This is a genomic window from Shewanella inventionis (assembly GCF_014641855.1).
Classification (GTDB): Bacteria; Pseudomonadota; Gammaproteobacteria; order Enterobacterales; family Shewanellaceae; genus Shewanella; species Shewanella inventionis.
This window is the reverse complement of the sequence record NZ_BMII01000013.1, coordinates 1-115,343: the sequence shown is the minus strand read 5'-3', so window position 1 is coordinate 115,343 and position 115,343 is coordinate 1. Positions and strand designations below refer to the sequence as shown.

Sequence of the window (115,343 nt, the reverse complement as noted above, 5' to 3'; positions counted from 1 at the left end):
GCAACTGGGCGGCAAGGTCGTTGAGATGCCAGAGCCAGAGCTGGGTTGGCAACAAGTAAGCATTAATGGCAGCCAGGTGCTGGCGGTTCCGCAATGGCATTATCAAGCCATTGCCTTGCCACAACATATTGACGTATTGGCCTCTAGCGCCCTATGCCAGGTGCAAATGTTTCGCCACCAGCATGCTATCGGTTTGCAGTTTCATCCCGAATGGGACAGCAAGCAAATGACTCAGCTACAAGAGCATTTTGCAGATGAATGCCCTTTTAGTAATACGTTACCCCAAAATGCGCTGCACACCGAACAACAAAACCAACTGGAACAATTTTTGTTTGCACTACTCGATCAGCAATTCAAATCGGCCTAAATCTGTTGAGCTTTGCGGTTGAGCTTTGAATAAACCTCAACCTTAAAAGGCATCCAATGCTTTAATTATCTTCACACAGGTTTCGCCCTGCTGCATAACAACTTGGCTGACGCGGACATACAGCGCCACGCGAACAAATTAACCGTGCTTCGTTTTTAATTCCGCGTTCAATCCAATTAATATTAAGGATTTTCGCCACACTGGTGAGGTCTTTTTTAATGTGTCTAGGGATGTCAATTGAGCCACCATTACCCGCACAAGCTTGCTTTAAATCATTGGCAATCGACTGCGCATCTTTGCCTTGAGCCTCAATCGCCGGATTAAGATCGATACCAGCACACAACACATGTGGATTACCGGCAGAGTCATCGACTTTGATCGACTCACAACAATAAATCCGCGGCTCATTGCCGACATTTAATATCGATATCTGTGCTGACGTGCCTTCTGTGGGCTCGCTGATCATTCTAAATACCGCCCAATGCTGACACGGATCTTCCACCAAGCGCATATTGCCCCATGGCAGCGGGATACCATTGCCGCGATACACAGCTTTTAGTTTACCTGGCGCATAAGCATCAAAGTAATGCCAGTGAGTATATGGCGACACAACTGTCATGCGGCGCATGGCCACCGAGGCCGACACTTGTAATTGTTTATGCACGCTGATTTCATAACCGTGACGGTCAAGCAACTGCCGGTAAGGGACTTTAGGACACAATAGCGCGCCAGCAAAAAAGCTCGATTCAAAGTCACGCCAGGCATGCAAAATATCCTGTGCGTTTAATGTGTTAGATTGCGGAGCATAGGCATCTTCGGTGTCTTCTCTGCGTCCCGACATCATCACGCTTTTTAATCCGTCTTTGTTGTGTAATACACAATGGCCAATATGCACTGCTAAGTCATATTTAAGACGATTTGGTCTCGTTTTTAAAATATTACTAACGTAAATAGTGCCAGGCGGTTCAAAAAAGGAGGTGACTAATTGCTTGGAGCTCATCCCCCTTTCGTCCATCACTTCTTTTGGCGCACGATCAATCCACTTAATTTTTAACCCCATGCCTTTGGCAATATCCATAATGTCTTCAATGGCTAACGGCATGCGCTTTAAGCCCACCTCTTCTGCGGCGCGCTCCAGATCTGGAAAGTGGTTTTGGTGATGCTCCTGGTGTGCACGAATAAGCAAGTGAGCAAACTGACGACCACTGGTACCGGTTTGCGACAACATTTCAGGAATAGCGATTTGCAGAATGTCATTAGAAAACAAAAAGCTTGGTTCAAGCGGCATGCCGCTCACGCCACCTTTGTTGCCTTTTTCTGGCGTAATGGCTTCATCCTCTGGCACATCATCAAGAAACCATTCAACTTCTTTTTGAAATACAGCTGCCACAACGGCCAGCATATCGGCGCTCGGAACCCGTTTTCCGCGCTCTATCATCGATAAATATGACACCGAAGGCGCGTTACTCGAGTCAACACGTATACAACGCGCCGACAAGTCTTCCATTGTTAAGTTATTGCGTTTACGCAAGTTTCTTATCTTTGTGCCCAAAAAATGGGTCTTTCGCATTAAGCTTTTTTCATTTCTCATTTTGTATAATTCACAGTGTAAAATTTTTATTGTGAAATTCTTTGTAAAAATAGCATAGACTAAAAATCAAGCTGCTAACAAGGCTTAATACTAAACAAATAACAAAATTAATTTCTGACCTACTACACAAGAAGAGGATAAGGCGATGAATATGTCTACTCAAGCAAGCAACACAGCCACCCAAAACCTTAACCGCTTCATTGGCGAGCAATTTGTGGCGACAACGAACCAGCAAGATCGCAGCACAAATGCAAAAGACTTTTTGGATGCGCAATTCCCATTAGCCAATGGTTCACACCAAGATGTGTGCAGTTACGTGGTTTACTACAACCACTTGCTTGCCTTCTTAAAAGATGGCACCCAAAGTGGCTTACAAAATCCATGTCAATTTGTGGCGCTGACAGGCCATAAAACTGAGCCAACCTCTGTGGTATTAAAAAACAACGATACCCATGTAGAAATTTGTTTTGACCGCCTTGGCAAATTAGGTGCACAAGATTGTGCAAATATTGAAGACATTCAGGTATCGATGCCAATTAAAAATTTACCGACCCCTTACAAGCAGTGGATTAGTTTATTACACACTAGTTGCCAACCGACTGAAGGTAACTGCAAAGTGTTTACCGCAAAAGACGGTACCGATTACGCATTGCATCAACGTTAATGGGCTGTCGAGTTAACCCTCGCACCCATCACAAAAAAGGCTTCTCACATTATTAATGCGAGAAGCCTTTTTGTTATGCAGGCCAATCCACACTTAAGGCCAAAAGAAACGCGAATTTTGCATCACTTGGTTGATCGGCTCAAAGGGAATAGGGTTTGCCACGCTGTCTATTTGAGTCACGCTAAATTGCAATATGTGTTGCGAGCTATCACTTGTAAGTTGACTTAAATGCCCCCTGACAGTAACGGGGTAATCTAATTGCTCACCCGCCTTAATCATCACTACAGCATCGGTAACCAGAGTAAACGCTATCGCTTCACTGCTATTAATAGCAATGCGATACGCCGCTGCTTGTTGGGTTTTATTACGAATTTTAAGCTGATAGCTGTTTTCAACAATGTCATCACCGACCTCACGATATAAGGTTTGCCTGTCGCGGATCACGTTTAACTGAATATGACTTAACTGGCTCAAATCGATAATAATTAACCCAATCATTATCAGCAGTGCGCTGGCATACCCTAACGCCTTTAATGACAATTTACTCGGCTTTGGCTGGCCTTTTAGCTGGTTTTCGCTGGTAAAACTGATTAAATTTGGCGCATAACCAAACTTTGCCATGGTTTGATTACAGGCATCGACACAGGCACCACAATTAATGCACTCGTATTGCAGGCCATTACGAATATCTATCCCTGTTGGGCACACATCAACACATAAGTTGCAATCAACACAATCACCTAACTCGGTTTTTTCAGCGCGTTTACGTGGCCCACGAGACTCGCCGCGCACCGTATCATAGCTCACTGTTTTGGTATTTGCGTCAAACATCACCGCCTGAAAGCGTGAATACGGGCAACAATGCAAACACATCATTTCGCGCATCCAACCAGCATTTACATAAGTGCATATGGCAAAAAACCATACCCAGGCACCGGTCCAAAACCCGCTACTGAGCGTAAATATATCAATGTAGAGTTCACGCGCAGGCATAAAATAACCGATAAACCCACAACCTGTGAGTAAGGCAAACAGCATCCACGCTAGGTGTTTAGTGACTCGTTTACGTAATTTACTCAAAGACCATGGGGCATTATCTAATGCAGTACGGTGATGATGATTACCCTCAACTTTGGCTTCAACCCACATATACATAAACGTCCATGCCGTTTGCGGGCACAAAAAGCCGCACCACACCCGCCCCCAATATACTGTGACAAAAAACAGCGCAAATGCAGCCGCCATAAAAAACCATGCTAATACGGTAAAGTCCTGTGGCCATAACGTGATGTTAAAGAAAAAGAATTGCTGCTCGGTGACGTCAAATAAAATCGCCTGACGGCCCTGATAGTTAATAAAAGGCAGTAAAAAGAACAATACGATGAGTAAGGTATTGCTGTTCTGTCGCAAACGCTGAAAGACCCCTTTTTGTTCACGCACATGGATTTTTGCTGACGGCGTGGCGATTTGAACCACATCAATACGCTGTGAAGCTTTGAATTTATTACTTGATTGAGATGCTGACGTAACTTGAGCTGATGAGTTGGGCATAACGGGTTTCCTATAACGCGGTATTACCTTGCTATAGCAAAGACTAAGCCAACAAAAGAAAACGTTTAAGACTCTGATTTTATATGACTTTGTTTTGGATCGCCTATCAAAGTGTCACGATATATCGCTATAATGGCGATATATCGTGACTAATCGTGCATGAAAAAATATGTTATCGCTCAATGCCGAGCTTTTTCATACGAGACCGAAGGGTGCTGGCGGGCATGTCTAACATAGCAGCTGCACCTTGTGGACCAGAAATCCGCCAGTGCGTTGTGTTAAGCACTGCAACAATGTGCGCAGCTTCTGCTTGTGCCATGGTTAGCATTGCAGTGGTTGACGGCGCAGATCCCAGTGCCGGCAAAGTATTAAATGACAACTGACCGTTTGACGACAAAATAATTTCGCGTTCAATTAAGTTTTGTAACTCTCGCACATTACCCGGCCAGGTATATTGTTGGAGTTTTTTTAACCCTTGCGTGCTGACTTTGGTGATTTTTTTACCTAACTTATTACCTAGTGATGCCGCCAAATCGCTTACCAATTGAGGAATATCTTCACGGCGTTCGCGCAGCGGTGGCACTGTAATCGGAAATACATTTAAGCGATAATATAAATCCATGCGAAACAAGCCTTGTTCTACTCGCGCGGCTAAATCATGGTGCGTTGCCGCAATTAAGCGAATGTTCACGCTGATCGTTTCACTACTGCCGACCCGCTCAAAACGTTGCTCTTGAATCACCCGCAATAATTTAGATTGGGCAGATAAACTCAGCTCGGCAATTTCGTCTAAAAATAAGGTGCCATTGTGGGCTAATTCAAAACGCCCTTTACGGCGATGAGTTGCCCCCGTAAACGCGCCTTTTTCATGGCCAAAAAGTTCGCTTTCTAACAATGCGCTAGAAAATGCCGCGCAATTTACACTCACCATAGGCTGATCTTTACGATGACTTAATCGGTGCAAGCTGCGGGCTACAAGTTCTTTGCCTGTGCCATTTTCACCGCAAATAAGCACTGTGCTGTCGGTGTTTGCCACTAAATTAATTTGTTGGGCTAATTGCTTAATCGGCTGGCTGCTACCAGAAAACCCTAACGCACCTTGCTGGCCTTGTAACTCGGTGAGTAAATATTGATTTTCTGACGCGAGGCGCTCAGACAACGCCTGAACTTGAGCTAATGCCTGCCTTAGTGATTGCTCTGTATGCTTTTGCATACTCACATCACGAAATATCGCGATAACGCCAATCAGCTTTTGGTGATGATAAACCGGGGTTGAACTGTAATATACCGGAAAACTACTACCGTCTTTGCGCCAAAACACATCATCAGACACCTGACGCGGTATGGCGTCATGTAATGTGCGATAAATCGGGCAATCATGTTGCGGATAATGGCTGCCGTCTGCATGGCTATGATGATGGCAATCATGAATGTTTTTGCCAATTAACTCGGCGCTTTTCCAGCCGGTCATTTGCTCTGCGGCTGGGTTAATAAACACCGCATTACCCTCTAAATCAAAGCCATACACCCCTTCGGTCATGGCATTTAGCAGTAAGGTATTTTCTGGTAAAAAGTGACGCGATGAACTAGGTTTATCTAACGTAGAATGAGACATATTGTGGGCGTTGCTGCAAAATAATATCTACAGTATAGCCGACTCACGATATATCGCGAATTTATCACCCCATCTGTAATGACTTAGATGCTTTTTACACATGAATGTTTGTAGTAGATTGATAATATCGACAATAAATAGAGATAATAGCTCAGTAAAATAAGCTAAACTAATAAAAATAAAGCTTTTTAAGTCAATTGAGACTTACTGGTATCAGCACTTAAACACATTATTTTGCCATTTTCTGTTGCGTGTTGCGTGTTGAGGCGCATATTGAGATATTCAAGTTATTGCTACCCTATTACACCAATTTGGATAAATAATTGATCAGAGATTACGTAGAGAAAATCGTTTAGAATAAGGCAGAAATTGCAGCTAGCTAGTTGTTCTACCTTAAAAATTTTTAACGACGTGATAAGCAATGCAAACCAGTAAGAATGGTCACATTCTTGTGCTGATTGGTGTTAATGCCATAAGTAATTGAACTAACCCGTAGGTAATAAAAAGGCCAATACATGCCAGTAACGCGATTAATGCAACCTTTATTGTGTCTAGCTTATTTTATGGGCACGAGTGTAAGTGCCGGTACATTCACGGTAAACGTTACCGATAATGGCGGTGAACGTCTAGGCGATGCTGTAGTAGAGTTGATCCCAACGGCGAAAACCGCTGCCACTTTGCCTACAAATAAACACTATGAAATGCGTCAGCAAAACCGTGTGTTTTCACCTTTTGTATTGGCTGTACCGCAAGGCGCTCAAGTCGACTTTCCAAACTTAGATCGCACCCGACATCATGTGTATTCGTTTTCAGAAGCGAAGCAATTCGAACTTAAATTATACGTAGGCCAGGCTGAGTCTCCTATTTCATTTGAAAAACCAGGATTGGTCGCCATTGGCTGTAATATCCATGATTATATGCAAGCCTTTATCTATGTTGCTGCCAGCCCTTATTTTGCGGTTAGCAACGAGACAGGCTTAGCAAGCATCGACAATATACCCGATGGCGAATACCAAATCAGGCTTTGGCACCCTTGGCAGTTAGCTGATCCTGCGCCCACAACCATAATGATAAATGACGCTAACAATCACCTTACCGTTAACATTGATGTTAAACGTGAAGAAAAACCCTCTTCACCACCGAGTGGTTTTGGGGTTCAACATCACGTAAGTACTTACATGGGACAACATGCCAAATAGTTTTCGCAGTAGGCTAATTATTGCTTTTTTACTCATTTTAACGCTTATGCAGTTAACTACGGCTTTATTTGTGTTAACTGCCATGCAGCGTGATTACCGCCTGCAACAAACTCAAAACTTAAAGATTGGTTCAAATGTATTTGTAGAAATGCTGTCTAACCGCAGCGAACAGCTTAACCAAAGTTTATCTATTTTGAGTGCTGATTTTGGTTTCAAACGCGCCATTGCAACTGGCGAGCAAGACACTATTTCGTCGGTACTGGCAAATCATGGCAGGCGTATTAATGCCGATGCGGTGATGCTGTTATCTCCTGATGGCAAACTCTTATCATCGAGTTTACAAGGGCTGAGCGCTGCAGATATCAGTGAATTATTTGCGTTAACTAAAAACCGCTCCACAGGGTTTGAGATATTCAATTACAACCACAACAGCTACCAATTTGTATTGCAGCCTGTTAATGCGCCTCGGTTAATCGCCTGGGTGGGCATGGGCTTTTCAATGGACCATAATGTCGCTGAGCAGGCCAAAAGTATTACGGGGATTGATATTAGCTTCATTAATCAATCTGGTAGAGTTGATATCGTATCTACCCTACCAGCAACAGAGCAGCAACAAATACTGGCCAATATCACTCAAATAGCTCAAGCAGACGCTAGCGTAAATGACGATATCCCAACAGGGTACTTATCTACGTCGATTTCGTTAGACAAAAGTAATATTAATCAATGGGCTGTGTTACATCAGTCAAATATTAAGTGGCAGCAAAATTACGATGCGCTACGCAATAAAATGCTTATTGTATTTGCACTTACCTGCTTATTAACATTTTTAATTGCTGCATGGTTTGCTGGCAGTTTAAGCCGTCCTATTTATGCTTTAGCCAATTTTGCACGTAAAATTGGCCAAGGTGAAAACCCTCACCCGATTAAAGACGCACCAGCTGAATTGCAGGTATTGGTCGATACCTTATCTGTTATGCGCGACAACATTGAGTCTCGTGAAGAAGATTTAGTCTATCAATCACAACATGATAACCTCACCGGCTTATACAATCGTGCGGCAGCAAAACAGCAACTAGGCCCATTATTGACACAAATGCTCGGCAGCATTGTGATGATAGACATTAAAAATTTCCGCCATCTCAATAATATTATCGGTTTTGCTAATGCCGATAATTTGCTGGTTTTATTTGCAAGCCGACTAGAAAGTTTATCGCCTACTGCAGCGCTTATTTCCCGTTTAGACGGTGACTCGTTCCTATTATTATTCCAACCCAGCATCAGTAGCGCGCAGCTGGATGCTTATATACAACAGCTCACTAAACCTTTTTCGATTGAGGGCTCTAAAATTAGTGTCAGTGTTAGGGTTGGCATTGTTGAGCTATCAAGTGATTACGAAGCCAATGATATTGATACCATCATTCGCCATGCTGAAATTGCAGTCAATCAAGCTCGAACAGAATCTCTGGGGATTGCCATCTACCAACAAGGTGAAGACGAGCGTTACCTTCGCGAATTAATGATTATTCGCGATCTGCCAGTGGCCTTAAGTCATGGTCAATTTCATTTAGTGTATCAACCCAAGGTAGACATCCACACCAATCGGTGCGATAGCGCCGAAACCCTCATTCGCTGGCAACATCCGCAATTAGGCTTTATTCCACCAGACGAATTTATTCGCCTCGCCGAAAACTCAGGTAATATTTCGATAATAAGTGACTGGGTATTAAACACGGCTATCACCCAATTAGCACTATGGTGGGCTCAAGGTATTTGTATCAAAGTAGCCATTAACTTGTCGGCGCATGATCTGACCAATGCTCAATTACCTCAGGATATCAATAGGCTGTTAACTGATAACAATCTACCCATTGAAGCACTTTCTATTGAGGTCACTGAAGGTGCAGTCATGAAAGACGCACAAGCGGTTATCGCTGTATTACAGCAATTTAGGCAAATGGGTATCGCCATTGCTATTGATGACTTTGGAACAGGGCATTCGTCGTTAGCATATTTGAAGTTATTGCCCGTTAACGAGGTCAAAATCGATCGCAGTTTTATTAAAGATATACACACTGATGCCACTGATTTAATGATTGTCGACACCAGTATTCGACTCATTAAAGGGCTCAATTTATCAGTCGTCGCAGAAGGTGTTGAGTCCTTGAAAGGTATTGAGATTTTGCGTCAACTCGATTGCGATATTGTACAAGGTTATGTGTACTCAAAACCTCTTAAAGCCGCTGAGTTTATTGCCTGGCAGCACAATTTTAATCAATCCAGCGTAGCCGTTAACCCACAGGATAATGAGCATTAATGAGCCGACTTATATTGTTACTGAGCCTACTAGTAATGGCTAATCAATCTGTATTGGCAGACACAAGCAAAGTAATTGCTACTGGCGGCGCAACAACCATTGAAGGTTCTGCTGGCGGCGGTATTGTGCCGTGGGCTGTGATAAATGGTTACGCCAGTTCAGAACAATGGTCTCTGACCGCGATGCACTCTCAGGTAAGTGTTGACGACTTTAGCCTTCAAGCTATTGGCGCCTCATTAAGCATTAATAATCGCGTTGAAGTAAGTTTAGCTAAACAAACGTTCGACCTTGATACCATGGGCGGCAAACTTGGTCAGGACATAGTCGGTATAAAGTACAAATTGGCTGGCGAATTATTGTACAGCACGCTACCGCAAGTCAGCTTAGGGCTTCAGTACAAAAGAGTGGATGATTTTGGTTTACCTCAAGCTGTCGGTGCGCGCAGCGACTGGGGACTTGATGCTTACCTTGCTAGCAGTAAAGTCTTTTTCGATGCCATTGCTGGGCGCAACCTGGTAACCAACTTAACCTTAAGAGCAACTAAAGCGAATCAAACAGGGTTACTGGGATTTGGCAGTGCAACCAGCAATAACTATCAATTACTCGCCGAAGCCTCCATCGCGGTATTGCTAGCTGACAACATAGCACTGGGTTATGAATACAGACAAAAGCCCAATGAACTTAGCTTTGCTAAAGAAGATGACTGGCAAGACATTTTTGTAGCCTGGTTTATTAATAAGCACTGGTCTGTTGTAGGTGCTTATGTTGATTTAGGCAGCATTGCAGGGTTTGAGCAGCAACAAGGTTGGTATTTATCCATTGAGGGGACACTGTAATGTTAACCACTCGACCGTATTTTAGTACGCTAATGCTTGGGTTATTACTCATGCTGACAGCCTGTGCAAACTCACCGACTAGTTTATATCAGCAATTAGGAGGTAATGCCGGTATTAGCCAAATTACCGACCATTTTTTAGTGAATCTATCGCAAGATAAACGCATAGTGCATCACTTTGCACACACTGACATAGCGATATTTCGTCAACGCTTGATTGAACATTTATGTGTGGTCAGCGGTGGAAACTGCGAATACAAAGGCGCATCTATGTTTGATGCTCATATTGGTTTACACATTAGTCAGGCAGACTTTGATGCCGTTGTTGGCCATTTAATTGATGCGCTTAAACAACAACACGTGCCTATCGCAACGCGTAATGCATTATTGGCTAAGCTAGCACCTATGTATGAAGATATTACCTACCACTGATATCAGCTCGGCAGGCTCAAACAATAAGGTTAATAAAAAGGCGTTGGGTCGAGTTCTAGCGCACCTGGCGATATACCGCGCTCAATGTTTACATCTGCTTTTAGTAAATCCACCATGGTGACTTCGGTATAGCGTTTGTGCTTAAGCGAGTAAAAACATTTTACCACGGGGTGTAATGCATCACGCCCTTTTGAGTCCCATACAATACCCACTCGCTCATCCGACAATTGCACCAGAGACCCGACAGGATACACCCCCACACAACGAATAAATTCGTATACTAACTTTTGGTCTAAATGAAAGGGGGTCAAACTGAGTAAAATCTTAAATGCAGCCGCGGGACTCATGGCCTCTTTGTAACATCGAGTAGCAGTTAACGCATCAAAAATATCCACAATGCAACTCATGCGGCCATGTTGTGGGATTTGCTCTTCAGTTAAACCATTAGGGTAGCCTTTGCCATCAAGTTTTTCATGATGCATTAAACACACATCTTTACTCACCTGCGACAAGCCTTTAGTTTCGTTCATGATTTCTATTGCATAGACTTGATGCAACTTCATGTGTTCAAACTCTTCTGGCGTTAATCGCCCAGGTTTATTAAGCACTTCACTGTCGACTTTAATTTTGCCAATATCATGCAAAATACCACCCACAGCCATTTGCTTTAGCAATTCACGATCTAGCCCTAAATGCTTACCAAAAGTCACCAGTAAGAAAGCGACATTGATAGAGTGCTCAAGCAAATAGGCATCTTTAGTACGCAGCGCAGAAATACATTTAAACGCATCGGCATCGTCCATTACTGACTCAATCATTTTGTCGGCAACGTCTTCAATTTGGCCGACCTCGATGGGTTTACCCCCAAAGGTTTCTGACATCACTTTTTTGATTAAGCCCTTGGCTTCAGCAAGTAATTTTTTAGCTTGCGCCTGTTTTCCGTCCCGGGTGACAGTAGCTTTACGCGCTAAAGGGTTGGCTGGGTTATTAGTGCGATTGGCTTTTTTTAATCCACAGGTATCTGACGATCGCTCTATATCGACCCACACAACTGTAATATTGTTCTTTTTAAGCTTAACAATGGCATCGCGGTGCTTGATTTGGCCTGGGTTGCGAATATCAATTTTGTTTTGTTGGCGATCTATCGCCGTTACAAACATGCCTAGGGCAAGTTTATCAACAGGGATCTTAATGACATTACTTGATTCAACAGAATCACTCATGCACACACTCCGGGAAGAAAAACGTAAAATGTGGTTGCCTAACGCAATAACCACAACTAGTTTGAACGAACTTTGTTAATTCACCTAGTGTTTTTGCTCAACTATCGTAGTGGACTCACAGTAATTTTAGATTAATGCTAGCCCACAATCCATGAACAAAAATAACCTTTTTTTTCATTTTATGACAAGGATATTAAGCCAATCCCCCCCCCAATGACACGCGTTAAGTAAGCGCTTACAAAATAATGCCCAGTGCAATGCATCAAAAATCATCCTCTTATCGCTTTAACGATTATATTAGTAATTCAGATCACACGATTTAACCTTGCTAATTGACACTATTTAACAGCTTTATTACCGTAACGAAGTTGCAGATTTACGTGGGGCATTTCTTATTGGATCACATCTTTTCATCACATCTGAATGAACTGATTACTAAGCTTAACCAGCTCAGTAAGGTACCTGTACGCGAATCGATTATTCAATTATCGGTAGACGCACCGGCATTGCCTTTACTTTCTTGGTTAGCCGCACAAAATCAATTCCCAAAATTGTATTGGCACGGCAGAGACAGAGACGAAGATGTTGCAGCTATTGGTGCCTGTAAAAGCTTCTTTGTTGAAGAGCATGCCGATGACAATGTTTTAGCACAAATTTATCAACAACAACGCAATAAAACCAACCAACAAGACATTCGTTATTACGGGGGCCTTGCCTTCGACCGCACAGTTGAAAGCTGGCCAGAATTTGGCCGAGCGCACTTTATATTACCGCGTATTGAATTACGCCGAAATGGCAATAAAATCAGGATACTGCTTAACCTTAATTTTGATGGCACAGATCCTCAGCAAGAAATTCAAGCCGCATTGACAACGATAAAGCAGGTGCAAAAACCAAGGCCGTTATCACCGCCTCATAAAATGTCATTAATGGGGCGTAGTGATTTGCCACGCTATGAACGCTGGAAAGAATTAGTAGAGCAAGTCACTCAAGATAAATTTAATCAAACTACGCCTAAAGTGGTGCTATCTCGCCATACTCAAATTGATGTTAACGATGACATTGATCCATGGACTGTATTAGCGTGCTGGCAGGGCCGAAACCCCAACAGCTTTCAATTTGGTTTTCAATTTAGTCAACAGCGCGCTTTTATTTCTTGCTCTCCAGAACGCTTATATTTACGTCGCCAACAGGAATTATTTACCGAGGCTTTGGCGGGTACCACAGTGCGTGGGCTAAATCCTGATGAAGACAATTTACTCGCACAAGCATTACTAGACGATATAAAAAATAGCAATGAAAATCAGCTTGTTAGGCAACACATTGTTAATGTGCTAACACCGTTAAGCCAATATGTCGGGGCAGACGAACACCCCAAAATTTTTAAACTCAACCATATTCAACATTTACACCGTTCAATTAGGGCTCAAATTAAACCAGGTGTTAGCGACTTTGAATTGCTGCGAGCATTGCACCCTACCCCCGCTGTTGGAGGATTACCACGAGAAGCCGCACTCAACTTTATCCGCCAGCGCGAAGGTTACACCAGAGGCTGGTATGCCGGAGCTTGTGGCTATTTTAATCGCAACGAATCTGAGTTTTCGGTGGCAATCCGCAGTGCATTAATCGAACCGAGACGAATCAATTTATTTGCCGGCGCAGGTATTGTGGCAGGATCAGATCCAATAGCCGAATGGCAAGAACTCGAAAATAAACTCGCCACGGTGCTGTCTATTTTAATCGACTTTTAACCCAGTATTCGCCGCTACTACAGCGCCATTTGTAACAAATAGCCCTGGCAATCTCTTTCGCTTGCTCAATACCCATGCTATTATCCTGCCCCCGCGTTTACCCCTGCTTTGAATATCGCCTAAATTTGGGTTGCAAAGCGGTAAAATAAAGTAAATGCACTCATAATGATAATATTCTCTGTCGCAATGATTGATTAGCGAGTGTGGTGGCAATAACGCTGCGCAACTCACACATATCAATACTGCTAAACACATAATTAGCGGGTTCCCTCACCCCGCGCTAACCCCATTAAAAAGGCCACAAGATGTTGCAATTATCCCAGGCGAAGTATCGCCGAGCACTGATGCTATTAGTCAGTTTTCATATCTTAATTATTTGTGCAAGTAACTACCTTGTTCAATTACCTTTCCAGTTGTTTAGCTACCACACCACTTGGGGTGCATTTAGCTTCCCGTTTGTGTATTTAGCCACCGATTTAACCGTAAGGATTTTTGGCCAACAAGCGGCTAGAGGCATTATTCTCAAAGCAATGATCCCTGCGTTATTAGTGTCATATTTAGTGGGAGTATTATTCCATCAGGGCCAATTACAAGATTTTGCAGCTTTAGCACAATGGAATAGCTTTGTATTTCGCATTGCCTTTGCCAGCTTTGTGGCCTATTTGATTGGTCAGCTAATGGACATTACTGTGTTTGCTAAGCTGCGCCGTGCTAAAGCATGGTGGGTGGCACCAGCGGCCTCAACGTTAATTGGTAACTTGGTCGATACCTTGGTGTTTTTCAGTGTGGCTTTTTACGCCTCAAGCGATGCTTTTATGGCAAGCCACTGGCCTGAAATCGCCACTGTCGACTACGGCTTTAAGTTGATCGTGAGTTTAGGATTATTTTTACCTGCTTATGGCGTGCTATTAAAAGTACTACAAGACAAAATTTTGTTCGATAGTCCTAAAGCCGAAGAACAAATCATTATAGAGGCAACTAAGTAACCTGAATTAGGTTAAGTAACCTCAACTCATCAAGCTTAGTGGCTCAATAACACTAAGCTTGATATTAAAGCCCAGACCATTTAGCTCAGCTTGCTCATAGTGTAATACCATTGTTTAACTTTGTGGTGTTATGCCAATCAAACACTTCCCTCTCAACACGGTGGACTATCGCCACCTAAGCCCTGAAAGAATATTTGAGTGAAACCATTACATTGTAAAGATCTAAACTTATTTTGGATAATTACTTGCAAACACAAATGAGAATGATTACTATTAACTTGCGTTCCAAAACTCAGTTTACTCAATAGAGACTTCATCACCTTTATGAGTTTGCAGAGTTCGCAAGCACGACATTGCTCACACACTCTTTGTGGCCGGGATTTTTTCCCGGCTTTTTTTTACCTGTTTTTTACCTAGGTTTTATCGCCAAAATGTAGGCCGTCATACGGCCCAAGTTGTTGATCATCTTTTGCTTTATGATAAAGACCAATAGTAAACACGGTACCGACATTGAGTGTAGATTTCACTTCAATTGTGCCACCTAGGCGCTTAATAATGCCGTAGCTTAGCGACAAACCTAAACCTGTTCCGTCTTTGCGGGTAGTGTAAAATGGATCAAAAATCCTGCTTAAATCTTCTTTTGAAATCCCAATGCCTTCGTCTTCAACCTCAATTTTAACCCCTAGAGATTGTTCATTTTCAATCCAATCGTAGGCACGAACCCAAATTCGGCCATCATTGTTAACCGCGTGAGCCGCATTAACCATAAGATTAATGAGCACCTGTAATAGTTGTGGACGATTCACCTCAACCATTGCGGTTGCAGTTAATTCCTTCACCAAGGTCACTTGCTGCTGTTCAATGGAATGTCGAGCCAATAGCAGTACTTCTTCGACAATCGGCGTAATGGCTTGGGATTCAATAGGTGCGTTAAACTCTCCCGGGCGGCTGTATTGCAATAAACTGCGGATAATTGTGGTGATGCGGCCTACTTGTTGGATCACCAGCTCAATTTCTTCTTCGACGGCTTTTGCACCATCGCCAAGCTCGTATTTTAGCAATTCCATGTTGCCCAAGATCACCGCGGTGGGGTTATTGATTTCATGGGCAATACCCGCAATTAACTCACCAAGTGCAGTAAGTTTTTCATTGGTGACCAGTTGCTGCCTAGTGGCATGAAGTAGCGCGACGTTTCGCTCAAGTTCTTCAGTTTTATCTTGTAAGCTACGGGTGCGTTGCTCAACTTTAACTTCAAGTTGCTCAGCTGCCGCCTGAATTTGTGCATTTCGTCGCTGTAACTGGTCAAGCATGCTATCAAACTGCTGTGCTAATTGTGCAAGCTCGTTTTCCTTGGTTAATTCCAGCTTACCAATGCGAATATTGCGCCCCGATTGCACAGCGGTTACCACCTGATGAATATACTCTATAGGTTGTAACAGGCTATTGGCGCCGCGATAAACCAAAAAGCCCGATAGAAAAAGCACTATGACTAAAATGGTTCCTAGTTCGATTATGTTCAACAAATAGTTGTGCAAAAATGGCGCTTCAGAAAACCCAGCGTATACCATCCCGACTCGCTTTCCACGAATATCATACAAAGGCGCATATGCCGATATATACCAATCGTTAAACACAAAAGCACGGTTTATCCAGTTTTGTCCTTCAACTAACACCTGCTGATAAACCTCATCTGACACTAATGTGCCAATGGCTCGGTTTTGTTGATTGGGGTGACTTGGAAATTGCTCCAGAGGCACATTTGTACTAACTCGAATGTTGTCTAAAAATAATGTCACAGTACCAATAGAGCGCTCTGGCAGCGTGCCAGGGGCATACACTAGATCGCGAATATGGTCGACTATGACTGTATTTCGATTAAACAACATTCCGCCGTCTAAATACCAAAATACATTACCAGACAGGTCGGCTATTGGCATTAATGTACGGCTGATTAAACCTCGGGTTTCAATGCTTTGCACTGGTTCGGATGCATACTTTGTGGCTACGATGTCAATTTTAGCCTGTTCAGCTAGGCCTACATTAATGTGAGCGAGCCGCGCATTAGGCAGCACCATTAAGCCTGATATAGCTTGTTGTTGGGTCTGGTATAACATTAAACGTAAATCAGGATCTGCCGCAGCATCGGCCACACTGATAAGCCGCAAAAAATCTAATCCTAGGCTTTGTTGTTTTTGGATCAGTAAAATATTGAGTGCGTTAATTGCTGCTTCATTTGGCTGTGGGTCGTTATGATTGAGCAATTGAAAAGCATGTTGAAAGTCCCACGATCCGCTTATGGTACTTAACTGATGCTGCTGCCGCTTTTGCACTTGAGATAAGGAACTTTGAGCAACAACGAGATCAGCGTTGACCTTCATAAACAATTGCTTGCCTGTGTATATCACATTCCAATAAATGGTGATAAAAACCAGGCTAATTAACGTTAATACGATCGGCAGTAAGGTTAAAAACAAAATACGATAACGAACCTTTGACTGCATTTGCTGCCAACTGATCCCAAAGACTCGAGTAAACACCCCCGAAAACATAGCCACTATGGCGTATCTCCGCCGTTGTCATCTTGATTGGCCCACTCTTTATATTTTCGGTCTAACGTTTTGCGCGATACACCCAAGTCACGGGCGGCGGCAGACTTATTGCCATCATGGGCATCAACAACCTGTGTAACATGCTGTTTTTCAACTTCTTTTAACGGCCAACTTAAAGGATACCCTAATGCTTCAGGGATGACGGTAACGACAGGCTTTTTCCAATATTCTGCAGGAGGTTTACCAAGTAAGATACAGCGTTCAATCATATTACGTAGTTCACGAATATTGCCCGGCCAGTCATATTGCTGAAGCACTTGTAAGTCTTCATGACTCCAAATAATGTCCTTGATCCCCAGCTCTTGTGACAACTGCAATGTAAAATAATGAGTCAGTTCAACCACATCTTCAGGTCGAGATCGCAACGAAGGGATAACAATATTGAGCACATTAAGGCGATAAAATAAGTCTCGACGAAAACGTCCCGCCTCAACCTCATCAATTAATAAACGGTTGGTGGCGGCAACCACACGCACATCAATATCAATTTCTTTTTCGCTACCAACAGGACGAATTGCACGCTCTTCAAGCACTCGTAATAGTGCGGTTTGCATGTTCATTGGCATTTCGCCAATTTCATCTAAAAATATCGTCCCACCAGATGCATAATTAAATAACCCTTCGCGGCTCCCTTTAGCACCCGTAAACGCCCCTGCGGTATGGCCAAATAACTCGCTGGCTAATAACTCTGGTGCAATCGCGCCACAATTTACAGGAACAAAAGGCCCACTGCGGCCACTGAGTTGGTGTAATTGCCTTGCAACCAGTTCTTTACCTGTCCCCGACTCGCCTTCGATTAATACCACAGCATTGGTCGGTGCAATACGCTCAATAACTTGTTTAACATCTCTAATGGCTTCGCTATTTCCAATAATGGTTGATGAGTGACCATGTTCTAATTCACGCCTTAGCATAAAGTTTTCACGTCTTAGCAAGCGTTTCTCTATACAGCGGTCAACTGCGGTCATCATTTGTTCAAGGTGAAATGGCTTCATGATAAAGTCACAAGCACCTGCACGAAGCGCTTTTATCGCCACGTCCATATCGGCATAACCCGTCATAAAAATAATATCGGATTGTCTATCTAAATCATTTAGCGCTTCATGCCACTCAATACCTGAACGATCAGGCAAACGAATATCAACAATGAGCAAGTCAAAATGGCCTTGGCTACGGATAGATTCTGCCTGAGCAATAGTCGATGCGGTTTCAACTAATGAAAACTTTTTGGAGAGCGCCTTCATTAAAAAACTGCGCATACCAGGCTCATCGTCAACGATTAACACTGACATTGTGGTTCGAGGTATTGAGGAAATTCGTTCTTCAGAACTCATAAATTGACTCTTACTTGGGACATTTTGACACGATTTGCAAATACTCTAGCATTGAATCTGAGCAACAGGGTCACTCTGAACCACAGAATAGTGATCGTGGGACAAATTGTCTTACACATTTAGCTCAAGCTTGGGATCCAGTTCACAATTTCGATTTTAGGCGTGAACTGTATTTGCATTAAAATCGTTTGGCATCTAACTTGCTTATGGCTTTGGTAATTAAGCAAAAATTCAGTTATTAATACAACAAGGAATGAAAATGTTAAAACTCAAAGCAAGTGTTAGCATGTTATTAGCCGCAACCGTGTTTAGTGGTGCAATGCTAAGCCCGGCCGCTTTAGCGGGTGAAGTCATTAAACTTGCTACAACAACGAGTACAGAAAACTCTGGTTTATTGGGTGCAATTTTGCCTAAATTTGAGGCTGAATCAGGTTACACAGTACAAGTTATTGCAACGGGCACTGGTCAGGCATTAAAACTGGGAAGTCAGGGTGATGTTGACGTAGTGATGACCCATGCTCCAGAGGCAGAAGCCAAATTTGTTGCAGATGGTTATGGCGTTGAACCTCGCGGAATTATGGAAAACGATTTTATTGTTCTTGGGCCTAAAAATGACCCAGCTGCAGTTAAAGCAAGCAAAGATGCCGTTGATGCATTTAACAAAATAGCCACTAAACCAAGCCAATTTATTTCACGTGGAGATAATTCAGGCACCCACATGAAAGAGCTTGAGATTTGGCAAGCAGCTGCAGTAACACCAGACTTTGCTGGTTACACATCGGTTGGCCAAGGTATGGGCAAAACGTTATTAATGGCGAACGAATTACAAGCTTATACTCTAGCAGACCGCGGGACGTTTATTGCCTATAAAGCCAAGCTTGATTTAACCATTAGTTATGAAGGCGGCGCGGCATTAGCAAACCCTTACCAAATTATTTTAATTAACTCAGAAAAATACCCAGATTTAAACCATAAAGGCGCAAAAGCATTAAGTGACTGGTTTATCAGCCCTGCAACACAAACGATGATCAATCAATTTACCGTGCAAGGAGAGCAATTGTTTAAGGCCACATATAAAAAATGAATGACGGCTGGTTAGCCCTATTGCAGCAAGCATTTAGCTTGCTGCTCTCTTTAAACCCTGATGTTTGGGCAATTATTAACATTTCTTTTTCGGTGTCGTTTGCGGCGCTGCTGATCACTGTTGTTCCATCCATTATTTTAGGTTTTATACTGGCATTTAGTCATTTTCGTGGCCGCTGGGTGGTGACCAATCTCATCCAGACACTGCAATCCATTCCAACTGTTGTGATTGGTTTGTTGGTGTATTTATTACTGACCCGCCAGGGAGTGCTTGGCGATTTGAAGTGGTTATTTACTCAGCAAGGTATGATTTTAGGCCAAATGCTTATTTGTGCGCCGGTTATGGTTGCTCTTTCTCAGGCTGCATTTTCAAGTGTCGATCGCCGTGCGTGGGAAACCTCGCGCACATTAGGCGCATCTTGGTTACGTGCAGTATGGACACTCTGCCGAGAGCTACGCGTCCCACTATTGTTGGCCATTATCGCCGCCTTTAGTCGTATTTTAACCGAGGTTGGCTGCTCTATGATGGTGGGGGGCAATATTATGAATGTAACACGCAATATTCCAACCGCCATCGCGCTGGAAACCAGCAAAGGGGATTTCGCACAGGCCATTGCATTAGGATTGGTACTACTAATTTTAGCCCTAGTGCTAAACTTCATCTTAGGTTCATTGCGAGGCAAAGCCCTCCCGAGGAGTCATTAAGATGGCCTTATCGCATCCTTCTGTCAGCAATGACGCTATACAGGTTCATGCACAAAATGTACTCATGAAGTATCAACAACATACTTTATTTAGCGTTGCGGACCTGACGTTTAAGCAGGGTGATGTTATCTATCTTCAAGGCGATAACGGCTCTGGAAAATCAACATTAATGAAAATCCTTGCAGGCTTGATTACCCCCACTCAAGGTCGAGTTGCTAGCCATGGGTTTGCGCGTAACCCCTGGTGGCAGATTGACAGCTTGCTAGGTAAAGCGGTTTATTTGCATCAACATCCTTATTTATTTGAAGGCTCGGTAAAGTACAACTTAACCTATGCCTTGAAACAACTCACGCTTACTGCAAAAGAGCGGCATCATAGGATCGAACAAGCAATTAATATGGCGCAACTTAATGACTTATTAGATCACCATGCCAGTGATTTATCGGGTGGTGAGCGCCAACGACTTGCGATTGCTAGAGCATGGATCGCCCAGCCCAAATTACTTATGCTCGACGAGCCGATTTCGAACATGGACAAACACTCACAACGTTTAGTGTTAGCGATGATCAACCAGTTAAAACAAGACGGAACAGGCTTATTAATCAGCAGCCACCAAACTTGCGGACTCACAGCGTTATGCAAACAGCATTGGCATATTAAGCAAGGTACAGTTCATACGAGTATGCATGTGCCTACAACAGAAACTGTGCATCAATCTAATACAACGGAATTACACTATGGCACCACAAATTGACGCTGTAATTTTAGCGGGCGGCATGGCAAGACGAATGGGCGGTAACGATAAAGGATTGGTCGACCTTAACGGACAAGCCATGATCTGTCACACCATCGACAAACTCAGCAAGCAAGTCGATCGCATTATGATTAACGCCAACCGTAACCAAGCAGAATATGAACAATGGGGTTATAGCGTATTTAGCGATCAGCAAAGTGGTTACCTTGGCCCACTTGCCGGTATGGTTACAGCATTAAAGCAAACTCAAGCAGAATATTTATTAGTGGTTCCTTGCGACTGCCCTATGCTACCAGAGGATTTGGTGCAAAGACTCTTAACCGCACTTATTGCTCAAAATGCCGATATTGCAGTTGCCAGTGATGGCGAGCGTGAGCAACCCGTGGTACTGCTACTAAAACCATATCTTGTAACATCCATGCAAGCATTTTTAGATGCGGGTGAGCGTAAAATCGATTTTTGGTATCGTCAGCATACAGTGGCGGTAGCCAGTTTTGCTGATCAGCCCAATGCCTTTGTTAACGTCAATACGCCAGAACAAAAACAACAACTTGCCCAGCACATTGCCAAGTAATAATTAAGAGGTTCACGATGACTGTAGTATTTAGTAATCCACTACCTATTCCCGTTTTAGGGTTTTGTGCATACAGCGGCACGGGTAAAACAACCTTATTGAAACAACTTATCCCTGAGCTTAATCAGCGCGGTATTCGGTTAGCGGTTATCAAACATGCACATCATAATTTTGATGTCGATATTCCTGGTAAAGACAGTTATGAAATGCGTAAAGCGGGCGCCAGACAAGTACTGGTTGCCTCTCATGTACGCTGGGCACTAATGACTGAAGATCCCGTTGAAAATGACCCTCAGCTACAACACTTACTTAGCCAAATTGAAGCCGATAAAGTCGATATCGTCCTAGTTGAAGGTTTTAAAAAGCTGGCTCTGCCTAAAATTGAATTGCACCGCGCGGCCCATAACAAACCGCTTATTCATGTGCACGATGACAACATTGTCGCGATTGCTTGCTGCGACGAAACCCAAGTGCCTGACACCTTAACCCGCTTAGACTTAAACAATATCAACCAAATTGCTGATTTTGTTCAGCACTACCAGCAAAACTGGCAAGCGCCTCAAGTAAGTTTACCTATTAATTTTGACAACCAAGCACTAAGTGAGCAGCCAGAATCTGAGTATGGCATTAGCGTCTCGCAAGGCATTAGCAAGGTGCTAAATCAGGTTAAACCTATTAATCAAACTGAGTTAGTTGATCTTATTGATATAGAAAACCGAGTGTTAGCCCACGATATCATTTCAGAAATCAACGTACCACAGCAAACAAACTCTGCAATGGACGGTTACGCTTTCGCCTTTGATAGCGTTAATAACTCACCTCTTAAAATAGTAGGCGAAGTACTTGCAGGGCATCATTATCCAAATATCCTGCAACAAGGTGAAGCCGTACGCATTATGACTGGCGCAACACTGCCTCAAGGTGCCGACACCATCCAAGCGCGTGAGTTAGCCGAAGAAAGCAATCAAACGGTGAGTCTACTTGAACCAAATTACATCATTAAAGGCCAACATGTACGGCTTGCTGGTGAAGACATTGCTCAGGGTGAAGTGGCTTTATCTGCCGGTACACGATTAGGCTCTGCAGAATTAGGATTAATGGCCTCACTTGGTTTTAATCGCTTGCCAATCTTTAAGCGTCCAGTGGTTGCGGTGTTCTCAACCGGTGATGAAGTGAGTCAACCTGGAGAAGAGTTAAAACCTAACTGTATCTTTGATGCTAACCGTTACACCATTTTATCGATGGCGAAGAAACTCGGCTGTCAGGTGATTGACCTCGGGATTATCGACGACAATGAACAAACCCTGACCAGCACATTACGCGATGCGGCGAGCAGAGCAGATGTTGTCATTAGCTCTGGCGGTGTGTCAGTTGGCAATGCCGATTACATCAAAATGGCACTGGCCAACGTAGGCAGTACTCACTTTTGGCGAATTAACATGCGCCCAGGCCGCCCATTAGCGGTAGGTAACATTAATCAAAGCCTGTTTTTTGGCTTACCTGGCAACCCTGTTGCTGTGATGGTGTCATTTATGCAATTTGTTCAACCCGCCATTCGAAAACTGGCTGGTGAAACACACTGGCAACCCCAATTTATACCGGCAATTGCAGCTCAACCGCTACGAAGCAAAACAGGGAGAACAGAGTTTTTGCGAGGTATTTATCACATAGCCAATGATGGCCAGATCCATGTCAGCACTACTGGTGCACAAGGCTCAGGAATGCTTAGCTCTATGGTCAATGCCAATTGCCTTATTGTCATTGGAGAAGAAACTGCCACAATCCCTAAAGGCGATCGTGTGTTTATTCAACCGTTTGCCGATTTGCTTTAAGCCCTCAACCTCGACAATCATTGCAACACGCAATGGTTGTCGAGTGACACTTTATTTTACCGCATTCAACGACCCTCTTTATTATATCAATCCGTATAAATCACTCAGAATGCGTCAAGTGTTTGTTGATTTAACCTCAACTCTGGATAAGAGATGTATTGATAACGATATAAATCAATAGATTGGCTAAAATCCACTGTCAAGCTTGTGATTGGTTTTGCCAACAAGGCGAATTAACGCGTCAATAGCTAGCCTATTGCAAGTTAATTCAACGCAGTGAGGAAGGCAAAGGACTGCTTGAAAGGCGTTTGTTATCCAGAGCTGAGGTTGATTTAGGCATCGCTATGGCGTTAATGGTTATTCCCTTGCAAATACCGATACCAATCACTTGATTAACTCCCTTTAGCATTGCTGTGCTAGATTCGTTTTTTATCATGTGGGTGGTACACTAAAAGCATACAGCTGCATCAAATAAAGAGGAATTTTATATGGCACTTTCTCGAAAGAACTGGAACTACATTATTATCGGTGCCAGTGTCTTTATGATTTCTGTGTTATCGTTTATTAATGATAAAACCGCCAACATCCCCGATGATGCAGTAGCCCTGTTTGACCCCCAACTACCTTTGGTGCAACTGAATCTCGATAATATGTGGTTGAGTAAACAAGGCGATGACTGGTGGTGTCATGATCGCGTTATCAATTGCCAACAATGGGCACAGGCGTGGCAAAATATCAGCGTATCGCCTTTAGCAACCCAACCAGAACATAGCTCTCGCGAACAAACGCTGACCATCGCCATCAACAACATTCACACAGCCCAGCAATGGCGGTATTTCCCCGAGGATGGCTTATTACAATCATCGAATCTCAATTGGTACCAAATACCACCAAGTTTGCGCGCAGGCTTGCAGCCAATTCTTGCTGAAGTATCACAATCAAAATAATGGATTTTTATGCCAGAACTACCAGAAGTTGAAGTGACCCGCCAGGGGATCAGCCCCTACCTTATAGAACAAACAGTGAGTGGCCTCATTGTCCGAAACAGTTCATTGCGCTGGCCTGTACCAGATGTGGCGCAAAATATTGTTGGCCAACGCATAAACAATGTGCGCCGTCGGGCCAAATATTTATTAATCGACACTGATGCCGGCATGACGATTGTACACCTGGGAATGTCTGGCAGTTTACGTATTTTACCGCGTAACACCCCTGCTGAAAAACACGATCATATTGATCTAGTTTTAGAAAATGGTCGCATGCTGCGCTTTAATGACCCCAGACGATTTGGCGCCTGGTTGTGGTATGAATTACCCGAGCAGGCTCATCCATTGCTGTCAAAATTAGGGCCTGAACCATTAAGCCCAGCGTTTACCCCGCAACAGCTACAGGCCGCTCTCGCGGGGAAGAAAAAGGCCATCAAACTGTGCTTAATGGACAATCATATCGTGGTTGGAGTAGGCAACATCTACGCTAACGAGGCTTTATTTGCCGCAGGAATTCATCCACAAGCTGAAGCCGGCAGCATTGATATTGAACGATTAACCGTATTAGTCAATGAAGTGAAACAGATTTTGGCTCACGCCATAAAACAAGGCGGCACCACCCTCAAAGACTTTACCAATGCCGATGGAAAGCCAGGCTATTTCGCCCAAAAACTCCATGTATATGGCCGAGGCCATGAAACCTGTACCGCCTGTGGGCATTTACTCAGCGAAATAAAGTTAGGGCAACGCACAACGGTATTTTGCAGCATGTGCCAGCAGAGGTAAAAGTAATTGAATAAAAAGGAGCCGTTATAGGCTCCTTCATAGATCTGCGATAATATTAAAATCGGTACTCAAAAGTAGAAAACACCGTCGCCTGCGTATCATCATCTTGTACTTCAAACTCAGAGTTAGCCACACTGCCGCCTAAGGTCAACATGCCATTAAACACAGGCATACGGTACGATAACTCTAGCATCAATAAATCTTCTTTCAACGTTTGCGGTGCCCATACAGTTGCAGTATTGCCCCCATCTTTATTAAGCTGAGCATAACGCAGGATAGAAGTAAAACCATGGCTATTTTCAAATTGACCTACAAGCCCTAAAACATAGGTTTGAGCATCACTCTCATAAGTACTTCCGTAAGTCCGGCCATAATAACGTGAACCACTTTGGTATGTTGAGTGCTCATAAAAACAGTTATATTCAGATCCCACATCACAATTGACCATAGTGTCTGAATATTCAAAAAAGACTTTATACTGCTGTTTTGAAAAGTTAAATCGTGAGTCTACACCAAACATCTGTCCACAATCGGACATACTCGATGCATTTGAAGCATTTTCGCAGGTTTGCTCTACATATAAACCGACAGGAACACCAAACCAGTCATCGCTATAACGTACATCAAAGCCAGTCATCTGATTGGTATTACTGCTGCAATCAGTGGAATTGCATTCTTGCGGGTCAGTAATGGCCTCAAAGGCACTATCGACACTGCACTCTTGCTCTTCGCCGCAAAACATCGCAGTCCACGACACGCCGACCTCAAGCTGTTTTAAGGGCTTTATCGCACTGCGAAATGACCACAACAACGCATTGGAGGCATAACGTTCTTGTTCAGTGAGACTGACGCCCGCAGTCAATGTCCAGGCACCTAACCAAGAAAGCAGAGGCGTTTCAAATGCCTGAGAGTTATTTCGACTTATCATTAACGAGGACATAGGTCTTGCATTTGTCGACATGTGCAAAGAAGAGTCAAACCCTGGGCCCCACCACTGCGCAACCGTTCCAAATGTGGTCACCCAATTCCCTAAAATTACCGCAATATAGTTATCGTCAAAACGAAAGTCTTTATCGTCATTCGGGTGGTAATTGGCTGACGCCGAAAGTTTATAAGCAAGATGCTGCCCCAAATACTCATGTGAGCCTTGTATTTGGCCTTTCTCTCGATAATCAGAACCAAAGTGCTGAAAACGCGCGGCATCAGTAGCCGCTGCAACTTTAACGCGCGTATTGCCTCGATTATTCACTGCGCCTTGATAGTAAAAATTGACTCGAGCGTAAGCTTCAACTAAGTCTTTACTCATTAGCGATGGTTCAGCTCGTGCTAAATCGACTCCAATACCTGACCACATTAATGGATAGGTATTAATAGGTGAGGTGATCACCCCAGCATCAGCAAGCGCCTGTATATCTGCACGCAAGTAAATATCACTGGTATCAACCCAAGGCGCGGCTTGAGTTGCTGAGCATAATAATGCCGAGCCAACTCCGAATGAGAGCACCAACTTGCTTAAGCAAAATCCCTTTAACATAGATAACATTATCCTTTATTTACTGCATTGATTTTTTGTTTCAATGCTGCGGCAACTTGTGGATGCACAAATTGGCTCACATCGCCCCCATGAAGTGCCACTTCTTTAACTAAAGTTGACGATATAAATGAGTTTTCTTCTGATGGTGTTAAAAAAACACTTTCGAGATCTGGGCTTAAGCGGCGATTCATATTGGCAAGTTGAAATTCGTATTCAAAATCTGACACTGCACGTAATCCACGCACTAACACACTGGCGTGCTGCTCTTTTGCAAAATCGACCAGCAGCCCCGTAAATCCCACCACCTCAACATTGTCTAAATGGGCCGTGACTAAATTAACCTGAGCCACACGCTCCTCAAGGGTAAACCTGGGTTGCTTTGAAGGGTTGGAGGCAATGCCTATAATTACATGCTTAAATAAACGTGCAGCTCGTTCAATAAGATCAGCGTGACCATTCGTCACAGGATCAAACGTGCCTGGGTAAATTGCTCTTCTATGCATTATTAAAGCCATCATTATGGTGTTTGAGAACTGATATTTTAACAGTTCAGACTGACTCAACACACCTGTAATTGATAATTAATTAAACTGTTTTTGTAAAAAAACCAAAAATCGTGTAAATTAGCGACTCGAGCATGCTGAATATTTTTTAAGCATTTGTGTCGAATTATATATGGAAGTGAGTCGATTATATGCTAATCTTCCATTTAGGTGTGTTTGAATAATTTACGGGAAGACTTTGAATATGAAAAAATCAGCTATCGCGTTAACTACTGCTTTATTAATGATCGGTTCAGCTTATGCTGCTGACCCTGCTGAAACCACTACAACCACTACAACTAGTGGTACTGGCGGTGCTGCTGGCGGCGCTGCTGCTGGTGCAGGAGTTGGTGGTGTTGCTGTTGGTGCTGCTGTTGTAGCTGGATCTGTTATTGTTGCTGCTGCTGCAACTGCTGCTAATGATAGTAGCACTGAAGACGGTTCTGGTACTGGTACTGGTACTGGTACTGGCACTGGCACGACGACTACAAGTACTGGCACAGGTACTGGTACTACTACGACTTCAGTGACAAACTAAATTCGTACCTTTTAAAAAAAGCACATTTTTTAATGTGCTTTTTTATTTTCTTTTTTTTGTCATTAAGCCAAAGCTTAAGGAACTGAGCTCATATGCCTTCAATTTTTCAAAATAAAAGCCTACTCCCTTTGCTTTTCTTCTTTATCTTAACAGGCTGTAGCAACACATTCGTACAAATTGGTGGCATGCTTAAAGAAAGCATCGTAGGCTTTCCTGATGATAATGTTACTGCCGCAGAGATTGAGAAAAGCCCTTATGCCAGCATCCACGTTAGAATCAATAATACACACAGATCATATATCGTACTTGCATATGCAGAAGCCCCACAAACGCTACCAATAACCCGCATTGATTCTAAAAACATTGAGCTTAAATGGCTCTCGGCTGACAATGGTATGCTAGTAACGCGTAATGGCCGTTTATTGAAATCGGTAAATTTATTTGTAGGTAATCGCCTTAACATTAACAGCGAACAAACTGATCCCGTCGCTTTAGGCTTGCATCTAAGTAGTACGCCAATGCAATGGGAAAATACGGTAGATTGGCAGCCAGGTTATCATGTCAGTTATCAACAACACTCCACCTTTAGTTTTGTTAGTGATGAAACGCTCACTATCAATGATAAAACCGTAACACTTAAAAAATTCAATGAGCATGTTGTCGTGGCTAATCTCGATATCGAATATGACAACCAATTTTGGGTTGATGAATCGACGGGTAACGTGATCAAAAGTTATCAAAAAATTGCCCCGAACTTACCTTATATCGAAATGACCCTTCTTAAGCCTTATGGATTTGAGGACGTGAAATGAAGCCGCTAATTCAACTCTGTTCAGCTTTAATACTATTGACATTTAATCAACAACTTAGTTATGCCGAAACTGAAGTGACTGTAGCTCAATCGGTATACAGTAACTCGACGGTATCATTAACATATGTGAGTCCACCTCGCTTAGTACAAGTCATCAAAGATAGTTTATCAAATGCACAGCTTTCTTCTGAACAATCGAACCCTTTACCCATTTATTGGTTAGGTGCGGGTTTGTATGATGCCAGTACAGAAGCGGCATTACTCACACAGCGACAACAGATTCTTAATACCCTTAAAACACAATATAGTGATATGGGTAAGCCAGATCATATTCAGGCGTTAAAAACACTAGCGACATGGATTGCAAATAACCAATTTCTTCAACGTCAGTTTATTCCACTTGATTATGATGTGATTCGATTAAAAGAAGAGCTAAACCCACTATTACAGGGGAAATACTTGCTCACTCTCCCTAGCAAGCCACAAGATGTATTGGTATTAGGAGCAGTGACTCAAAATGGTCCTCAGCCATTCGTTGTGAGGCAAAATGCGTCGCAATATATTGAAAATGCGATACCATTAAAAGCATCAGAAAATAGCTTCGCTTGGCTAATTCAACCTGATGGAAAAATAGAAAAATACCCTATTGCTTATTGGAATCAACAACATATCGATATCGCACCAGGGGCGATTATCTACCTTGATTTTGACGGTGTAAGAGATAACGAGCCAGCATTGAACCAACACATCCTAGAACTACTAAAACATTGGGTACGTTAACCATGAACCATGCAAAGCAGACAGCCTTTTCTCTTTTTGCCATTCCTATCATGGTAAGCAGTATTGTTATAAGCACTAGTGCCCACAGTGATGAATTATCCACACCTAAGCTCACGCCTTCACAGTATGATTTTGGTGGTGTAGGCCTGATTCAAATGCCTACAGGTAGAATGGCAGCTGAAGGTGAGTTTAGTGTAAGCGGGACTTTTAACGAAGATTATTATCATGGCGCATTATCACTGCAGTTATTTCCCTGGTTAGAAACCACGATTCGCTATACCCAAGTACCAGACGTACTCTACAGTAACGATCCAAGCTTCAGTGGTGACACTTACTACACCGACAAAGGCATCGACATAAAATTACGCTTATTAGAAGAAAGCTACTGGCTACCAGAAACCTCTATCGGCGTTAGAGATATCGGTGGCACTGGCTTATTTGACAGCGAATATATTGCCATGACCAAAGGCTTTGGCCCTTTTGATGCCACCGTTGGATTTGGTTGGGGTTATATCGGCAACCGTGGCAACTTCATTGATTCGGGCAAAGCATCTTCCGTAGATTGTAATCGAAACACTGGTTACAAAGGCACTGGTGGTGATGTTGACTTTGAACGTTGGTTTAAGGGTTGCAGTGCCATTTTTGCAGGTATTGAGTACCAAACACCCTGGGACCCATTACGTATAAAAGTGGAATATGATGGTAATGATTATAAATCAGACTTTGCAGCCTTACAGACCGGTAATGAACTAACACAAGACAGTCCTATCAACTATGGGATGCTATACCGTGTCAGTAATTGGGGCGACTTTAAACTCAGTTATGAGCGCGGTAATACCTGGACGCTGGGTTTTAGCATGGCGACTAACTTTAATACCTTAAAATCAAACTGGCGCGACACACCAAAGCAACCGATTGAAGATAAGCCGGATTTAGCCGACCGCAAAGTCGACTTACCGGAACTTAACAAGCAATTGGCTTTTGATGCTGGCTATAGAGGCGCCAAAATCTACATCAAAAATGATGAAGTCACAGTAGTTGCGACGCAAACGAAATACCGTGATAGAAAATATGCTCACGATCATGCTGGGCGAATTTTAGTTAATCATTTCCCACAAGCAAAAACCTTTAAAATTATTGAAGTGGCGGGCCATTTACCGACGACTGAAACCCACATTGATGCAAAAAGGTTTACCAATGCGGTACAACATAACTACATCCATGCAAAAGTAACAGATAGTACAACAGTTATAGAACCGACATTACCAACTGAAACACCTGATTGGGACACGCCTAATCAATGGAATTATGGTTTTGCGCCAAAACTAAACCAATCGTTTGGTGGTTCAGAAAACTTTTACTTATTTAATGTCGGCATCAATGGTGGCGCGAGTCGTTGGCTGACTGAGAATATTGAGATCAGCAGTTCGATGTATATCAACCTGTTTGATAACTATGACCAGTTTAAATACCAAACACCACCAGATGGCACCGATCTTAAACGCGTCAGAACCTTAGTGAGACAATATGTTTCTGACACCACCGTTCGTGTCGATAATTTGCAGTTAACCTGGCTCGATAAGCTTAGCGAAAACATCTATGCCCAGGCATACGTTGGTTACCTGGAAATGATGTTTGGTGGTGTTGGAACAGAAGTACTTTATCGCCCAATGAATAGCGAGTGGGCATTTGGTATTGACGCTAACTACGTCAAACAACGCGATCCTGACAACATATTCGGTTTCTTCGAAAATGAAATCAACTACGATCCTTTTTCAAACCGTTACTTCAGAGCACAAACGGGTACCTTTACAGGTCACGCCAGTGTGTATTACCAGCCAAAATGGTTTGATGATGTGCTGCTTAAAGTGAGCTATGGCCAGTATTTAGCAGAAGATCGCGGAGTAACAGTCGATTTCTCTAAACAATTTGATAGTGGTGTTATCGTAGGTGCATTTGCCTCTAAAACCAACCTGTCTGCGGATGAATTTGGCGAAGGTAGCTTCACTAAAGGCTTCTATATTTCAGTTCCATTCGACGCAATTTTACCGACGCCGGTATCAAATCGCGGTAGCCTAGCTTGGCAACCTTTAACACGAGATGGCGGCCAAAAACTGGGCCGTAAATTTGAGCTTTATGGCGGAACAGATGCCAGAGCGCCATGGCTGAACAAGTCCAATAGCGTGAAGTAAATCCGTTTATACAGTAAAAGGCAGAACCTAGTGGTTCTGCCTTTTTATTGACGGTGAAACAAACGTTTTCAGCAATACCTAAGTTTTATCGTACGCCTCAAGATAATCAACGATTCTTACCGACGCCATACCATCCGTTGATTGAGATAATAAAACACCAAAAATAAGTTATTTAGATAAAATTTTGAGCAGAATATGATTATAAAAATGAACGAAATGATCGAAGCATCATGAATTAAATCTAGAACAATCTAGCAATAACAACCATTTCGTATACATGATGGAATATGCGCTACGTAGAGCTAAAAAACAAAGCACCTAAATTCATTTATGTTTTACCAATAAAGGGAATCGATGAAGCCTCTGATAGCAAAATAATCTCACAGCTTTAGTCGTCGGCCTGTGTACATTTTATTTTGCATCCAAATATTTAAAAAACTCATCTCTGCCAGTAAAACGTGCTTCGATTGCTTTGATATGTTTGTCTTCTGTATGCTTCCAAACACCGGGGATAGAATATACGTGCTCAAGAAACTTAAAAAACTTATTTCGCAATTGTAGATTTGGTTCCCAGCCTTGCATTACAGCCTTAAGATTTTCACTTAACCGCTCAGCATTATCCGCATGTTTAACTAAACCTTCTATGTTGTAACAGGCTTGACCTACTGTTAAAACGCACTTATTAAGTAGAAGCGACTCTAACCCAACTGTTGAGTTTATAGTAACCACGGCCTCTGAGCATTGAATTAAATCACCGGTTTTATTGCCATTCGCAAATGTCGCAATTGGATCTTTATTGTAAAGATGGGAGTAATGTTTGTGCCATGACGGATGCTCTTTAAACACCACTTTTAGCGAGGGGTCATTCAAACTTTTAACGGCTTTAAGCACCTCATCGTAAAACATTTCCATTGAGTCTATCCAAGGAGAAAAACTTGCTATTTGCGTATCGTGAGGGACTTGAAAAGGGGCAAAAATATAACGTTCTGGTATTTCTGTTGAGTCAAACGCACAGCGCTTTTTATGGTCTTCCCTAGGAATTATTTTTGGTTCTGAAAACTCTAACACATTTTGCGGATCAAAATTAAGATAAAAAGACGGATCGCGACTCAACGATGCATTAAAGTTAATACCTCGAGGATCTAAGCTACTTGTGCCTGGCAGCAAACCATTCTCGTAATAAAATTGTTTTATACATAATGCTTTAGCAGCCATTGCAACGGTGATATTAGGTAGTTTATTACCATTCCAAATCACTATGAACTCTGGTTTAACTTCATTTAAAAGCGCTAAATACTTGGCATATCTTAAGCGTTCAAACAAAACCAGCACAAAACCGTACATAGCACTCACTACAGGGTTTGCCCAAAAAGGACTGCGCGCTTTTTTTCTTATTAATTGCGACTTTACAACATCTTTAAAATCCACATTAAAGGCATTTTTCAAATAATTAACTGCCGTTAATTTAGGCATTCCCATAATGTGTAATTGACAATCCATCGACACTTTTTTTATTATTTTTTTATAGTATTTCGCATGAACATTTTTACGGGAGATAAATAAATAAGTCATATAAATTGGGCTTGCCGACTGTTGTTTTTATATCATAATACTATGTGGACAATGTTCTAAAAGCAAGGTTCACAAAAACGTTTACAACCTTGCCGCTATAAGACTTTCCATCACACTATCGATAAAAATAGAAGCGCTTGTCCTAAAGTGATAAATAATAAACTAAGATTATGGAATGACATCATTTATAGCATTTAAAAGCCTGAAAAATAACGACTTCTCATAACTTCCAATAACCTAATATTTTCCTCATTTTATAATTTCTTATAATATTTAAAGGCTTACGCTTTAGCCCTACTAAGCCATTGTCTATTAACTTATCTGTTTCAGCCAATACTCGCTCACTAGAGCAGCCATCACGATTTGGATGCATACTCTCACAATAGTGTTCAATCTCTTTAAGCAGAGTCGGTGGATAAGTCAATGCTCGCTCAAGTGCGGATTCAATATCGTCAACCTTATTAATATTAATAAGGTGCGAACCACCAATCTTATTATCAAAAGTCACTACAGGCTTACCCTGCAAAAGAAACATAATAAGCACAGACGATGTATCACAAAGCATTACATCAGCCTCTTTTAACAAAGGCAGCACATCATCGGTTTCAACAAAAGATAAGTTGTCATTTTCTAATTGCTTGTATTTTTCAACAACATCACGATTCATTTTAGGGTGAAATTGCACTAACCATCGCCATTTATTATCCTGAGATAACTGCTTCACTTTATCATAAACAGCTGCAGCACATGAAAAACGCGGCGAAAAAGTAGAACAGAAAAGAATAACAGGCCTATCATCACGCTTTGTTATCACCGAGTCATCGGGCTTAAACAAAGGGTCCAATGTTGGCCAGCCTGTTTCAACTACCTTGAAGGTACCATGCTTTTCCGCCAAACGCTGAAATGGCTCAGTAGACTCAGGGCCTTGAGTACAATATAAATCAAAGCAGTGGCGTATGGTAAAATGTCCATTACGCCCTAACCCATCAATTTTTACCGTACCAAAACCATGGAATACACTCACCTTAACGCCTGGAATAAAGCTCGGTACGATATTGCCTGGCACAAACACTGCTTGTGGTTGCCACTGAATAGTTTCTTCAATTGTCATCAAGCGAGCCTCAGATGGCTTAAGGTACTTGTCGTCAACCTCATTACCAGCAAGAAACCATCTTACCTCGTCTCCACGCGCTAAAATGGTCTTTTGTAAAGGCCTTAGAATGGCGTAAGAATAATTTTGTGAAATGTAAAATAAATAACGTTTCTTACTCATATTAACTGTTGTTCCTGCGAAATGACTAAATTGCGAAAATTACCTATTTAAGGTATTAAATTATGTTCACTACCAACGAAAAGGTGAATTCGTTAATATGGTAAATGTCTAGTCTTGCTCGTTATCTTCGATAAGTTTTTTCATGCTTTTTATCACGTCATCAGTTTCAATCATCGCCATTAAATGCTCGCCTTTTGCTCGCTTCCCCCATTTAACGTCTCCGTCTACCTGCTGAGCAACTACCTCCTGGTAAACACTCACTGTGTAGTCACGATAACAATAGGGTCCAGTCCGCCCTGGGTTTGAGTGCGCATATAAGCCAATAACGGGAGTGCCTTGAGTCACAGCCATATGCAATGGCCCAGTATCTGGGGCAAGCACAAAACAGGCTTGTTTTAACAAGGCTAATAATTGGGTTAAGCTTGTTTTGCCCACTTGATTATCAAACGTGTGCTGACTGTGAGACTGAATCACATCTGCTAAATTTTTTTCAAGCACTGTTGGACCACCACACAACATCACCTTATAACCTTGCGATATCGCGTAATCAGCTGCGGCCGCATAACGCTCAGGCAACCAGTTACGCTCAGCTTTACTGGCTGCGGCACAAATCACCATCACTTTAGCGTCCCCAATAAGTTGAGAGGCAAAGTCGGTGTCACTTTGCGGTACCGGAATATCCCAACGAGGCGTTAAATCGGTCACACCAATGGCTTTTGCAAAACCCATAAAACCATCAAGAACATGGGGCGTTGCTAACGGTTCTACAGCATGATTAGTAACCAGCCACTGGCCTTCTTTAGCACGAGCTTTATCAAAACCAACTCGAACATCGGCCTTAATCATTAATGATGCCATCGTTGCACGTAATGCCACTTGCATATGCAATAACACATCAAAGCGTTGGCTTTTTAAATCACTACGCAATTGAGTATAACTGCGCCAACCTTTAGATTTATCAAAAATAACAAACTCAATCCCTGGCAAATGCTTAAGTAATTGGTACTCAACTTTACCGATCACCCAGGTGATAGCTAAATCTGGATAGTGCTTTTGAATAGCTTGTACCATGGCGACAGCGTGGCACACATCACCTATGGCAGATAATCGCAGTAAACATAATGAACGTATCGCACTAAAGTCAGCTTTCATTGAATATCCAATATGCTTAAATGAAAAGATAGAAGGAATGCAAGACAGTGATCTTAAGGTATAATGTTATTTCGATCCACAATCAAGCCCGTGCTATTTGATAATTAAATGCAAATAAAAACTACCCCGCTAGGCCACATTGCATGGTGCGAACCCAGTGCCGCAAACATAACGCCAGAAGAATTCTCTGTGGACATTTGGCAAAGCCAAAACGCCGTTGTAGGACAATCAACAGGTCGATATACCACCTGGTTTGTCAAAACAGACACGTCACAAACCTGGGTGTTACGTCATTATTGGCGCGGTGGCCTTGTGGGTAAAATTAACCGAGACAGCTACTTTTACACAGGCATTAAACAAACTCGAGCTGTAGCGGAGTTGACCTTACTTGAAACGCTCCATCAACAAGGTTTTGCCGTACCCAGGCCAATCGCGGCAAATGTGACACGGTGCGGTTTATGGTACAGAGCAGACATTATTATTGAACATGTAGCTGGCGCTAAAGACTTAGTTGCCCAATTAAGCTTGAACCCCATAACAGATCAACAATGGTATGAACTAGGGCAAGTCATTGCTAAATTTCATCTTGGCGGTGTCTACCATGCCGATCTTAATGCCAAAAATATTCTATTGGCTCAACAAACGTTTTATTTAATCGATTTTGACCGAGGCGAAATACGCCAACCTGATAAACGTTGGCAACAGGCTAATCTAAACAGGTTATTACGTTCGTTTAACAAAGAACACGGCAAGCAGCCTAAACTTGCATTTTCGGCTCAATGCTGGCAACAACTCCTTGATGGATACCGCAGCGTCAATCCGCTATAAAGAAGACGATTTCATCAACGAGTCAATTAATAAAAACTGTTTAGATAATGCGCCACGGTTTTGGGTAACTACGGCTGATGCTGCTGCTGATGCGCGTTGGTACTGATGCGCATCCTGCCATTTATCCACTAACATCTTGGCAAGATCGCTTGCTCCTGCAACAACCTGCAACCCTCCAGCATTTGCAAGTAGTTCGGTAATTTCTGCAAAATTCCAGTGATTAGGGCCAACATACACAGGGAGTGCCATCGCTGCAGGCTCAAGCGGATTGTGCCCGCCGCCTTCTATTAGTGTGCCGCCGACAAAAGCTTGGTCTGCTGTGCCATAGAGCATCAACAACTCACCCATAGTGTCACCTAATAACACCTGAACATCATGGCTTACTGCATCATTCATGCTTCGACGGGCCAGCTTAAAACCAGCTTGAGTAATGGTAATTGCGGCTAAATTAAACTGCTCTGGATGCCTTGGGGCCATAATCAATAATGCATCAGGACAATTAACTAGCACGCATTTATGTGCAGCCAAAATCGCATCAAACTCACCAGGATGCACACTGCCGGCAACCCAAATAGGTGTATTTTTACGTTGCCATTGCTCTCGCGTTTGCAAAGCCTGCTGTCGCTTACTTGAGTCAATTGTTAGGTCGAATTTAAGGCTGCCACAGACATTAAGCTTTTTTGGGGCAACCCCTAAGGCAGTAAAGCGTTCGGCCTCGGCTTGGGTTTGCACCAATATCGAATCTAGCTGTTGCAACATAGGTGTCGACAAACGTGGTTTGCTGGCATACTTGTCAGCTGATTTTTGTGACAAACGCGCATTAGCCAACACCGAGGTGACATTTTTTTGTTTTGCAAAATGGATTAAATTAGGCCACAACTCCGTTTCCATAATAATCAGATATTTGGGCTGTGTTTGGCGTAAAAAACGTTTAACCGCATAGGCAAAGTCAAAAGGCAGATAACAATGCTGCACCTTATCACCCAATGCTTTTATGACCTCAGCGGAGCCGGTTGGGCTGGTCGTGGTAACGGTAAATGTATATTGCGGATGCTCCGCCATAAGTTGTTTTATCAGCGGCAGGGCCGCCAGGGTTTCGCCCATTGACACACTGTGGATCACTACATCGGTAGGCTGTAACTTTGCAAAACCAAAACGTTCAGACCAACGACGACGATAATCAGCGCTTTTAATTGCTCTAAATAGCAAATACATTACAACCAAAGGCAATAAAAGATACAAAAATAAAGAATATAGGGTACGGTTCATGTATGAAGAGTCATCGATTTTTGCTTGTCAGATAAACACAATGTTAACATAATCATATTAAGTCGGCTTAATGAAATGTTATCGCTGTAATAAGCCAAAACCCTAAGCTAATAATGAATATGGACATCTTATGAAAACCCGCGACAAAATCGTTTTTGCCAGTATAGAGCTGTTTAACGAACACGGTGAGCGCAATATTACCACCAACCATATTGCCGCTCATTTAGGCATTAGTCCGGGTAACTTGTATTATCACTTTCGCAATAAAGAAGACATCATCAACTCTATTTTCGCTCTATATGAAAACCACCTTGAGTCTGGCTTTAAACCTTATGATGATGTACCCATTACTATCGAATTATTAATGGGTTACTTCGATGCCATGTTTTATACCTTGTGGCAGTTCCGTTTTATGTATGCAAATTTAGCCGATATACTCAGTCGCGATGACGCGCTTAAAAAGCGTTACTTACATGCACAACAACAAGTCCTTAACCGCTCAAGTAACATTTTGCTTAAACTAAAAAAAGATGGTTTTCTTGATGTTGACGACAACAAGGTTACCGCACTTGCTGACACCATAAAAATGATGGTCAGCTTTTGGATTAGCTATCAGCTTACACAGTCGAGTACATCGAGTATCACTAAAGCCACATTGTATGATGGACTATTACGTGTACTGATGATTTTTCAAGCGTATGAGACACCTGCATCGTCAGCAACGTTCAGTCGTTTAGAGCAACACTACCTCGACATTGCCAGCCAAGAACGCCATCAAGCGGCGTAATAAAAAACTGACGCCACCTGCTAAACCCTATCTTTTTAATGACTTTCAATCCGCCAATATCTGACTACAATTTAGCTCAGATATTGGCAGTGTTTGTTCCATTTTATATACGCAAAAAAATCCAACTAACGCACTTGTTAATGATTAGTTTTTTTAATGTGAACAAGCTCTAGCCCTAATCTAATTCATGTTGGTCAGGCGACTAAAAAAAACGCTGTGGAGCGGCAAAAATAAAGGTTAGAATGCCAACAACTCCAAAACACCCTATCAATTACAGCGGTGTTTTACTGCGTGATTTGGATAAGCATAATAACCATATTTAGGAGAACACAGGTGGCATCTACCTCTTTCTACGACCGAATTAATCAACAAATAGCTGATGTTAAAGCAGATGGTTTATATAAAAGTGAACGCGTTATTGCTTCAGCCCAACAGACAGCCATTGAAGTTAACCACGAGAAAGTGATTAACTTTTGCGCCAACAACTATTTAGGTCTAGCTAATCACCCAGAGCTGATTGCAGCAGCCAAAGCCGGTTTAGACAGCCACGGTTTTGGTATGGCATCTGTGCGCTTTATATGCGGCACTCAAGACACTCACAAACAACTAGAAGCAAGCCTGAGTGAATTTTTAGGTATGGAAGACACCATACTTTATTCGTCATGTTTTGACGCAAACGCTGGCTTATTTGAAACATTATTAGATGCCGAAGACGCGATTGTGTCTGATGCGTTAAACCATGCATCAATCATTGACGGTGTGCGTTTATGTAAAGCAAAACGTTTCCGTTACGCTAACAACGACATGGCCGATCTTGAAACACAATTAATTGCAGCCCAAGCTGCTGGCGCGCGCAACATACTCATTGCCACCGACGGTGTATTCTCAATGGACGGCGTTATCGCTAACCTCAAAGGTGTGTGCGATCTTGCCGATAAATACGGCGCACTCGTTATGGTTGATGACTCACACGCCGTGGGCTTTATTGGTCAAAACGGTCGTGGCACCCACGAATATTGTGACGTAATGGACCGAGTAGACATTATTACCGGCACATTAGGTAAAGCCCTAGGCGGCGCATCAGGTGGATTTACTGCCGGTAAAAAAGAAGTGGTTGAATGGTTACGTCAGCGCTCACGTCCTTACCTGTTCTCAAACTCGTTAGCACCATCGATCGTCAGCGCCTCAATTCGCGTGCTTGATATGCTAAAAACGGGGCATGCATTACGTGAAGCCGTATGGGAAAACAGCCGTTATTTCCGCGAACAAATGTCAGCAGCAGGCTTTACTTTGGGCGGCGCCGACCATGCCATTATCCCGGTAATGATTGGCGACGCCAAGTTAGCCAGTGATTTTGCCAATAAATTATTAGCAGAACACATTTATGTGATTGGCTTCTCGTTCCCGGTTGTACCTAAAGGCCAGGCGCGTATTCGTACCCAAATGTCAGCTGCGCACACTCGCGAACAACTGGATCATGCTATTGATGCCTTTACTCGTATTGGTAAAGAAATGGGCATTATCTAACTGGCTTAAGTTAACAAGACTCGGTAATCATAGGTTATTAAGATGAAAGCATTAAGTAAGTTAAAGCCTGAAGAAGGCATCTGGATGGTCGATGCACCAAAACCAGAAATGGGTCATAACGATCTGTTAATCAAAATCCGCAAAACAGCTATTTGTGGCACCGACGCACACATCTACAACTGGGATGAGTGGTCACAAAAAACCATACCAGTTCCTATGATTGCTGGTCATGAATATGTCGGTGAAGTCGTCGACATGGGTCAAGAAGTACGCGGTTTTGCCATTGGCGATCGCGTGTCTGGAGAAGGTCATATTACCTGTGGTTATTGCCGTAACTGCCGTGGTGGTCGTACTCATTTATGTCGAAATACCTCCGGCGTAGGCGTAAACCGCGATGGCGCCTTTGCTGAATACCTTGTATTGCCCGCATTTAACGCATTCAAAATTCCAGCAGATATTTCTGACGACCTAGCCGCTATTTTTGATCCATTTGGTAATGCTGTACATACTGCATTGTCATTCGATTTAGTTGGCGAAGATGTATTAATTACCGGTGCTGGCCCTATTGGTATCATGGCTGCTGCTGTGTGTAAGCATGTTGGCGCACGCCATGTTGTAATAACCGACGTTAACGAATATCGCTTAGATTTAGCCCGTAAAATGGGCGCGACTCGCGCAGTTAATGTTGCAAAAGAAAGCTTAAAAGATGTCATGAAAGAGCTGGGCATGACCGAAGGGTTCGACGTAGGCCTAGAAATGTCTGGCGTACCGTCAGCATTTCACGCCATGCTTGACACCATGAACCATGGCGGCAAAATTGCCATGCTCGGTATTCCAGGTGGCGATATGGCCATTGATTGGAGCAAAATCATTTTTAAAGGGTTAATCATCAAAGGTATTTACGGCCGTGAGATGTTTGAAACCTGGTATAAAATGGCCAGCTTAATCCAATCAGGTTTAGACTTAACCCCAATCATTACGCATCATTTTAATGTGGATGATTTCCAGCAAGGCTTCGACGCAATGCGCTCAGGCCAATCTGGCAAAGTGATTTTAAGCTGGGATTAATCCCCCACATTATTATCACGCTGCAATGACTCAAGGGGTTGTATTTATATACCCAATTGACCTTAAATGCATGTTTCAGAGCATATTTAGGTTGGTTGGGTATACAACCCCTTGTTGCAAACTGGCCGCCATACAAACGCTTTCCGTAAACTTTTTATAGGTAATACCATGTCTGGTTTTAAACACTTGTCTGTTAATGAATTAATCCATATGTCTGAGGCATCTACCGAGGTACAGGTTGTTGATATACGAGATTCGGCAAGCTTTGCGGCAGGCCATATTCCACATTCTATCAACTTAAATAACGAAAATTTAGCCCATTATATTGCCGGTGCAGATATGGATAAGCCTCTTGTCGTTGTGTGTTATCACGGCATGAGCAGCCAAAGTGCTGCCAGTTATTTAAATGAACAAGGCTTTGATGATGTCTACAGTCTTGACGGTGGATTTAGTGCATGGAGCCTCGCGCACTCATGATAGAAATAGGCCAACTTCCTAATGCACGTGCTGCGCAAGCATTTATTGATTACCTTAAAGGGTTGAACATTCAATGCCATGCAGTGCAACATGCCCAAGGTGTTGGCCTCATTATTAGCAATCCTGCAGATGAGCCACAAGCACGTGCTGAGCTCGAGCAATTTGCTAACAACCCCTACGACAGTAAATACTTACAAGCCTCATGGGACAATGGCGACACCGCTGCGCAATTCAACTACGGCCCTGGCACCAAGGGGTTAGTGCAGCAATTTTTAACAGGTGCAGGCCCGCTCACCCTAATCACATTCTTTGTCTGTGTCGCTGTTTTTGCAGGGATGAACCTAGGCTTCGCCGACGCAATATATAGTCAATTATCATTTTTTGGCGCAGTTCCCCAAAGTGACATAAACCAAATTTGGCGCTTATTTACACCGAGTTTAATGCACTTTTCGGCTATGCATATCATCTTTAACTTGCTGTGGTGGTGGTATTTAGGTGGCAAAATTGAAACCCGGTTAGGCATCAGACCTTTGTTATTTTTATTAGTTATTGCAGGTACGCTGCCCAGCGTTGTGCAATTTTACATGACCGGTCCCCATTTTGGCGGTATGTCTGGCGTGGTGTATGCGGTGGTGGGTTACACCTGGCTCATGGGGATAAGACAACCCAGCAGCGGCATTCACCTACCGCAAGCTTATATGGGTTTTATGTTGATATGGCTGGTACTTGGTTTTACTGATTTACTCGGCATGCCAATTGCTAATGGCGCTCATATTGGTGGTTTACTTGTTGGGCTTGCACAGGCCTTATTTGATAGCCGCACCTCAAAAACAGTATAATGACAAAAACCACTTGCTCAGGTGGTTCTTTAAATCAGTCAATCATATCAATGACTTTTGTAACCAATTTTTCAATACCAATGTGCGCTTCTAAAATCGAGGTTGCTAGCATATAAGCTGGCGTACTTACCACTTTGTGCACTTCATCAACCACAATGTCATCTACCTTAACAGCCTGATGCTTACCGCCCATTTCATTAAACGCCTGGGCAGTATCACTATCATTGCCAATAGTGCCAGTTACTCCTTGGTCATAAATTTTAGGGATCATCACAGGCGAAATACACACAAAACCAACTGGTTTACGTGCATTGGCAAAATCGGTAATAAAATTTTCCACAATTGGGTTAATGTGGCAATTACTGCCAGTCGTCGCAAAATTTGATAAGTTTTTAGCCGCGCCAAAACCACCAGGAATAACCAACGCATCGTACTCAGCCACATTTAAACTGCTGGCATTAAACACTTCTCCACGGGCAATGCGTGCAGACTCAACCAACACATTACGGGTTTCTTCAGTATTTACCTCACCGGTTAAATGGTTCACTACATGCATTTGCTCCACATCAGGAGCGAAACACTGGTACTGAGCACCGGCACGGGTAATAGCCAGTAAAGTCAAAACGGCTTCATGAATTTCGCTGCCATCAAACACACCGCAACCACTCAGTAATACTGCTATTTTTTTCATGATAATTACCTTCATCAATTATGAATTTTTTGGCTCTGTGGCTTAATGCCTCATCGAATAACATTTTTGATTGAGCATTGAGTTATACTTTTAAATGATAATGTAAAATTTACAACATAAATCCAACAAAACGGTTGATCTGATTAAAAATCGTGCTAACTTAGAACGTCGAATTTATCTAATGCACTTTTTTTAGTCGTAACACATGACATAAATTCATTGTGACTTAACTGACATCAATAAAAAAGTCCACAAATTAGTTATATTTTTTGAAATTAATAAATAGCTCACAAAATTTAAAATAACAATTAAAATTCAACAAGTTACTGATTTCGCCTCTAGCCGTAAGAAATTCTATCCAGCAACGTTGATTATTCCACTCACAGACTTATCCACAGGCTGAGAGGATTTTTGCATGGCTAAAATTCAATAAATTCACACGTATCAAATCCGCAAAACTCACCAACCGTGCGGCTTGTCGGACCTTTAAACTTATCCACACGCTGGTAGATAAATGCCTGACAATCTCACAAGTACCTTGAGGTGCTGTGGGTATAATGTCATCCTATCTATCTCGCAAAATACACAAAACGAAAAACACATTATGCCAACAATTCCTAACAATCCACTTATCCTGGTCGACGGATCTTCTTATCTTTATCGCGCTTACTATGCGCCGCCTCATTTAACAAACTCAAAAGGTGAAGCGACGGGTGCGGTTTATGGTGTTGTCAACATGCTGCGTAGTTTGTTAAGCCGCTATAGTCCAAGCCATATTGCTGTTGTTTTTGATGCTAAAGGTAAAACCTTCCGCAATGACATGTACGGCGAATATAAAGCACAACGCCCTCCAATGCCCGACGACCTTCGTAGCCAAATTGAACCATTACACCGCATTATTCATGCAATGGGGTTACCTTTAATCAGCATTCCCGGCGTAGAAGCTGACGATGTTATTGGCACCATAGCCTTGCAAGCGAGCAAAGAAGGCCGGGCCACGTTAATCAGTACTGGCGATAAAGACATGGCGCAGTTAGTCAACGACCATGTCACCTTAATTAACACCATGACAGACACCATCATGGGCCCAGAAGAAGTCAAAGCTAAGTTTGGTGTTGGCCCAGATCGCATTATTGATTTTTTAGCATTAATGGGTGACAAAGCCGATAACATTCCTGGCTTACCTGGTGTCGGTGAAAAAACCGCTTTAGCCATGCTAACTGGTGTTGGGAGCGTAGCGCAGTTACTGGCCGATCCACAAAGTGTGGTGGAACTTGGTTTTAGAGGCTCAAAAACCATGCCGGCGAAAATTATCGATAACGCCGACATGCTAAAACTCTCTTATGAGCTTGCTACCATCAAAACCGATGTCGAATTAGAACAAGACTGGCACGAGCTGAATGTTAAGCCGCAAAATCGCGATGAATTAATTAAATGCTTTGGTGAAATGGAGTTTAAACGTTGGTTAGCAGAAGTGTTAGACAACAAACAACCTACAGGCACGGTTAGCCAAGATAGCGACGAAGAAGTCACAGTTTCTGCCGCTATCGAAGCCGAATATGAAACCATTCTTAGCGAAGAAGCATTAGACAAATGGATTAATGAGCTAAGTAAAGCCGAGCTAATTGCCGTTGACACCGAAACAACAAGCCTTAATTACATGGAAGCACAGCTTGTCGGCTTATCCTTTGCCACTCAAGCAGGTAAAGCCGCATATCTGCCATTGGCCCACGATTATCCTGATGCGCCACAGCAACTCGAAAAAGCCGCAACGCTTGAAAAACTGCGCCCAATTTTAGAGGGTAAAACACCACAAAAAGTCGGCCAAAATCTAAAGTACGACATGAGTATTTTAGCCAATGCAGGCATTAAGCTTGGCGGTGTTCGCTTTGACACCATGCTTGAATCGTATGTGTTTAACTCGGTAGCATCACGCCATGACATGGATGGCTTAGCATTAAAATATTTAGGCCATAAAAATATCAGCTTTGAAGAAGTCGCAGGCAAAGGTGCCAAACAGCTGACCTTCAATCAAATAGACTTAGCCACAGCCGGACCTTACGCAGCAGAAGATGCCGATATCACCTTGCGATTACATGAGCACTTATGGCCGCGCGTAGAAAAAGAGTCAGCATTAGCTTCAGTATTTAACGAATTAGAACTGCCGTTAATTCAGGTATTATCAGACGTTGAGCGCCAGGGTGTGTTAATCGACTCTATGCTACTTAGCCAACAAAGTGGTGAGCTGGCCCAAAAACTCGACGATCTTGAAAATAAGGCCTACGAAATTGCCGGCGAGAAGTTTAACCTCGCATCGCCTAAGCAGCTGCAAACGCTCTTTTTTGAAAAGCTTAACTATCCAGTTAAAAAGAAAACCCCAAAAGGCGCGCCTTCAACCTCTGAAGAAGTGTTAGTCGAGCTAGCCTTAGACTATCCGCTGCCTAAAATTATTCTTGAGCACCGTAGCCTCGCTAAATTAAAAAGCACCTACACAGATAAATTGCCACTCATGGTCAATGCCACCACAGGCCGTGTTCACACCAGTTATCATCAAGCCAATGCTGCTACAGGGCGTTTGTCGTCAAGCGAGCCAAACTTACAAAATATTCCTATTCGTACCGAAGAAGGTCGACGCATTCGCCAGGCCTTTATTGCCCCAGCAGGCCGTAAAATTTTGGCCGCCGACTATTCGCAAATCGAATTACGCATTATGGCCCACTTATCTCAAGACAACGGCTTGTTAACTGCGTTTGCTGAAGGAAAAGATATTCATAGAGCCACTGCTGCAGAAGTGTTTGGCGTTCACTTTGAAGAAGTCACCACCGAACAGCGCCGCCGTGCTAAAGCGGTTAACTTTGGTTTGATATACGGCATGTCGGCGTTTGGTTTAGCTAAGCAATTAGATATCCCGCGTAACGAGGCACAAACTTACATCGACACTTATTTTGCTCGCTACCCTGGCGTATTAAAATACATGGAAGAAACCCGCGCAGCAGCTGCAGAGCAAGGCTATGTATCCACCCTATTTGGTCGCCGTTTGTACCTGCCCGAAATTAACGACCGCAACGCCATGCGCCGTCAAGCCGCTGAGCGTGCAGCCATTAACGCGCCAATGCAAGGAACCGCAGCCGATATCATCAAAAAGGCCATGATTGCGATTCACCAGTGGATTAACCAAGACACCCAAGGAGAAATTACCCTGATTATGCAAGTACACGATGAATTAGTATTTGAAGTTGATGAAGCAATGGCTGAAACTCTTAAAACCAAAGTGTGCGACCTAATGGCACAGGCTGCAGCACTTGATGTGCCATTGCTTGCAGAGGCAGGTATTGGCGATAACTGGGATGAAGCACACTAATATCGAGCAAGCTTATTAACCTGTTCCTCAACATTGCCGTATTTGATAATACGGCAATGTTGTTTATTGCACGGACGGATATCGGCACAGAGGTACCAATTAACACCGTCTTTGTTGTTTACATCTAAAGACCATAATAAATTTGACTCTACTTTTCTTGTCGCTATTTCTAAAAAATGATTTTCTCTAAAGACAAACCCACTGCAATCCTGCACAAACCATTAATGAGTCTATAAAACACTCAACACATATGGCGATTTGGTTAACAATTGAGCCAATTTTGCAGCAAAAATCACAGTTATTGTATCTTTTTATGAAAAACAGTTTTTCATTTTAAGGCGAATGCGCTATTATCTCGTTCGTAGGGTACAGAGGTTAAGATGTTCAATCTTTCAAACCTTTATTTCACTAGCAATAGTGACTAGCCAAATTCGGCGCCCCAGCAACCTAGGTTGCAGGGGCTTTTTTTTTGGCTTTTTTTCATACCTAAAAATATTTAGAGTAAATACTTTAACTTTACATAAAAAGCAGTTATTCTATGGTCATTGAGGGTTGTCAAATTGAGTTGATAACACTTGAGTCTTGTTGAATTTAGCTTCTCCCCAAAAGAGCTAATTTTTGTACCGATAGCCTCTTGGTTGTCGGTTTTTTTTTGCCTGATTTTAATGTCGACCACCTATAAAAAAACCGACTCAATGTCGGTTAATTCAATATGGTTGTTCAAACATCAACGCTATTCTGACTCAGTTTGCTCTTGCAACGCTTTTTGTTCAGCCAACCAAGTTGGATGACACCAGTCATTCAAAATACCCAGCACCTTGGGTTTGCCAGTTCCTTTTAGTGATGAAAACGGCTCAACGTGCACCTTATCACCAAACTCAGCTAAAGCCTTACGCACTTCATTAACCGTCTTAGTTTTTACACTCTGAGTCAATTTATCAGACTTTGTTAACAAGGCTAAAACAGGAATATGACTTAATACAGCCCACTCAATCATTTGCATATCAAGATCTTTAAGTGGATGTCGAATGTCCATGAGAACCACCACACCACTTAAGCAAGCACGCTTTTGTAAATACTCGCCTAATGCTTGCTGCCATTTATTTTTAAGTGCTAAAGGCACTTGTGCAAAACCATAGCCAGGTAAATCGACCAATCGACGATCTTCATCTAATTGAAACACATTGATAAGCTGCGTCCGTCCTGGCGTTTTACTGGTTCTGGCAAGGCTTTTTTGTTCTGTTAGTGCGTTCAAAGCACTCGATTTTCCGGCATTGGAACGTCCAGCAAATGCAATCTCAACGCCAACATCCCCAGGAAGATATTGATCTAAATGCGCGATATCTGGCGCACTGATTAAAAATTTTGCCTTACGGAAATCGATACGAGATTCGGTCACTAGTCACTCCAATTAAATTACTTTCAGTAAACGCTTTACCATAAATGTTCAACAATTGCTTACTTTTGCACGTTTTCGTGTAAAATATTAGCCTGATCACATTATATACCCAAGCAACGCTGATATGTGTGATGTAGTAATAATTGATCTCGTTCTACCTGAACGACGTACACTACATCAAAAGCGCTTGGAAAAAGTATTTTACCACGCTTGCGGGTCTTCCTAGTAAGCTCAGGACAATAAATTAACAAGAAGTTGGAACGCCATGAAAAAGTTAGCTCTTGCGCTGTCTGTAGTAGCCACTATGTCATCACCTGCTATGGCTGAAGGTAATGCTGAAGCCGGCAAAACTAAAGTAATCGTATGTTCTGCCTGTCACGGTGTTGACGGCAACAGCATGATTGATATGTATCCAAAGCTTGCAGGCCAACATCCTGCATACCTTGAGAAACAATTAAAAGAATTCCGCTCTGCCATGCAAACAGGTGGAAAAGAAGGCCGTATGGACCCAATCATGGGTGGCATGTCTATCGCGTTAACCGATACTGACATTGCAGACATTTCTGCATTCTTCGCTAGCCAAACTCAATCAGCTAACCCAGCGGTTGAAGGCACCGAAGCCGGCGAGAAACTATATCAAGGTGGCGATGCTGCTCGCGGTATAACATCATGTATTGCATGTCATGGTCCTGATGGTAGTGGTGCAGCTGCAGCTGGCTTCCCAATGATTGGTGGTCAACATGCTAATTACATCAAAATTCAGTTAACAAAGTTCCGCGACGGCACTCGTAACAACGATTTAAACGGCATGATGCAAGATGTTGCTAAAAAATTGTCAGATGCCGATATCGAAGCACTATCTAAATATATTTCAAATATTAAGAAATAATACGCTGGATAAGTGTTAATAAAAAAGGGCAATAATTTGCCCTTTTTTACGCCTCAAAGTTTACGCTTACGTCAACTGCACGCATTATTACTTGACATGCCTCACGGTTTTAGAGTTAAATACACCCCGTACCGAGGTAAACCCAGCTGTTTGAACCATAAATCAAATAACATCAAGCAGATTTCGGACAGACACATTTAAGATATAAGAATAAAGAAAACACATAACAATAATAATTTAAGGCCACTCAACAATAATAAAAATGAGTCGCGGTTTTAGTTTGAAACCCAGGTCGTAAAACTTGTAAGGAACAGACCGGCTGGTCAACTCGCTATTTAGCACTGCCTTACACAACAGAGTAATCCTTTTGGTATTATTTGAATGATTCAAATAATCGCAGAACAACATTTTGTTGGGGATGCATCCATAAGAAGCTTGCTCGAAGGTACAAAAAACAAGGATGGTTGGCTTTAAGTCATAGAAGACAAATAGGATAATGATGCGTCAATGAAGACCATCTACGGAAGCTGTAGTCAGGACGGCAACAGAATATAAAAAAGCGTCAGCGATGACCAATAACAACTACAAAAGCACGGAAAGCACAATAAAAGTTACGATCTGACCGGGATAGTCACATAGCAAGTACGGATACTTGGAATCAGAATAAAGTGCATTTAAGCACTATTTTATAAGGTGGCAGTTTACTGCCACCTTTTTTTTATGTGTTTTTATTCCATTCCTGCCGCGACAATGTTCACTGTCGTAAAAATATGGGTACAATGAGTCTCTAAATGAAAATTTGGATATTCGCATAATTTACTGTTTTCACTATGTATAGGTGCAGCTGCCGTTAATGAACCCATGCCCACTGTGTAGCCATCAAGCGGACTTTTTTTTACAAGATAAAAAAAGGGCATTTTATACATGCTCACAATGCGGTTTACTATTTGCTAACCCAAAATCGCACCTCATGCCAAGCCTAGAGCGTCAGCGTTATGGTCGGGCACAAAAATCATCGAAACAAAAACAATTATCACAATTTGTTTTGCCACTATTGGTGCAAATCGCCCAACAGCAAACAGGCCCGTTAAAAGGGTTAAACTTTGGCAGAGTACTTGATGAAAAAAGCCAACTAACGATTGTGGAAGCTGGCCACCAGGTTAATCAATACGACCCCTTCTTTGCTGCCGATCAGTCTGTTTTGAGTCAAAGCTATGATTTTGTGTGTTGTTATCGGGTCTTTGAGCATTTTAGGCACCCCATTCGCGAATGGAAATTATTGAATCAACTGATTAAACCTAATGGCTGGCTAGCAATTAGCACCCCTTTAATGACCGACAAAGCTTTGTTTGCTAAGTGGCATTATAAAAATAATCCGACTCACGTGAGCTTTTATCAGCAAGCAACCTTCGAATATTTAGCCTCCAATAGCGATTTTGAGCTATTATTTGCATCGAAAGATCTGGTTTTGATGCAAAAATCGTCAAAACCTGATATAAAGCGCATCCATATTTAGTGCCTTGTAGAAATTACTCTGCAAGGACGTGTTAAGAAAACCTAACGAGAACATCATGGCTCGCAGTAAAAAAACTCGCAAAGGCGGCGAAAACGGCCCTAAGTTTGCCCCAAGAGTAAAAAAAGCCGACCGTAAAGCGGTCGATGGTAAAAAATCAGAAACGGGTCGTAAATCTGGCAGTCGCCATAATGAAGCCTTGCTTAAACAAGCTTCAGGTAATGGCTCTTCGGTAAAAAAAGACGCGCGTCACGGCAGTAAAAAACCTGTGGCATTAACGTTACCAACATCAATAACTGAGCCGTTAGTGGTTAAGCCAAAACAGCCTAAATTATCTGACGAACAGAAGTTATTGAAACTGGAAGAAGATCCAAGACTGAACCAGCTACTTGACCAGCTTGAAGAAGGCCGTGACTTATCTGACACTGACCAAAAATGGTTAGACACTCAATTAGACAAAATTGAGCAGTTAATGCAGCGCTTAGGCTTAACAGACGGTGACGAAACAACTGTCGAAAGCCCTAAAAAGCAACTGTCTGACGATGAATTATTAAGTCGTTTCGAATCAGGTGCCGATCTGCTTAAAGATTACCAAAAACACGACTAAACCACTCAATGAATTTCATTTGAATGGAGTAAACTGGCGCACACCTAGTCGAATAGGTATAGGCGCCAGTTTTGTATTCAAAAAAGGATAAATTGTGCCTACTATTGTTATCGTCATTGCGTCACTCATTATTATTGCCCTAGCAAGTTACGCAGCCCACTTATTACTTACGCTTCAACGTCGCACTAAAGCCAATCAACAAGCGCAAGCTGAACGCCAAGCAAAGGCCGAAGAGCGCAGGCAACAAATTCTCACCGACATCCGCTATATTGCAGCCGCTATGTTAGAAGACCGTTGCGAGCTTTCTGAAGGCGTGGTGCGCATAGGCAAACTGTTTGATGCATTGTCGATGTCAGAACAAGTGATAGGCGATTTCCCTAACCTGTTTGCTCACTATGACATTATTAGAGAGCATCCCATCATGGAAGCACGCAAAGCACTACCCAAACAACAGCGGATGAAATTTGATTTTGAACGAATGAAGTCTGAAGCTGAGCTTGAGCAAGCAATATTAGATGAAGCCAAGCGTATCGCTCAATTTGACCAGCCTAAAACTCATTGATCTCCCCTTTTTGCGATAAACGACGAGTTTGCTTATAGCCTATGTGTTGGTTATGAATCATAAACTCGTCAACTTCTCCAACAAAACGCCATTGGCGAATAATGACTGATATGCTTTAATCAATGTACGCACTACTTTGGTGCTTTATAACAAGAAGCGTAAACGCTCAGATTAGGACCTCAATATGTTAAGTTCAATATGCTCAGGATTACTCCGTCTTATCGGTTGGAAATTTGAAGGCCAACTCGACAAAACTCAACCTTGCGTAATGATTGTTGGCCCTCACACCAGTAACTGGGATTTTGTTATTGGCATTATTGCCCGCAGCGCATTAGGCACCAACATTCACTTTTTAGGCAAACATCAATTATTTATTGCACCCTGGGGATGGTTGTTTCGTGCCATGGGTGGCAGCCCAGTAGATAGGCGCAAACACAATAACTTAGTGGATGGTGCGGCACAATTGTTTGAGCAACACCCTAATTATAAATTAGCCTTGGCTCCAGAAGGGACACGCAGCCCTGTTACACGCTGGAAAAGCGGGTTTTATCATATCGCAATGAAATCAAACGTAGACATAGTGCCGGTGGGGTTAGATTTTGGCCGCAAAACCATTGTGCTCTCACCACCAATGACGCCAACGGGTGATATTGAAGTTGAAATAAATCAACTCATGGATTTTTTTCGCTCAATTAAAGGTTATCGTACTAAAAACATTCCAGTGTACAAGGTGCAGCCCTCAAACGAACGCCTTTAATACTAAAGCGCACTCTCTAAGCTTTGTTCAGCCAACACATAGCTCCCACCTAATCGCGTTGATTGAGTGGGCGTTATCATTCTGGTTAACGATAGCACTAATCTTGTCGATGCTTGTGATACAAACATCGGCGACTCACCGTAAAAAGTCACGCCAGCAAAATCAAAACGACTATGTTGGCTGTACATACGTCCATGTATTTCGGTATCTGTTGCGTTAATCGCACTACGAGTAATTTGCAGAGTTTGCCCTGCACGTCCAACACGACTTTTCTCCATAGAGAGTATCGAATCTGTCATGGATAGTGATTCAGTATCGACACGATTAAAACGCACCAGCTTGCAGTCATTCAATATAATCTCTTTATACTGCCCACTAAAATGAGTTTTATCGTCTTGAAAGCAATGGCCAACTCGCTGACTTACATTGTTAGAAGGTTGCAAACGACTCACCACAGGGCCTTGTAAACTGGTCAGTAGCAATTGATTAAAAACATGTGGATGCGATTTCATCGGCACATGGCCAGCATCATTAATCACCTGTAATTGCGAAAGTGGAAGAACATGTTGTAACGCATTAGCTGTCCGCAATGGCGCGACGGTATCAAGAGCCCCCCAAATGAGTTGGGTTGCAGGCATTGTTTGATAATTAAGTACCGAAAAATTTTGCTCCATTAATGCTAATGCCGCATTCATGTTAGTTTTGTCGCCAATCGTCATATTTCGCAAAGACGAATCGCCACTAAAGAGCCTGGTTGGATCGAGTCCTGTGCCCGTTTTTTCGAGTATTTTATCGGCAAAGTTATCAACGCGCGCAATGACACGTCTTAGCCCTTGAGGTAAATCGGTTTGATCATTATCTCGGGTAGAAAGGTGCTTAATATAGGCGGTACGATCCAAAATCCCTGCGGCGTCAACTAAGACTAATCGTTCAATACGTCCTGGATATTGGTTGGCGTAATATAGGCTAATCGCGCCCCCCATTGAATGGCCCACTAAATGCACCCCATCAGAATGGCGATACTGCCCAATAACCCAATCGATCACTTTGGCATATTCTTTTGGCGAGTAGGTAAATACCGCCCCTTGAGACAAACCAAAGCCAGGTAAGTCAATTGCAACCACATGATATTGTTGGGCCAACGCAGGGATAACATTTAACCAGTCTTTAGAAGCCAAATCGCCTAAACCGTGGATCAATATCACGGTTTTTTGATGCTCAAGCCCAGCTTGCAAAACAAATAAGGGCGTATCATGAGTAGGAACCATTATGCGCTCATAATGATACTGAGTTGGATAGTCAGTCAATTCGAGCTCGGTTAGCGGATTAGCAACAGGCACTGGTTGCTCCCCCAGCGAGCGCACTTTTCTATTAATGTCGTTTAGCCAATTAGCCTCTACTGGCAATGCCCAAACCACCAGCAACATTAAAATTAATTGTTTACCCACGTTTAAACCTTTATCAATCCAGGTGTTCAATCTGTTTAATACTGCGGATATCATTGCCTGTTGGTGTTTGGAAGGCGCGTAAACCAAACTCAGGCAACACGGCAAAAATATGATCAAAAATATCAGCCTGAATTGCTTCGTAATAGGTCCAACGAATATCATTGGTAAAAATATACAATTCAATCGGCAAGCCCTCTGTGGTAGGTGCGAGCTGCCTAACCATCAAGGTCATGTCTTTATGCACCTTGTCATGGCGACGTAAATACTCTTGTAAATACGCTCTAAATGTTCCGATATTGGTTAGCCTTCTGCCGTTAACTTTCATGTCAATATCGCTCACATTGGCATTGGCTGCGCTTATTTCATTAAATATTTGCGGTAAATATTCTTTTAAATAATTCACTTTCCCTAAACGTATGCGCTCTTCATCGGTTAAAAACTGAATACTATTAACGTCTATATTGACTGAACGTTTAATCCGACGCCCACCAGACTCAGACATGCCCCGCCAGTTTTTAAAAGCGTCTGACACCAATGCATACGCGGGGATCATGGTGATGGTATTGTCCCAATTACGGACTTTTACGGTCGTTAATGTTACATCTTCCACCGCGCCGTCTGCGGCATACTTGTCCATTTGGATCCAATCGCCTTTACTGACCATACGGTTAGCGGCTAACTGAATACCAGCAACAAAGCCTAAAATGGTGTCGCGAAACACCAACATCACAAAACCAGTCGCAACACCTAAACCACTGAAAAAGTAAATAGGCGACTGGTCGGCTAGTATCGAAAAAACAACAATTAAGCCAATAAAAAATAAGAACAACTTGGTTAACTGTACAAAGCTTTTTACCGGTAAACGGCGATTGATATGGTTAACGTCGGCAATCTGATCAGCGGCATTAAGGGCACTGTAAATGGCGCGTAAAATAAAGACCACTAATAACGAACTTAGCAAGCGATCAATCACCGCACTGGCAAACTCGTGCGAGGTCAGCACTATCGGTATAAGCAAATCGAGAATACCGATCGGCACTAATAGCGCAAGACGCTCAAGGACATTAAAACGCATAAAAATATCGTCCCACGTTATCGACGAGCGACGAATAATGACATTAAGCACATTCACAACAAACCGATGCGCAATATAATAACCAATGCCCGCAATGATTAAACAAGCAAAAATTAATATGGAGGTGGCAAGTCCATCAGTAGGTTGGCTATTAATACCTAAGCGGGTTAACCAGTCCGCAATTTCAATCCGCACTTCAGTATTCACTCACAATTCCTTAGCAACATAGCCCTTAACAACATAGCGCTTTAAACAAAAGAACGCTTAACGACAAAACGCAATCAGAGGTTTCATTACCTACATTATGCATGCTATTGCATACATCAATTTAAAAAAGGTTCACTCAGCATACCATCAACGACGGTGCGGTAATGTGACAGTTTATCAAACAAAAAGGACCTTTTGGTAAAGTAAGTTTAACCCTCAAAAAGTGAAACGTTAAACTTAAAAGCTTGGCATTAGCTCTTTGGGCAACAAGCGATTAAAAGTTGCACTCAATAATAGTTCAACGGCGTTTTCGATATCTGGCGCAAAGTAGCGGTCTTGATCATAAAACGCCACAATTTCCCGTAGCTCAGCTTTTGCCATGGCCACCAATGGGCTGGGTTGTAATGGCGTTCTAAAATCAAGCCCTTGGGCTGCGGCCAGTAACTCTATTGCCAATACACCACGGGTGTTTTCGCTCATATCACGTAAACGACGCGCGGCAAACGTCGCCATCGACACATGGTCTTCTTGATTTGCCGATGTAGGTAAACTGTCTACCGAGGCTGGATGAGCATAGGTTTTGTTTTCAGACGCCAATGCCGCTGCTGTAACTTGAGCAATCATAAAGCCTGAATTCACCCCACCATTATTAACCAAAAATGGCGGTAATTTTGACAGGCTAGAGTCAATTAACAATGCCATACGACGCTCAGCAATAGCGCCTATCTCGGCAATGGCAATTGCCAGGTTATCTGCCGCCATGGCCACAGGTTCTGCATGAAAGTTACCGCCCGAAATGATGTCGCCAGTATCTTGAAACACTAACGGGTTATCGGTTACGCCATTTGCTTCAGCCCCTAGCACCTCGGCTGCTTGACGGATTTGGGTTAAACACGCACCCAATACTTGTGGCTGACAACGCAGCGAGTAAGGATCTTGTACTTTTTCACAATGCGTGTGGCTTAAGCTAATTTCAGACTCGTGAGTCAACAAATGACGAAAAATCGCCGCTGAATCGATTTGGCCTTTTTGGCCACGGGCAGCATGAATGCGCGCATCAAAAGGGCTACGACTGCCCATTGCCGCCTCAACACTCATGGCACCAATAACAGAGCTAGCGGCAAATAAATCTTCTGCATTAAACAAACCTTCTAATGCTAATGCTGTTGATGCTTGGGTACCATTTAGCAAGGCTAGCCCTTCTTTAGCTGCTAGTTCAATGGGTTTTAGCCCTGCAATCTCAAGCCCTTCGACCGCTGATATAATTTGCCCCTGATAACTCATTTCGCCTTCGCCTAATAACGGCAAACACATATGTGCTAATGGCGCTAAGTCGCCCGATGCACCCACTGAGCCTTTTTCAGGCACGCACGGATACACGCCAGCGTTAACCAACTGTATTAAAAACTCAATCACTTCTAAACGAATGCCCGAAAACCCGCGACTTAATGAATTAATCTTTAACACCATCATTAAACGCACTGTGGCATCTTGCATGTATTGTCCAATACCTGCCGCATGAGACAATACGATTGAACGTTGTAATAACTGTAAATCTTTTGGGGCAATTTTAGTGTTGGCTAACAAACCAAACCCGGTATTGATACCGTAAACAGTACGGCCTTCTCGTAGCACTTGTTGGACGATTTCAGCACTTTGATTAATCTCAGCGACCGCTTGCGGTGCTAAAGTTAATGCCACACTATTGCGGCTAATCGCACGTGCTTGCGCCAATGTTAAGGTACCTGGCACCAGTTCAAATGAATATGTCGACATGAATTAAGCTCCTAACATTGGTAGATCTAAGCCTTGCGCTTTGGCACAATCTTTAGCAAGCTCGTAACCCGCATCTGCATGACGCATCACCCCAGTTGCAGGGTCATTCCACAATACGCGCCCTAACCTAACAGCTGCCTCATCGCTACCATCGGCCACTATCACCACACCAGAATGCTGACTAAAACCCATCCCGACACCGCCACCATGATGCAATGACACCCAAGTGGCACCACTTGCTGTATTTAACAGCGCATTCATTAATGGCCAATCTGACACCGCATCTGAGCCATCTAGCATGGCTTCGGTTTCACGGTTAGGGCTGGCAACCGAGCCTGAATCTAAATGATCTCGGCCAATCACTATCGGCGCTGACAACTCACCATTTTTAACCATTTCATTAAAGGCTAAGGCTAAGCGGGCACGATCTTTAAGTCCAACCCAGCAAATACGAGCAGGCAAACCTTGAAACGCAATGCGCTCACGTGCCATGTCTAACCAATTGTGTAGGTGTGGATTATCTGGAATAAGCTCTTTAACTTTGGCGTCAGTTTTATAGATATCTTCAGGATCGCCAGAGAGTGCAACCCAGCGAAATGGCCCAATACCTTCACAAAATAATGGCCGCACGTAAGCTGGCACAAAACCAGGGAAGTCAAAGGCATTAGTTACGCCTTCTTCCAAGGCCATTTGGCGAATATTATTACCATAATCGGTTGTTGCCGCACCCGCAGCTTGCAATGCAAGCATGGCCCTCACTTGCACCGCCATCGACTGTTTAGCGGCTTTAACCACTGCCGCCTCATCTGTTTTACGCATTTGAGCGGCATGCTCTAAAGTCCAGCCTTGTGGTAAATAACCGTTTAAAGGATCGTGCGCCGAGGTTTGGTCGGTCACCACATCAGGGGTAATACCACGGGTGACTAACTCACTAAACACATCGGCGGCATTTGCAAGCAAGCCCACCGATACCGGCTTACCGTTTTGATTAGCCTCATAAATCATCGCTAACGCTTGATCTAATGATGTGGCTTTTTTATCCACATAACCTGTACGCATGCGAAAATCGATACGGGTTTCATCCACTTCACAAGTTAACACTGAGTAACCTGCCATAGTACCAGCCAGAGGTTGCGCACCGCCCATACCACCTAAGCCACCGGTTAAAATCCACTTACCTGCTGACGAGCCATTAAAATGCTGCTTTGCCATGGCCACAAAGGTTTCATAGGTGCCTTGCACAATGCCTTGCGAGCCGATATAAATCCAAGAACCCGCAGTCATTTGGCCGTACATTGCCAAGCCTTTTTTATCTAACTCATTAAAGTGTTCCCAGTTAGCCCAATGCGGTACCAGGTTTGAGTTAGCAATAATCACTCGCGGCGCATTAGCATGAGTAGTAAACACCCCAACAGGTTTACCAGACTGCACCAATAAGGTTTGGTCATCTTCAAGACGTTGCAGCACCTCAATAATTTTGTCGTAACTTTGCCAGTCACGCGCGGCGCGGCCAATGCCACCGTACACCACTAAATCTTCTGGGCGTTCGGCAACATCCTGGTGAAGGTTGTTCATTAACATCCGCATCGCAGCTTCTGTTAACCAGCTTTTACACTGCAATTGAGTGCCGTGTGGCGCAATAATGCGTCTACTTGGGTCGTGTCGTTTATCCATATTATCCTCTTCAACCAATTAATTTGGTTTGGTTTTTTGTTTTGTTTTGTTTTGTTTTGTCTTGTTTTGTCTTGTTTTGTCTTGTTTTGTCTTGCAGTTATTGCGGCCAGTGAATCAATAAAAATCATCTGACATGTGTTATTTTTTAACCAGAGCTGAGGTGAGTTTAAATTTACTCCCTGGATGCACTAACCTTGCAAAACTCACCACCCCCTGGCGTGACCAGGTGCGGCGTAAAATTTGTAAACAGGGTTCTGTCGCATCTATTGCCAATCTTTGTTGCAACTGTTCGGTTGCCATAATCGCTTCAACGGTATGACGTGCTTCTGTTAACGGCGCAACGGCTGATAAGTATTCGTGAGGTGTCTGCGCAGTAAAATCTTGATGAAGATAATTAGGCACGAGTTTAGGGTTAACATAGCGCTCTTCGACTTGCAGAGGCATACCTTGCTCGCAATGCACCAGCACTGAATAAAACACCGTATTGCCCACTTCAAGCCCTAAGGCATTTGCCACAGCAACACTGGCTTCGATTGGCTGTAATTCAAGTTGCTTAACACTATAACCATGACCGCGATCTTTTATCTCATCAGCAATATTACGAATGGCGAGTAACGATGACTGCGACTTAAGCCCTGCCACAAAAGTACCTACACCTTGAGTGCGCTCTAATACGCCTGAATCCACCAGCTCAGTTAATGCTCGCCTTGCCGTCATGCGGCTGCATGCAAACAAGTCAGTTAACTGATTTTCTGACGGCACGCGGTCGTTTTCTTGCCATTGGCCAGTTTCAATACGCGACAAAATAAATTGTTTAATCTGAGCAAATTTTGCTTGGGCCATATCAAGAATTCCACGATCGCTAAAATAGAGTTAATGCTTATTACTGCATTAACTCTACCTTGTATATACAAGCTTAAACAAGTATTGTTTAATAAATAATAAATCGTGACTTATTTTTCTTTTTAAGGGGATTCATGGTGTGGGATCAAGTATGGATAGATGTAAACGTGGCCACCATGGACCCGAGTGTACATGGGGCTTACGGCGCCATACATCAAGCGGCTATCGCAGTTAAAGACGGTAAAATAGCCTGGATAGGTCCTCGCAGTGAATTGCCTGAATTCGATGTATTGGCAACACCCGTTTACAGAGGTAAAGGCGGCTGGATCACCCCTGGATTAATCGACTCACATACCCATTTAGTGTTTGCAGGTAATCGCGCCAATGAGTTTGAGCAACGGCTCCAAGGCGCGAGTTATCAAGATATTGCCCGTGCCGGTGGCGGTATTATTTCAACCGTTAATGCCTGCCGCAACGCCGATGAAGCAGAGTTATTTGAGTTGGGTCGCCAACGCTTAAATGCCCTAGCCAGAGAAGGCGTCACCACGGTTGAGATTAAATCAGGATACGGCTTAAACACAGAGACCGAACTGAAACTATTGCGAGTTGCCCGTGAGCTTGGCGAGCATCATCATATCGATGTTAGCACCACATTTCTGGGTGCCCATGCCATTCCGCCAGAATATCAGGACGATGTAGATGGCTATGTCGACCTTGTTATTAATGACATGCTGCCCGCAGTAATCGCAGAAGACTTAGCGGATGCCATTGATGTATTTTGTGAAAACATCGCCTTTAATCTTGAGCAAACCGAACGAGTATTAAGTGCAGCCAAGCAAGCCGGTTTGCAGATAAAACTGCACGCTGAGCAGTTATCTAATATGGGTGGCAGTGCACTGGCGGCAAAACTGGGGGCCAAATCTGTCGACCATATTGAGTTTTTAGACGAAGCAGGTGTTAAGGCCATAAGCAAAAGTGGCACCTGTGCCACCTTACTACCTGGGGCTTTTTACTTTTTACGCGAAACCCAATTACCGCCCATCGATTTACTGCGTCAATACAAGGTGCCGATGGTGATTGCCAGCGATTTTAACCCGGGATCTTCTCCTATTTGCTCCACTTTATTGATGCTCAACATGGCGTGCACGTTATTTAGGCTCACCCCTGAAGAAGCCCTGAAAGGCGTAACCATCAATGCTGCTAAAGCATTAGGAATTGAGTTAAATGTTGGCCATCTTAGCGTGGGCATGCAGGCCGACTTTTGTTTATGGGATATCCACACCCCTGCACAACTGGCTTATGCTTACGGGGTTAATCCTTGTCAAAATGTGGTCAAAAATGGCCAAGTTGTAGCCTTACCCCGTTAATCGCATTTCAAACCCTCGAGCCGTATGTTGTTGGCTTTTATACACAACATATGGCTCTTTCTACTTCTATGCCTGTAAGGCCAGCAAGATAAAATCAATAATTGCGTGATTTTAAGAGCTATTTCATTTAGGCTTAGCCAATTATGAGCGATCGTTCAAAATCTTTTTATTGCCAACCTAACCCATATACACAGAGGTATTATGACAATCCGCACACTATTATCAATTGCAAGCGCATTTTTGCTGCTTAACAGTAGCCCAGTATTCGCCAATGAAACAACAGGTTCAGCCACCGAACTCACAAAACCTAAAGTCATTATTTTTGATGTAAATGAAACCCTGTTAGATCTTGAAAATATGCGTAAATCTGTTGGTACTGCGCTTAATGGGCGTGATGATTTATTGCCATTATGGTTCTCAACCATGTTGCATCACTCTTTAGTGGTTTCAGCCACTGGCGAGTATCAGTCGTTTGGCAATATTGGTGTGGCGTCATTAGAAATGGTGGCTGAGATTAACGGCATTGCCATTACTCACGAGCAGGCCAAAACCGCGATTGTAACGCCTTTACGTTCATTACCCGCTCACCCAGATGTAGCAGAAGGCTTAGCGGCATTAAAAGCGCAAGGTTATAAGCTAGTCACCTTAACTAACTCATCACTAGAAGGCGTGCAACTACAGCTTAAAAATGCCAACTTAAGCCAATATTTTGATGCCAACTTAAGCATCGAATCTGTTGGTGTATTTAAGCCGCATTTAAGCACTTACCAATGGGCCATTAAAGATTTAGGCGTTAACGCTAACGAAGCCCTAATGGTTGCTGCCCACGGCTGGGATATTGCCGGTGCAGAAAAAGCAGGTTTACAAACTGCATTTATCCGTCGACAGGGTAAAGTGTTGTTTCCACTGGCTGCAAAACCAGACTATAACGTGTTAGATGTGAATGACCTTGCCAAAACTCTGGCTACATTTAAATAAGTACACCCAGCATAATAAGAGGTTTCGCCTAGCCCGACTAAGCGATAACCTCTTTAACCAAGCCCTTGCCATTAACCATTATTTAACATTAAATAGGATGGATTAATGAGTCGCATAAAGGGATAAAAATAATGAAAAAAGGGTATTTAACACTGTTGATTACATTGGGTGTTTGCAGTTTAAGTGCAAGCACTTTCGCGCAAACCACATTGGTGCATGATGTTAACGGCTACACCTTAGTTAACGGTAAATTACACACCTTTAATGCAATTCAGTTCACCAACGATAAAATCGACCGACTTTTCACCAAAGACCAGGCTTTACCCACAACCAAAGATATCATTACCATTGACGGTAAAGGCAAAACCTTACTGCCAGGGTTAATCGACGCCCATGGGCATGTACTCAGTTATGGCTTAAGTTTATTAACCGCCGATTTAACAGGTAGCAAAAGCGAGCAAGATGCGGTTGCACGTGCGCAAGCTTTCATTAAAAAAAATCCAACAAACAGCTGGTTAATGGGCCGAGGTTGGAACCAAGAGTTGTGGGACAGCAAACAATTCCCAACAAAAGAAACGCTAGATAACGTTTTTACTGCTAACCCAGTATCATTTGGACGAGTTGACGGCCACGCTATTTGGGTTAACAGCAAAGCATTGGCACTTGCCGGTATTTCAGCCAGCACCGTCTCGCCAGAAGGCGGTGAAATCGTTAAGGACGAGCATGGCAACCCAACCGGAGTGTTAATCGACAATGCAATGAACTTAGTGTTTAGCATCATTCCCGATCTTAATCAGAAGCAGCTCGAGTCTACGTTAACTCTGGCGATGGACAGCTTAGCCTCATACGGTTTAACCAGCGTTCACGATGCGGGTATCAGCATTAACAACATTAGCGCCTATCAACAATTAGCGGCTAACAATGCTATGAGTGTACGCGTTAATGGTATGCTGTCGGTTGAAGACCCTCGTTTTGATACCATATTGAAGCAAGGCCATATCAACACTGCTGATAACATGTTTAAAGTCGACAGTGTAAAAATATCTGCCGATGGGGCGCTAGGTAGTCGCGGCGCAGCGTTAATTAAAGAGTACTCTGACCAACCCGGCCACAAAGGCTTAATGCTCTATTCAGATGAGCAATTAGGCAAACTGATTTTACAGGCAATGAAAGCCGGATTTCAGGTTAATACCCACGCCATCGGCGACAACGCCAACCAGGTAGTACTCAATAAATACCAAACGGCAATTGCCGCAACCGACTCCAAAGCATTGCGCCACCGTATCGAACATGCACAAATTCTTGATTTAGCCGATGTTCCACGCTTTGCTCAACTTGGGGTTATTGCCTCAGTGCAGGCTACTCACGCCACCAGCGACAAAAACATGGCTGAAAACCGTTTAGGCAAAGCGCGACTTGCTGGCGCATATGCATGGCGCAAACTGTTAAATGCCAATGCTGTTGTTGCCAATGGCTCCGACTTCCCGATTGAATCCCCTAACCCATTCTTTGGCCTGCACGCATCGGTAACACGTCAAGATCATGCAAATCAACCACTCGACGGTTGGCTAGCAACTGAAAAGCTCTCCCGCATTGAGGCGCTTAAAAGCTTCACTATCGACGCAGCCTATGCCGGCCACCAAGAGCAGTTACTGGGTACACTAGAGTCAGGTAAAAAAGCAGATTTTATTTTGGTTGAGGACGATTACTTTGCAATAAACCCACAACAGATATGGCAAAACAAGGTTATTGCCACCTGGGTAAACGGCCGCCAGGTGTTTGTGAAAGGAGAAGAATAGAGCTTCTCAATCTATTTCTTTATGTGTCAAAGTGACACACAGATTGCTTTTTGAGCAATTTAACCACATAATGCTTATGTGACACTTTGGCACAACTAGAGAGAATATTATGGCAGCTACGTTACCTCGCATCACCGCTAGAGTTGATGCTGACACCCAAGATTTATTATCGAAAGCCGCGGCGCTTGCTGGCATGTCGAGCATTAATTCATTTATGTTAAATGCTGCAATCGAAAAGGCCAAACAAGTGATTGAACGTGAAGAAACGCTAAAGCTTAATCAAGCAGATGCCACTTTACTTATGGAAGCCCTAGACCGCCCAGCAACCGCAAACTCAAATCTACAAGCGGCTTCTGAACGTTATAAAAGCAAAAACCAGTAATGAATACGGTACTGTTAGATAAGGCAAAACACGATAGAAACCGCTTTAACTGTGGCAGTGACGCACTTAATAACTACTTGAAAGTTATGGCGAGTCAGCAAGCTAAAAAAGACAACACCAGAACCTTTGTTTTAGAAGATGATATCAATAACGCTCATATTATCGGTTTTTATACATTAACAATGACCCCGATAGACATAAAAGCCCTGCCACATAAACTACAAAAAAAATATCAATCTTCAACCTCAGGCGGCCTCATCGCCCGCTTAGCAGTAGATAAGCGTTACAAAGCCCAGGGGTTTGGTGAATGGTTACTTATTGATGCATTGCAAAAGTTGCTCACTGCGAGTGACAGCGTAGCATTCCCTGTGGTGATTGTTGACGCAAAAGATGGCGCAAAGCACTTCTATCAACGCTATGGTTTCCAGGCATTTCAAGATGCAGAACACAAACTGTTCATCAGCATCGCAGATGTAAGAGCGAGTTTGAACTAGTTTGAGTGGCTTGAGATAGCTTGAAAAACTTAGAGCCAAGAATGTATCACTTCACGGATTAGACATGGCATAAGCTCTTTATAACAAGATGATCCAAGCAGGTTACAAACCGTCAACGCTTGCTCAAGCGTTGTTAAGAAATTATCGCCTCAATTATTCAATTTCAATCAATTGGAATAATGTAGTATTAGCGGTTGGGCAATGTTTTTTTATAAAAGAAAGAGGAAACAGCCGCTGGTTTCCTCTTAGTCTGGTATGGGCAATGTGCCGCCATGATAATAATAACAAAACGACAAAAATTACATTTGGATCCAGGCTAAAGCACACTGTCGGGAAGACGAAAAACACTATCGACAACACGCTGCAAAGAAACCTACGTATTAGAAAACTGCAAATAAAGCTTATCTTTAAGCACTGCCCGCTCATGCTTAGCTTGATGCATAAACTCATCACTTGTCGGTGAGTTTCTCAATTCGAGCTTACGGATCTCTGTATCTAATTCATGGTAACGACGAGCATTTTCTGCAAACACAGTGTCATCAGCCGTTAACGTTAAAATGGTCAGCGTATACTCCGGAAAATCAACTAACAACGCATGGTTTTCACCTAACATATCTCACTCCTTTACAGTTAGCAGTATAAAGCAGTTCTAAGGGTAGCCTATATTTATCCTTATGGTTATATCTGGGGCTAAACTCATAAAAATACTCAACACACCCAATTATTCTCAACTCTATTTGATGATTATCACTGCTGAAATACCGCTAATTGTTGAGTGTATTTGCGCTGATAAAAAGGATGGTCAGTATTAGCTAAGGCTTGTTTTTCAGCTTCAATCGCTTTTGCAAGTTCATCTGTACTGGCATAAACCATAGCTAACGCATGATACGCGGTATGAGCCTTAGGATAGGCGTTTAACGTGTCTTGATACACGGCTATTGCTTGCGCTGGGCTAGCGCTAACCAAACTATCACCCAGCGCTAATAACGAATCAATCGCTGGTACTTCAAAACCATAAACCTCATTAGTCAGGCGTTTATAATGAGCCAAAATTGACTTTGTGCCTTGTTTGGATACCTCAGAAGTTACCGGCAACACTGTATGTATGTCATTAAATATCATCTCGATACCTAACGCGGTAGCGATTATGGGCTGTGTCATATAATAGCTGCCATCAAAGCGTTTAATTTGATAGTCCAGTTTGCTATTGGCATGGGTCTTAATTATCTCTTCGAGTATCGCAAAAGACTCGAGCTGCCTTTGCTCAAAATCACTGTCACTGGTTGTCATAAATAAAAAGCGTGGCGTGCCTTGCATATTGGTAAGCTTTTTAGGTGCATCTGTAAGTACGTATGCAAAATCTTCTGATAACACAGGGCTGGCTGCAATATAGGCATTAAATAAGTGAGGTCGGTTAATAAGACTGTGTAGCACTAATCCAGCGTTGCCAGTAAAACCATTAAAAATTCGAAATCCATTGGTGCGGTAACGTTTATCAATGGCTGGCAATAAATCTTGTTCAAAGAAATCCAATAACGTTTGATCGCCTTGCTTTTCTATTGCTGCGACCTTCAGCTTACCTAAGCCCTCATGGCCATTTGGCGCGGTAACAATGATGGTTTCTAACCACGGCCAACCACCGTTATGGCTCATCCAATCGTGCATGCCGCTTAAATAAAGGTGACTTCGAGGATGGAGATCCAATAACACCACATACCGTTTATCAACAGACTCGCTATAACCATTAGGTAGGCTCACGACAAAGTCGGCATTGGCATTAAATGTGCTTGAGTTAACACTGAGAATATCGGTTTTAGGTTGCACAAATGCTGCTATGCGCGGCGCATCTACTGCATAGGCATTTACCACAACCATAGTCAGTAGCAGCGAACAGACAAACAGGATTCCTTTACATAAATTCAACCCCTTAGCCGTAAAGTCGTTAAGTACAGTTACCATATTTTCATCCTTGTTTTGTATACTTTATGAACCTAACAGAGCTAGCAGTACAAGGCAATTTAGCATTAACTAAATCTAGCTCACATCTTGTACTAAAAGTCGCCAAGCCTAGGCGTTATATCATCAATAGCACTAGCCTTAGTGACCAATAAAGCATAGGATCATGGTAAGTTTATTTATTGTTTGGGAGTCACAAATCTTATGAGTATTAGAGCTATCATCGTTGATACCGCCGGTACCACTACCGATCTTAACTTTATTCAGGATGTGTTATTTCCATATTCACGCATTGCAATGGCCGAGTTTCTTGAGCAAAACCAGCACAATGTTTTGGTCGATTGCTGTATAAGCGATGTAAAAGATATCGCCCTTGAGCCAGATGCCCCTTTGGCACGAGTGACTGAAATTTTACAACAATGGATTGATGAAGACCGTAAAGTGACGCCACTAAAAACCTTGCAAGGATTAATTTGGAAGCAAGGCTATAACCGTGTTGATTTTACTGGCCATATTTACCCAGACTTTATTGAGTCGATTGAACGCATTACCCAAAAAGGCATCCGCATTTACAGCTTTTCTTCTGGCTCTGTTGAAGCGCAAAAACTGCTGTTTAGTCATTCAGACTCTGGAGATTTAACCAGTGCATTTAGTGGCCACTTTGACACTCGCACAGGTAACAAATTAGACAAGCAAGCCTACTGCAATATTTGCAATACGATTAGCTTAAAGCCAAAACAAATTTTGTTTGTGTCTGATGTAGCAGAAGAGCTCAAAGCGGCGGCTTCTGCCGGAATGACAACCTGCCAAATGTTGCGTTTTCCTGAGCAGGTTAAAGCCAAATGCCAAACGGTGACCAGCTTTAACGAATTACAATTCGACTAATCTGTTTTGGCAACACTTTCCTATAAAAACGACCTTGATGGTCGTTTTTTATTTTCGCCAATAGCCAAGAATAACCCACAAACACCGCCTAGCAAGAAGAAAACCATACACCAGGTGCGCTAAGTCATGTCAGTTTTGGCAAAATAAATTCCTTTCTGGTTTACAGGCTAAACACTATAACCCTTGTTGTACCAGCCTGCGGCTGGTAAATTAACGATGATTTCAAACAAGTGTTTAACTTTTATTATACAGGGTATCCCATGGAAGACTTTTTAGCTACACACTCTATTAGCACCAATATACAAGTTGCCTGGGGAGAAATGGATGCACTGCAACACGTTAATAATGCTGTATATTTTCGATATTTTGAAACCGCGCGTCTCGACTTTTTTAATCAAATAAACATGCTCGCCGACTTAAAAACCACGGGAATTGGGCCTGTGCTCAGTGAGACTAACGCCCGCTTTAAGCGCCCGCTAACATTCCCGGACTCAATCATTGTTGGCATTAAAATCAGCGACATCACACAAGACCGTTTTGTTATGCACTACACAGTGTTTAGCAAAGCACAGCAAGCGGTTACCACCATTGGCTTGGCGAAGGTGGTGATGTTTAATTTTAAAACCGGACAAAAGGCCAAACTCACGCCTGAATTACTTGCCGCCCTGTCAAAACATCAGTAAGTTTGAGCAATGAACATTTAAACCAAAACGCTTAGAGGGCACAAAATGAACAGCCAAGATACTGTCTCCGTAGCGCACCAGGCCGAACAACATCGTTTTGTAGTCAATATTAATGGTGCTCAAGCCCTGCTTGAATACCATTTAACGGGCAAAAATATAGATTTTCATCGCACCTTTGTGCCACCAGAGTTACGGGGTAAAGGCATTGCTGAAAAGTTAGTGCGTACTGGGCTAGCGTGGGCTAAAAGCGAAGGCTTAACTATTAATGCCAGCTGCAGTTATGTGGTTAAATTTTTATCTTAATGAGTTACCCGCCCACACGTTAAGCTGGCCCGGTTACCGCCGCTAATTGCTGGCGCACAAGGTCACTTAATGGTTCGCTTTTTTCAGTGTTATAATTGTAATGCACCATGGTAGTGGTGGCTTCGGCGGTTTTTTTACCGCTTTGCCAGCAGCTTTGTAAAATATCAAAACTGCTGTTACCCAAACGGCTAATATGGGTTTTTACTGTCACTTCCGTGCCGTAGTAAGTTGGTGCAGTAAAGGCAATGGTAAAGCCAGCAATAATCATGTTCCACTTGGTTAAATCTTGCCCTGGATTAACAATATCAAAAATCGGCTCACGCGCCGCTTCAAACCACACCGGAATAACGGTGTTATTAATGTGTCCTAGTGCATCGGTTTCACAAAAACGTGGTTTAAGAGTCATGCTAAATTGAGTGTCTGCCACAATAAATCCTTTATTATTATAATGTATGGGTATTCATCCATTCTAACGACACATCTCGCTACAGGTCATCAAAAAAATCTTTATCGCGAATGTATTTGTGCATGTAATGCGAAGCAAATGGCGACAATAGCCAACTGGCAAAACTCAACAAAAAGCGTTTAACAGGCGAGATATTGTCGTATATACGCTCGTTATGTAACCAAAGCATCCGCCCAACGTGATGAAACATTCCCGGCAGTGGCGGTAAAAATGTCACTACATCAACGCCACAACAAATTCGATAGGTACGCCTGTGCAGTAAATATTGGCGTTGAAAACTACCAAAACCCGGTGCGGGCTGACCAAATGTCACTACGCGTTTTATTGATTTAGTGTATTGGCGCTCTAACCTGTCGGCGGCCAATATCGCCATGGCACCGCCCGATGAATGCCCCGTTAACGTGACCCTTTTACCCAATAAAATCAGTGGGCTGACAATAGCATGTAGCCGCTGAAAAATGCTTTGATCAGCTTGATAATTGGGCGCGGTAGGATTACTCATCTGCTCTAATAAATAATCGTAACCATAATGCACGTGGTAACGACAATGACTAAATTGCTTTACTTTAGGCATACACAGTAAGTTAATTAACCATTCATTTACCGTTTGTGACCCCCTAAACACCACCAGCACCTCTGGGTGATCATCGCGCCACAACACCCGCGCGCAAATATGCCCCCAACGATTGGCTATTTCGGCATAATTATCAGTTGAGAACCCCAAACTTTGCGGATCAAAGTCGGTTTGATACGTTACCTTACAGAGCACTGCATAACGTTCATATTGGTAGCGCTTAAGCTTTTTCAAATCCTGTGGCCTGCCAGATAACACCGCATTGAGCATAAGACAAACAGATGACAATTCAGTGAAAAACAAAAAGAGCGCTCAAAGGCGCTCTATTGTTAACGTTTTTCGCAATGATTAGTTGCTATACATGGCATTAATTTCATGGTGATATTTGCTGTAAATCATTTTACGACGTAGCTTTAATGTCGGCGTAATGAGTCCAGACTCCATCGAAAATGCTTCATGCAATAAGGTGAATTTTTTAATTTTTTCAAAGCCTGCTAATTCATGTTGCAGCTCAATTAAGCGCTGCTCAAAATGCGCAACCACTTGTGAGTGGCGTAGTAATTCAATCGGGTTCTCAACATGGATACCTTGCGCGATTGCCCAAGCATTTAATGCTTCAAATGCCGGCACAATAAGGGCTGACACGTAATTACGCGCATCGGCAATAATAGCCACCTGCTCGATAAAAGGACAACAAGCCACTTTACCTTCAACGCGCTGCGGGGCAATGTATTTACCGTTAGAGGTTTTCATTAACTCTTTAATGCGGTCGGTAATGTATAAGTTGCCTTGCTCATCGATACGCCCTGCATCACCGGTTTTTAACCAGCCGTCTTCAAAGGCTTCGGCGGTGTCATCGGGGCGATTGTAATACCCGCGCATTACGGTGTCGCCACGCACTAAAATCTCATCGTCTTTACCCAGCTTGATTTGCATGGCCTCTAACGGTTTACCGTTTGAACCTGGCACACGATTGTCCAAAGTATTACAGGTAACCGTCGCGCACGTTTCTGTCATGCCATACCCACACAACACTGGCACACCAATACTGTGAAAAAAGCCGCCAACATTTACATCCAACGCTGCGCCGCCCACAGGCATAAACTTTAGCCGGCCGCCAAGCACTTGCTGCAACTTGGTAAAAACCAATTTATTAGCCAACTGCCACTGGGCACTTAACCATAAACTTGGCTTAGCACGGCCTTGATTGACTTCAAATTGGCGTTGGCCAACTTTCATCGCCCAAGCAAATAATGCTTGGCGTGTTTTAGGCGCTTTGCCGACTTTATCATGCACTGCACTGTAAATTTTTTCTAAAAAGCGCGGCACTGCACATAAAGTGTGCGGCTTAACCGTAACAAGCGCCTGTTTAATTTTATTGGTGTCGTTTAAATACACATTTCGACCGCCACGGCACAATACATACATGCTCCATCCACGCTCAAACACATGGCTTAACGGCAAAAAGGCTAATGACACATCGCCGGCGGTAAAAGGCAGTTTTTGATCATGTTGGCTAATCATTGAGGCAAAATTGCGGTAATCGATCATCACCCCTTTTGGGTTGCCTGTGGTTCCTGAGGTGTAAATCAGCGTGAGCAAGTCATCCAGATCCGTATTGGCTAATCGGCTGGTTAATTCTTGGGTTACGCTTGGATTAAATTGTGCTGTTAATAGCGAGTCAAAATGCAGGTGATTGTCGGCTCGTAAGGTCACCTTAGCATCAAATACCACAATGTGTTGCACGCAGTCAGCTTGCGCAGCAATGTTACAAGCCATGTCATATTGCTGCTGATCGCCAGCAAAAATTAATTTAGCTTGAGCATCGTTAACAATAAACACCGCTTGTTCAAGTGTGCTGGTTGGGTAAACAGGTACCACGACATTACGCGCTTTAAGTGCACCAATATCGGCACACGTCCACTGCGGGCAGTTTTGCGACAATATCACGATTTTGTCTTGCACTTGTAAGCCAAAGTCAATCAATAATTGCGCCACCGAGTCGGTCAATGCATTGAATTGATCCCAAGTCACTGAGTGCCATGGCGCAAGCATTTCAAAGCCTTCTAGGGCAATACTGCTACCTAAAGACTGACTTTGCTGTTGCAGAAGTTTTACAACGTGATATTGATTTAGTGACATTTAATCGTGACCTTTTAAGCTTACAGGTGTTCCGCTTTTTGCATTCTACCTTAAGCTTAAAAAAATCATAAGAGCTTTTGCTCTATTTGTGCGATTAACATCACTTTTACAAACTAAACTTATTGAACACAAGTATCAGCAAACCGATATTTAAGCCACAGTAACGCCATACTTCCAAAGCTGTCGTTTACCCCAAATTAATGTCAATACACCCACTAAAGTAAGTGGAATATCCAACAATAGCCACGGGGTAACACTGTCGCCGTCTCTTAGCGCAGCAAAACTCATCGATACGATTATCGAGTGTGCAAACACCACTAACATTGCCGCTGTTGCTTGTTGGCTATTACGGCATGCGGAACCTGTTCCGAGCATAATCGCACAACCCCAAAAGGTGCTTAAACTTAAGTGAACTAAAAACATCAGGCTGAGTTGTGGCTCAAACAAAGATTTCAGCCCCCCAAAACAGGTAACTAGCAGTACCATTGCCACAATAAAACGATATTGACTGTGGAAAAAGGCCTCTTTCATCCCACTTAACCCGCTGTAACAAGGCAATAAAAATAAGGTTTCGGTGGCACGCCAGCGCTGAATACGGCTCCAATGAATAATCGCGCAGCTGATCACTGAAAATTGAGCAATTAAAAACACGGTAGGCAAATCGAAATCAAGCAACCACGAAAAGAGCATTAAGCCTATAGCGATAACAGGTAGAGCTAGCATCATCATGGTTAACACAGGGCCAATAAAGAAATTCATTGGATGAAACAGGCGCTCAAATTTACCCACCCACGCGACGCCTTTAATGCTTGGTAACCACATCCAGCCCATTTGTACGGCATTGAGGTACACCACCCGCGCATTGCTATTCCAGTGCAGTTGCCGACACAAGCTAATCACACGGAAAAACAGCATGGCAACAATCATTAAACTGGCCCATAGCGACAAACGAGAAGAGAGTTCATCTAAAAATGGCACCGCAATAAACAGCGCAAACGATAAATGAAAATAATGACTGCGCCACAAACAAAGCCACACAAATCCAAGCCCAACCGCAACGGCTAACCACAATTGAGCTATTACTTCATATGCCGAAAAAATCACACAAGCCGACACCTGAAACCCAATAACCGCCAGCGCTATAGTCAACGCCTGTTGCAATACATTTGCTTGATAACCTGGGATTAATTGGCTGGTCTCGGTCGCTACTAAACGATTTAACTGCCAGGCAATACTGGCTGCCGCTGAAACACTGGCCATTGAAAAAACCAGGCTAACCACCTCAGTTTTACCGCTAATTAACAGCGCAAGCCCAAGCACTAGCCCAAGCAGGCTCGTGCCTAAAAAACTAACGCTACCTAAGTCATATAACCACATACGCAACATCCCCTGATAGGGTTTACGCCATGTGGCTTGTTTTCCTTGAGTTGGCAGCGCACTCATCGGTGCAGCTCCATAAATAACTGTTCTAAATTTAACGATTTTTCACTTTGCACACCTGCTATCACCTCCGAGTTACCCTGGGTGTCCACCAGCACGGTTTGGCCGGTTTGGCTTAATATTCTGTAGCTTGCAGGTAGTTTGGTGTCGTCGTTAAGAGTGAGTAATTTTACCTCTTCACGCAGGGCATCAATTTCTTTAAACAGCACTAAGTCGCCTTTTTTGATGAGTGCTACATGGCTGGCTACACGCTCTAAATCTGAAGTAATGTGCGATGAAAACAATACCGCCGAACCAGAGTCGAGCGCGAGATCGAACAGGTCTCCCATAAATTGGCGGCGGGCAATAGGGTCGAGGCTAGCAACGGGTTCGTCGAGCAACAATAGCGTTGGTCGATACGCCATCGCCATGATCAAGGCTAACGATTGGCGCTGACCCACAGACAATTTTTGTACGGCTTGAGTCACATCTAAATCAAAGCGTTTTAGCCACTCTTGTTCTAAGGCGATGTCCCAATTGGGGTAAAAGCTGCGATGTAATTCTAATGCTTTATCTATGGTAAAACCTTCGTATCCAAAAGGCTGTTGTGGCACATAGCCAATGCACTGTTTTGCTTCAACAGAAAGGTTTTCTGGCGATTCGCCCAGAGTATTGATGTGACCACTATCGATACCCACAATGCCAAGCGCACAACGCATTAGAGTCGATTTACCCGCACCATTTTGGCCTAATAATCCCACCACCATGCCAGGGTAAAGTGTCATCGACAAATCACTCAATACTTTATGCCCAGCGGCAGCGTGATCTGTCGTGCTATAGATTTTATTAACTGAATTAAACTGTAAAACGGGTTGTTCTTCGGCTTCCATGTTCGATATTCCTACCAAAATTTAGCTTAAATGACGGCTATTCTTGATCCCAAGATTGCTTTAGCAGCTGTTGTAACTCGTCGTAATCAACACCTAATTGTTGTGCCTGTTCAACTAATGCTCTGAGCTGCGGCGCTAATAAACTGCTACCAGACGCTGTGTTTGCAGACGTTCTGGCGGCAACACATGACGGTTGACCACGACGCCGCTCAACCCAGCCTTGATCAACAAGTTGCTGCATTGCACGCGACACCGTCATGGGGTTGACCGCCAAATGCTCGGCCAATTGGCGCACTGAAGGCAGGACATCTTCAGGCTGCAATTGGCCACCAACAATTAAACGCACAATTTGATCGTGCAATTGTCGATAAATGGGTTCACCACTACTGGGGTTGACATTTAGTAATTCTAACATTAGCCTTTAGCAACTGTATTAATACATTGATACACTCATACACTAAGTGTTAAGGTATCATAATCGTCATGAAATGCAAAAAGGAAACGTTCCGATGACAAACAGGAAGTGTGCCAATACCACCTCAATCGCACAATCAGGCGTATTAGGTTTATGCCAGTCGGCAACTCGAGTGAGTCGCTGGGTAGCGGTTGCTGCCGCGATATTAGTGGCTAATTACAGCAGTGCAGCACCCACAAACACGCCAGTGGCTGCGTCCGCTAAAACATCAACGTGTTATTTAGACGGCATGGACGAACAGCTTCAGTGCGGCAAAATCACTGTACCTGAAAACCCCAAGCTAGCTGACGGTAAGCAAATCGATATTCACTTTGCAATATTGCCTGCAATTAAAAATACCCATCCAGATGAAGCTTTACTCGCCATATCTGGTGGTCCTGGCCAATCGGCAATTGAAAATGCCGCTGGATTTAACCGCATGCTGACTAAGGTGCGCCAAAACCGCGATATTTTACTGATTGATCAGCGCGGCACAGGCCAATCTAACCTATTGTCTTGTGACGATGAAAACATGTCATTTCTCAGCATTAATGATAGCGAACTCGACACAGTAGCGATGACCGAAGCCTGTCTCGCCTCAATTGAGGCCGATGTTACTCAATATGGTAGCAATAACGCGGTAAAAGACTTTGAGGCTGTACGCCAATTTTTAGGTTACAACAAACTGCATTTATATGGCATTTCATATGGGTCACGTATGGCACAGCTATACATGCGCCATTACCCTGAAGCACTAGCCACAGTCACCTTAGACGGAGTTGTGCCAATGCAACAAAGTTTAATCGCTATTGGTAGCTCCATTGAGCGCGGGCTCAATGTTTTGTGGCGTGACTGTCAAAGTAACCTAGAGTGTCAGCAACAGTTTCCTGATTTAGTCGACAAGTACAATAAAGTCGATCAACAACTTGCTAACGCCCCAATTAGCCAACAAGTGCGTGACCCACAAACTGATGAGTTAACGGAGTTTTTACTGACTCGCAGTAAATTTACTGGAGCAATTCGAATGGCAATGTACATGCCAAATATTCGAGCGCTTATCCCACATGCCATTCATCAAGCCGCAAATGGTAATTATCAGCCAATACTCGGTATTTACGCATTAACCGCCGACAGCACAGGCATCGCGCTAGGTATGCATTCAACAGTTGTCTGCGGTGAAGATATTCACCGCATCACTGAGCAAATGCGTAAAGACGCTAAAGAATCTTATATTGCAGGCAGCATGTTAGATGGCCTAGTTAAAACCTGCGAAGCCTGGCCAATACCAGCAGAAGATGACAGCTTTGGCCAGCCAATCGACAGTGATATCCCAACGCTATTACTCTCAGGAGAACTGGACCCAGCCACTCCCCCAAACTGGGGCGCAATGGCACAAGAAAAGCTCACAAAATCAAAGCATCTTATTGCCCCTTATGCCACTCACGGCGTGGCCTATCAAAGCTGCGGCAATGATTTAATCGCACAATTAGTTGATCAAGGCTCATTGAAGGACATAAACGGCGAGTGCCTACAAAAAGACGTACGCCGCAGCTTTTACCTTAATGCCAACACTGTAGAAACATTACCGATTGTTAAAAACGACACCGAAATCAAAACCGACACAACAGCGCCAGCAAAAACAGCTGAAGATAAGGAATAGTCATGATTACTGTTACAAACTTAACCAAAAAAATTGGCGATGTGCAGGCGTTAGACAATTTAAGTTTTAGTGCTGAAAATGGCCAAATCACCGGATTACTTGGCCCAAATGGCGCCGGTAAAACTACCTGTTTACGCACTCTGTTTGGCTTACTAACGCCAGACTCAGGCACGGCAACGGTCGATGACATTGACGTCGCGATTGACCCAATAGGCGCTAAAAAACAATTAGGGTTATTCCCAGATCCATTTGGGTTGTACGAACGCCTTACACCGCGCGAGTACATTAGTTTTTTTGCAGAGCTCAGCGGCATGTCACGCAAACAAGCTAAAGAGGCAACCGCCAAGGTCATCGCGCAATTAAAGCTTGAAGACATCAGCGACCGTCGCTGCAAAGGCTTCTCGCAAGGCCAACGGATGAAAACCGCATTGGCGCAAGCCATAGTACATCAGCCAAGTAACATCATTTTAGATGAACCCACTCGAGGGCTTGATGTGATGAGCACTCGTTTACTGCGCGACATTTTATTGCAACTAAAAGCACAGGGGCATTGCGTGTTGTTTTCAAGCCACGTCATGCAAGAAGTTGCCGCCTTATGTGACCGCGTAATTGTAATGGCAAACGGCAAGGTGGTCGCTATTGGTAGCCCTGACGAACTGTGTCAGCAAACGGGCAAAGACTCACTAGAAGATGCATTTATCGAACTTATCGGTACAGACGAAGGGATTGCAGCATAATGAAAATGATACTCACAATGGTGCGCAAAGAGCTTATCGATGCGGCACGCGACAAACGCTCAGTAATGGCAGGCCTTTATTATGCCATCGGTACGCCACTAATTATGTGTGGCCTATTTATGGTGTTAATTGGTCAATTATCTAGCCCAGAAGACTTAAACATCAACATTAAAAACGCCAATAACGCCCCCGATCTCGTGCGTTATTTAAGCAATAACGGCATTAACCATGCTGACGATGAGCAAGCAAATAAAATCACCTTAACCATCAGTGACGATTACGCCACCAATATGGCAAAGGCCAAGCAGGCAGAAGTGCTATTAGTTGCAGATAATTCAGACGAAAAACTGCAAAAATCGATTCAGCGACTCGAGCGCCAACTTCAAGCTTACGGTGCTGAAATGGGCAGTATTCGTCTTATTGCACGAGGCATTAATCCAAGCATTACTCAGCCAATCAAAATCAACGTACAAGACCAGGCCACAGCTGACTCAAAAGGCGGAATGATTTTAGGTTTGGCCATTTTCACCATGATGTATTCGGTGTTTATTTCAGGCATGAACCTGGCAATCGACACCAGCGCTGGAGAGCGTGAACGTAATTCGCTGGCGTTACTACTGAGTCACCCAATGAGCACCCGCCAATTAGTGTTAGGCAAAATTATCGCGGTGACCTGCTTTGCGCTGCTAGGGTTAGTCTTAATCTTGCTGGTATCTAAGGTGGCGTATCCGTTTGTACCTTGGCAACAAATCGGTTTTACCGTCAACATCAGCCAAGATTTTATGGGGTTAATGTTGTTAATCGGTATTCCGGTGGCGTTAATGGCAGCAACATTGCAATTGTATGTGTCGTTTATGGCCAAAACCTTTAAAGAGGCGCAGTCATACTTAACCATGGTGCTATTTGTACCGCTGGCACTGTCAATGGCCGCCAGTTACAACATTGCGCCAGATGTATTGCAATGGTTACCGGTATCGGGTCAGCAGCAAGCATTAATGGACTTTATTAAAGGCCGTGAAATTCCAATGATGCAGTTAATCGTATCATCGGTAGCCACGTTAATCATTGCCATAGCATTGGCAGTAGGATTAGAGAAATCATTAAAAAGTGAAAAAGTGGTCTTTGGTTTATAAGTGTTGTAACAACAGCTGATACAACCAGCTAAGAGTCATCCAGCCTTAGCCAACTAAGCGTTAAGGCTGGACATCATGCAAAGTTAGGCAATTAAGGAGTGATCATGAACGAAGATATGGCAATTATCGCATTGGTATTTATCATTGTTGTGGGCACCACAGCATCAGAAATGTTTAAACACTATTTAAGGCATAAACAAAAAGCTGAAGCCGATGGATTAGCAGACATTAAAGCGCAAAACCAGGCACTGATTGAACGCATTCAAGTGCTAGAAAAACTCGTGACCGAAAGCGACTTTGACTTAAAGCAACAGTTTAAAAAGCTGTGACGCTCGCAACCACGCTTATGCCATTACAAATATCAATCATTGGCCGAATACTTAACCTCATTCGGCTAATGATTCTTAATTGGCGCAAACAGCTGCAATTTAACGGTATTTCGCCCAGCCAGCTTAGCTAAATAAAGCTGCTCATCAGCTTGCTGCAACACATCACTAAAATGGTACTTTGCTGCATCAGCAACCAGAGTGTTAACCACCACACCCCCAATACTTACTGTTACCCAATGGCGATTACCGACTTTATTGGGAATATGCAATTGCTCAATGGCCTTGCATATGTTTTCAGCTATTTTCAATATTGTGCCGGAGTCGCTCTCTGCAAAAATAATACAAAACTCTTCTCCGCCAAACCGAGCAACTAGCGCGTCATAACCTGCTACCTGCTCAGCAAGACTTGTCGCCACAGCAACCAATGCATTGTCACCGGCTAAATGTCCGTATTGGTCATTAAACGCTTTAAAGTGATCAATATCTATCATCATGGTACTAAAGCCTTTTTGCTCTGTATGCCAACGTAACATAATGTCTTTAGCAAACGTCTCAAGTCCTCGGCGATTTGTTATACCGGTAAGCGCATCCTGCACGGTTAATGTTTCTAAATAATTTTGCTGGGCATTAAACTTTAGCAACAACTGATTGAATGAATAAGACATACTTTCTATTTCATCAATTAAATGATGGGAGGTTATTTTGCTCATTAATCCATCACTAGATGAGTCGTTAATACTTTGATTGAATCGAATTAAAGGCGATATTAACCATCTTGAAAGCATCATCATTGACAATGAGATGATCAATATCGCAGCCAGTACCAGCGAAATAACCGCTATCCAATCTAACTGAGGCAATGACGTTTTTTTATGCTTAAGAGTCACTTGGACCGCTTGATTATCAAACGCATTACTTATTAACCAACTGTGAGAAGGGCTGATGCTGTCAATTAGTTTTAAACTAAAAAAGTCATCTATTTCATTCGATGTTTTAAAGGCTGGCGTAATAGAAAAGCTCACCAAAGAATATCGGCTAATGTCATTAACCAGAGCCTTATCTAACAAACGTATCATGGTTAAACTGCCAACTATCTCCCCTGTTGCGGTAGAAGGTAAAATAGTCGTGTTACTATAGTAAATAAGCTGTCCATCAAGCACTAAATAGCCGCTACGACTAGACACTTTTTGCAACGCTATCTCTGCCGATGAAGGCAATATATTAACAAGGCCAGTACTCCCTTGAGTGATCAAGTTTATTAACGATTGTCTCGAGTTAAGCAATGACTCGTGTTGATACTCCCACACAAGCTGGTTATTTAGATCAGTTAATAAAACCGCATCGATATTTGCCGCCTCAAATGCATTGTCGGGCATATTACTTTGTACAAATTCATCCGTCGGGTTGTGAACATATTCAACGAGGTCATCCCAAACTGCATAATCGTAGCAAAGCGTCGTTAGGCTATTTTTCGACAAAGACAATGCTGAATGCAACAAATTATACTCTTGCTGCTGTTGATCAAGAATTTCAGCCTTAATGCCTGGGAGGTAAAAAAAGTAATAAATGCTCGCCAACAAGAAACATATGGAGGCAAATAAAGAGGAGAGCAAAAAAAGCGAGAAGCGTTTTAATGTCATATAGCTAAGTCCCCGTTTACACCGATATCCACAGTGTAGTACCTAAATAGCCTAGATATGGTGAACATCTGTCAATCATCACAGCACAATAGCAAATAGGACCAGCTTTACCCAACTAAGAACCAGGCCATTAAAACTAAGAACTTAACTGAAGGCCTGGTTGAGTAACGTTAAATGAGCTTTTACTTCGCTTTAGGTCTAAACGGCTTAATCACCGCTTCATCACACTCTAAAAAGGGACCATCCATTAGGTCGATGCAATACGGAATGGCGGGAAACACTGCATCTAAACATTCGCGGATAGACTTAGGTTTGCCCGGTAAATTCACAATTAACGAATCAGCTCGTAGTCCCGCAGTTTGGCGCGACAAAATTGCCGTTGGCACAAACTTTAATGACTCGGCGCGCATTAATTCACCAAAGCCAGGCATCATACGGTCGCACACGGCTTCAGTTGCTTCTGGAGTCACATCGCGTTTTGCCGGGCCAGTGCCGCCTGTAGTAACAATTAAGCAGCAATCTTGATTGTCGGCCAAATCAATTAAGGTCGCTTCAATCACATCTTGCTCATCTGGGATCACCTTATACACAGGCTCCCACTCAGAGGTTAAATACTCATTTAATACATCAATAATGGCCTTGCCTGATAAGTCTTCATAAATGCCAGCGCTGGCACGATCGCTTACTGTCACGATGCCGATTTTTGCTTTGCTCATGGTAATCTTTCCCTAAATGTGGGGTGATTAACCTCGGTTTGCGTTGAGGTTAAATCAGTAATGCTGTTATAGATGGCTAATCTACCAAAAAACATCGACATCACAAAATTGCAGCCCCATAAATGCAAACCTCCTCAAACAATGACATCAGCCAAGCGACTATTTATACTGACCGCAGCTATCAAACATTGGATTTTACTATGCAAAAACAACAACACGGCTTTACCCTCATTGAATTAGTGGTAGTGATTATTATTTTAGGAATTTTAGCGGTAGTGGCCGCGCCGAAGTTTATAAACTTAAAAAGTGATGCGGTCATTGCCAATTTAAATGGCTTACAAGGTGCATTAAAGTCGGCTAATACCTTGGTGTATTCAAAAGCCGTATTGGCTGGTCAAGAAAAACTCGAGCCAGGTTCGGTGACATTGAATGCTAGTGCTGTGAGTACAACTGTAGGATACATAACGCCTCTTGGGGCTAATGTGGCATTAGTGCTTGATGGATCATTTGAAGTAATGGTTAATGCAAATGATACGATTACCGCAGATTGGGGAATATTCAACGTATCTGGCGGAAAATCTATGTACATTGTACCGAAAGGATTTGCTACCTTTGACAGCTGCAATTTGCTTTACAACGTTGACTCATCTAAAACTGAACCTGCCTTTTACAGCCTAACCACCAGCGGCTGTTAATCTCCCCGCAATATTGAACCACAAAAAGCTTAAGCATTGATACTGCCAGCCATGACTCGTGCAGTATCAGTTCCAATGCTTATGTTGAGTTTACAACCATGCTTACGTTTAAGCCTTATAGACGTTTAAAGCTTTAGACGTTTAAAGCTGAAAACTTATAAAACATTAACGCTTAACGCAAACCGTTAAAATACCTTCAGCAGCCATGGCAGCAACCTGTTGCAACTCATCAACACTTGCACCTTCAGACGCCTGCATCGAAAATCCCTGAAACAAGGTGGTCATCAAACTTGCCAATACCTCTGGCTCACAATCGGCTTGTAATTCGCCGCTGGTTTTCGCTTGCGTAAATCGGTCCACTAACCGCTGTTTATGTTTGGCTTTACGCGCTAATACTGTTTGCTTAATTGACTCACTCGCCTCACTGCATGACAGGGTACTGTTAATGAGCGCACAACCTTGTGGATGGCTACAGTCGGTAAATTGAGTTGCTGCACCAAGTAATAATCCACGAATAACATCGGCAACATGCTCGTGCTGAAACGCAATATTAAATAGCGAGTCTGGTCGATTTTCATATAAGTCGATGGCTTTAAAAAATAACTGTTCTTTATTACCAAAGGCAGCATAAAGACTGGGCTTTTTAATGCCCATAGCTTCAGTGAGTTCGTTTAAAGAAGTCCCTTCGTAACCATTACGCCAAAACACATTAAGCGCTTGCTCTAACGCCAAGTCGATATCGAACCCACGTGGGCGACCAACACAAGCGGCTTTTGATGTTGTCATAAGTCGTACCTCATATATTAACGAACCCCTGATGATCTTAACATTGACTTAAGATACTCACTTTTGGGGCATTTCATAGCGCATTATTAAACCACAAGTCGTATTCATTGTTTGCAGAGTAATCACAAAATGAGTGATTCATCAACATTGTCGTTCTGCTGCAAAACACATCACTTTCTGCGCAATGACTCATCTTCACACTAAATGAATGTCTGGTCAAAATAATTTAATACCCATCGGTACAAAATACATTGACAGGGGTATTTTAATCTATATATTACCGTTCGGTACAGAACAATTTATACCAGTCGGTACAAAAACCTAGCCACAGACAAAAAAGTAACGCAACCAATAGCCTGTTAAATGACATAAACGCTATTGATTAGAGGACAGCAACATGACTATGTTTAAATCAATTCAATCTACTTTGTTAGTCAGCCTAACGGCAGTACTGCTAGTGGCTTGTGGGCAACAACCTGCAGCACAACAAGCTGGTGCTGCACCTGCCGCCCCTGAAGTGAATGTTGCTAACGTATTGCACGAGCGCATTACCGAATGGGATCAATTTACCGGACGCCTACAAGCGCCAGAAGAAGTCACCCTAGTACCGCGCGTATCGGGTTACATTGAGTCGGTAAACTTTACAGAAGGTGCACTCGTAAACAAAGGCGATGTGCTGTTTACCATTGACGCCAAAGTCTTTACTGCAGAAGTGGAGCGTCTTCAAGCTGAACTCACCAGTGCAAAATCGGCACATGAACTGGCTAAAAACGACTTTGACCGTGCCAATAAATTGTTTAGTCAACAAGCCGTGTCTGAAGAGCTAATTGACACTCGCCGTAGCACAATGCATCAAACCGCTGCAGCTGTAGCATCGGTAAAAGCGGCATTAACCAGCGCAAAATTAAACCTTGAATACGCTCAGGTTACCGCGCCCATTTCTGGCCGCGTGTCTTACGCCAACGAAACCGCAGGTAACTATGTAACAGCGGGACAAACCCAACTCACCAGCTTGGTTTCAACGGCAAATATGCATGCCTACTTTGATATCGACGAGCAAACGTACCTTAAATATGCTTCGTTATCGGGCGAAAATAAGCGCCAGGATCCACGCTCAGGTAACAACACAGTATTAATGGCTCTCGCCAATGAAACCGAGTTTACCCACCAGGGTGTGATCGACTTTGTTGATAACGCCGTTAACCAACAAACCGGTACTATTCGTGTACGAGCCAGCTTCGCCAACCCAAACAACATGTTAATGCCGGGCTTATTTGCACGTATTAGCATTGCAGGCAGCGCGTCTTATCAAGGTATTTTGGTTGACGACAAAGCCATTTTTACCGACCTAAGCAATAAATACGTTTTAGTGGTAAACGAGCAAAACACCCTTGAATACCGCGGTGTAACCTTAGGCGAAAAAATTCACGGTTTACGCATTATTACTAACGGCTTACAACCAGACGACAAAATTGTGGTTAACAGCCTGCAAAAAGTGCGTCCTAACGTAACCATTACCCCTAAATTGACCGATATGGCCGATAGCAGCCAAATAGAAGCGCTGCATCAAGCACAGTTACTATTTGATAATCAGCCGCTTACAGCACAAATTGCTGATGAAGCAACTCAAGGCTAAGGAATACCCCTATCATGTTGTCGCAATTTTTTATTAAAAGACCGATTTTTGCCGCAGTGCTGTCGCTATTGTTTTTTATCGCGGGCGCACTGGCAGTTTGGCAATTACCGATCACCGAATACCCAGAAGTGGTACCGCCAACGGTCGTAGTGACTGCAAACTACCCTGGTGCCAACCCAAAAGTGATCGCAGAAACCGTCGCATCACCATTAGAACAAGAGATCAACGGCGTTGAGAACATGCTTTACATGTCATCTCAAGCCACCTCTGATGGCCGCATGACATTAACGGTCACCTTTGCCATTGGTACCGATGTTGATTTAGCACAAACCCAGGTACAAAGCCGAGTTGAACGTGCAAAACCGCGTTTACCAGAAGAAGTACAACGTTTAGGGATTGTGACCGAAAAATCATCACCAGACTTAACCATGGTGGTGCATTTAACCTCGCCCGACAATCGTTATGACATGCTGTACCTGTCTAACTATGCGGTGTTAAAAGTTAAAGACGAACTTGCCCGTATTGAAGGCGTGGGCGCGGTGCGAGTATTTGGCGCCGGCGACTACAGCATGCGTGTGTGGTTAGACCCGAATAAAGTGGCCGCAATAGGTTTGTCACCTAGCGATGTAGTTGCGGCCATTCGTGAGCAAAACCAACAAGCAGCCGCAGGTAGCTTAGGCGCACAGCCTAGTGGCGACAGTGATTTCCAACTGCTTATCAATGTAAAAGGCCGTTTGGCCAACGTTGAAGAATTTGAAAACATTATTGTTAAAGTGGGCTCTCAAGGCCAAATCACCCGCTTAAAAGATGTTGCACGTGTTGAACTAGGCGCATCAACTTATGCACTGCGTTCAATGCTAGACAATAAAGATGCTGCGGCACTACCTGTGTTCCAAGCATCTGGCTCTAACGCGATTCAGATTTCTGATGACGTTCGCGCCAAAATGAAAGAAATATCAGCCACCTTCCCAGAAGGCTTAACCTACGACATCGTTTACGACCCAACGGTATTCGTACGCGGCTCGATTGAAGCTGTGGTAAAAACCTTACTAGAAGCCATTTTACTGGTGGTATTAGTGGTGGTGTTGTTTTTACAAACCTGGCGCGCCTCAATTATTCCATTAGTGGCAGTACCTGTATCACTTGTGGGTACCTTTGCCTTTATGCACTTGATGGGCTTCTCGCTTAATGCCTTGTCATTATTTGGCTTAGTATTGGCCATTGGTATTGTGGTCGACGACGCTATTGTTGTGGTGGAAAACGTTGAGCGTAATATCGAAGAAGGCTTATCACCTTTAGCGGCAACACAAAAAGCCATGAAAGAAGTGACCGGCCCCATTATCGCCACTACCTTAGTATTGGCCGCGGTATTTATTCCAACGGCATTTATGTCAGGTTTAACCGGCCAATTTTATAAACAGTTTGCCTTGACCATTACCATTTCGACCTTTATTTCGGCGATAAACTCGTTGACCTTAAGCCCTGCGTTATCGGCATTGTTACTTAAGAGTCATCACGACAAGCAAGACTTCCTTACCCGTGGCATGGACAAAATGCTGGGTGGTTGGTTATTTGCCCCGTTTAACCGTTTCTTTGCAAAACTGTCTGACGGTTACGGCTGGGTCGTGAAAAAAGTGACTCGCTTTGGTGTTGTTGTGGGTGTGTTGTATGTCGGCTTAGTCGGCGTAACAGGTTTACAATTTGCAAGCACACCAACAGGTTACGTACCAGGGCAAGACAAACAATACTTAATTGCCTTTGCACAATTACCCGACGCAGCATCGCTTGATCGCACCGAAGCCATCGTGAAGCAAATGTCATCCATTGCGCTAGAGCAACCGGGAGTCGCACATGCAGTGGCGTTTCCAGGCTTAAGCATTAACGGCTTTACTAACAGCACTAACAGCGCAATTTTGTTTACCCCGCTAGATGACTTTGCCGACCGTAAAGATCCATCGCTTTCAGCTGGGGCTATTGCCGCCGCGTTAAACCAAAAGTTTGCCGCCATTGATGGTGCATTTATTGCGATTTTTCCACCACCTCCGGTACAAGGTTTAGGCACAATCGGTGGTTTTAGATTGCAAATTCAAGACCGGGCAAACCACGGCTACGATGAGCTGTATAAAGTGACCATGCAGGTCATGCAAAAAGCTTGGGCAACGCCAGAATTAGCTGGTGTGTTCTCAAGTTATCAGGTTAATGTGCCACAACTTGAAGTAGAAGTTGACCGCACCAAAGCCAAGCAACAAGCCGTGTCGTTAGACGAATTGTTTGCCACGCTACAAGGTTATATGGGGTCGGTTTACGCCAACGACTTTAACCAGTTTGGCCGCACATACCAGGTTAACGTGCAAGCAGACGAGCAGTTTAGACAAACACCAGAGCAAATAGCTCAGCTCAAGGTACGCAACAACCAGGGTGAAATGGTGCCTATTGGCTCATTTATTAACGTGGCCAATGTGGCAGGTCCAGATCGCGTTATGCACTACAACGGCTTTACCACTGCCGAGCTTAATGGCGGTGCAGCACCTGGTTTTAGTAGTGGCGAGGCACAAGCTGCGATTGAAAAAATCCTGGCCGAAACCTTACCAAACGGCATGACTTACGAATGGACTGAAATTACTTACCAGCAAATATTGGCCGGTAATGCAGGCGTGTATATCTTCCCATTAATCATTTTATTAGTGTTTATGGTATTAGCCGCACAGTACGAAAGCTTAAGTTTACCGTTGGCGATTATCTTAATTATTCCGATGACGATTCTGTCGGCAATCAGTGGCGTATTAATATACGGCGGCGACAACAACATCTTTACCCAAATCGGACTGATTGTTTTGGTGGGGCTGGCAACCAAAAATGCCATCTTAATTGTTGAGTTTGCTAAAGAGCTGCAAGACAAAGGCATGGAGCCGTTACAAGCCATTCTTGAGGCTGGCCGCTTACGTTTACGCCCCATTTTAATGACATCTATCGCCTTTATTATGGGTGTAGTGCCTATGGTGTTCTCAAGTGGCCCAGGGGCAGAAATGCGTCAAGCCATTGGTGTAGCAGTGTTTGCCGGTATGATTGGTGTGACCATATTTGGTCTACTGCTCACACCACTGTTTTACTACGCCTTAGCAAAACGCGCTAAAACAGTCGAAGCAGACTAGCCTACAACTGAGTTATTCATACTTCAGGTTATTTAAACAGCAAAGAGGTAAGCCGCAAGGATTACCTCTTTTTTATCAATTGCGAAGCAATTACTTTTCAGACTTAATCAGTTCAACTAGGCTAGGTAACGCAGGAAACGCCCCCTTAACACTGCAGGTCATTGCACCACATTTTATCGCAAATTTAACAGCATGCTCCACTACTGCCCGGCTAGATAATACCTCAGTCACATTACCATAATCACCCGCACTCGCATGCTCAAAAGATTCACCTAGCTGCCACAATAGTCCAGCTACAAAACTGTCGCCTGCCGCGGTGGTATCTACCGGTTGAATGCACGGAACGGCCACTTCAAAAGAAAACGCCTGACTGAAACAGCGCACTGGCTCTGGGCCATTTGTGATTAAAATTAGGGTTACCCCCTGGTGTAAGCAATGCTGTAAGTACTCTTCAACATCAACACCACGAGCTCCAGCCAAAAATACGGCTTCCTCATGGCTCATTTTAAGAACATGTGTATACGGTAAGCACTGCTCAACGCGGCCGGCCAATAAGTTAACATCTGCCCATAAAGACAAGCGTAAGTTAACATCAAAACTGATTAGCTTTTTCTGGGCATAAGCTGTTTTTACTCCATGCATGCTACTGTTAAAAATAGCGGCCTCTGTAAAGGTGTTTGAGCACAAATGGAATATATCAACCACAGACCAATTTAAGGAATCAAAATGAGCCGCGCTATAAAGCATATCTGCCGTATCTTGACGATTAAAGCTAAATGAACGCTCGCCATTAGCATCCAAATTTACCAGCACTGTGGCCGTTGCTGCATTGGGCACTAATGCTAAATGACTGACATCGACCCCATGCCCAGCCAATTCTCGCGTTAACATGTGCCCATACTCATCGTCACTGATGCCACCAGCAAAATAGCTGCGACCACCTAATTTGGCGTACCCTACTGCCACGTTTGCTGGCGCGCCACCCGCGATAGGCTGGTGCATTAATGGCTGATCATCAACAGGCAGTAAATCAACCAGCACTTCACCAAAACTCAATAATGTCGTCATATTTGTTTCCAAAAAAAAAGCCCATTTTCATGGGCTTGTTAACAGGGGATTAATTATCAATGTTGCAGACTATGTCAGCAGTTAAAACTCATACTTAACTGTAGCGGTAGTTGTACGGCCATTGATGGTTCGTGCTCTGATAATATTGTTATCAGGAATTGAACCCTCTTCAGCTTCAGTAATACCCACAGTATCGAACAAGTTGTTAACGTTTAATGCTAGCGAAAGCGCATCAGTTAACTGATAAGATGCAAAGGCATTTACCTGAGTGTAACCGTCAAATTCAAGGTCGTTATTATCTTGTGCATAGGTGTCAGTTGTACCAATCAAGTTGACGCCAACAGAACCTTTATCAAAGTTATAGCGACCCATTAGCGAGTAAATAAAGTCTGCTTGACGACGTGGCGTATTGCCCACAACATCAGGATTTAATGCATCCGCCACAATTTCAGCATCTGTCCAGGTTACGTTACCGCGAAAATCAAAATCGCCAACGTAGTAAGCCCCTTCTAACTCAAGCCCTTTTGCCTCATATTTACGGTCAAAAAAGTTTTGGCTAGTCGCTTCAAAGTTTTGCTCTTCGGTTTCAGAATAAAACGCAGTCGCAAACACTGACAAACTGTCATAGCGATATTTAACACCCATTTCATACTGGTCAACTTCGTCGACAGAGTCTTCATCTGCAACAGAGCCATCGGCGCGCACTTTACCAAATAGCAAACGGTCAGCATTAGCACGACCGCCATGACTGATACGACCAAATGCGGCTAAATCTTCAGAGATTTGATAGTTAGCACCTAATGAGTAAGACATGTAGCCCCAATCGTAATTTACCAATTGCGGGTCCGCATTATCGATTGACGATACGCTCAGTTCTGGCTGAGAAATAGTACCGTCACGGTTCATGTCAACCTGAGACTGAACGCTACCAGCGTAATAGCCACTTGCATCACCAGAGTCATAACGCAAGCTACCATCTAATGATAAGTCACCAAACTTAGTTGATGCTGCAATGTACGGTGCTTTAATGGTGTAGTCAGAATCGTAATTACGTTGGCAACAGTTGCCCCAATATGGCACGCCGTAAGCGTACAAACCGTTGTCAGAATATGACGTGCCGTCAGCAGCAACCACATCAAGAAGTGCGGCATTATCACCTTTTACTTCCATTAAGTATGAGTTCCACATCCAGGTCATATTGATATTTTGCGTGGCGGTATAAAAACCAAATGTCACGTCAGAATCATCAAAACTTTTGGTTAGCTTCATATCATTCACAATCGAACCAAAATCATTCATGGTCACGTCGAATGAGTGAACTCGCATCGCTAAGTCGCTTTGAAAAACCTCACCAGCATTAGCGCCATTAGCGTAAAGTAACTGTGAACCTGCACCACCGATACTGTCAGCAATACTAGAGCTGCTTCCGACTTCGGCAGGGATCAACGACATAAAGTTGCCGCTAACGTCAGATACACGGAAACGGTTTTCAACCAACCAATCATCGCCTAAATCAAATGACGCCTCTAAACCCACAGAGTTGACAATAGGATTCATGCCATCACGCATGTCGCCACGACTGATATTGCCATCGGCATCTAACCGAAGCGTTGATAACAAATTAGCTGAGTGAACAGTATCTGATTTAGAATCAAAGCCGCTAATTGAACTTCCATCTGAGTACATTGGCATAGGTAAATAACCAATGCTCTTATCATCTAAATGTTTGAAGTATAAACGGACATAACCACTGTCAAACTCTTTTGTAATATTAGCTTTAATCTGGCCGCCTTTGTTAGCCGTGTAGCCTGGATCACGCGGGCCATCACCAGTACGCACAAAACCACCAATATGGAAACGCATTGAATCGTTAATGCTTGCGCCATATTCAAAATCAGTGCGTAACGTGTCGTAATCTAACCCTACAGTAGATGAAACACTACCTGCGTCGCTGGTACCCGTTTTGCTGATTACGTTAATAATGCCACCAGGCGCGTTACTGGCAGCAGTTGACGCTGAACCGCCACGGATTGATTCGATAGTTTGTGTTGTTGAATCAATACGTAAAAATATATCAGCGTTACCAAAGGCTATATCGCCAAACTGCAAAATAGGTAAACCATCTTCTTGGATTTGTAAAAATTTAGCACCACCAGAAGCAACAGGTAAACCGCGAACCGCGATGTTTGCATTGCCCTCACCACCAGTAGACTCAACTTTCATGCCCGGAATAATACGAAACGCTTCAGCCGACGAGCGCGGAGAGCTGATGGCCAAATCGTCTGGAGATACACTACTCACTGACACGCTCGAGTCCATAACTCGGGTACCACGAGCAACCCCCGTTACAGTGATACGTTCCAAACCAATGGCATCTTTTTGTGTGTCAGCCGTTTCAGCGTCAGCCGCCCAAAGGCTTGAGCTAACCATCACAGCAAGCGTACTTAATACAAACTTTGTCGATGTGCTATTTATCATTTTTATGTCCCCACATAGAGTATATTGATGTTGTCTAATCTCCCCATAACAACATCGTCTTTATCTTTTATATCAATCTATTAAGTCTGTTTGGTTATTTCGTGAGACTAGCTTACTAGCAAACCTAGCTCACTTCATCAAATGCAAAAACGCTACTCTCGTGTTTGAGATCAACCTATTAATTAACCCCAAACCAACCCGTTTACACGTTACCCAAAAATCAACTTAATCGATTAAGATACAATTTAGCAACTAAACTGTAAATTGCAAGTACAATTTATGTTCAATTAACAGCTAAATACTATTTTTTTACTTAAGTTAATGTTTATTAAATTAAATATAAATTTAACATTCGAGGTAATTATTCAACATTAGTAGATAAGAGATGACCAGAAGGGTCTTTAAACAGGTTATAAATAGCCATTAAGCACAACAAAAATGCAAAACCAGTGGCAAGATAGAAACCATATTTAACGTGACCAAAAATATCGCCCACAAACCCCATTAGCAATGGACCTAACGCAGCAGATAGTGCGGTAAAAAACAAAATAACACCCGCCACGGAACCATGCTGTTCAACAGGGAAACAGCTGATCCCCTTAGAGTTTAATGTTGGGTAAATCATTGACATAAATAATCCTGACAATGGCAGCAAAATAACCGCAGCAGCAATACCATAAATCATGGCGCCTAAATAACATAAGCTGATCGCCAAGCTAAACCAAAACATCACTTGCTGCCAACTAAACCGATTAAGTATCCAGCCCCCCAAAAAGCGACCAATTGCCCGTAAGGTAAAAAAGATGGTAAGTGCATAGGTGGCAATTAACACTAAATCACCTTCATAATTAAGCAGCAATGTCGGCATCCACACATAAATGGCCACCTCAGTTGCAACATACAACCCAATTGCAAGCGAATACCCTAATGCATAAGGGTTTTTCATCATTTTAAAGGTACTGGCAAGGTTAATTTCTTGAGTCGATGTGCGCTTAAGTTGTGGGTATGGCGCTCGATAAGCTAACCAACACAATACCAAGCAAAACACCCCCGCACCAAAATAAAGATATTTCCATGACACGCCTGTAATGAGTAAATAACTCACAATGGCAGGCCCCACCATTGCACCCACACCAAAAAAGCCTTCAACGGTATTCATGGTACTTGAGTGCTGTTTTGAACTCGTCGAAATATCGCCAATCAGCCCAAGCGCTCCTGTTTTAAATACACCAATGGCAATCCCGACTAACGCCAATAAAAACAAAAAATAATAAAACGATTCGCCCAGAGCAAACATAAAACTCGCTAGAGCAAACAATAGTAAGCCAATTAAAATCGTAGCCTTACGCCCTAGTTTATCGGCTAAAAAGCCCAAAAAGAGACCGCTTAATGCAATAAAAAGCATCGGCATATAATGAAATGCACTTGCCTGTGACATCGATAAATCAAACGTTGTAATTAATTCCGGAATAATCACCCCAACAGCATCTGAGGTCATTGCAAACATAAAAAACATCAAATATGTCAGCATTCTGATCCTAGAGTCGTCTCTATTTTCATGTGTATTCAACGTACTAGTCATACTATCCACCTTATTGTTATAAACTTTATTTGTGGTTTTTTGAGTCAACAACCTCATTCTCATCCGTCTTCTCCCACAGAAAACGAACTCAATTTTAAACAAAGCCCTTGAATAATGTTTCATCTTGGTTAAATATACAACTTAATCGATTAAGTTTTTTTTATAAATTTACTTTAAGAGTCACCAAAATGAAAAATAATGTTCAGCTGATTACATACGTAGACCGTATCGCGCACTCAGACTTAAAAGGACTCAAACAGGTTCTGAACACAGAACTACACGATCTTTTTGGTGGCGTGCATTTATTGCCATTTTATTACCCAATAGACGGAAGCGATGCCGGATTTGATCCCATTGACCACAGCAAAGTCGATGCGCGTCTAGGGGATTGGAACGACGTAAAAGCAATTGGTGAGCAATACGATATTATGGCCGACTTAATTGTTAACCATATGTCTGCCGAATCAACTGAGTTTAAAGACGTGTTAGCCAAGGGTAAGCAATCACCATATTGGGATTTGTTCTTAACCAAAGAAAGCGTATTCCCCAATGGGTTAAGTGCTGAAGACCAGGCAAAAATTTATCGTCCACGTCCAGGGAGTTGCTTCACAACATACCAACTTGCTGATGGCACTGAAGCAGAATTTTGGACAACATTTACATCAAACCAAATAGACATTAATGTTCACACCGAGGCAGGAAAAGCCCACCTCAATAATGTATTAATGCGCTTTCACGAAAGTAAAGTGAATCTAATTAGACTTGATGCCGCAGGCTACGCGATTAAAAAACCGGGTACCAGTTGCTTTATGATTGATGAATCTTTTGCATTTGTAGATGAATTAGCCAAAAAGGCCAATAGCCTTGGCATGACCACATTGGCAGAAATTCATTCTCATTATATGACGCAAATCGACATCGCTAAACGTGTAGACATGGTGTACGACTTTGCATTACCACCGCTACTTTTACACAGCTTGTTTAGCCATGACTCAAGCGCGTTAAGCCATTGGCTATCCATTGCCCCGCGTAACTGCGTGACGGTATTAGACACTCACGATGGCATTGGTATTATCGATGCGGGTCCTGTTGGCAATAAAGCAGGTTTATTAACGCCAGCTGAAATAGATAATTTAGTCAATAGTATCCACCGCAACAGCAACGGCGAAAGCTTGCAGGCAACAGGGGCGGCAGCAAGCAACGTTGACTTATACCAAGTCAACTGCACTTATTATGATGCTTTAGGACAAAATGACATAGACTACCTGATTGCACGCAGTGTACAGTTTTTTGCCCCGGGTATTCCACAGGTTTACTACACAGGCTTACTTGCAGAACCCAATGCCATGGAATTACTCAACAATACCAAGGTAGGTCGCGATATTAATCGTCCTTATTTGCAGGTGAGCGATATTCAGCAGTCTATGCAAAAGCCTGTTGTAAAAGCACTGTGTGAACTGATTACGCTTCGCAATACCATTAAGGCATTTAATGGCGAGTTTAGTATGCACAATCAAGATAACCAGCTTGAGCTAACATGGAGTTTAAACGACAGCAAAGCCACGCTTACTGTCGATTTTGCAACCAAACAAGCAAGAATCAATATTGTGGAAGCACAACAAACAACTGACATTGTGATTGCTGATTTACTGAAAAAACACAGTGCTTAAATTGTAAAAAATCAGGCGCCAATAGCGCCTGATTCTTATGTTTACAACGCATTACATCAACAACTGCCACCTATCGACAACTCATACCCCAATAATTCTGCATGATGGGCATCGGCAATAAACATTTCAGCGGCTTTACGCCCTTTTTGTTCAGAATGTTGGTAAACCGTCGTTAGCGCCGGCAACATTCGTGCGGCCTCATCAATGCCATCAAAACCCACCACGCGAATATCTTCAGGGATCCGTATTCCTTGTTGTATCGCTTCGCGCATTAAGCTCAAGGCGATTAAGTCACTCATACACAAGAATACGTTAGGCCGAGGAACACTATTTAATGCCTCTTTGGCTGCAATACTGGCAAAATCAGAGTTGCTTTCAGGAATATTCCAAATACGATCATCACCTAATTTAACGCCTGTATCACTAATTGCATCCAAATAACCTTGCAGGCGTTGATGTGCAACAGATGTGTCGATCTCCATCGAATGAATATCATAAACACGACAGGTTAAATGGGTGTCTAGCAAGCGTAGACCAAGAATTGCAACATGGTCATTTGGCGACTTAATTGCCAGTTTTGCAACCTCATAGGCACCGGCTTTGTTATCAATACTCACAGACGCGCTGCGGTGAATATTAAAGTCGACAGTAACAACTTTTTTACGAATTTTTTTTAACTGTTCGGCCAGCAAACGATTTCGTGGGCGGCCATAACAAATAAAACCATCAACAAAATCATTAATGCTATTTACACTGTCGGCACTGCCTGAAAACAATAATAGATTAATTTTATGTTGCTCAAAAACAGCGGCAACGCCTTTCATAAATCGGCTTGCAACAGGATCAGACACCATGTACTCAATACTGTCCGACAACACCAGTGCCACTGTATCAAACTTGCCACGCCTTAAAGACTGTGCTGCTTTGTTTGGGCCAAAATACCCTAGTTCTTTACAAGCCGCTAAAATCTCTGTGCGACGTTTTTCTGAGAGTTGGTCTGGGCGATTAAACGCATTAGACACTGTCGCATTCGACACGCCTAATTGTTTAGCAATACTTTTTAAGGTCCAATGCTTAGACTCTGACATGCGGGTCCACTCAAGTCGTTACGACGCTCTCTATGAGCAATAAGTACTATGAATATACCGATGACAGACACCGAAAACAATCAAAGCAAAGTAACAATGAGGATAAGACGTGCCCAAATAAAACTCAGGGCACGAAATAGGCAAAGATTAAGGGTTAATCTTGTAGATTGTATTGTTGAGCGTAGTTAACCAAACTGGCTAGTGACATATTTTGCTGCTCTGTCGGATTTGTTAAACGTTTTGCAAACCAATAACGCGGCTTCCAATAGACATTATTTAAGCTAGATATTTTCACGCCTTTTTTGGTCGAGGCATGTAAAAACTTATCCTGGCCCATGTAAATCCCCACATGACGGGTCGTGCGGCCAGTTTTAAAAAACACCAAATCACCAATATCAAGCTGATGCCTAGGGACTTCTTTCCCTAAAATCCGTTGTGCATTGACTGAGCGAGGTAACTTTTCACCCACAATATCAAGATAGGCTAAATACACAAAACCAGAGCAATCAATACCGTTACGGCTTAAGCCTCCTAACCGATACGGCGTGCCTTTCCATTGGTCATGAAAACTGAGTAAGCTTGACTCGCTCCACTTAGGCGGTTCAGGTTCAATTACTGGTGGAACCACCACAGGTTTTGGGGCAACCACAACAGGTGGATTAGACGCGCACGCAGACAGCAACACCACTAAACAAGCAAATACTATTCTTTTAGCCAATTCGACCCACTCCAAGACCCGAAAAAATCACCGAAATATAAAGATCTTTAAACAATTACACAATAAAAATACGCCATAACAGATGTTATAACGGTATTTAGTAACTTAATTTAACGGGTAATCAGCTGCATACATTGCACAATTGAACGTTTTGCTGCAGTTTTATCCGCTTTAATTTGACAGCGTAGCATAGTCCCTTGCCAATTTGACCAAAAAATGTTCGACAACACACTCGCGCTCATGTCTTTTTTAATAAACCCTTGCTGCTGCCCTTGTTCAATAAGCGCGTTAAACAGACTCAACCACTGGTCAAACAGTTGATTCAGTGTCTGATGTAACAAGGTCATCTGCGGATTCACTTCAACCATTAAGTTGCCCAATAAGCACCCACGGGGTTGGCTGTCGCTAAACAAAAAGTCGATAAGTTGATGGTAGCCACTCAATACCACTGTAACGTTAGTTTTAAAGTTAGCATTAAGATCCATGGCTATCGGTGCGATACGTTGGTCAAAATAATATTGCGCGACTTCAGCGGCAAAGGCTTCTTTACTGGCAAAGTAGTGATAAAACGAGCCTTTAGGAATGCCCACTTCATCCAATATAAGTTTAATCCCCACTGCGCTATATCCGTGTAAAGCAAATAGCTTTTCACCGACGGCGCAAATCGACTGTTTACTGGTGGTATTTTTGTTCATAAGCTCTCCCAATTTGGCGCTACGATAAACAAAAATAGACCAGTCGTCTATTTGTTTCCAGTTTATCGATAACATTGGAGCTCGTTGCAATTAAAAAGCACTAAAAGTGCAAAGACATTAGTGAGGTTAGCGTAAAGGGAGTTGACTTGAAGGAGCTAAATAACCTGAATTCAAGTTAAGTAAAAAAGTCGGCCAATGAGTTGTGGCTACACATTCATAACTGCTATGAGCAACACAGAAAGTAACAAAGAGTGAGCCGCGGGAGAATAATTAATGGGTGTTTTGCTTAATAGACTCATCGAGCAGTTGTTGGGTGTCTGCACGCTGCTGGCGACGTTCATCATCGATGTGTTGATTAACCAATTGCTCACATTGTTTTTGCTGGTCATATTGGCTTAAAGGATCGGTCGCTTTATCTGTTTGTGCCTGGCATAACACGCTACTGCATCCGCTTAACAACACACTCATTGCCACAACTAGGCCGGGTAAATATCTCGATGATAGCGCCAAATAACCACGGCTTATTTTGTCATCATGCATATCATTGCTCCCCCATTAAAAGTGACCCCATTAAAAAACCAGCCCGAAGGCTGGTTAATAATAAGCTAATCAATCACGATTACCCAGTAATGCGTAATTCATCGACAACCTTTTTAACGTCGTCGGTATTTTTAGCAATCGTTAAGGCTAAATCACGTTCAGCGTCACTCGATACTGTACCTTCTAAAGTAACTACGCCGTTTTCAACGTCAACATCAATTTCGGTACCCGAAATGTCAGTTGAAAATAATAAGCGAGTTTTCACCACAGTAGCCACTTTTGAGTCGGTTAAGGTTTCGGCTAACGTTTCGCTGTCATCGTCTTTATCATGGTGCTGTTTCATCACGGTTAATTCGTTATTAACCTCGTTGACACCGTCAACACTTTTGACTAATTCGCCAGCCAGTGCCCTATCAACGCTGCTGTTTACTTTACCGGTTAAGGTTACATTGCCGTCTGTTACGTCGGTATTAATATCAAAAGAGTTAAGGTTAGTGTTTAACAATAACGTGGTTTCAGCTTTACCATCAATCCATGCATCTTTTGCATCATTCTGCCAATCTTGAGCTGCGTTTGCAGTAAATGCCATTGAACCAAGAACAATGCTTGTTAATACTGATAATGTCGTCTTTTTCATAAAGATATTCTCCATTGTTAATGTTAATCCTGTATTACACCTTAGATAGTGCGTGAACTGTGCCAAGACTCTTAAGCTGCTGTTTTAAAATGATTTACTATTAATGTTTGTGCAAAGCCTTTCAATAATAGTGACTTACTTTCGGACTTTTTTACCGACTTGATGTAAAAATTTCATGGCGATTGGCTCGACTCGTTAAGTGATAAGTTTTTCATGCTGTCGCAACTGATTTGCAACGATGCAATGCTCTCTGCTAATTGCCTAGTAACACGTTGGCTATTCGCGCGCTTAGCGGCAAGCTTGAGGCGGCTTAACACATATTGCTCAGCGGTAATCAGCACCTTAATCGCTTTTGTCATGCGGTTGTGCGCGATGGCTTTTTCAGCCTCGGCATAATAGGGGGTCAATGACGGCCTTAACGTATCAATACTTTCAATTGTTTGCGGGTATCGCGGTTCAACTTGTTTAAACAATGCTGTGAGTCGGCTTAACATCGTTTTTCTGATCTCTGCCATATGCCTAAAAATCCGTTTTAAATTGTAGTCGTCAGCCCCTTCTGTTGCCTGGGTATAAAATTGTTGCCCCGCCTGGCATAAATCGATGGCTTCATTGATTAACCATAAGTCGCTACCGTCATGCATCACCTCGTGAGTTCGTTTGCTATTCAATGTCATATCTCCTTACGATCGAGTAACGCTTACTGTTAGCTTGTATCGTAACTTGCTAATAAATGTCATATTGAGTCATTATGATGACTTGCATAATTCATACACATTGACAAAGTTTAATTAAACTGTTGATTTTAAATTGTTATGCTGACATTTCACTTTCAGGACAAGCGTCGAATAGGAAAGAATTACCGCCTTTGATTGTCAAATTTACACCATTGACTGACATTGAGTATTAATAGACAGGGAGTAATATCGACATGGGTCGTCCAGTACTTTTTTACCATTTGCGCCAGCCGCAAACACAAGCCCAGCTTTTACAAGTTCCCGGCTGCCAGCATTTCAATAAAATAGCCAGTAGCGTCGATCAATCTTGGCTGGCTCAACTTGAAGACAACGCCGTCGATGTGGCCATTATCGAACTCGCCAATCTTAGCCAACAAGATTATGTTGATATCGCCAACAGTGAGTTAATGGCAGATATCGAATTTATCTTTTTAAGCGAAGGCAAACCCAACCCGAATCTCGATAAGCTGATGGCCACAGGCGCGGGTTATCATTTTCGCCAGCCTTACGACATGACTCTGATTGACGACACCTTACAAGACTTTGCCCAAGATCTGGCGACACTATCTGCTAAAAAACACCAGCCATTTTCAAGCGAGCTAGACCAATATGGTCTGCTTGTGGGCTCATCGCGCGCCATGCATAAACTGTATCGCACCACCCGTAAGGTGGCAGTAACCGAAAGCAATGTGCTTATTATTGGCGAAAGCGGAGCCGGTAAAGAGTTGGTGGCCAATACGATTCATTTAGCCAGCAGCCGAGTAAACGAGCCTTTTATTGCCATTAACTGTGGCGCATTAAGCCCAGAATTAGTCGACAGCGAGTTATTTGGTCATGTAAAAGGTGCCTTTACTGGGGCACACCGAGATCATGCAGGTGTATTTGAACAAGCTGAAGGTGGCACGCTATTTTTAGATGAAGTCACCGAAATGCCACTCGAGCATCAAGTGAAGTTGTTGCGGGTGCTTGAAAATAACGAATATCGACAAGTGGGCAGCCAAAAGGTCAAAAAGGCCAATGTACGCATCGTGGCCGCCACCAACCGCGACCCCGCCAAGGCTATTGAGCAAGGACAATTTCGCGAGGACTTATACTTTCGCTTAGCCCACTTTCCAATTCGCGTACCGCCATTACGTGACAGAGGTGACGACATAAGCGGCTTAGCTCAGCACTTTTTGGCCTATCGTAACTCGGCAGAAAAGCTCAGCAAAACCTTTACTGATGATGCTTTAGCCCTTATTCAACAACAAAAGTGGCCTGGTAATGTGCGAGAGTTAAAGCATGCAATCGAGCGCGCTTACATTCTTGCCGACAATATTATTGATGTAAACCATATCAATATTACCCCGTTAGAGCAGTCGGCCGAGTCAGTTGAAGACGATGTACAAATCCCCGCAGGCATGCGTTTAGATGAACTTGAAAAAGTGGCAATCTATCAAGCGTTAGATCAAACCGCCGGCAATAAAAATGACACCGCGAAGCAGCTCGGTATTAGTGTCAAAACCTTGTACAACAAACTGAGCAAATACGAAGATCAAACCAGCTCAGAAGATTAAGAAACTCATCATCCCAGAAGTGATTCTGAGTTGAAATCCACGAATCTAGCCATCCCGGCAATACTTTTGAGCCGGGACACACCAATATCGTCATCCCGGCAATGCTTTTGAGCCGGGATCCAGGTGTTAGCTTTGTGCTTATGGCCTTCGGCCACTAACGTCGTGGCGCTTCACCCCACAACAAAGAATGTATCTGTAACGTTTACTATTATGGCTTCATCATGGCATTCACGCACTGACACGCAGCAAGTACATCCATGTAGCTCGGCCGACCCGTCCATGGGTCGGACGGTCAGCTCGCAAATATCCATGATGCCCCTATCAATGTTTACTTAATCTGCAAACTTAAAAGAGTAGAGTTTGAATTAACATGATGAATAAGTAACCGAAAGCAGTATGGTTTAACAATGCGGTTGAATCTGAGATATTGATACAAATAAAGTTAAAACGTCGCCACGAAAATTGCTCAAAACGTTTCAAACACGGATAGATTTATTAATGAAACACAGAGATGACGAGGTATTTTGGATACTAGACGTTATTTGAAAACCAACCTTTGTCCGATCTTTATTTTATGGAAACATCCAGAAATGCATAGATCTTTCAATGACAAACAAGGTTAAATCGAAGATATCCATACGGCGGATGTAATCGCAGCTATGACCTTCGAAAACATGGATGTTTTCGCAGAGCGCCCATGGATGGGTTTACCGCGTGTCATAGAAGTGATTTCATTGAGTATCGTTGCCTAGCACCTCAATTTAGTCTGAGTTAAGTTTTATAAAATCTTCCGTTCAAAAGTGAGTTAGATAGCATCTAGTGTAGCGACTTACTTTCGTTGGCCACTCTAGATCTGGTGTGGCCGAAGGCCATAAGTAAACACAAAAGCAAACATAACACCTGGGTCCCGGCTCAAAGCATTACCGGGACGACGTTAGTGGCCGTAGGCCATAAAATGAAAATTACCTCTGTGGAATCATCACAGACAACGACTTAGGTTTCACCTCAGAAGCATATCATCAGCTTCAAACAGCTCACCATCAATCACGTACTGTCGCTTTGCTTTAACAACAGTATGTGTTTAAGCTTTCAATAGAAATTAATTTCGAGTTAGATAAATCATATAATCTTCAAAATTTTAAGCTGATAAACGATAATCACGCAAATCATTAAGTAGTGAGTTAAAGCAAACAAGCGAACCGCGCCTGTCATAGCTGCTGTAGGTACAGCTGCTTTTAGGATCAGAATATTTATGAGAGGCCTGACGATAAATCTAAACTGGAAATATGAAAAGTCCTTTAAGTCAATATGCTTACCTTTCGCATCTCTTCTCAATATCAGCTCAAAATTCACAAATGCCAATAAGTGCACGATACAACAAACAATTATGACTACATCCATCAAGCTATTTACCTTTGCTAGGTGTTATTCCAAAATAAACCAAACTTAACATATGGCACCAAGCGTGCAATAAAAAACACATCAGCAACTCATAACGTTAGTGGCCGCAGGACATAAGTAAAATCAAAACAAACACCTGGATCCCGGCTCAAAAGCATTACCGGGATGACGTTATAGTTGGGGCGATGAGATAGTAGCTAACAAGCTTCTGCCCAAAAACCAGTTGGTCTTAGCTTTCAAATGCCTAAATTCAACCCTGAACTTGAGGTCGTTGAAGACTCTTTATAAAAGAACACGTGAGCTGGCTAACGCATGCACCTCACTAAACTATTCTTTAAAACTTGCTGATAAAACAAACATTGACAGCTTCATCATGGTGGTTTGCGAGCCGACCGTCCGACCCATGGACGGGTCGGTCGAGCTACATGGATGTACTAGCGCGTGTCGGTAAGTGAATGCCATGTTGAAGCCAAATAAAACCTTACAGCTATATGTTTTGCAATGTGTGAAGCACCACGTCGTTAGTGGCCGCAGGCCATAAGTACAAAGCTAACACCTGGATCCCGGCTCAAAAACATTGCCGGGACGACAAATTTAAATAACCGAACCATATAGATATACTTGAATTAAACTAACGTTTATTCACCCTGTCGTGGGCGAAGCATCACGACCTTAATGGCCGCAGGCCAGAATTAAATTACCCCAGCAGAACCACCACACAAACTAGTTTAACATTTGCAACAAATTCAACAATTTAAACCATGACACCAAAAACTTTTATTCTATGCTTTTAGCTTACCTTCAGACAACAAAGAGGCTAAATCGAAGAGAGATAATGACAGGTGCAGATGAGTCAGCGAGTATCTAAAACATGGATGTTTTGGTTAAGCCCACATGGATGTGCTTGCGGCGTCTCGCTTAATCATCTGCACGGAGCCTGCGGCAGGCAATTAATACCGATGAATCATTGGTATAGATTAAGCTGACTCAATACTAATTAGGCCAGACTATTCGAGCCCGTAAAAAAGAATCACCCCTGAGGAATCATCACAGACAACGACTTAGGTTTCACCTCAATACGCATATCTTCAGCCTCAAACAGCTCACCATCAATCACGTACTGACACTGAGCATCCGTTGTTAAATAGACTTTTTTGGCCTGCTGATGGTGAATCACACTGTTTGCAGCGTTTTGATCTCGGCTTCCTGTTAGGCCTGCAAACAATAACTCGGTCATGCTAAGTAATTGCTGTGGATAAGTGCCACTCGCCTCAATCCAGGTGATGTCTAACAAACCATCATTAATAATCGGTTCACCATTACCTTGGGCTAACACACTGGTAAATGGCGCGGCATTGGCAACCACTAAACTGGTGGTATCAATAGTGTGGGTTTCACCATCATCAAGCTGCATGCGGATTAATAAAGACTGATTTTCATCAATGGCCTCCCACAAACCCGTTAAATACGCTAACTGGCCCATGTCATTTTTGGTTTCGCGGTCGGCTTTTTGAATCATTTTATGCTCAAACCCTAAGCCCACCAGCAACAACATAATGCTGTCGTTACACACTGCGGTATCAATGCGTTGATGATGTCCTTGAATTACAATAGCTAACGCCTGCGACACAGGGATTAACTTGCTCGTAGCACCAAATAAGGTATGACTTAGCGCATTAGTTGTGCCCATGGGGATAATGCCTAAATAAATATCGCTGCCAACCAACACCGAGGCGACCTCGTTAACGGTGCCGTCGCCGCCGCAAGCAATGATGATATCGGCACCTTGCGCTTTAGCTTGTTCGGCCAATTGCACTGCCGATTTATCTTTGGTGGTGTACAACACCTTAAGCTGAAAATAACGCGATAGGGTTTGTTTAATATGATCAGCTTCATCACTCCATTTACCACCGCCCGATACCGGATTAACAATTAACCAGGCTTGCTTATGGATAGTAATTTGCTGCTGTTTATACATAGTTTCAACGCCAGCTAACTGCCATTTATTTAACCTGGCAGTTTGGCGAATATCGTTAATGCTTTTAAGCACATCGTTAAACTGACGTTGTTTATCGCGGCACACTAAATACGCGGCCAACATAAGCACTGAGCGACCTCGGCCTAAGGCACAATGCACCACTACATTGTTGCCTTTGCGAACTTGATTATGTAACCAGTTTACTGCCTGATTTACTTGGGCCACTGTGGGTACGCTATGGTCTAACACCGGAATATTTAAATACTCGATATTCTCATCTACCAAGGTCCATTCAAGTGCGTCAAACTCGGCGGTAACATCTAAAATAGCACCAATTTTTTCACGCTTAAGTTGCTCAACATCGCTTGGAAACAAGCGACACGCTAAATACAGTTGCTTGTCTATTTGTTGGATAGCAGGCACTTTGTCGTGCTTTCTAGCCCACGCGTTATACGCTTGACTGCCCATTAAAAAAGGCACAAAACTCCAGCTGATATACCAAGGAATGCTGCCGTCTTGGCTTTTACGAAAAATCCCTGCGCTATTAAACCAATAGGCAGAACTGACTAAAGCTAATGACAATGCCACCCAGCCAAACACCACTTGCAGCACTACATAAGGCAATGCGATGCATAGGCACAATGCGATAAAAGTACCAAGGGTGTAATAATATTTAATGTGGATTTGGGTCGGCATAATCTGTCCTCCTTAAGTGAAATAACAAAAGCGGCACTCATGCCTAATGCATGAGTGCCGTGATATTATTAACAGTCAGGATCTTCGGCTTTCATGCCTTCTTTTACATCTTCACAAGCATCTTCAACCGCATTACCCGCATCTTGCATCATCTCATCGACCTTCTCACCTGCATTTTCGGCTTTATTATCTGAACATCCTGATAAGCCCGCTGTCAGTAGTACCATTAAACTTGCCATTGTGATTAATTTTAATAATTTCATAATTCATCTCCTGATGATGGTAAATATTTTGACCGTGTTATTAATTAGGTTGGCTATGTGGGTTATCGAGGCGACTTACCACGCAGTGCATTCGATACGAGTGAAATCAGCAACAACACCACAAAAATAAAGAAAATAACTTTAGCGATCCCCACTGCTGCACCCGCAATACCGCTAAAACCTAATAAACCTGCAATAACGGCTATCACTAAAAACATTAATGTCCAGCCCAACATATAAACCTCCTTGGTGTACGGTTTGTCTTTAATGTACTGAATATAAATAGACGATATTCGTACATGCTATATTTCTCTTTGTTGGTATATTTACTAAAGCCAGCATCGTGCCAACTTCGAAAATAAACCATAAAACATTAATTAATAAAGACTTAATCGTTATAGATGTAATAGATACAATCTGCGGCTTACCACTAAGTGGGAAATATTTACCGACAACTCGGTAAGAGTTTCAGGTCCAAGCTAATAAGCAATAAACAGATATAAAAAAGGGCTACCAACAATGGCAACCCTATTTTTTTATGACGTTGATTTATGATTTAGCGCATGTTTATCTTGGTAATTTAACGGATATCACCGCCGCTAACGTCACAAATGCACTTGAGATCCATAAACATGCCTCAAGGCCATATTGCTGATATACCCAACCCGAAAGCACCGTACCAATTAAGCGTCCCATGGCATTGGCCATGTAGTAAAAACCGACATCGAGTGACACGCCATCATTGCCGGCATAGCTCACAATTAGGTAACTATGCAGCGATGAGTTAATCGCAAACACCGCACCAAATAACAATAAACCGGCGATTAATGACTGCTGGATATAAAAGTCAAAATGCAGTGCTAACGCAATCGCAGCAGGAATGAGTAACAAGTAACCAGCCCACATAAAAGCGGCTTGCCCGCTAGGGACTTTGCCTTGTTTTTTACCGGTAAAATACGGTGCAAATGATTGCACAATACCATAGCCAATCACCCAGCTAGCCATAAAGCCGCCAACCCACCAATGGTCCCATTGAAATGTAACGGCTAAAAACACAGGCAATGCCACCACAAACCACACGTCGCGGGCACCAAACAAAAACATCCGCGCCGCCGACAACATGTTAATCGCCGGGCTTTTTGAAAACATATCAGTAAATTTAGGCTTGTTTTTAGCTTTGCCCAAATCAGCTTTTAAAGTGAGCAAACTCATAAGCCACACTAGCGTCAACATAGCCGCCATTGCGATCACCGCGCCGCGAAACTCAAGTAGTGTCAGTAATAAGCCGCCTAAAAAGAAGCCAACACCTTTTAAGGCATTTTTAGAGCCGGTAAGAATCGCGACCCACTGATACAACTTACCCTGAGCATCACTTGGCACCAGCATTTTAATCGCGCTTTTGGCGCTCATTTTATTGAGATCTTTGGCGATACCAGACAAGGCCTGCGCCGCCATCACATACACAACAGTAAGCATATCCGCTGGTACGGTTAACATGGCAAGGGCGACAATTTGCAGCCCTAAACCAATGTTCATGGTGTTATTTAGCCCCAGCCTTGCACCTAACCAACCGCCAACTAGATTTGTTACCACGCCAAAGATTTCATAAAACAAAAACAACATGGCAATGTTAAGCGGGCTGTAACCAAGCTGATGAAAGTACAACACCACCAGCATCCGCAATGCGCCGTCGGTTAAGGTAAACGCCCAATAATTACCGGTAATGATCAGGTATTGTTTAATTTGTGGCGGCAATGCGCTCAGTGATAACAGCCCCATGCTGGGTTATTCCTTATCTGCTAGGCCGACTTTGCGGGCAAGCTCAGCGGTGCGGTTAGCGTATCCCCACTCATTGTCGTACCACACGTATAGCTTCACTTGGGTGTCGTTAACCACCATGGTCGACAAAGCATCAATAATGCTTGAGCGCGGATCAGTTTTATAATCCACTGACACAAGCGGGCGCTCTTCATAGCCCATAATGCCTTTTAGCTCAGTGTCTGCGGCTTGTCTAAGCAGTTGATTCACCTCTTCTACTGTGGTGCCGCGCGCCACTTCAAATACGCAGTCGGTAATTGAAGCATTGGCTAATGGTACACGTATCGCATGGCCATTAAGCTTGCCCTTAAGCTCAGGAAAAATATGGGTAATGGCGGTAGCTGAACCCGTTGTGGTGGGGATTAAGCTAATGCCACAAGCACGTGCACGGCGTAAGTCTTTGTGCGGTGCATCTAAAATGGTTTGAGTGTTAGTGATGTCGTGGATTGTGGTCATCGAACCATGTTTAATGCCGATTTTTTCGTGGATTACTTTTACCACTGGCGCTAAACAGTTAGTGGTACAAGACGCCGCCGTGACTATCGGGTGGATTGCTTTATCATAGAGGTCATCGTTCACGCCCATTACAATATTGAGCACGCCTTCTTCTTTAACCGGTGCGGTGACCACCACACGTTTAACGCCTTGATCTAAATAAGCTTGCAGTAACGCTTTGGTTTTAATTTTCCCCGACGCTTCAATCACCACATCGCACTTTGACCAATCAGTATCTTGAGTGGCTTTGTTTTGAGTGCATGGAATGGCTTTGCCGTTAATCACAATCGCATCGCCTTGATGTGTCGCCTCGTGATGCCAACGGCCATGCACAGAGTCAAAGGTCATTAAGTGGGCTAACGTTGCGGCGTCGCCAGCGGGATCGTTAATGTGTACAATTTCCACGTCGTCCCAATCGTACGCGGCGCGCATTGATAAACGTCCCATGCGGCCAAAGCCGTTAATACCTATTTTAATCGTCATAATATTGTCCTAAATTGTGTTATTTAGCTTATTAATCAGCAGTCTTTTATAAAAAAGATCAAAGAGTAAACCCATCAAAATATTCGCGCTGTACTGGGTGCGCTAATGCTTTTGGCCTTAGTGCTTGCACAGCACTAACGACTTTGTCTTTTGACCAACCTAAACTGGCTAAAATGAGCCCAATTACTAGCCCTGTACGGCCAGAGCCGCCTTTGCAATGCACGGCGATGGTGCCCTGGTTGTGCATCAAATTTAAGATTTGCGCTTTATGTTTAAGCCAGCTTGCTTCAAATTCATCTCCCGGTGCGGCGTCATCTAAAATGGGCAATTGCACCCAGGTAATGTGCTGTTTTGCACATTGCGCGGCCATATCACTCACATCATTACGCGCCATTTCTTCGTCAAACATCAGGGTCAGTAACATTTGCGTGCCAGCCGCTTTTAATGTGCTGAGCGACTCAGCTAAGGCTTGCTCTTTGGTGCCTGGGCATGGGGTAAAAATTAACTTAGCGCCATTTTCATTAAGTGGGTCTATAGGCAAAATATCAAACGGGTGTAACTGCATTGTTAACTCCAAAAAGTCGGTTGTAATATGTAGCCAATCTAACGGCAAAAACTCGCTTTATCTGGGCGATTTTTCATGCTGTCTAGGCGTTCAAGGTTTGGCAAAATGAGGGCAATGTTGTTTTCGGTCGTTTGCGCAATCACCGACTTGGCCCACAAAGCCAAGCTTGGGTTAATGCGATAAAACACCCACTGACCATGTTTTCGGTCGCTAAGAATGTTGGCTTTTTTTAGTAAGGCTAAGTTACGCGACACTTTAGGCTGGCTATCTTCGTCCAGCGCTTGCATTAACTCACACACACACAGCTCACCATGATAGTGGGTCAACATTAAGGTTTTTAGACGGATGTCGTCGGTTAAGCATTTATAAAATGTGATGGGATCAACATCGACCAGCCCTTCATCAGTAGATTGCAGCTCTTCTGTTGGCGCTTCAATTTTTGCCGTTGCAGATACTTTATTTTCGACCAGCAAAAACATAGACAAGCGATTGTTTAGCTCAGTTAAGGTACTAGAGAAAGGATGGTTTCCCTTGCGTGTTTTAGGATCAGGAAAATCCCAGGCAAGTTGTTTACCGGCACCGGGAAAGCTGCGGCATTCGGTATTGGCTTTATCGCAGAGCGTAATCACGTAGTCAAAATTTTGCCCTGCAAAATGTTGTACGCTTTTAGACGCTAGGTGACTGGTGTCGACACCAAACTTTTGTATCGCCTCAATCGCCCTTACGTCGATTTCCTCTGGCTGAGTACCCGCACTAAATACCTCAAATTGATCGGCGGCTTTACTTCTCAATAACGCTTCAGCCATTTGTGAACGGGCCGAATTCCCTGTGCATAAAAACAAAACGCTTTTCTTTTTCATAAATAATAAGCTCAGCTGATTTCTTAAAAATATTGTATATGTATTTTTTCATATATACAATCTAGTATACAAAAAAAGCCTATCCCAACTAATGAATAGGCTTAATGTCTTAATAGCTGTGCTAAAGGTTAATGTTTGTCTAGCCAATTCAAGGCTAGAGGCCATAATATTTTTGATTTACTGCTAAAAAACTTCATGTGGCCAATTTCAGTCAAACCGTGCTCACTGGGAGTAAGCGTGAGTGTTTGGCCTTTCAATTTTGGAAACACCGACATCATGTCTGCTACATTCATATTATTAGCAATGTCGTCATCAATAGCATTTACCCACATGGACGGTAATGTCAGTTCATCATAACAGTGCTGGTGCACGGTTCTACCAAACGCCGTTTTGACATAACCTTGGCCATTACACCATTGCTGCCATTGCTTAGCGACGGCCTTAGGTAAGGGCTGCCCCATTCCAACCCACTGAGATTTAGTGTGGCCAAACACGATATTGCTTAACGGAATAAAAAAATTCATAAAAAAATGCGCGGGTAGCTGATATCCCCGTCTCATGTTACGTAACTGACCAGACGAACACGCCACGTTAAACATAGAACTAATATCCATTGCATTAGGCATTAACCCGATTAACTGTCCACCAGCACTGTGGCCCAGCAAGTGATATTTTGTTTGTGGAAATTGCGACTTTAAATGCTCAAGCACGGCAGGCATGTCTTTTTCGCCCCAACACTGCAAAGACGCAGTATGACGCTTAATTGGGCCATACAAGGAGCCCCCAATGCCGCGATTATCAAAAGTGATCACCCCAAAGCCATTGTCAGCAAGATAACTGGCAAAATTAGCATAAAACTGCCTTTTAATGCCCGTTGCAGGCGCCATCATCACCGCCCCTTTTAACGAGGTGGTAGGCATGTAAATACTGGCGGCCAGTTGTACGCCATCACCGCAAGTTATTATTGTATCCGTTACATTTGGGTTGCTCATTGGCTGCCTCATCATCCTAATCGTAACTCAGTATTACCTACAATGTATTTGCTCGGCAACCTTGATTTAGTATTACTTTTTAACGCGTTATTGAACATTTTTATATCGTTAGCATGCATCTAAACACGCCACGCTCACCGTTGCCTTTATTGAGTTAATGTCTCGCGGTACTCACAAAAGTAAACCATCGCTATTTACTTTGATAATCAAATAACATAAAGTCCAAATATCTTGATTATCAAACAAATTAATTATGACTAACCTTGCCTTTGCCAATAAGTATACCCACCAGCATAATTTCACCTCAGTTAATGCACAAAATGAACGCCGCACCTGGTATGTACTCGTTATAACCATTATTACCATGGTTATCGAGGTGATCGCCGGTACCATTTACGGCTCTATGGCGTTACTTGCCGACGGCTGGCACATGGGCACTCATGCAGCGGCATTTTGTATCACGTTATTTACTTATCACTATGCAAGAAAACACGCTAACAGTGACAGGTTTTCATTTGGTGTGGGCAAGGTTGGCGTACTTGGTGGATACACTAGTGCAATTGGTTTGGGTATTGTTGCACTCATTATGTTGGTTGAGTCAGTACATAGATTACTGTCGCCGGTTGATATCCAATTTAACCAATCTATTATGGTCGCTGTTATTGGTTTAGTGGTTAACGTGGCGAGTATGTTTATTTTAGGTCATGAACATCACCACCATGGTCACGATCATCACGATCACGACCACCATCATCATGACCATGCACACCATCACGATGACGACCATGGGCACGCTCACCATTTACATAGCCACGATGAGCATGCTCACCACCACGAGGATGACGGCCATGCTCATGACCACAGCCTTCATGAACATAGCCACCATGGACACAGCGACCATAATCTCAAAGCAGCCTATTTTCACGTACTCGCAGACGCACTCACCTCTGTGTTAGCCATTTGCGCACTTTTAGTTGGCAAGTACCTTGGTTGGTATTGGTTAGATCCTATTATGGGGATTGTTGGCGCTATCGTTATCACCAAATGGGCATTAGGATTAATGAAACAAACGAGCCCAATTTTGTTAGATGAAAGCATCGACAAGCATTATCAAGCAGATATTATTAACGCACTTGAAAATGAGCAAACCAAAGTGACCGATATTCACATTTGGAGAATAAGCGCAGATCACTATTCGGCCGCCATTGCCATTTGCACCACAAGCGACACGAATGCTGAAACATTTAAACAATCACTGAGTAAGTTTGGTAAGCTTAACCACTTAACAATTGAAGTGAATTACGCCTGAGGCTCTTATGCATTCTTTGAATAACCTGATCATCGAATTTTACGACAAACTGTCTTCTTGGGAGCAGTCTGTCGTTAAAGATACCGGTTACTCGTTAGCACAGGTGCATACCATTGAGGTATTGGGCTCGCACGGCCCAATGCGAATGAAAGAGTTAGCGGATAGGTTGGGCATTACCACCGGCACACTAACCGTGCAGGTAGAAAAGTTAGTGCAATTTGGTCTTATCGCCCGCACTCCGCACGAAGTCGACCGCCGCTCAATATTGGTCGAATTAACCAGTGAAGGCACCGCACTGCACAAGCACCATAACCGCATGCATTTACAACTAACACAAGACATCACCCGCCATTTAGACCCAGAGTCAATCAAAGTGCTCACCCAAAGCTTTGAAAAAATGAACCGCGAGTTTTGAACCTAACGTGTTAATTACTGATCAATGTAAAGGTGATTGTAGACTGATAGGTAACTGTTAATAATGACAATTAACACATGTTTGTTGTTTTAGTGATTTACAAAGTGAAACGTTAACAAACTCGAGATGATTGAAATATTTACCTGCATATTCTTAAATTATGATGCTTACAGCTAACACTCCAGCCTATAAATCTAAAAGTAGTTTTGCCTGAAGTAACTCACCACTTTTCTCGGTAATGCTATACCCCAAAGCAGTATAACCTTTAGCTCTCTTTTGATACATTCTGTGCAGCATAGGTAAAGCAGAGTCAAGATAGTCAAACACTTCTACCTTATCTTTACCTGCAAACTGCCTTTGTATTCGACCGACATATTGAACAAGTGAACCTTTCCAAGAAATAGGTAATACAAGAAATAAAGTATCTAATTTTGGCAAATCAAACCCTTCACCAATATATTTTCCTGTTGCCACGATTACCTGAGAGTCAACTATCCTTGCCATTGCCAAACTGTTTTCTTTAGCACTCATTGCACCTCGCAGAAGCGTAACGCTAATACCTTTATGTAACAATAACTCGCCTAAACGCTCTGCATGCTCTCTGCGCTCCGTTAAGATTATAGGATGCCTTTGTTGTGCAAGAACAGTAAGAACGTCAGAGATAATCAAGTCATTTCTTTTCTTATCATTCATTAACCAACGATAAACATCTGCTATATGTGGACGACTATCTTCACCTAATAGTTCTGATGGCAATTCTGATTGTAACTTTGTAAGTTTAACCTGTTGAATAAACTTATTACCTTCATTAGCCACTACATGCCTTATTGGCCCTGCTTGCATAAATATTATCGGTTGATGACCATCCTGACGATGTGGAGTAGCAGTGATCCCTAAGATGTATTTTGCATGAACTTCATTCAACAACCTTTCGTAGTTGGGTGCAGAAATATGATGGCACTCATCAATGATAATTTGCCCATAATCATACAGAAGTGAGTCAACACTGTTATCTTTTCGATTTATTAAGCTTTGATAAGTAGCAATATCTACTTGTCCTGTCGGCTTTCGTTTACCACCACCGATTAAGCCTACATCACAGCCATCAAGAAATGCAGTTAAACGTTCTTTCCATTGGTCTAACAAATGGCGACTATGAACCAAAATCAGAGTATTAACTTTACGATGATAGATCAGGCCAATCGCAACAACTGTTTTTCCAAATGCCGTAGGAGCATGTAACACGCCGGTATTATGCTGTGCCAATTCAGCGACTGCTTTCTTTTGGTCTTTCCTCAATTCTCCTTTAAACATTAGCCCATTTAAACGAGCCCCCGGTTTACGCTTATCATCTAACTCAATTGCAATTCTATTGTCTTCAAGCAAGCGGGATACCTCATCAAAGCAACCACGCGGTAATGATAAGTAACCTTTATCAACTTCAGCTAGACAAATAAAGCGCGGGATCCCTATGGTTGAAAATCTTAACGCCTGAGTCTTAAAAAAGACTGGGTTAGAAAAACTAGCAACCCGCTTAAGCCTTGCTAATAAAGACTGTGGCGATGCTGCAATATTCAGGTAAATTCGATTTGCAAAAACTAATATTAATTTGGTTGGACAATCCTTTATGACCTCACATTCTCTAACAAAGTTCAGTGCCCAAGGCTCTCTGTCGGAATCGTGCTTTACACCTTGATTGTTACTAATAATCAAGCCCAATTGTTGGCTAGTTAACTTCTTAGTCGATGCCAAATAGGCCCATTGATCAAAATAAGGCTGAAACCCTTCGTCAATAAATACGCTATTACCTTGCTGTCGAGGCGCATGCTGCAAAGGAAGTGCTATTAAATTACCAAATCCACCAATAGGTAAAATATCCTGATTAGGAAACAGTCGGTCATAAGACTCAAATGACAAACCAGCATGAAACTCCATTGCTTTATCGAGCAAGATAAAACCTAACAGCCTGGCTTCTTTAGCTAATACTGGAGACTCAAAAAACACCCAGATATGGGCTCCATTACCGGAGCGCGAACGTTCTACGCTGAAAGGAATTTTTAGCTCTCGACAAGCACGTCTAAAGGCCGACACTGCCTCTTGCCAATCTGACTTATCAAAGTCTGCCGCTAACAACCAACAACGGTTATCTTCCAAAAGTGGGTATAGACCTAAAATGTGACTGCCTGCGAGATGATCGTATATAGCTTGTTGGTCCAAAATCTTAAACGCTTGGTTTTCACATTCCGTGCACTTAACCTTAGGTTTATTGCATTTACCTTGTTGCCACTCATTATGGCAACTAACTGAATATCCGCTACGTCCTTGCTTATTCTGCCAGCGATTAGCATAAATATCCTGCCGACCACGAAACAGCTTCATATAGATCTCTATCTTCTGAGAAGAACTTAAGCGCAATACGGCAAGGTTAGAGTCAAGTAATGCAGAACGTCTAGCCAGTAAAATCTTCCGCTCATTTTCCAACTCACTCAATTTTGCTTCTATTGCTCTTAGTTCTATATCTGACGACATAAAGCTCTCCATCAATAACCTCAGGGTAATCAGCTTAGTCCTGACATAAATATAGCTACAAACGCTATATAATCTAGGTTATAATAAAACCACATAAACACCAACTCGTCAGAATCAGGTTAAATTTGTCAGTTTCAACGTTAGTTGCCAATAGATTATCTCGAATGAAACGAGGTGTCCCATTTTCCATAGAGAGTTTTTATTCTCTAGGCACAACGACATCTGTTCAAAAGGCGATGAGCCGATTAACCAAAGAGGGGAAAGTTGCTCGTGTAGCAAAAGGGATATACTCCCGTCCAAAACCCTTACCCAGTATCCCCTCGATAAAAATAACAGCAAAAGCTGAAGACGTCGCTCAAACATGGGCGCGGAATCACAAATATAAAATAACCCCTCAAGGGCTAGAAGCTGCTTATCGACTAGGTATGCAAACCCAAGCACCTGTTAAAACGGTATATTGGACGACAGGGCCATCCCGTGAGTTTCACGTCGGCAATGAAACCGTTCAAGTAAAACACACAACAGAAACCAAGTTGCAGTGGATAAACAAACCAGAGGGAACCTTATTTAGAGGGTTACTTTCACTTTCGCCTGAACATACTCCTGTATCAACCCTGCTTATGGCTATCAAACGCTTAAATTTACAAGAAAAAGAAGCTGTTAAGGTGATCCGAAAATTGAGTAATAGTTCGGCATTAGTAATGTGGAAATCTAAACTAAATCAGTTAGAAAACAGTCTTCAATCATGAGCATTTTTGACCTTTACGCTAATAAATCTAAACATGAAGAACTCGCGGCCATGTTTTCATATGCCGCCCAACAGCATAAGCACGGTTTAGTTGCTAACTTTTTGGAGAAAGACGTCTGGGTTACTGAAATTCTCCGCCTACTATATGACGAAAAGTTACTCGGCGACTGCTCGGTAGCATTTAAAGGTGGAACAGCATTAAGTAAATGCTGGGGTGCTATTGAGCGCTTTTCCGAAGACATTGATTTATCTATCCATTGGGCCGATCTGTCAGGATTGTCAGAAGCTGATGAGCTTACTGCATGGGAAAAGAGCATTCAAAGTAATAGTCAAAATAAGAGGTTTAGGGATGCACAGCAGAAGCGTCTTGTGCAGTGGAGCAACGATTTAGTTGAAAAGCTTAATCATAAGCTTATGCAGTACAACATAGAAGGTCTGTCTGCACAACTTGAGCCTGATTCACATGGTGAGAAAATTGATATTTATTTCCCCCGCGTAACCCATAGCACACATGACTATCAACTTGATCATATATTATTGGAATTTGGCGGCAGAAACAGAGGCAAGCCAACTGAAATCATCGATATTGATTGCTATATGGATAGTATTCCTGATTTCACATCTTTAGCATTACCGAAAGCTAGCGTAATGGCATATCAGAGCGATTTTATTCTCTGGGAGAAATTAACAGCATTACACCAATTTACAACCCAAGAAAAAGACCCAAATCCAGATAGGCTTGCTCGACATTGGTACGATGTCGATTGTCTTCTAAAGATGAAGTTTGCCGACCCTTTCAATACGTCAGAGGCTATGTTAGCTGTCATCGAAATGAAAAAGCACCGCTGGGCCAGCCCTGGGGTTAATTACGAAGAGATCCTTAAAGGCGAGTTAAGACTGATACCAGAAAAGTCTAGGCTAGAAGGTATTGTAAAAGACCATGCAAAGGCTGTTACTGGAGGCATGTTTTTTACCACACCAGATCCATTCAACACAATACTTACAAGGCTTGAAGCAACACAAAAAGAATTCAATGAACATATCAAATCGCTGGGATAGAAGGCCGCATAGAATTTAGAGCACTCACACAACGAACTCAAAAATTGTTCTTCATACTGACAAACAATTTCAACTAACTCATCTCGCTCATTTCCCAACTCTGTATCTGGTTCTGCATTCCACAATTACTCAATCCGTTTCAAAGCTAGCTTATGCTCAGTAGAACTCGATATCTTTTTTGCTGTTAAAATTTCCCTGAGAACAACACATAACAGTGAAGCAATTGCCCACCTTTTTAGTATGTAACTAAATACAACTAGATTAAAATATCTAATCAATGACCTGGTCAACTGAATTCGGACAACCTAGTTAAGTTCCTTAAGCTACATCCTTCAAATGCTTATCCATACGTTCAAACTCATTGGGACTTTGATAATTGAGGTAAGAATGCATTCGTTGGCTGTTGTACCACATTGTGATGTAATTCAAGACATCTTGTTGAGCTGCATAGCGCGTTCGATAATTGCGCCAATGAACTCGTTCTTGCTTCAAGCTACCGAAAAAG

General features: G+C 43.0%; 101 protein-coding genes (1 of these 101 running past the window's edge). 52 read left to right on the top strand and 49 right to left on the bottom strand.

Annotated elements, in window-relative coordinates:
- A protein-coding gene (locus IEW93_RS09300) for a type 1 glutamine amidotransferase (RefSeq protein ID WP_188739056.1) crosses the window boundary here: on the top strand, positions 1–367 show its 3' portion. 284 nt of this gene lie to the left of the window's left edge; only the last 367 of its 651 coding nucleotides appear in the window; its start codon lies off the left edge, out of view; it ends in the stop codon at positions 365–367.
- A 61-nt stretch (positions 368–428) separates the two neighbouring features.
- On the opposite strand, the gene IEW93_RS09295 is transcribed toward IEW93_RS09300, so the two are convergent.
- Complete coding sequence (locus IEW93_RS09295; RefSeq protein WP_188739055.1) at positions 429–1,958, bottom strand: DUF3612 domain-containing protein; 1,530 nt, start codon at positions 1,956–1,958, stop codon at positions 429–431.
- 151 nt (positions 1,959–2,109) lie between these two features.
- On the opposite strand from IEW93_RS09295, the gene IEW93_RS09290 reads away from it, so the two are divergent.
- A complete protein-coding gene (locus tag IEW93_RS09290) occupies positions 2,110–2,622 on the top strand; it encodes an aldolase/citrate lyase/malate synthase family protein (protein WP_223418988.1) in 513 nt (170 codons plus the stop codon).
- A 93-nt stretch (positions 2,623–2,715) separates the two neighbouring features.
- On the opposite strand, the gene ccoG is transcribed toward IEW93_RS09290, so the two are convergent.
- Entirely contained in the window at positions 2,716–4,173 is a 1,458-nt protein-coding gene (gene ccoG / locus IEW93_RS09285; protein ID WP_188739053.1) for a cytochrome c oxidase accessory protein CcoG, read from the bottom strand.
- 172 nt (positions 4,174–4,345) lie between these two features.
- On the bottom strand, positions 4,346–5,788 hold the full coding sequence (locus tag IEW93_RS09280) for a sigma-54 interaction domain-containing protein (RefSeq protein WP_188739052.1): 1,443 nt from the start codon (positions 5,786–5,788) through the stop codon (positions 4,346–4,348).
- Between the two features lie 515 nt (positions 5,789–6,303).
- Between IEW93_RS09280 and IEW93_RS09275 the strand changes: the two genes are divergently transcribed.
- Genes IEW93_RS09275 through IEW93_RS09260 form a run of 4 tightly spaced genes read left to right on the top strand, consistent with a single transcriptional unit; the run spans position 6,304 to position 10,571 of the window.
- On the top strand, positions 6,304–6,987 hold the full coding sequence (locus IEW93_RS09275; protein WP_188739051.1) for a cupredoxin domain-containing protein: 684 nt from the start codon (positions 6,304–6,306) through the stop codon (positions 6,985–6,987).
- On the top strand, positions 6,977–9,304 hold the full coding sequence (locus tag IEW93_RS09270; RefSeq protein WP_188739050.1) for a bifunctional diguanylate cyclase/phosphodiesterase: 2,328 nt from the start codon (positions 6,977–6,979) through the stop codon (positions 9,302–9,304). The genes IEW93_RS09275 and IEW93_RS09270 overlap by 11 nt, the downstream gene beginning before the upstream one ends.
- A 35-nt stretch (positions 9,305–9,339) precedes the next feature.
- A complete protein-coding gene (locus IEW93_RS09265) occupies positions 9,340–10,140 on the top strand; it encodes a DUF3034 family protein (RefSeq protein ID WP_373284899.1) in 801 nt (266 codons plus the stop codon).
- Positions 10,140–10,571, top strand: a complete 432-nt coding sequence (locus IEW93_RS09260) for a group I truncated hemoglobin (protein ID WP_188739048.1) — start codon at positions 10,140–10,142, stop codon at positions 10,569–10,571. The genes IEW93_RS09265 and IEW93_RS09260 overlap by 1 nt, the downstream gene beginning before the upstream one ends.
- 29 nt (positions 10,572–10,600) lie before the next feature.
- Here IEW93_RS09260 and IEW93_RS09255 read toward each other — a convergent pair whose 3' ends face one another.
- The gene (locus tag IEW93_RS09255) at positions 10,601–11,794 is read right to left on the bottom strand and encodes a cyclic di-GMP phosphodiesterase (RefSeq protein ID WP_188739047.1); all 1,194 of its coding nucleotides are present in this window, start codon (positions 11,792–11,794) and stop codon (positions 10,601–10,603) included.
- Between the two features lie 395 nt (positions 11,795–12,189).
- Between IEW93_RS09255 and IEW93_RS09250 the strand changes: the two genes are divergently transcribed.
- Positions 12,190–13,545 (top strand): isochorismate synthase, encoded by a 1,356-nt coding sequence (locus IEW93_RS09250; protein WP_188739046.1) that lies wholly within the window; start codon positions 12,190–12,192, stop codon positions 13,543–13,545.
- A gap of 305 nt (positions 13,546–13,850) precedes the next feature.
- Positions 13,851–14,531, top strand: coding sequence for a 7-cyano-7-deazaguanine/7-aminomethyl-7-deazaguanine transporter (locus tag IEW93_RS09245; RefSeq protein WP_188739045.1), 681 nt, complete (start codon positions 13,851–13,853; stop codon positions 14,529–14,531).
- Positions 14,532–14,944: 413 nt separating this feature from the next.
- Here the strand turns inward: IEW93_RS09245 and IEW93_RS09240 are convergent, their stop codons facing one another.
- Both IEW93_RS09240 and IEW93_RS09235 read right to left on the bottom strand, forming a co-directional pair.
- Positions 14,945–17,080 (bottom strand): sensor histidine kinase, encoded by a 2,136-nt coding sequence (locus IEW93_RS09240; RefSeq protein WP_188739072.1) that lies wholly within the window; start codon positions 17,078–17,080, stop codon positions 14,945–14,947.
- Positions 17,081–17,085: 5 nt separating this feature from the next.
- On the bottom strand, positions 17,086–18,474 hold the full coding sequence (locus IEW93_RS09235) for a sigma-54-dependent transcriptional regulator (RefSeq protein ID WP_188739044.1): 1,389 nt from the start codon (positions 18,472–18,474) through the stop codon (positions 17,086–17,088).
- Positions 18,475–18,760: 286 nt separating this feature from the next.
- On the opposite strand from IEW93_RS09235, the gene IEW93_RS09230 reads away from it, so the two are divergent.
- The 7 genes from IEW93_RS09230 to mutM all read left to right on the top strand — a co-directional run bounded on the left by IEW93_RS09230 (position 18,761) and on the right by mutM (position 25,194).
- Entirely contained in the window at positions 18,761–19,558 is a 798-nt protein-coding gene (locus IEW93_RS09230) for an ABC transporter substrate-binding protein (RefSeq protein WP_373284898.1), read from the top strand.
- Positions 19,555–20,262, top strand: coding sequence for an ABC transporter permease (locus IEW93_RS09225; protein WP_188739042.1), 708 nt, complete (start codon positions 19,555–19,557; stop codon positions 20,260–20,262). Before IEW93_RS09230 ends, IEW93_RS09225 begins: the two co-directional genes overlap by 4 nt.
- Before the next feature lies 1 nt (position 20,263).
- The gene (locus tag IEW93_RS09220; RefSeq protein WP_373284897.1) at positions 20,264–21,016 is read left to right on the top strand and encodes an energy-coupling factor ABC transporter ATP-binding protein; all 753 of its coding nucleotides are present in this window, start codon (positions 20,264–20,266) and stop codon (positions 21,014–21,016) included.
- On the top strand, positions 21,000–21,590 hold the full coding sequence (gene mobA, locus IEW93_RS09215; RefSeq protein WP_188739041.1) for a molybdenum cofactor guanylyltransferase MobA: 591 nt from the start codon (positions 21,000–21,002) through the stop codon (positions 21,588–21,590). The genes IEW93_RS09220 and mobA overlap by 17 nt, the downstream gene beginning before the upstream one ends.
- Before the next feature lie 17 nt (positions 21,591–21,607).
- A complete protein-coding gene (locus tag IEW93_RS09210) occupies positions 21,608–23,422 on the top strand; it encodes a bifunctional molybdopterin-guanine dinucleotide biosynthesis adaptor protein MobB/molybdopterin molybdotransferase MoeA (RefSeq protein WP_188739040.1) in 1,815 nt (604 codons plus the stop codon).
- Between the two features lie 488 nt (positions 23,423–23,910).
- On the top strand, positions 23,911–24,369 hold the full coding sequence (locus IEW93_RS09205; RefSeq protein WP_188739039.1) for a hypothetical protein: 459 nt from the start codon (positions 23,911–23,913) through the stop codon (positions 24,367–24,369).
- A 9-nt stretch (positions 24,370–24,378) separates the two neighbouring features.
- Positions 24,379–25,194 (top strand): bifunctional DNA-formamidopyrimidine glycosylase/DNA-(apurinic or apyrimidinic site) lyase, encoded by an 816-nt coding sequence (gene mutM, locus IEW93_RS09200; RefSeq protein ID WP_188739038.1) that lies wholly within the window; start codon positions 24,379–24,381, stop codon positions 25,192–25,194.
- A gap of 55 nt (positions 25,195–25,249) precedes the next feature.
- Here the strand turns inward: mutM and IEW93_RS09195 are convergent, their stop codons facing one another.
- Positions 25,250–26,728 carry a capsule assembly Wzi family protein gene (locus IEW93_RS09195; protein WP_188739037.1) on the bottom strand — a complete coding sequence of 493 codons (1,479 nt, stop codon included), beginning with the start codon at positions 26,726–26,728 and terminating at the stop codon, positions 25,250–25,252.
- Positions 26,729–26,736: 8 nt separating this feature from the next.
- Positions 26,737–27,231 (bottom strand): pantetheine-phosphate adenylyltransferase, encoded by a 495-nt coding sequence (coaD, locus tag IEW93_RS09190; RefSeq protein WP_188739036.1) that lies wholly within the window; start codon positions 27,229–27,231, stop codon positions 26,737–26,739.
- A gap of 244 nt (positions 27,232–27,475) precedes the next feature.
- Here coaD and IEW93_RS09185 point away from each other — a divergent pair, with 244 nt between their 5' ends.
- The 4 genes from IEW93_RS09185 to IEW93_RS09170 all read left to right on the top strand — a co-directional run bounded on the left by IEW93_RS09185 (position 27,476) and on the right by IEW93_RS09170 (position 31,591).
- Complete coding sequence (locus IEW93_RS09185) at positions 27,476–27,808, top strand: hypothetical protein (protein WP_188739035.1); 333 nt, start codon at positions 27,476–27,478, stop codon at positions 27,806–27,808.
- Between the two features lie 92 nt (positions 27,809–27,900).
- Complete coding sequence (locus tag IEW93_RS09180) at positions 27,901–28,620, top strand: YjbF family lipoprotein (RefSeq protein WP_188739034.1); 720 nt, start codon at positions 27,901–27,903, stop codon at positions 28,618–28,620.
- Positions 28,617–29,399 carry a capsule biosynthesis GfcC family protein gene (locus tag IEW93_RS09175; protein WP_188739033.1) on the top strand — a complete coding sequence of 261 codons (783 nt, stop codon included), beginning with the start codon at positions 28,617–28,619 and terminating at the stop codon, positions 29,397–29,399. Before IEW93_RS09180 ends, IEW93_RS09175 begins: the two co-directional genes overlap by 4 nt.
- Before the next feature lie 2 nt (positions 29,400–29,401).
- Complete coding sequence (locus IEW93_RS09170; RefSeq protein WP_188739032.1) at positions 29,402–31,591, top strand: YjbH domain-containing protein; 2,190 nt, start codon at positions 29,402–29,404, stop codon at positions 31,589–31,591.
- A 411-nt stretch (positions 31,592–32,002) separates the two neighbouring features.
- Here IEW93_RS09170 and IEW93_RS09165 read toward each other — a convergent pair whose 3' ends face one another.
- The 3 genes from IEW93_RS09165 to IEW93_RS09155 form a co-directional block, all read right to left on the bottom strand.
- Complete coding sequence (locus IEW93_RS09165) at positions 32,003–33,163, bottom strand: capsular polysaccharide export protein, LipB/KpsS family (protein ID WP_188739031.1); 1,161 nt, start codon at positions 33,161–33,163, stop codon at positions 32,003–32,005.
- 220 nt (positions 33,164–33,383) lie between these two features.
- Positions 33,384–34,436, bottom strand: coding sequence for a CDP-glycerol glycerophosphotransferase family protein (locus IEW93_RS09160; RefSeq protein WP_188739030.1), 1,053 nt, complete (start codon positions 34,434–34,436; stop codon positions 33,384–33,386).
- A gap of 108 nt (positions 34,437–34,544) precedes the next feature.
- Positions 34,545–35,588 carry a glycosyltransferase family 9 protein gene (locus tag IEW93_RS09155; protein ID WP_188739029.1) on the bottom strand — a complete coding sequence of 348 codons (1,044 nt, stop codon included), beginning with the start codon at positions 35,586–35,588 and terminating at the stop codon, positions 34,545–34,547.
- 108 nt (positions 35,589–35,696) lie between these two features.
- Between IEW93_RS09155 and IEW93_RS09150 the strand changes: the two genes are divergently transcribed.
- Positions 35,697–36,416, top strand: a complete 720-nt coding sequence (locus tag IEW93_RS09150; RefSeq protein ID WP_188739028.1) for a 3-deoxy-D-manno-octulosonic acid kinase — start codon at positions 35,697–35,699, stop codon at positions 36,414–36,416.
- Here IEW93_RS09150 and waaA read toward each other — a convergent pair.
- Complete coding sequence (waaA, locus tag IEW93_RS09145) at positions 36,411–37,685, bottom strand: lipid IV(A) 3-deoxy-D-manno-octulosonic acid transferase (RefSeq protein ID WP_188739027.1); 1,275 nt, start codon at positions 37,683–37,685, stop codon at positions 36,411–36,413. The two genes, IEW93_RS09150 and waaA, sit on opposite strands and share 6 nt — an antisense overlap.
- Positions 37,686–37,815: 130 nt before the next feature.
- On the opposite strand from waaA, the gene IEW93_RS09140 reads away from it, so the two are divergent.
- From IEW93_RS09140 to glpG, 5 genes are all read left to right on the top strand, one after another.
- Entirely contained in the window at positions 37,816–38,472 is a 657-nt protein-coding gene (locus IEW93_RS09140; RefSeq protein WP_188739026.1) for a TetR/AcrR family transcriptional regulator, read from the top strand.
- Between the two features lie 333 nt (positions 38,473–38,805).
- Entirely contained in the window at positions 38,806–39,999 is a 1,194-nt protein-coding gene (locus tag IEW93_RS09135) for a glycine C-acetyltransferase (protein ID WP_188739025.1), read from the top strand.
- 42 nt (positions 40,000–40,041) lie between these two features.
- Complete coding sequence (tdh, locus tag IEW93_RS09130) at positions 40,042–41,067, top strand: L-threonine 3-dehydrogenase (RefSeq protein ID WP_188739024.1); 1,026 nt, start codon at positions 40,042–40,044, stop codon at positions 41,065–41,067.
- Between the two features lie 168 nt (positions 41,068–41,235).
- Positions 41,236–41,544: a thiosulfate sulfurtransferase GlpE gene (glpE, locus tag IEW93_RS09125; RefSeq protein ID WP_188739023.1), complete on the top strand. Its 309-nt coding sequence runs from the start codon at positions 41,236–41,238 to the stop codon at positions 41,542–41,544.
- Positions 41,541–42,383: a rhomboid family intramembrane serine protease GlpG gene (glpG, locus tag IEW93_RS09120; protein WP_188739022.1), complete on the top strand. Its 843-nt coding sequence runs from the start codon at positions 41,541–41,543 to the stop codon at positions 42,381–42,383. Before glpE ends, glpG begins: the two co-directional genes overlap by 4 nt.
- 34 nt (positions 42,384–42,417) lie before the next feature.
- On the opposite strand, the gene elbB is transcribed toward glpG, so the two are convergent.
- On the bottom strand, positions 42,418–43,074 hold the full coding sequence (gene elbB, locus IEW93_RS09115) for an isoprenoid biosynthesis glyoxalase ElbB (RefSeq protein ID WP_188739021.1): 657 nt from the start codon (positions 43,072–43,074) through the stop codon (positions 42,418–42,420).
- Positions 43,075–43,678: 604 nt separating this feature from the next.
- Between elbB and polA the strand changes: the two genes are divergently transcribed.
- Positions 43,679–46,435, top strand: a complete 2,757-nt coding sequence (gene polA / locus IEW93_RS09110) for a DNA polymerase I (protein ID WP_188739020.1) — start codon at positions 43,679–43,681, stop codon at positions 46,433–46,435.
- A gap of 733 nt (positions 46,436–47,168) precedes the next feature.
- On the opposite strand, the gene yihA is transcribed toward polA, so the two are convergent.
- On the bottom strand, positions 47,169–47,834 hold the full coding sequence (yihA, locus tag IEW93_RS09105; RefSeq protein WP_188739019.1) for a ribosome biogenesis GTP-binding protein YihA/YsxC: 666 nt from the start codon (positions 47,832–47,834) through the stop codon (positions 47,169–47,171).
- 265 nt (positions 47,835–48,099) lie between these two features.
- Between yihA and IEW93_RS09100 the strand changes: the two genes are divergently transcribed.
- The 5 genes from IEW93_RS09100 to IEW93_RS09080 all read left to right on the top strand — a co-directional run bounded on the left by IEW93_RS09100 (position 48,100) and on the right by IEW93_RS09080 (position 52,162).
- Complete coding sequence (locus IEW93_RS09100) at positions 48,100–48,723, top strand: c-type cytochrome (protein WP_188739018.1); 624 nt, start codon at positions 48,100–48,102, stop codon at positions 48,721–48,723.
- 853 nt (positions 48,724–49,576) lie between these two features.
- Complete coding sequence (locus tag IEW93_RS09095; protein WP_188739017.1) at positions 49,577–50,239, top strand: class I SAM-dependent methyltransferase; 663 nt, start codon at positions 49,577–49,579, stop codon at positions 50,237–50,239.
- Between the two features lie 55 nt (positions 50,240–50,294).
- Complete coding sequence (yihI, locus tag IEW93_RS09090; RefSeq protein ID WP_188739016.1) at positions 50,295–50,843, top strand: Der GTPase-activating protein YihI; 549 nt, start codon at positions 50,295–50,297, stop codon at positions 50,841–50,843.
- A gap of 94 nt (positions 50,844–50,937) precedes the next feature.
- On the top strand, positions 50,938–51,405 hold the full coding sequence (locus tag IEW93_RS09085; RefSeq protein ID WP_188739015.1) for a DUF2489 domain-containing protein: 468 nt from the start codon (positions 50,938–50,940) through the stop codon (positions 51,403–51,405).
- Between the two features lie 184 nt (positions 51,406–51,589).
- Positions 51,590–52,162: a lysophospholipid acyltransferase family protein gene (locus IEW93_RS09080; RefSeq protein ID WP_188739014.1), complete on the top strand. Its 573-nt coding sequence runs from the start codon at positions 51,590–51,592 to the stop codon at positions 52,160–52,162.
- A 2-nt stretch (positions 52,163–52,164) separates the two neighbouring features.
- On the opposite strand, the gene IEW93_RS09075 is transcribed toward IEW93_RS09080, so the two are convergent.
- The 5 genes from IEW93_RS09075 to hutC all read right to left on the bottom strand — a co-directional run bounded on the left by IEW93_RS09075 (position 52,165) and on the right by hutC (position 59,185).
- Positions 52,165–53,610 carry an alpha/beta fold hydrolase gene (locus IEW93_RS09075; RefSeq protein ID WP_188739013.1) on the bottom strand — a complete coding sequence of 482 codons (1,446 nt, stop codon included), beginning with the start codon at positions 53,608–53,610 and terminating at the stop codon, positions 52,165–52,167.
- Between the two features lie 13 nt (positions 53,611–53,623).
- Positions 53,624–54,892 carry a mechanosensitive ion channel family protein gene (locus tag IEW93_RS09070; protein ID WP_188739012.1) on the bottom strand — a complete coding sequence of 423 codons (1,269 nt, stop codon included), beginning with the start codon at positions 54,890–54,892 and terminating at the stop codon, positions 53,624–53,626.
- A gap of 237 nt (positions 54,893–55,129) precedes the next feature.
- Positions 55,130–56,668, bottom strand: coding sequence for a histidine ammonia-lyase (gene hutH / locus IEW93_RS09065; RefSeq protein ID WP_188739011.1), 1,539 nt, complete (start codon positions 56,666–56,668; stop codon positions 55,130–55,132).
- Positions 56,669–56,671: 3 nt separating this feature from the next.
- Positions 56,672–58,342, bottom strand: a complete 1,671-nt coding sequence (gene hutU / locus IEW93_RS09060; RefSeq protein ID WP_188739010.1) for a urocanate hydratase — start codon at positions 58,340–58,342, stop codon at positions 56,672–56,674.
- 138 nt (positions 58,343–58,480) lie between these two features.
- Positions 58,481–59,185: a histidine utilization transcriptional repressor HutC gene (gene hutC / locus IEW93_RS09055; protein WP_188739009.1), complete on the bottom strand. Its 705-nt coding sequence runs from the start codon at positions 59,183–59,185 to the stop codon at positions 58,481–58,483.
- 134 nt (positions 59,186–59,319) lie between these two features.
- Here hutC and hutI point away from each other — a divergent pair, with 134 nt between their 5' ends.
- The 5 genes from hutI to IEW93_RS09030 all read left to right on the top strand — a co-directional run bounded on the left by hutI (position 59,320) and on the right by IEW93_RS09030 (position 64,205).
- Positions 59,320–60,552 (top strand): imidazolonepropionase, encoded by a 1,233-nt coding sequence (hutI, locus tag IEW93_RS09050; protein ID WP_188739008.1) that lies wholly within the window; start codon positions 59,320–59,322, stop codon positions 60,550–60,552.
- A gap of 201 nt (positions 60,553–60,753) precedes the next feature.
- Positions 60,754–61,530 carry a haloacid dehalogenase type II gene (locus tag IEW93_RS09045; RefSeq protein WP_188739007.1) on the top strand — a complete coding sequence of 259 codons (777 nt, stop codon included), beginning with the start codon at positions 60,754–60,756 and terminating at the stop codon, positions 61,528–61,530.
- A gap of 131 nt (positions 61,531–61,661) precedes the next feature.
- Positions 61,662–63,329: an amidohydrolase gene (locus IEW93_RS09040; RefSeq protein ID WP_188739006.1), complete on the top strand. Its 1,668-nt coding sequence runs from the start codon at positions 61,662–61,664 to the stop codon at positions 63,327–63,329.
- A 109-nt stretch (positions 63,330–63,438) separates the two neighbouring features.
- A complete protein-coding gene (locus tag IEW93_RS09035; protein ID WP_188739005.1) occupies positions 63,439–63,711 on the top strand; it encodes a type II toxin-antitoxin system TacA family antitoxin in 273 nt (90 codons plus the stop codon).
- Positions 63,711–64,205, top strand: a complete 495-nt coding sequence (locus tag IEW93_RS09030) for a GNAT family N-acetyltransferase (protein ID WP_188739004.1) — start codon at positions 63,711–63,713, stop codon at positions 64,203–64,205. Before IEW93_RS09035 ends, IEW93_RS09030 begins: the two co-directional genes overlap by 1 nt.
- 373 nt (positions 64,206–64,578) lie before the next feature.
- Here IEW93_RS09030 and IEW93_RS09025 read toward each other — a convergent pair whose 3' ends face one another.
- Positions 64,579–64,818, bottom strand: a complete 240-nt coding sequence (locus tag IEW93_RS09025; RefSeq protein WP_188739003.1) for an HP1242/YdcH family protein — start codon at positions 64,816–64,818, stop codon at positions 64,579–64,581.
- Between the two features lie 134 nt (positions 64,819–64,952).
- A complete protein-coding gene (locus tag IEW93_RS09020; protein WP_223419005.1) occupies positions 64,953–66,164 on the bottom strand; it encodes an alpha/beta hydrolase-fold protein in 1,212 nt (403 codons plus the stop codon).
- A gap of 201 nt (positions 66,165–66,365) precedes the next feature.
- Here IEW93_RS09020 and mtnC point away from each other — a divergent pair, with 201 nt between their 5' ends.
- From mtnC to IEW93_RS09005, 3 genes are all read left to right on the top strand, one after another.
- On the top strand, positions 66,366–67,046 hold the full coding sequence (gene mtnC / locus IEW93_RS09015; RefSeq protein ID WP_188739002.1) for an acireductone synthase: 681 nt from the start codon (positions 66,366–66,368) through the stop codon (positions 67,044–67,046).
- Positions 67,047–67,306: 260 nt separating this feature from the next.
- Positions 67,307–67,729 carry an acyl-CoA thioesterase gene (locus tag IEW93_RS09010; protein WP_188739001.1) on the top strand — a complete coding sequence of 141 codons (423 nt, stop codon included), beginning with the start codon at positions 67,307–67,309 and terminating at the stop codon, positions 67,727–67,729.
- A 45-nt stretch (positions 67,730–67,774) separates the two neighbouring features.
- The gene (locus IEW93_RS09005) at positions 67,775–68,032 is read left to right on the top strand and encodes a GNAT family N-acetyltransferase (protein WP_188739000.1); all 258 of its coding nucleotides are present in this window, start codon (positions 67,775–67,777) and stop codon (positions 68,030–68,032) included.
- A 19-nt stretch (positions 68,033–68,051) separates the two neighbouring features.
- On the opposite strand, the gene IEW93_RS09000 is transcribed toward IEW93_RS09005, so the two are convergent.
- The 6 genes from IEW93_RS09000 to IEW93_RS08975 all read right to left on the bottom strand — a co-directional run bounded on the left by IEW93_RS09000 (position 68,052) and on the right by IEW93_RS08975 (position 73,938).
- Positions 68,052–68,459, bottom strand: a complete 408-nt coding sequence (locus IEW93_RS09000) for an acyl-CoA thioesterase (RefSeq protein WP_188738999.1) — start codon at positions 68,457–68,459, stop codon at positions 68,052–68,054.
- A gap of 58 nt (positions 68,460–68,517) precedes the next feature.
- A complete protein-coding gene (locus tag IEW93_RS08995) occupies positions 68,518–69,306 on the bottom strand; it encodes a lipase family protein (protein ID WP_188738998.1) in 789 nt (262 codons plus the stop codon).
- Between the two features lie 114 nt (positions 69,307–69,420).
- On the bottom strand, positions 69,421–71,214 hold the full coding sequence (locus IEW93_RS08990) for an AMP-dependent synthetase/ligase (RefSeq protein WP_188738997.1): 1,794 nt from the start codon (positions 71,212–71,214) through the stop codon (positions 69,421–69,423).
- A 150-nt stretch (positions 71,215–71,364) separates the two neighbouring features.
- Positions 71,365–72,657 carry an ABC transporter permease gene (locus tag IEW93_RS08985; RefSeq protein ID WP_188738996.1) on the bottom strand — a complete coding sequence of 431 codons (1,293 nt, stop codon included), beginning with the start codon at positions 72,655–72,657 and terminating at the stop codon, positions 71,365–71,367.
- Positions 72,654–73,523: an ABC transporter ATP-binding protein gene (locus IEW93_RS08980; protein WP_188738995.1), complete on the bottom strand. Its 870-nt coding sequence runs from the start codon at positions 73,521–73,523 to the stop codon at positions 72,654–72,656. The genes IEW93_RS08985 and IEW93_RS08980 overlap by 4 nt, the downstream gene beginning before the upstream one ends.
- A 37-nt stretch (positions 73,524–73,560) precedes the next feature.
- Positions 73,561–73,938, bottom strand: coding sequence for a GntR family transcriptional regulator (locus IEW93_RS08975; protein ID WP_188738994.1), 378 nt, complete (start codon positions 73,936–73,938; stop codon positions 73,561–73,563).
- Between the two features lie 94 nt (positions 73,939–74,032).
- Between IEW93_RS08975 and IEW93_RS08970 the strand changes: the two genes are divergently transcribed.
- From IEW93_RS08970 to IEW93_RS08955, 4 genes are all read left to right on the top strand, one after another.
- Entirely contained in the window at positions 74,033–75,637 is a 1,605-nt protein-coding gene (locus IEW93_RS08970) for an alpha/beta hydrolase (RefSeq protein ID WP_188738993.1), read from the top strand.
- A 2-nt stretch (positions 75,638–75,639) separates the two neighbouring features.
- On the top strand, positions 75,640–76,374 hold the full coding sequence (locus IEW93_RS08965) for an ABC transporter ATP-binding protein (protein ID WP_188738992.1): 735 nt from the start codon (positions 75,640–75,642) through the stop codon (positions 76,372–76,374).
- Complete coding sequence (locus tag IEW93_RS08960) at positions 76,374–77,507, top strand: ABC transporter permease (RefSeq protein WP_188738991.1); 1,134 nt, start codon at positions 76,374–76,376, stop codon at positions 77,505–77,507. Before IEW93_RS08965 ends, IEW93_RS08960 begins: the two co-directional genes overlap by 1 nt.
- A 104-nt stretch (positions 77,508–77,611) precedes the next feature.
- Positions 77,612–77,836, top strand: coding sequence for a hypothetical protein (locus IEW93_RS08955; RefSeq protein ID WP_188738990.1), 225 nt, complete (start codon positions 77,612–77,614; stop codon positions 77,834–77,836).
- A 65-nt stretch (positions 77,837–77,901) separates the two neighbouring features.
- Here IEW93_RS08955 and IEW93_RS08950 read toward each other — a convergent pair whose 3' ends face one another.
- Both IEW93_RS08950 and mog read right to left on the bottom strand, forming a co-directional pair.
- Positions 77,902–79,476 carry a diguanylate cyclase gene (locus tag IEW93_RS08950; protein ID WP_188738989.1) on the bottom strand — a complete coding sequence of 525 codons (1,575 nt, stop codon included), beginning with the start codon at positions 79,474–79,476 and terminating at the stop codon, positions 77,902–77,904.
- A gap of 182 nt (positions 79,477–79,658) precedes the next feature.
- A complete protein-coding gene (mog, locus tag IEW93_RS08945) occupies positions 79,659–80,192 on the bottom strand; it encodes a molybdopterin adenylyltransferase (protein ID WP_188738988.1) in 534 nt (177 codons plus the stop codon).
- A gap of 122 nt (positions 80,193–80,314) precedes the next feature.
- Here mog and IEW93_RS08940 point away from each other — a divergent pair, with 122 nt between their 5' ends.
- Entirely contained in the window at positions 80,315–80,887 is a 573-nt protein-coding gene (locus tag IEW93_RS08940; protein ID WP_373284896.1) for a type II secretion system protein, read from the top strand.
- Between the two features lie 165 nt (positions 80,888–81,052).
- Here IEW93_RS08940 and IEW93_RS08935 read toward each other — a convergent pair whose 3' ends face one another.
- Complete coding sequence (locus IEW93_RS08935) at positions 81,053–81,673, bottom strand: TetR/AcrR family transcriptional regulator (protein WP_188738987.1); 621 nt, start codon at positions 81,671–81,673, stop codon at positions 81,053–81,055.
- Positions 81,674–82,070: 397 nt separating this feature from the next.
- On the opposite strand from IEW93_RS08935, the gene IEW93_RS08930 reads away from it, so the two are divergent.
- Together IEW93_RS08930 and IEW93_RS08925 are read left to right on the top strand one after the other, a co-directional pair.
- Positions 82,071–83,309: an efflux RND transporter periplasmic adaptor subunit gene (locus IEW93_RS08930; protein ID WP_188738986.1), complete on the top strand. Its 1,239-nt coding sequence runs from the start codon at positions 82,071–82,073 to the stop codon at positions 83,307–83,309.
- Between the two features lie 11 nt (positions 83,310–83,320).
- Complete coding sequence (locus IEW93_RS08925; protein ID WP_188739068.1) at positions 83,321–86,461, top strand: efflux RND transporter permease subunit; 3,141 nt, start codon at positions 83,321–83,323, stop codon at positions 86,459–86,461.
- A gap of 90 nt (positions 86,462–86,551) precedes the next feature.
- Here the strand turns inward: IEW93_RS08925 and IEW93_RS08920 are convergent, their stop codons facing one another.
- The 3 genes from IEW93_RS08920 to IEW93_RS08910 form a co-directional block, all read right to left on the bottom strand.
- On the bottom strand, positions 86,552–87,529 hold the full coding sequence (locus tag IEW93_RS08920; protein WP_188738985.1) for a carbohydrate kinase family protein: 978 nt from the start codon (positions 87,527–87,529) through the stop codon (positions 86,552–86,554).
- An 81-nt stretch (positions 87,530–87,610) separates the two neighbouring features.
- On the bottom strand, positions 87,611–90,007 hold the full coding sequence (locus tag IEW93_RS08915) for a TonB-dependent receptor domain-containing protein (RefSeq protein ID WP_188738984.1): 2,397 nt from the start codon (positions 90,005–90,007) through the stop codon (positions 87,611–87,613).
- Between the two features lie 361 nt (positions 90,008–90,368).
- Positions 90,369–91,589, bottom strand: coding sequence for an MFS transporter (locus IEW93_RS08910; RefSeq protein WP_188738983.1), 1,221 nt, complete (start codon positions 91,587–91,589; stop codon positions 90,369–90,371).
- Between the two features lie 188 nt (positions 91,590–91,777).
- Here IEW93_RS08910 and gtfA point away from each other — a divergent pair, with 188 nt between their 5' ends.
- Positions 91,778–93,259, top strand: a complete 1,482-nt coding sequence (gene gtfA, locus IEW93_RS08905) for a sucrose phosphorylase (RefSeq protein WP_188738982.1) — start codon at positions 91,778–91,780, stop codon at positions 93,257–93,259.
- A 56-nt stretch (positions 93,260–93,315) separates the two neighbouring features.
- Here the strand turns inward: gtfA and IEW93_RS08900 are convergent, their stop codons facing one another.
- From IEW93_RS08900 to IEW93_RS08875, 6 genes are all read right to left on the bottom strand, one after another.
- Complete coding sequence (locus tag IEW93_RS08900) at positions 93,316–94,347, bottom strand: LacI family DNA-binding transcriptional regulator (protein ID WP_188738981.1); 1,032 nt, start codon at positions 94,345–94,347, stop codon at positions 93,316–93,318.
- A gap of 154 nt (positions 94,348–94,501) precedes the next feature.
- Positions 94,502–95,065 carry an NlpC/P60 family protein gene (locus IEW93_RS08895; protein ID WP_188738980.1) on the bottom strand — a complete coding sequence of 188 codons (564 nt, stop codon included), beginning with the start codon at positions 95,063–95,065 and terminating at the stop codon, positions 94,502–94,504.
- A gap of 110 nt (positions 95,066–95,175) precedes the next feature.
- A complete protein-coding gene (locus IEW93_RS08890) occupies positions 95,176–95,835 on the bottom strand; it encodes a TetR/AcrR family transcriptional regulator (RefSeq protein ID WP_188738979.1) in 660 nt (219 codons plus the stop codon).
- A gap of 195 nt (positions 95,836–96,030) precedes the next feature.
- Positions 96,031–96,300, bottom strand: a complete 270-nt coding sequence (locus IEW93_RS08885; RefSeq protein WP_188738978.1) for a hypothetical protein — start codon at positions 96,298–96,300, stop codon at positions 96,031–96,033.
- A 79-nt stretch (positions 96,301–96,379) separates the two neighbouring features.
- Positions 96,380–96,937, bottom strand: a complete 558-nt coding sequence (locus IEW93_RS08880) for a BON domain-containing protein (protein ID WP_188738977.1) — start codon at positions 96,935–96,937, stop codon at positions 96,380–96,382.
- Between the two features lie 173 nt (positions 96,938–97,110).
- On the bottom strand, positions 97,111–97,605 hold the full coding sequence (locus IEW93_RS08875; RefSeq protein ID WP_223419030.1) for a ferritin family protein: 495 nt from the start codon (positions 97,603–97,605) through the stop codon (positions 97,111–97,113).
- 260 nt (positions 97,606–97,865) lie between these two features.
- Between IEW93_RS08875 and IEW93_RS08870 the strand changes: the two genes are divergently transcribed.
- Positions 97,866–99,227 carry a sigma-54 interaction domain-containing protein gene (locus IEW93_RS08870; protein ID WP_188738975.1) on the top strand — a complete coding sequence of 454 codons (1,362 nt, stop codon included), beginning with the start codon at positions 97,866–97,868 and terminating at the stop codon, positions 99,225–99,227.
- Between the two features lie 2,431 nt (positions 99,228–101,658).
- On the opposite strand, the gene IEW93_RS08865 is transcribed toward IEW93_RS08870, so the two are convergent.
- The 8 genes from IEW93_RS08865 to IEW93_RS08830 all read right to left on the bottom strand — a co-directional run bounded on the left by IEW93_RS08865 (position 101,659) and on the right by IEW93_RS08830 (position 108,778).
- Positions 101,659–103,302 carry a diacylglycerol kinase family protein gene (locus IEW93_RS08865; RefSeq protein ID WP_188738974.1) on the bottom strand — a complete coding sequence of 548 codons (1,644 nt, stop codon included), beginning with the start codon at positions 103,300–103,302 and terminating at the stop codon, positions 101,659–101,661.
- Positions 103,303–103,370: 68 nt separating this feature from the next.
- Positions 103,371–103,565: a hypothetical protein gene (locus tag IEW93_RS08860; protein ID WP_188738973.1), complete on the bottom strand. Its 195-nt coding sequence runs from the start codon at positions 103,563–103,565 to the stop codon at positions 103,371–103,373.
- A 62-nt stretch (positions 103,566–103,627) separates the two neighbouring features.
- Positions 103,628–103,801: a DUF1328 domain-containing protein gene (locus IEW93_RS08855; protein ID WP_188738972.1), complete on the bottom strand. Its 174-nt coding sequence runs from the start codon at positions 103,799–103,801 to the stop codon at positions 103,628–103,630.
- A 331-nt stretch (positions 103,802–104,132) separates the two neighbouring features.
- Positions 104,133–105,344, bottom strand: a complete 1,212-nt coding sequence (gene arsJ, locus IEW93_RS08850) for an organoarsenical effux MFS transporter ArsJ (protein WP_188738971.1) — start codon at positions 105,342–105,344, stop codon at positions 104,133–104,135.
- Positions 105,345–105,350: 6 nt separating this feature from the next.
- Positions 105,351–106,361, bottom strand: a complete 1,011-nt coding sequence (locus IEW93_RS08845; RefSeq protein ID WP_188738970.1) for an ArsJ-associated glyceraldehyde-3-phosphate dehydrogenase — start codon at positions 106,359–106,361, stop codon at positions 105,351–105,353.
- Positions 106,362–106,419: 58 nt separating this feature from the next.
- On the bottom strand, positions 106,420–106,926 hold the full coding sequence (locus IEW93_RS08840) for a phosphatase domain-containing protein (protein WP_188738969.1): 507 nt from the start codon (positions 106,924–106,926) through the stop codon (positions 106,420–106,422).
- A 38-nt stretch (positions 106,927–106,964) separates the two neighbouring features.
- Positions 106,965–107,786: a metalloregulator ArsR/SmtB family transcription factor gene (locus IEW93_RS08835; RefSeq protein WP_188738968.1), complete on the bottom strand. Its 822-nt coding sequence runs from the start codon at positions 107,784–107,786 to the stop codon at positions 106,965–106,967.
- Positions 107,787–107,914: 128 nt separating this feature from the next.
- On the bottom strand, positions 107,915–108,778 hold the full coding sequence (locus tag IEW93_RS08830) for an alpha/beta hydrolase family protein (RefSeq protein ID WP_188738967.1): 864 nt from the start codon (positions 108,776–108,778) through the stop codon (positions 107,915–107,917).
- Positions 108,779–109,031: 253 nt separating this feature from the next.
- On the opposite strand from IEW93_RS08830, the gene IEW93_RS08825 reads away from it, so the two are divergent.
- Entirely contained in the window at positions 109,032–110,087 is a 1,056-nt protein-coding gene (locus IEW93_RS08825) for a cation diffusion facilitator family transporter (RefSeq protein ID WP_188738966.1), read from the top strand.
- A gap of 7 nt (positions 110,088–110,094) precedes the next feature.
- Positions 110,095–110,502, top strand: a complete 408-nt coding sequence (locus IEW93_RS08820) for a MarR family winged helix-turn-helix transcriptional regulator (protein ID WP_188738965.1) — start codon at positions 110,095–110,097, stop codon at positions 110,500–110,502.
- A gap of 186 nt (positions 110,503–110,688) precedes the next feature.
- Here IEW93_RS08820 and IEW93_RS08815 read toward each other — a convergent pair whose 3' ends face one another.
- On the bottom strand, positions 110,689–113,031 hold the full coding sequence (locus IEW93_RS08815; RefSeq protein ID WP_229706660.1) for a TOTE conflict system archaeo-eukaryotic primase domain-containing protein: 2,343 nt from the start codon (positions 113,029–113,031) through the stop codon (positions 110,689–110,691).
- A 125-nt stretch (positions 113,032–113,156) separates the two neighbouring features.
- Between IEW93_RS08815 and IEW93_RS08810 the strand changes: the two genes are divergently transcribed.
- Complete coding sequence (locus tag IEW93_RS08810) at positions 113,157–113,780, top strand: DUF6088 family protein (protein WP_188738963.1); 624 nt, start codon at positions 113,157–113,159, stop codon at positions 113,778–113,780.
- Positions 113,777–114,838 carry a nucleotidyl transferase AbiEii/AbiGii toxin family protein gene (locus tag IEW93_RS08805; protein ID WP_188738962.1) on the top strand — a complete coding sequence of 354 codons (1,062 nt, stop codon included), beginning with the start codon at positions 113,777–113,779 and terminating at the stop codon, positions 114,836–114,838. Before IEW93_RS08810 ends, IEW93_RS08805 begins: the two co-directional genes overlap by 4 nt.
- Before the next feature lie 318 nt (positions 114,839–115,156).
- On the opposite strand, the gene IEW93_RS08800 is transcribed toward IEW93_RS08805, so the two are convergent.
- On the bottom strand, positions 115,157–115,343 hold a 187-nt coding region (locus tag IEW93_RS08800; protein ID WP_188738961.1), incomplete at its 5' end, for an IS3 family transposase.

Coding starts and splice junctions, on each gene's coding strand:
- IEW93_RS09295 (WP_188739055.1), bottom strand. CDS start 1,958: ATGAGAAATGAAAAAAGCTTAATGCGAAAGACCCATTTTTTGGGCACA.
- IEW93_RS09290 (WP_223418988.1), top strand. CDS start 2,110: ATGTCTACTCAAGCAAGCAACACAGCCACCCAAAACCTTAACCGCTTC.
- ccoG (WP_188739053.1), bottom strand. CDS start 4,173: ATGCCCAACTCATCAGCTCAAGTTACGTCAGCATCTCAATCAAGTAAT.
- IEW93_RS09280 (WP_188739052.1), bottom strand. CDS start 5,788: ATGTCTCATTCTACGTTAGATAAACCTAGTTCATCGCGTCACTTTTTA.
- IEW93_RS09275 (WP_188739051.1), top strand. CDS start 6,304: ATGCCAGTAACGCGATTAATGCAACCTTTATTGTGTCTAGCTTATTTT.
- IEW93_RS09270 (WP_188739050.1), top strand. CDS start 6,977: ATGCCAAATAGTTTTCGCAGTAGGCTAATTATTGCTTTTTTACTCATT.
- IEW93_RS09265 (WP_373284899.1), top strand. CDS start 9,340: ATGGCTAATCAATCTGTATTGGCAGACACAAGCAAAGTAATTGCTACT.
- IEW93_RS09260 (WP_188739048.1), top strand. CDS start 10,140: ATGTTAACCACTCGACCGTATTTTAGTACGCTAATGCTTGGGTTATTA.
- IEW93_RS09255 (WP_188739047.1), bottom strand. CDS start 11,794: ATGAGTGATTCTGTTGAATCAAGTAATGTCATTAAGATCCCTGTTGAT.
- IEW93_RS09245 (WP_188739045.1), top strand. CDS start 13,851: ATGTTGCAATTATCCCAGGCGAAGTATCGCCGAGCACTGATGCTATTA.
- IEW93_RS09240 (WP_188739072.1), bottom strand. CDS start 17,080: ATGTTTTCGGGGGTGTTTACTCGAGTCTTTGGGATCAGTTGGCAGCAA.
- IEW93_RS09235 (WP_188739044.1), bottom strand. CDS start 18,474: ATGAGTTCTGAAGAACGAATTTCCTCAATACCTCGAACCACAATGTCA.
- IEW93_RS09230 (WP_373284898.1), top strand. CDS start 18,761: ATGTTATTAGCCGCAACCGTGTTTAGTGGTGCAATGCTAAGCCCGGCC.
- IEW93_RS09225 (WP_188739042.1), top strand. CDS start 19,555: ATGAATGACGGCTGGTTAGCCCTATTGCAGCAAGCATTTAGCTTGCTG.
- IEW93_RS09220 (WP_373284897.1), top strand. CDS start 20,264: ATGGCCTTATCGCATCCTTCTGTCAGCAATGACGCTATACAGGTTCAT.
- mobA (WP_188739041.1), top strand. CDS start 21,000: ATGGCACCACAAATTGACGCTGTAATTTTAGCGGGCGGCATGGCAAGA.
- IEW93_RS09210 (WP_188739040.1), top strand. CDS start 21,608: ATGACTGTAGTATTTAGTAATCCACTACCTATTCCCGTTTTAGGGTTT.
- IEW93_RS09205 (WP_188739039.1), top strand. CDS start 23,911: ATGGCACTTTCTCGAAAGAACTGGAACTACATTATTATCGGTGCCAGT.
- mutM (WP_188739038.1), top strand. CDS start 24,379: ATGCCAGAACTACCAGAAGTTGAAGTGACCCGCCAGGGGATCAGCCCC.
- IEW93_RS09195 (WP_188739037.1), bottom strand. CDS start 26,728: ATGTTAAAGGGATTTTGCTTAAGCAAGTTGGTGCTCTCATTCGGAGTT.
- coaD (WP_188739036.1), bottom strand. CDS start 27,231: ATGCATAGAAGAGCAATTTACCCAGGCACGTTTGATCCTGTGACGAAT.
- IEW93_RS09185 (WP_188739035.1), top strand. CDS start 27,476: ATGAAAAAATCAGCTATCGCGTTAACTACTGCTTTATTAATGATCGGT.
- IEW93_RS09180 (WP_188739034.1), top strand. CDS start 27,901: ATGCCTTCAATTTTTCAAAATAAAAGCCTACTCCCTTTGCTTTTCTTC.
- IEW93_RS09175 (WP_188739033.1), top strand. CDS start 28,617: ATGAAGCCGCTAATTCAACTCTGTTCAGCTTTAATACTATTGACATTT.
- IEW93_RS09170 (WP_188739032.1), top strand. CDS start 29,402: ATGAACCATGCAAAGCAGACAGCCTTTTCTCTTTTTGCCATTCCTATC.
- IEW93_RS09165 (WP_188739031.1), bottom strand. CDS start 33,163: ATGACTTATTTATTTATCTCCCGTAAAAATGTTCATGCGAAATACTAT.
- IEW93_RS09160 (WP_188739030.1), bottom strand. CDS start 34,436: ATGAGTAAGAAACGTTATTTATTTTACATTTCACAAAATTATTCTTAC.
- IEW93_RS09155 (WP_188739029.1), bottom strand. CDS start 35,588: ATGAAAGCTGACTTTAGTGCGATACGTTCATTATGTTTACTGCGATTA.
- IEW93_RS09150 (WP_188739028.1), top strand. CDS start 35,697: ATGCAAATAAAAACTACCCCGCTAGGCCACATTGCATGGTGCGAACCC.
- waaA (WP_188739027.1), bottom strand. CDS start 37,685: ATGAACCGTACCCTATATTCTTTATTTTTGTATCTTTTATTGCCTTTG.
- IEW93_RS09140 (WP_188739026.1), top strand. CDS start 37,816: ATGAAAACCCGCGACAAAATCGTTTTTGCCAGTATAGAGCTGTTTAAC.
- tdh (WP_188739024.1), top strand. CDS start 40,042: ATGAAAGCATTAAGTAAGTTAAAGCCTGAAGAAGGCATCTGGATGGTC.
- glpE (WP_188739023.1), top strand. CDS start 41,236: ATGTCTGGTTTTAAACACTTGTCTGTTAATGAATTAATCCATATGTCT.
- glpG (WP_188739022.1), top strand. CDS start 41,541: ATGATAGAAATAGGCCAACTTCCTAATGCACGTGCTGCGCAAGCATTT.
- elbB (WP_188739021.1), bottom strand. CDS start 43,074: ATGAAAAAAATAGCAGTATTACTGAGTGGTTGCGGTGTGTTTGATGGC.
- polA (WP_188739020.1), top strand. CDS start 43,679: ATGCCAACAATTCCTAACAATCCACTTATCCTGGTCGACGGATCTTCT.
- IEW93_RS09100 (WP_188739018.1), top strand. CDS start 48,100: ATGAAAAAGTTAGCTCTTGCGCTGTCTGTAGTAGCCACTATGTCATCA.
- IEW93_RS09095 (WP_188739017.1), top strand. CDS start 49,577: ATGAACCCATGCCCACTGTGTAGCCATCAAGCGGACTTTTTTTTACAA.
- yihI (WP_188739016.1), top strand. CDS start 50,295: ATGGCTCGCAGTAAAAAAACTCGCAAAGGCGGCGAAAACGGCCCTAAG.
- IEW93_RS09080 (WP_188739014.1), top strand. CDS start 51,590: ATGTTAAGTTCAATATGCTCAGGATTACTCCGTCTTATCGGTTGGAAA.
- hutH (WP_188739011.1), bottom strand. CDS start 56,668: ATGTCGACATATTCATTTGAACTGGTGCCAGGTACCTTAACATTGGCG.
- hutU (WP_188739010.1), bottom strand. CDS start 58,342: ATGGATAAACGACACGACCCAAGTAGACGCATTATTGCGCCACACGGC.
- hutC (WP_188739009.1), bottom strand. CDS start 59,185: ATGGCCCAAGCAAAATTTGCTCAGATTAAACAATTTATTTTGTCGCGT.
- hutI (WP_188739008.1), top strand. CDS start 59,320: ATGGTGTGGGATCAAGTATGGATAGATGTAAACGTGGCCACCATGGAC.
- IEW93_RS09045 (WP_188739007.1), top strand. CDS start 60,754: ATGACAATCCGCACACTATTATCAATTGCAAGCGCATTTTTGCTGCTT.
- IEW93_RS09040 (WP_188739006.1), top strand. CDS start 61,662: ATGAAAAAAGGGTATTTAACACTGTTGATTACATTGGGTGTTTGCAGT.
- IEW93_RS09035 (WP_188739005.1), top strand. CDS start 63,439: ATGGCAGCTACGTTACCTCGCATCACCGCTAGAGTTGATGCTGACACC.
- IEW93_RS09030 (WP_188739004.1), top strand. CDS start 63,711: ATGAATACGGTACTGTTAGATAAGGCAAAACACGATAGAAACCGCTTT.
- IEW93_RS09025 (WP_188739003.1), bottom strand. CDS start 64,818: ATGTTAGGTGAAAACCATGCGTTGTTAGTTGATTTTCCGGAGTATACG.
- IEW93_RS09020 (WP_223419005.1), bottom strand. CDS start 66,164: ATGGTAACTGTACTTAACGACTTTACGGCTAAGGGGTTGAATTTATGT.
- mtnC (WP_188739002.1), top strand. CDS start 66,366: ATGAGTATTAGAGCTATCATCGTTGATACCGCCGGTACCACTACCGAT.
- IEW93_RS09010 (WP_188739001.1), top strand. CDS start 67,307: ATGGAAGACTTTTTAGCTACACACTCTATTAGCACCAATATACAAGTT.
- IEW93_RS09005 (WP_188739000.1), top strand. CDS start 67,775: ATGAACAGCCAAGATACTGTCTCCGTAGCGCACCAGGCCGAACAACAT.
- IEW93_RS08990 (WP_188738997.1), bottom strand. CDS start 71,214: ATGTCACTAAATCAATATCACGTTGTAAAACTTCTGCAACAGCAAAGT.
- IEW93_RS08985 (WP_188738996.1), bottom strand. CDS start 72,657: ATGAGTGCGCTGCCAACTCAAGGAAAACAAGCCACATGGCGTAAACCC.
- IEW93_RS08980 (WP_188738995.1), bottom strand. CDS start 73,523: ATGGAAGCCGAAGAACAACCCGTTTTACAGTTTAATTCAGTTAATAAA.
- IEW93_RS08975 (WP_188738994.1), bottom strand. CDS start 73,938: ATGTTAGAATTACTAAATGTCAACCCCAGTAGTGGTGAACCCATTTAT.
- IEW93_RS08970 (WP_188738993.1), top strand. CDS start 74,033: ATGACAAACAGGAAGTGTGCCAATACCACCTCAATCGCACAATCAGGC.
- IEW93_RS08965 (WP_188738992.1), top strand. CDS start 75,640: ATGATTACTGTTACAAACTTAACCAAAAAAATTGGCGATGTGCAGGCG.
- IEW93_RS08960 (WP_188738991.1), top strand. CDS start 76,374: ATGAAAATGATACTCACAATGGTGCGCAAAGAGCTTATCGATGCGGCA.
- IEW93_RS08955 (WP_188738990.1), top strand. CDS start 77,612: ATGAACGAAGATATGGCAATTATCGCATTGGTATTTATCATTGTTGTG.
- IEW93_RS08950 (WP_188738989.1), bottom strand. CDS start 79,476: ATGACATTAAAACGCTTCTCGCTTTTTTTGCTCTCCTCTTTATTTGCC.
- mog (WP_188738988.1), bottom strand. CDS start 80,192: ATGAGCAAAGCAAAAATCGGCATCGTGACAGTAAGCGATCGTGCCAGC.
- IEW93_RS08940 (WP_373284896.1), top strand. CDS start 80,315: ATGCAAACCTCCTCAAACAATGACATCAGCCAAGCGACTATTTATACT.
- IEW93_RS08935 (WP_188738987.1), bottom strand. CDS start 81,673: ATGACAACATCAAAAGCCGCTTGTGTTGGTCGCCCACGTGGGTTCGAT.
- IEW93_RS08930 (WP_188738986.1), top strand. CDS start 82,071: ATGACTATGTTTAAATCAATTCAATCTACTTTGTTAGTCAGCCTAACG.
- IEW93_RS08920 (WP_188738985.1), bottom strand. CDS start 87,529: ATGACGACATTATTGAGTTTTGGTGAAGTGCTGGTTGATTTACTGCCT.
- IEW93_RS08915 (WP_188738984.1), bottom strand. CDS start 90,007: ATGATAAATAGCACATCGACAAAGTTTGTATTAAGTACGCTTGCTGTG.
- IEW93_RS08910 (WP_188738983.1), bottom strand. CDS start 91,589: ATGACTAGTACGTTGAATACACATGAAAATAGAGACGACTCTAGGATC.
- gtfA (WP_188738982.1), top strand. CDS start 91,778: ATGAAAAATAATGTTCAGCTGATTACATACGTAGACCGTATCGCGCAC.
- IEW93_RS08900 (WP_188738981.1), bottom strand. CDS start 94,347: ATGTCAGAGTCTAAGCATTGGACCTTAAAAAGTATTGCTAAACAATTA.
- IEW93_RS08890 (WP_188738979.1), bottom strand. CDS start 95,835: ATGTTATCGATAAACTGGAAACAAATAGACGACTGGTCTATTTTTGTT.
- IEW93_RS08885 (WP_188738978.1), bottom strand. CDS start 96,300: ATGCATGATGACAAAATAAGCCGTGGTTATTTGGCGCTATCATCGAGA.
- IEW93_RS08880 (WP_188738977.1), bottom strand. CDS start 96,937: ATGAAAAAGACGACATTATCAGTATTAACAAGCATTGTTCTTGGTTCA.
- IEW93_RS08870 (WP_188738975.1), top strand. CDS start 97,866: ATGGGTCGTCCAGTACTTTTTTACCATTTGCGCCAGCCGCAAACACAA.
- IEW93_RS08865 (WP_188738974.1), bottom strand. CDS start 103,302: ATGCCGACCCAAATCCACATTAAATATTATTACACCCTTGGTACTTTT.
- IEW93_RS08860 (WP_188738973.1), bottom strand. CDS start 103,565: ATGAAATTATTAAAATTAATCACAATGGCAAGTTTAATGGTACTACTG.
- IEW93_RS08855 (WP_188738972.1), bottom strand. CDS start 103,801: ATGTTGGGCTGGACATTAATGTTTTTAGTGATAGCCGTTATTGCAGGT.
- arsJ (WP_188738971.1), bottom strand. CDS start 105,344: ATGGGGCTGTTATCACTGAGCGCATTGCCGCCACAAATTAAACAATAC.
- IEW93_RS08845 (WP_188738970.1), bottom strand. CDS start 106,361: ATGACGATTAAAATAGGTATTAACGGCTTTGGCCGCATGGGACGTTTA.
- IEW93_RS08840 (WP_188738969.1), bottom strand. CDS start 106,926: ATGCAGTTACACCCGTTTGATATTTTGCCTATAGACCCACTTAATGAA.
- IEW93_RS08835 (WP_188738968.1), bottom strand. CDS start 107,786: ATGAAAAAGAAAAGCGTTTTGTTTTTATGCACAGGGAATTCGGCCCGT.
- IEW93_RS08830 (WP_188738967.1), bottom strand. CDS start 108,778: ATGAGCAACCCAAATGTAACGGATACAATAATAACTTGCGGTGATGGC.
- IEW93_RS08825 (WP_188738966.1), top strand. CDS start 109,032: ATGACTAACCTTGCCTTTGCCAATAAGTATACCCACCAGCATAATTTC.
- IEW93_RS08820 (WP_188738965.1), top strand. CDS start 110,095: ATGCATTCTTTGAATAACCTGATCATCGAATTTTACGACAAACTGTCT.
- IEW93_RS08815 (WP_229706660.1), bottom strand. CDS start 113,031: ATGTCGTCAGATATAGAACTAAGAGCAATAGAAGCAAAATTGAGTGAG.
- IEW93_RS08805 (WP_188738962.1), top strand. CDS start 113,777: ATGAGCATTTTTGACCTTTACGCTAATAAATCTAAACATGAAGAACTC.